General features: G+C 71.7%; 87 protein-coding genes, 1 pseudogene and 1 riboswitch (1 of these 89 running past the window's edge). Of the genes and pseudogenes, 29 read left to right on the top strand and 59 right to left on the bottom strand.

Features of this window, described 5'->3' with window-relative positions; all coding sequences use genetic code 11:
- Together ABZX40_RS28835 and ABZX40_RS28830 are read left to right on the top strand one after the other, a co-directional pair.
- A protein-coding gene (locus tag ABZX40_RS28835) for an MFS transporter (protein WP_355744372.1) crosses the window boundary here: on the top strand, positions 1 to 797 show its 3' portion. It extends 442 nt beyond the left edge of the window; 797 of the gene's 1239 nt are visible here — the last part of the coding sequence; its start codon lies beyond the left edge, outside the window; its stop codon occupies positions 795 to 797.
- Positions 757 to 2076, top strand: a complete 1320-nt coding sequence (locus ABZX40_RS28830) for a D-arabinono-1,4-lactone oxidase (protein WP_355744369.1) — start codon at positions 757 to 759, stop codon at positions 2074 to 2076. The genes ABZX40_RS28835 and ABZX40_RS28830 overlap by 41 nt, the downstream gene beginning before the upstream one ends.
- On the opposite strand, the gene ABZX40_RS28825 is transcribed toward ABZX40_RS28830, so the two are convergent.
- Entirely contained in the window at positions 2000 to 2854 is an 855-nt protein-coding gene (locus ABZX40_RS28825; protein ID WP_355744367.1) for a hypothetical protein, read from the bottom strand. The genes ABZX40_RS28830 and ABZX40_RS28825 overlap by 77 nt on opposite strands.
- Positions 2855 to 3323: 469 nt before the next feature.
- On the opposite strand from ABZX40_RS28825, the gene sepH reads away from it, so the two are divergent.
- Positions 3324 to 4361, top strand: a complete 1038-nt coding sequence (gene sepH, locus ABZX40_RS28820; RefSeq protein ID WP_355744364.1) for a septation protein SepH — start codon at positions 3324 to 3326, stop codon at positions 4359 to 4361.
- A gap of 134 nt (positions 4362 to 4495) precedes the next feature.
- On the opposite strand, the gene ABZX40_RS28815 is transcribed toward sepH, so the two are convergent.
- Complete coding sequence (locus ABZX40_RS28815; RefSeq protein WP_355744361.1) at positions 4496 to 5347, bottom strand: sulfurtransferase; 852 nt, start codon at positions 5345 to 5347, stop codon at positions 4496 to 4498.
- 441 nt (positions 5348 to 5788) lie between these two features.
- Between ABZX40_RS28815 and ABZX40_RS28810 the strand changes: the two genes are divergently transcribed.
- Entirely contained in the window at positions 5789 to 6583 is a 795-nt protein-coding gene (locus ABZX40_RS28810) for a VOC family protein (protein WP_355744358.1), read from the top strand.
- Between the two features lie 67 nt (positions 6584 to 6650).
- Here ABZX40_RS28810 and ABZX40_RS28805 read toward each other — a convergent pair whose 3' ends face one another.
- The 4 genes from ABZX40_RS28805 to ABZX40_RS28790 all read right to left on the bottom strand — a co-directional run bounded on the left by ABZX40_RS28805 (position 6651) and on the right by ABZX40_RS28790 (position 12719).
- Positions 6651 to 7298: a thymidine kinase gene (locus tag ABZX40_RS28805; protein ID WP_355744355.1), complete on the bottom strand. Its 648-nt coding sequence runs from the start codon at positions 7296 to 7298 to the stop codon at positions 6651 to 6653.
- Between the two features lie 71 nt (positions 7299 to 7369).
- Positions 7370 to 8578, bottom strand: coding sequence for a nucleotide pyrophosphatase/phosphodiesterase family protein (locus ABZX40_RS28800; protein ID WP_355744352.1), 1209 nt, complete (start codon positions 8576 to 8578; stop codon positions 7370 to 7372).
- Complete coding sequence (locus ABZX40_RS28795) at positions 8578 to 9174, bottom strand: DUF5998 family protein (protein ID WP_355744349.1); 597 nt, start codon at positions 9172 to 9174, stop codon at positions 8578 to 8580. The genes ABZX40_RS28800 and ABZX40_RS28795 overlap by 1 nt, the downstream gene beginning before the upstream one ends.
- A 464-nt stretch (positions 9175 to 9638) precedes the next feature.
- On the bottom strand, positions 9639 to 12719 hold the full coding sequence (locus tag ABZX40_RS28790) for a GNAT family N-acetyltransferase (protein ID WP_355744346.1): 3081 nt from the start codon (positions 12717 to 12719) through the stop codon (positions 9639 to 9641).
- Positions 12720 to 13056: 337 nt separating this feature from the next.
- Between ABZX40_RS28790 and ABZX40_RS28785 the strand changes: the two genes are divergently transcribed.
- A complete protein-coding gene (locus ABZX40_RS28785) occupies positions 13057 to 13338 on the top strand; it encodes an HPr family phosphocarrier protein (RefSeq protein ID WP_355744343.1) in 282 nt (93 codons plus the stop codon).
- Positions 13339 to 14269: 931 nt separating this feature from the next.
- On the opposite strand, the gene ABZX40_RS28780 is transcribed toward ABZX40_RS28785, so the two are convergent.
- The 4 genes from ABZX40_RS28780 to ABZX40_RS28765 form a co-directional block, all read right to left on the bottom strand.
- On the bottom strand, positions 14270 to 14959 hold the full coding sequence (locus ABZX40_RS28780) for a GntR family transcriptional regulator (protein ID WP_355744340.1): 690 nt from the start codon (positions 14957 to 14959) through the stop codon (positions 14270 to 14272).
- A gap of 257 nt (positions 14960 to 15216) precedes the next feature.
- The gene (locus ABZX40_RS28775) at positions 15217 to 15990 is read right to left on the bottom strand and encodes a M23 family metallopeptidase (protein WP_355744337.1); all 774 of its coding nucleotides are present in this window, start codon (positions 15988 to 15990) and stop codon (positions 15217 to 15219) included.
- Positions 15991 to 16002: 12 nt separating this feature from the next.
- Positions 16003 to 16164, bottom strand: a riboswitch (cyclic di-AMP (ydaO/yuaA leader).
- 382 nt (positions 16165 to 16546) lie between these two features.
- On the bottom strand, positions 16547 to 17935 hold the full coding sequence (locus ABZX40_RS28770) for a pitrilysin family protein (protein WP_355744335.1): 1389 nt from the start codon (positions 17933 to 17935) through the stop codon (positions 16547 to 16549).
- Positions 17932 to 19311: a pitrilysin family protein gene (locus ABZX40_RS28765; protein ID WP_355744332.1), complete on the bottom strand. Its 1380-nt coding sequence runs from the start codon at positions 19309 to 19311 to the stop codon at positions 17932 to 17934. The genes ABZX40_RS28770 and ABZX40_RS28765 overlap by 4 nt, the downstream gene beginning before the upstream one ends.
- 427 nt (positions 19312 to 19738) lie before the next feature.
- On the opposite strand from ABZX40_RS28765, the gene ABZX40_RS28760 reads away from it, so the two are divergent.
- The gene (locus tag ABZX40_RS28760; RefSeq protein WP_355744329.1) at positions 19739 to 22195 is read left to right on the top strand and encodes a DNA topoisomerase IV subunit A; all 2457 of its coding nucleotides are present in this window, start codon (positions 19739 to 19741) and stop codon (positions 22193 to 22195) included.
- A gap of 212 nt (positions 22196 to 22407) precedes the next feature.
- Here the strand turns inward: ABZX40_RS28760 and ABZX40_RS28755 are convergent, their stop codons facing one another.
- Positions 22408 to 23643, bottom strand: coding sequence for a GTP-binding protein (locus ABZX40_RS28755; protein ID WP_355744326.1), 1236 nt, complete (start codon positions 23641 to 23643; stop codon positions 22408 to 22410).
- A 631-nt stretch (positions 23644 to 24274) separates the two neighbouring features.
- Here ABZX40_RS28755 and ABZX40_RS28750 point away from each other — a divergent pair.
- Complete coding sequence (locus ABZX40_RS28750) at positions 24275 to 24904, top strand: DUF6082 family protein (protein ID WP_355744323.1); 630 nt, start codon at positions 24275 to 24277, stop codon at positions 24902 to 24904.
- 2 nt (positions 24905 to 24906) lie between these two features.
- Here the strand turns inward: ABZX40_RS28750 and ABZX40_RS28745 are convergent, their stop codons facing one another.
- Positions 24907 to 26091 (bottom strand): citrate synthase/methylcitrate synthase, encoded by a 1185-nt coding sequence (locus ABZX40_RS28745; protein ID WP_355744320.1) that lies wholly within the window; start codon positions 26089 to 26091, stop codon positions 24907 to 24909.
- A gap of 100 nt (positions 26092 to 26191) precedes the next feature.
- Here ABZX40_RS28745 and ABZX40_RS28740 point away from each other — a divergent pair, with 100 nt between their 5' ends.
- From ABZX40_RS28740 to ABZX40_RS28720, 5 genes are all read left to right on the top strand, one after another.
- On the top strand, positions 26192 to 27454 hold the full coding sequence (locus tag ABZX40_RS28740) for a citrate synthase family protein (protein WP_355744317.1): 1263 nt from the start codon (positions 26192 to 26194) through the stop codon (positions 27452 to 27454).
- Positions 27455 to 27507: 53 nt separating this feature from the next.
- Positions 27508 to 28452, top strand: coding sequence for a sucrase ferredoxin (locus tag ABZX40_RS28735; protein WP_355744315.1), 945 nt, complete (start codon positions 27508 to 27510; stop codon positions 28450 to 28452).
- 155 nt (positions 28453 to 28607) lie between these two features.
- Complete coding sequence (locus ABZX40_RS28730) at positions 28608 to 29798, top strand: IS701 family transposase (protein WP_355744313.1); 1191 nt, start codon at positions 28608 to 28610, stop codon at positions 29796 to 29798.
- Between the two features lie 339 nt (positions 29799 to 30137).
- On the top strand, positions 30138 to 31883 hold the full coding sequence (locus tag ABZX40_RS28725) for a sensor histidine kinase (RefSeq protein WP_355744310.1): 1746 nt from the start codon (positions 30138 to 30140) through the stop codon (positions 31881 to 31883).
- Positions 31880 to 32560 carry a response regulator gene (locus ABZX40_RS28720; protein ID WP_355744307.1) on the top strand — a complete coding sequence of 227 codons (681 nt, stop codon included), beginning with the start codon at positions 31880 to 31882 and terminating at the stop codon, positions 32558 to 32560. The genes ABZX40_RS28725 and ABZX40_RS28720 overlap by 4 nt, the downstream gene beginning before the upstream one ends.
- Before the next feature lie 75 nt (positions 32561 to 32635).
- On the opposite strand, the gene ABZX40_RS28715 is transcribed toward ABZX40_RS28720, so the two are convergent.
- The 6 genes from ABZX40_RS28715 to ABZX40_RS28690 form a co-directional block, all read right to left on the bottom strand.
- Complete coding sequence (locus tag ABZX40_RS28715; RefSeq protein ID WP_355744304.1) at positions 32636 to 34228, bottom strand: cation acetate symporter; 1593 nt, start codon at positions 34226 to 34228, stop codon at positions 32636 to 32638.
- A complete protein-coding gene (locus tag ABZX40_RS28710; protein ID WP_355744301.1) occupies positions 34225 to 34794 on the bottom strand; it encodes a DUF485 domain-containing protein in 570 nt (189 codons plus the stop codon). The genes ABZX40_RS28715 and ABZX40_RS28710 overlap by 4 nt, the downstream gene beginning before the upstream one ends.
- 69 nt (positions 34795 to 34863) lie before the next feature.
- On the bottom strand, positions 34864 to 35547 hold the full coding sequence (locus ABZX40_RS28705) for a response regulator transcription factor (protein WP_355744298.1): 684 nt from the start codon (positions 35545 to 35547) through the stop codon (positions 34864 to 34866).
- A complete protein-coding gene (locus tag ABZX40_RS28700) occupies positions 35544 to 36695 on the bottom strand; it encodes a sensor histidine kinase (RefSeq protein WP_355744295.1) in 1152 nt (383 codons plus the stop codon). The genes ABZX40_RS28705 and ABZX40_RS28700 overlap by 4 nt, the downstream gene beginning before the upstream one ends.
- Positions 36692 to 37216, bottom strand: a complete 525-nt coding sequence (locus tag ABZX40_RS28695) for a DUF1453 domain-containing protein (RefSeq protein ID WP_355744292.1) — start codon at positions 37214 to 37216, stop codon at positions 36692 to 36694. The genes ABZX40_RS28700 and ABZX40_RS28695 overlap by 4 nt, the downstream gene beginning before the upstream one ends.
- A 576-nt stretch (positions 37217 to 37792) precedes the next feature.
- Positions 37793 to 39916 carry a DNA topoisomerase IV subunit B gene (locus tag ABZX40_RS28690; RefSeq protein WP_355744289.1) on the bottom strand — a complete coding sequence of 708 codons (2124 nt, stop codon included), beginning with the start codon at positions 39914 to 39916 and terminating at the stop codon, positions 37793 to 37795.
- A 448-nt stretch (positions 39917 to 40364) separates the two neighbouring features.
- Between ABZX40_RS28690 and ABZX40_RS28685 the strand changes: the two genes are divergently transcribed.
- On the top strand, positions 40365 to 40595 hold the full coding sequence (locus ABZX40_RS28685) for a hypothetical protein (RefSeq protein ID WP_355744286.1): 231 nt from the start codon (positions 40365 to 40367) through the stop codon (positions 40593 to 40595).
- Between the two features lie 295 nt (positions 40596 to 40890).
- Here ABZX40_RS28685 and ABZX40_RS28680 read toward each other — a convergent pair whose 3' ends face one another.
- The 7 genes from ABZX40_RS28680 to ABZX40_RS28650 all read right to left on the bottom strand — a co-directional run bounded on the left by ABZX40_RS28680 (position 40891) and on the right by ABZX40_RS28650 (position 52940).
- Complete coding sequence (locus ABZX40_RS28680; protein ID WP_355744283.1) at positions 40891 to 41751, bottom strand: serine protease; 861 nt, start codon at positions 41749 to 41751, stop codon at positions 40891 to 40893.
- A gap of 260 nt (positions 41752 to 42011) precedes the next feature.
- On the bottom strand, positions 42012 to 43568 hold the full coding sequence (locus ABZX40_RS28675) for an RNA polymerase sigma factor (RefSeq protein ID WP_355744280.1): 1557 nt from the start codon (positions 43566 to 43568) through the stop codon (positions 42012 to 42014).
- A 1024-nt stretch (positions 43569 to 44592) separates the two neighbouring features.
- Complete coding sequence (locus ABZX40_RS28670; protein ID WP_355744277.1) at positions 44593 to 45483, bottom strand: FadR/GntR family transcriptional regulator; 891 nt, start codon at positions 45481 to 45483, stop codon at positions 44593 to 44595.
- Between the two features lie 163 nt (positions 45484 to 45646).
- Positions 45647 to 47569, bottom strand: a complete 1923-nt coding sequence (locus tag ABZX40_RS28665) for an ATP-binding cassette domain-containing protein (protein WP_355744434.1) — start codon at positions 47567 to 47569, stop codon at positions 45647 to 45649.
- A gap of 221 nt (positions 47570 to 47790) precedes the next feature.
- Entirely contained in the window at positions 47791 to 48549 is a 759-nt protein-coding gene (locus ABZX40_RS28660; protein WP_355744275.1) for an NUDIX hydrolase, read from the bottom strand.
- Between the two features lie 130 nt (positions 48550 to 48679).
- Positions 48680 to 50935 (bottom strand): glycogen debranching N-terminal domain-containing protein, encoded by a 2256-nt coding sequence (locus tag ABZX40_RS28655; RefSeq protein WP_355744272.1) that lies wholly within the window; start codon positions 50933 to 50935, stop codon positions 48680 to 48682.
- Positions 50936 to 51230: 295 nt separating this feature from the next.
- Entirely contained in the window at positions 51231 to 52940 is a 1710-nt protein-coding gene (locus tag ABZX40_RS28650) for a DUF4192 family protein (RefSeq protein WP_355744269.1), read from the bottom strand.
- Between the two features lie 429 nt (positions 52941 to 53369).
- Between ABZX40_RS28650 and ABZX40_RS28645 the strand changes: the two genes are divergently transcribed.
- The gene (locus ABZX40_RS28645; RefSeq protein ID WP_355744266.1) at positions 53370 to 53882 is read left to right on the top strand and encodes a RidA family protein; all 513 of its coding nucleotides are present in this window, start codon (positions 53370 to 53372) and stop codon (positions 53880 to 53882) included.
- Between the two features lie 28 nt (positions 53883 to 53910).
- On the opposite strand, the gene ABZX40_RS28640 is transcribed toward ABZX40_RS28645, so the two are convergent.
- The gene (locus ABZX40_RS28640) at positions 53911 to 56064 is read right to left on the bottom strand and encodes a DEAD/DEAH box helicase (protein ID WP_355744264.1); all 2154 of its coding nucleotides are present in this window, start codon (positions 56062 to 56064) and stop codon (positions 53911 to 53913) included.
- A gap of 418 nt (positions 56065 to 56482) precedes the next feature.
- On the opposite strand from ABZX40_RS28640, the gene ABZX40_RS28635 reads away from it, so the two are divergent.
- A complete protein-coding gene (locus tag ABZX40_RS28635) occupies positions 56483 to 57118 on the top strand; it encodes a hypothetical protein (RefSeq protein ID WP_355744262.1) in 636 nt (211 codons plus the stop codon).
- Between the two features lie 306 nt (positions 57119 to 57424).
- Here the strand turns inward: ABZX40_RS28635 and ABZX40_RS28630 are convergent, their stop codons facing one another.
- From ABZX40_RS28630 to ABZX40_RS28620, 3 genes are all read right to left on the bottom strand, one after another.
- A complete protein-coding gene (locus tag ABZX40_RS28630) occupies positions 57425 to 58057 on the bottom strand; it encodes a hypothetical protein (protein WP_355744259.1) in 633 nt (210 codons plus the stop codon).
- 68 nt (positions 58058 to 58125) lie between these two features.
- On the bottom strand, positions 58126 to 58827 hold the full coding sequence (locus ABZX40_RS28625) for a ribonuclease HII (protein ID WP_355744256.1): 702 nt from the start codon (positions 58825 to 58827) through the stop codon (positions 58126 to 58128).
- An 82-nt stretch (positions 58828 to 58909) separates the two neighbouring features.
- Positions 58910 to 59533 carry a TetR/AcrR family transcriptional regulator gene (locus tag ABZX40_RS28620; protein ID WP_355744253.1) on the bottom strand — a complete coding sequence of 208 codons (624 nt, stop codon included), beginning with the start codon at positions 59531 to 59533 and terminating at the stop codon, positions 58910 to 58912.
- 211 nt (positions 59534 to 59744) lie between these two features.
- Between ABZX40_RS28620 and ABZX40_RS28615 the strand changes: the two genes are divergently transcribed.
- Positions 59745 to 61292, top strand: coding sequence for an MFS transporter (locus ABZX40_RS28615; protein ID WP_355744250.1), 1548 nt, complete (start codon positions 59745 to 59747; stop codon positions 61290 to 61292).
- Positions 61293 to 61732: 440 nt separating this feature from the next.
- Here the strand turns inward: ABZX40_RS28615 and ABZX40_RS28610 are convergent, their stop codons facing one another.
- From ABZX40_RS28610 to ABZX40_RS28600, 3 genes are all read right to left on the bottom strand, one after another.
- Positions 61733 to 62662 carry an ADP-ribosylglycohydrolase family protein gene (locus ABZX40_RS28610; protein ID WP_355744247.1) on the bottom strand — a complete coding sequence of 310 codons (930 nt, stop codon included), beginning with the start codon at positions 62660 to 62662 and terminating at the stop codon, positions 61733 to 61735.
- Positions 62663 to 62867: 205 nt separating this feature from the next.
- Positions 62868 to 63527: a histidine phosphatase family protein gene (locus tag ABZX40_RS28605; RefSeq protein ID WP_355744244.1), complete on the bottom strand. Its 660-nt coding sequence runs from the start codon at positions 63525 to 63527 to the stop codon at positions 62868 to 62870.
- A gap of 186 nt (positions 63528 to 63713) precedes the next feature.
- The gene (locus ABZX40_RS28600) at positions 63714 to 64319 is read right to left on the bottom strand and encodes a YdbC family protein (RefSeq protein ID WP_355744242.1); all 606 of its coding nucleotides are present in this window, start codon (positions 64317 to 64319) and stop codon (positions 63714 to 63716) included.
- Between the two features lie 149 nt (positions 64320 to 64468).
- Here ABZX40_RS28600 and ABZX40_RS28595 point away from each other — a divergent pair, with 149 nt between their 5' ends.
- On the top strand, positions 64469 to 65002 hold the full coding sequence (locus ABZX40_RS28595) for a TerD family protein (RefSeq protein WP_355744239.1): 534 nt from the start codon (positions 64469 to 64471) through the stop codon (positions 65000 to 65002).
- A 239-nt stretch (positions 65003 to 65241) separates the two neighbouring features.
- Here ABZX40_RS28595 and ABZX40_RS28590 read toward each other — a convergent pair whose 3' ends face one another.
- Together ABZX40_RS28590 and nrdR are read right to left on the bottom strand one after the other, a co-directional pair.
- On the bottom strand, positions 65242 to 68136 hold the full coding sequence (locus ABZX40_RS28590) for a vitamin B12-dependent ribonucleotide reductase (protein WP_355744236.1): 2895 nt from the start codon (positions 68134 to 68136) through the stop codon (positions 65242 to 65244).
- Between the two features lie 173 nt (positions 68137 to 68309).
- Entirely contained in the window at positions 68310 to 68876 is a 567-nt protein-coding gene (nrdR, locus tag ABZX40_RS28585) for a transcriptional regulator NrdR (protein ID WP_355744233.1), read from the bottom strand.
- A 610-nt stretch (positions 68877 to 69486) separates the two neighbouring features.
- Here nrdR and lexA point away from each other — a divergent pair.
- Positions 69487 to 70266: a transcriptional repressor LexA gene (gene lexA, locus ABZX40_RS28580; RefSeq protein WP_355744231.1), complete on the top strand. Its 780-nt coding sequence runs from the start codon at positions 69487 to 69489 to the stop codon at positions 70264 to 70266.
- A gap of 378 nt (positions 70267 to 70644) precedes the next feature.
- Here the strand turns inward: lexA and ABZX40_RS28575 are convergent, their stop codons facing one another.
- From ABZX40_RS28575 to ABZX40_RS28565, 3 genes are all read right to left on the bottom strand, one after another.
- Positions 70645 to 72624: an ATP-dependent DNA helicase gene (locus ABZX40_RS28575; RefSeq protein ID WP_355744228.1), complete on the bottom strand. Its 1980-nt coding sequence runs from the start codon at positions 72622 to 72624 to the stop codon at positions 70645 to 70647.
- A gap of 266 nt (positions 72625 to 72890) precedes the next feature.
- Positions 72891 to 73694, bottom strand: coding sequence for a GNAT family N-acetyltransferase (locus ABZX40_RS28570; RefSeq protein WP_355744431.1), 804 nt, complete (start codon positions 73692 to 73694; stop codon positions 72891 to 72893).
- A complete protein-coding gene (locus tag ABZX40_RS28565; RefSeq protein ID WP_355744428.1) occupies positions 73691 to 75625 on the bottom strand; it encodes an IucA/IucC family protein in 1935 nt (644 codons plus the stop codon). The genes ABZX40_RS28570 and ABZX40_RS28565 overlap by 4 nt, the downstream gene beginning before the upstream one ends.
- 857 nt (positions 75626 to 76482) lie before the next feature.
- On the opposite strand from ABZX40_RS28565, the gene ABZX40_RS28560 reads away from it, so the two are divergent.
- Positions 76483 to 77709: a hypothetical protein gene (locus tag ABZX40_RS28560; RefSeq protein ID WP_355744225.1), complete on the top strand. Its 1227-nt coding sequence runs from the start codon at positions 76483 to 76485 to the stop codon at positions 77707 to 77709.
- Positions 77710 to 77969: 260 nt separating this feature from the next.
- Here ABZX40_RS28560 and hflX read toward each other — a convergent pair whose 3' ends face one another.
- The 6 genes from hflX to miaA form a co-directional block, all read right to left on the bottom strand.
- A complete protein-coding gene (gene hflX, locus ABZX40_RS28555; protein ID WP_355744223.1) occupies positions 77970 to 79463 on the bottom strand; it encodes a GTPase HflX in 1494 nt (497 codons plus the stop codon).
- Between the two features lie 277 nt (positions 79464 to 79740).
- Positions 79741 to 81246, bottom strand: coding sequence for a M1 family metallopeptidase (locus tag ABZX40_RS28550; protein ID WP_355744220.1), 1506 nt, complete (start codon positions 81244 to 81246; stop codon positions 79741 to 79743).
- A 144-nt stretch (positions 81247 to 81390) separates the two neighbouring features.
- Complete coding sequence (locus ABZX40_RS28545; RefSeq protein ID WP_355744217.1) at positions 81391 to 83580, bottom strand: HD domain-containing protein; 2190 nt, start codon at positions 83578 to 83580, stop codon at positions 81391 to 81393.
- A gap of 383 nt (positions 83581 to 83963) precedes the next feature.
- Complete coding sequence (dapF, locus tag ABZX40_RS28540; RefSeq protein WP_355744214.1) at positions 83964 to 84833, bottom strand: diaminopimelate epimerase; 870 nt, start codon at positions 84831 to 84833, stop codon at positions 83964 to 83966.
- A gap of 368 nt (positions 84834 to 85201) precedes the next feature.
- Complete coding sequence (locus ABZX40_RS28535; RefSeq protein WP_355744211.1) at positions 85202 to 85720, bottom strand: hypothetical protein; 519 nt, start codon at positions 85718 to 85720, stop codon at positions 85202 to 85204.
- A gap of 107 nt (positions 85721 to 85827) precedes the next feature.
- The gene (miaA, locus tag ABZX40_RS28530) at positions 85828 to 86766 is read right to left on the bottom strand and encodes a tRNA (adenosine(37)-N6)-dimethylallyltransferase MiaA (protein ID WP_355744208.1); all 939 of its coding nucleotides are present in this window, start codon (positions 86764 to 86766) and stop codon (positions 85828 to 85830) included.
- Between the two features lie 181 nt (positions 86767 to 86947).
- Here miaA and ABZX40_RS28525 point away from each other — a divergent pair, with 181 nt between their 5' ends.
- Together ABZX40_RS28525 and ABZX40_RS28520 are read left to right on the top strand one after the other, a co-directional pair.
- On the top strand, positions 86948 to 87355 hold the full coding sequence (locus tag ABZX40_RS28525; RefSeq protein WP_355744205.1) for a hypothetical protein: 408 nt from the start codon (positions 86948 to 86950) through the stop codon (positions 87353 to 87355).
- Between the two features lie 93 nt (positions 87356 to 87448).
- Positions 87449 to 87763, top strand: coding sequence for an antitoxin (locus ABZX40_RS28520; RefSeq protein ID WP_355744202.1), 315 nt, complete (start codon positions 87449 to 87451; stop codon positions 87761 to 87763).
- A 171-nt stretch (positions 87764 to 87934) separates the two neighbouring features.
- On the opposite strand, the gene ABZX40_RS28515 is transcribed toward ABZX40_RS28520, so the two are convergent.
- From ABZX40_RS28515 to ABZX40_RS28505, 3 genes are all read right to left on the bottom strand, one after another.
- Positions 87935 to 88672, bottom strand: a complete 738-nt coding sequence (locus ABZX40_RS28515; RefSeq protein ID WP_355744199.1) for a class III extradiol dioxygenase subunit B-like domain-containing protein — start codon at positions 88670 to 88672, stop codon at positions 87935 to 87937.
- A 490-nt stretch (positions 88673 to 89162) separates the two neighbouring features.
- Positions 89163 to 90716, bottom strand: coding sequence for a tRNA (N6-isopentenyl adenosine(37)-C2)-methylthiotransferase MiaB (gene miaB, locus ABZX40_RS28510; protein WP_355744196.1), 1554 nt, complete (start codon positions 90714 to 90716; stop codon positions 89163 to 89165).
- Between the two features lie 30 nt (positions 90717 to 90746).
- The gene (locus ABZX40_RS28505; RefSeq protein ID WP_355744193.1) at positions 90747 to 91400 is read right to left on the bottom strand and encodes a TMEM175 family protein; all 654 of its coding nucleotides are present in this window, start codon (positions 91398 to 91400) and stop codon (positions 90747 to 90749) included.
- 522 nt (positions 91401 to 91922) lie between these two features.
- Here ABZX40_RS28505 and ABZX40_RS28500 point away from each other — a divergent pair.
- The gene (locus ABZX40_RS28500) at positions 91923 to 93296 is read left to right on the top strand and encodes a ricin-type beta-trefoil lectin domain protein (RefSeq protein ID WP_355744190.1); all 1374 of its coding nucleotides are present in this window, start codon (positions 91923 to 91925) and stop codon (positions 93294 to 93296) included.
- Between the two features lie 129 nt (positions 93297 to 93425).
- Positions 93426 to 95591: pseudogene (locus tag ABZX40_RS28495) on the top strand (RICIN domain-containing protein).
- A 67-nt stretch (positions 95592 to 95658) separates the two neighbouring features.
- Here the strand turns inward: ABZX40_RS28495 and ABZX40_RS28490 are convergent.
- The 4 genes from ABZX40_RS28490 to ABZX40_RS28475 all read right to left on the bottom strand — a co-directional run bounded on the left by ABZX40_RS28490 (position 95659) and on the right by ABZX40_RS28475 (position 99941).
- Positions 95659 to 96480 carry an ABC transporter permease gene (locus ABZX40_RS28490; protein ID WP_355744187.1) on the bottom strand — a complete coding sequence of 274 codons (822 nt, stop codon included), beginning with the start codon at positions 96478 to 96480 and terminating at the stop codon, positions 95659 to 95661.
- A gap of 12 nt (positions 96481 to 96492) precedes the next feature.
- Positions 96493 to 97287, bottom strand: coding sequence for an ABC transporter ATP-binding protein (locus ABZX40_RS28485; protein WP_355744184.1), 795 nt, complete (start codon positions 97285 to 97287; stop codon positions 96493 to 96495).
- 29 nt (positions 97288 to 97316) lie between these two features.
- Positions 97317 to 98357 carry an ABC transporter substrate-binding protein gene (locus ABZX40_RS28480; protein ID WP_355744182.1) on the bottom strand — a complete coding sequence of 347 codons (1041 nt, stop codon included), beginning with the start codon at positions 98355 to 98357 and terminating at the stop codon, positions 97317 to 97319.
- Between the two features lie 129 nt (positions 98358 to 98486).
- On the bottom strand, positions 98487 to 99941 hold the full coding sequence (locus tag ABZX40_RS28475) for a DHA2 family efflux MFS transporter permease subunit (protein WP_355744179.1): 1455 nt from the start codon (positions 99939 to 99941) through the stop codon (positions 98487 to 98489).
- Between the two features lie 251 nt (positions 99942 to 100192).
- Between ABZX40_RS28475 and ABZX40_RS28470 the strand changes: the two genes are divergently transcribed.
- On the top strand, positions 100193 to 101026 hold the full coding sequence (locus tag ABZX40_RS28470) for a FadR/GntR family transcriptional regulator (RefSeq protein ID WP_355744176.1): 834 nt from the start codon (positions 100193 to 100195) through the stop codon (positions 101024 to 101026).
- Here ABZX40_RS28470 and ABZX40_RS28465 read toward each other — a convergent pair.
- The 7 genes from ABZX40_RS28465 to ABZX40_RS28435 all read right to left on the bottom strand — a co-directional run bounded on the left by ABZX40_RS28465 (position 101023) and on the right by ABZX40_RS28435 (position 107053).
- Complete coding sequence (locus ABZX40_RS28465; protein WP_355744173.1) at positions 101023 to 101781, bottom strand: dienelactone hydrolase family protein; 759 nt, start codon at positions 101779 to 101781, stop codon at positions 101023 to 101025. The genes ABZX40_RS28470 and ABZX40_RS28465 overlap by 4 nt on opposite strands.
- Complete coding sequence (locus tag ABZX40_RS28460; RefSeq protein WP_355744170.1) at positions 101778 to 103256, bottom strand: MFS transporter; 1479 nt, start codon at positions 103254 to 103256, stop codon at positions 101778 to 101780. The genes ABZX40_RS28465 and ABZX40_RS28460 overlap by 4 nt, the downstream gene beginning before the upstream one ends.
- Before the next feature lie 84 nt (positions 103257 to 103340).
- Positions 103341 to 103772, bottom strand: a complete 432-nt coding sequence (locus tag ABZX40_RS28455; protein WP_355744167.1) for a heme-binding protein — start codon at positions 103770 to 103772, stop codon at positions 103341 to 103343.
- A 54-nt stretch (positions 103773 to 103826) separates the two neighbouring features.
- Positions 103827 to 104411 carry an NAD(P)H-dependent oxidoreductase gene (locus ABZX40_RS28450; protein ID WP_355744164.1) on the bottom strand — a complete coding sequence of 195 codons (585 nt, stop codon included), beginning with the start codon at positions 104409 to 104411 and terminating at the stop codon, positions 103827 to 103829.
- 144 nt (positions 104412 to 104555) lie between these two features.
- Complete coding sequence (locus ABZX40_RS28445) at positions 104556 to 105503, bottom strand: fumarylacetoacetate hydrolase family protein (RefSeq protein ID WP_355744161.1); 948 nt, start codon at positions 105501 to 105503, stop codon at positions 104556 to 104558.
- Positions 105504 to 105536: 33 nt separating this feature from the next.
- Entirely contained in the window at positions 105537 to 106388 is an 852-nt protein-coding gene (locus ABZX40_RS28440; protein ID WP_355744158.1) for a hypothetical protein, read from the bottom strand.
- A gap of 110 nt (positions 106389 to 106498) precedes the next feature.
- A complete protein-coding gene (locus ABZX40_RS28435; protein ID WP_355744155.1) occupies positions 106499 to 107053 on the bottom strand; it encodes an SDR family NAD(P)-dependent oxidoreductase in 555 nt (184 codons plus the stop codon).
- A gap of 238 nt (positions 107054 to 107291) precedes the next feature.
- Between ABZX40_RS28435 and ABZX40_RS28430 the strand changes: the two genes are divergently transcribed.
- From ABZX40_RS28430 to ABZX40_RS28420, 3 genes are all read left to right on the top strand, one after another.
- Positions 107292 to 108125 (top strand): GntR family transcriptional regulator, encoded by an 834-nt coding sequence (locus tag ABZX40_RS28430; protein WP_355744152.1) that lies wholly within the window; start codon positions 107292 to 107294, stop codon positions 108123 to 108125.
- Positions 108122 to 109762 (top strand): thiamine pyrophosphate-dependent enzyme, encoded by a 1641-nt coding sequence (locus ABZX40_RS28425; RefSeq protein ID WP_355744149.1) that lies wholly within the window; start codon positions 108122 to 108124, stop codon positions 109760 to 109762. Before ABZX40_RS28430 ends, ABZX40_RS28425 begins: the two co-directional genes overlap by 4 nt.
- 105 nt (positions 109763 to 109867) lie before the next feature.
- The gene (locus ABZX40_RS28420; protein ID WP_355744147.1) at positions 109868 to 111325 is read left to right on the top strand and encodes a benzaldehyde dehydrogenase; all 1458 of its coding nucleotides are present in this window, start codon (positions 109868 to 109870) and stop codon (positions 111323 to 111325) included.
- A gap of 105 nt (positions 111326 to 111430) precedes the next feature.
- On the opposite strand, the gene ABZX40_RS28415 is transcribed toward ABZX40_RS28420, so the two are convergent.
- Together ABZX40_RS28415 and ABZX40_RS28410 are read right to left on the bottom strand one after the other, a co-directional pair.
- Complete coding sequence (locus ABZX40_RS28415; protein WP_355744144.1) at positions 111431 to 112099, bottom strand: response regulator transcription factor; 669 nt, start codon at positions 112097 to 112099, stop codon at positions 111431 to 111433.
- The gene (locus ABZX40_RS28410) at positions 112096 to 113100 is read right to left on the bottom strand and encodes a sensor histidine kinase (RefSeq protein WP_355744141.1); all 1005 of its coding nucleotides are present in this window, start codon (positions 113098 to 113100) and stop codon (positions 112096 to 112098) included. The genes ABZX40_RS28415 and ABZX40_RS28410 overlap by 4 nt, the downstream gene beginning before the upstream one ends.
- 291 nt (positions 113101 to 113391) lie before the next feature.
- On the opposite strand from ABZX40_RS28410, the gene ABZX40_RS28405 reads away from it, so the two are divergent.
- Entirely contained in the window at positions 113392 to 113877 is a 486-nt protein-coding gene (locus ABZX40_RS28405) for a TrkA C-terminal domain-containing protein (protein ID WP_355744137.1), read from the top strand.
- A 4-nt stretch (positions 113878 to 113881) separates the two neighbouring features.
- A complete protein-coding gene (locus tag ABZX40_RS28400) occupies positions 113882 to 115102 on the top strand; it encodes a cation:proton antiporter (protein WP_355744134.1) in 1221 nt (406 codons plus the stop codon).
- Positions 115103 to 115343: the final 241 nt, after the last annotated feature.

The following is a 115343-nucleotide window of genomic DNA, read 5'->3' as shown; positions in this document are numbered from 1 at the left end:
TCGACGAGGTGTGCTTCATCTTCGGGCCGATCATCTCCATCGGGCTGTCCACGGCCTGGTTCCCGGAGGCCGGGCCGCTCCTGGCCGCCTGTTTCCTCGCGGTGGGCGTGTTCTGGCTGACCGCGCAGCAGGCCACCGAGCCGGTGCCGCACCCGCGCGAGCAGCACACCGGCCGGTCGGCACTGCGCTCCCCCGGCCTCCAGGTGCTGGTGACGGCCTTCGTGGCGACCGGCACGATCTTCGGCGCGGTCGACGTCGTCACCGTGGCGTTCGCCGAGGAGCAGGGCCACAAGGCGGCAGCCAGCCTGGTCCTCGCGGTGTACGCGGCGGGCTCGTGCCTGGCGGGCATCGCCTTCGGCCTGGTGCACTTCAAGGGCGCACCGGAACCCCGCTGGCTGCTGGGCGTCTGCGGGATGGCCGTGAGTATGATCCCCCTCCTACTGGTCGGGAACTTGCCGTTTCTGGCCGTGGCGCTGTTCCTTGCGGGTCTGTCCATCGCTCCGACGATGATCACGACGATGTCCCTCATCGAGCAGCACGTACCCCGCGCGCAGTTGACGGAGGGCATGACCTGGACCAGCACGGGACTGGCGGTGGGCGTCGCCCTCGGCTCCTCCGCGGGCGGCTGGGTGATCGACGCCTCCGGGGCGCGCGCCGGGTACGTGGTTCCGGCGGTGGCCGGGGCCGTCGCGGTCGCGGTCGGTTTCCTCGGTTACCGCCGGCTCAAGCGGCCGGCTCCGGGTCGGGGAGGGTCCGTTGAGCAGCACGACGAGCCGCAAGAACGGCACGTGGCGTAACTGGGGCGGCAATGTGGTCGCGCGTCCCGCGCGGGAGGTCACCCCTGCCTCGGTGGAGGAGCTGGTCGCCGCGGTACGGGCGGCGGCCGAGGACGGGCTGCCGGTGAAGGCGGCCGGCAGCGGCCACTCCTTCACCTCGATAGCGGCCACCGACGGCGTATTGATCCGCCCTCAACTGTTGACCGGCATCCGCAATATTGACCGGCAGGCCGGGACGGTCACGGTGGAGGCCGGTACCCCGCTCAGGAGACTCAACCTGGCCCTGGCCCGCGAGGGTCTGTCGCTGACCAACATGGGCGACATCATGGAGCAGACGGTCTCCGGTGCCACCAGCACCGGCACCCATGGCACCGGCCGCGAGTCCGCCTCCATGGCCGCCCAGATCACCGCCCTGGAACTGGTCACGGCGGACGGCTCCGTACTGACCTGCTCGGCCGGGGAGAACGCCGATGTCTTTGCCGCCGCGCGGATCGGGCTCGGCGCGCTGGGCGTGGTCACCGCGATCACCTTCGCCGTGGAGCCGATCTTCCTGCTCACCGCGCGCGAGGAACCGATGCCGCTCACGCGCGTGCTCGGCGAGTTCGATCAGCTGTGGGCCGAGAACGAACACTTCGAGTTCTACTGGTTCCCGCACACCACCAGCACCAACACCAAGCGCAACAACCGCAGCGCCGGACCCGAGCGGCCGGTCGGGCAGTTCGCGGGCTGGTTCGAGGACGAGTTCCTCTCCAACGGCGTCTTCCAGGCCGCCCAGTGGATCGGCCGCGCGGTGCCCTCGACGGTGCCGGCCATCGCCAAGGTGTCCAGCAAGGCCCTCTCCGCCCGCAGCTACACCGACATCCCCTACAAGGTCTACACCTCCCCCCGCCGCGTCCGTTTCGTGGAGATGGAGTACGCCGTTCCGCGCGCGGCGGTGACCGAGGTGCTGCGGGAGCTGAAGCAGTTGGTGGACCGCTCCCGGCTGCGGGTGAGCTTCCCGGTGGAGGTGCGCACCGCCCCGGCCGACGACATGACCCTGTCGACCGCGTCCGGCCGGGACAGCGCCTATGTCGCGGTCCATATGTTCCGGGGGGCGCCCTATCAGGCGTACTTCACCGCCGCGGAGCGGATCTTCACCGCCCATGAGGGGCGCCCGCACTGGGGCAAGATCCACACGCGTGACGCGGAGTACTTCGCGGGCGTCTACCCGCGGTTCGGCGAGTTCACGGCGTTGCGGGACCGCCTTGACCCGGAGCGCCGGTTCCAGAACGACTATCTGCGGAGGGTGCTGGGGGCGTAGCGGGCGCGCTGGGGACGGCGGGGTCGGGGGTGCCCGTCCCGCTGCCGGGGGTGCCGCTGGGGGTGTCCGTGCCGTCCGGTGCGCCCGAGCCGGGAGGCGTGCTTGCGCCGGGGTCGTCCTCGGGGGCGCTCGGGGTGGGGGCGGGGCTGCTGCCGTCGTTCGGGGCGGCGGGGTCGCCGCTCGTGCCGGGCGCGGGGGTGGTCGTACCGGAGTCGTCGCCCGGGACGGAATCGCCGGGGGTGGTGGAGGACTTGGTTTCGCCGGTGAAGGCGTCGCCGACCGTGGTGCCGCCTCCGCCGCTGAAGTTCTCGCCGGAGGTCAGTTCGTAGGCGGTGATCCCGCCCATGGTGACGCCGAAGACCAGGACCGCCGCGAGGAGCGGGCGCTTCCAGGTGCGTTTCCGCGGGGCACGGGCCCGCGCGCGGTAGACGGTTCCCTCGGTGAACCCGCCGGACGCCGGGGGTTCCCAGGGCGGCGGGTCGTGCGCGGTGACGCCGGTGGCCGCGGGGGCGGGGGGCGCGGTCGTAGGTGTGTCCCTGAACTGTTCGCCGGTGCGGGTGAAGAAGTGCTGGAAGACCGAGCCTCCGCAGGTGGCGACCACACTGACCAGACCGGCGCCCAGGATGGTGCCGTAGACGCCGAAGGACGAGGCGAGCTTCGCGGCGAGCACCGCGGCGATGGCGCTGCCCGCGACCTGGGGCACGCTGAGGTCGAGGCGCCTCTTCCTCACCCCCTCCCCGCTGTCCGGTTCCTGCACGACTTCGGGCCTTTCACGCATTCCGGGATCTTGCCTGCCTTTCCCGTACTTGGTCGGTCAGTTGTACGAGTGGGGGACGTACCGGCAAAACCGATAGTTCCGTTTCCGGGGTTTCCGTGAAGTTCGCCACGTTCATGATCACCACGACCGCCTGTCACGGGGACGCGGCACCCCTTGCGGGAAGTTGGGCGGCGTGCCCATCCACGCACATGGTCCAAATGGAGTACTGTTGCGAGCCCTGGGCCCGGCCTCCCTTCGGGGTGTCCGGGACCGGGAAGAACCGCCGGGAGGGGGCTTGTTGCACAGGGTGACAGCGTTGGTCACTTAGCGTTGCGAATAGGTAACCGTGCCATAACGGCGACCAAGGGCCCGTGCCCGACACGCCGGGCAACTCGGCAAGGTTGTGGCAGGCTGCACCCGGGCAGGCCACACTCGACTAGCGGAAGCAGCGACGCAGGTGACGTCGGCAGGCACCACCCGGGAGGTTCCCATGCCCGAACTGCGTGTCGTGGCCGTCTCCAATGACGGCACACGGCTGGTGCTCAAGGCTGCCGACGCAACGGAGTACACCCTTCCAATCGATGAGCGGCTGCGTGCCGCCGTGCGCGGCGACCGCCCCCGTCTCGGCCAGATCGAGATCGAGGTCGAGAGCCACCTCCGCCCCCGCGACATCCAGGCGCGTATACGTGCCGGCGCGACCGCGGAAGAGGTCGCGCAGATGGCAGGCATCCCCGTCGACCGCGTACGGCGCTTCGAGGGTCCCGTGCTGGCCGAGCGTGCCTTCATGGCCGAGCGCGCCCGCAAGACCCCCGTCCGCCGCCCCGGCGAGAACTCCGGGCCGCCCCTCGGCGAGGCCGTGCAGGAGCGGCTGGTGCTGCGCGGCGCCGAGAAGGACACCGCCCAATGGGACTCCTGGCGCCGCGACGACGGCACCTGGGAAGTGCTGCTGGTCTACCGGGTCGCGGGCGAGCCCCATGCCGCGAGCTGGACCTACGACCCGCCGCGCCGTCTGGTCCAGGCCGTCGACGACGAGGCCCGCGCGCTGATCGGCGAGTCCGACGACCTCGGCACCCCCGAGCCCAGCTTCCCGTTCGTGCCCCGTATCGCGCGGCTGCCGCGGGACCGCCCGCTGGACCGGACGGCCGACCGGGAGCGGCCGAGCCTGCCCCCGGTGCCCGTTCCCGAGCCCCTGGACGAGCCGGTCGCCGAGCGGGACTCACTGACCAGCCTGCTGGAGGCCGTACCCAGCTTCCGCGGCGATCTGGTGGTCCCCGAGCGCCCGGCCGAGCCCGCGCCGGAGGAGCCCGCGGTCCAGCCGGAGCCCGAGGAGCCCCCGGCGCCCGCCGCGTCGGCCGGGTCCGCCTACGCCGATGTCCTCATGCCGCGCTCGGTGGGGAGCCACCGCGACCGGCTGGTCGGCGCGACCGACCGCCAAGCCGAGGCCGACGGCGTCCGCCCCGGCCGCCGGGCCGCCGTCCCCAGCTGGGACGAGATCGTCTTCGGGACGCGGCGCAAGAAGCAGGAGTAGCGCCGGGCGGCTGGCCGAACGGCTCCGTCGGCGATGTTCATTTGTCAGGGCGATGTTCGTTTGCCAGAACGTGAGGGCCCGTGTCCGTTGGTGGACGCGGGCCCTTCGCCGTGTCGAGACGTGCGGATCCGGCGCTACTGGGGGTCCGGGCCCACCGCCACCGGGCGCTCCGGGTCCGAGGACCACTCCGACCATGAACCGACGTACAGCGCGGCCGGAAGGCCGGCGACCGCGAGCGCCAGGACCTCATGGGCGCCGGAGACGCCCGAGCCGCAGTACACGCCGACCTCGGTGCCGCCGTCCGCGCCCAGCGTGCGGAAGCGCTCCGCCAGCTTGTCGGCGGGCAGGAAGCGGCCGTCCTCGGCGACGTTCTCCGAGGTCGGCGCGGACACGGCACCCGGGATGTGGCCGCCGACCCGGTCGATCGGCTCGACCTCGCCCCGGTACCGCTCCCCCGCGCGGGCGTCGAACAACACGCCGGACCGGGCCAGGGCCGCCGCCGCGTCGGCGTCGAGCAGACCGGAAGCGCCCGGGACCGGCCGGAAATCGCCCTCGGCGGGCGAGGGGACGTCCGACGAGAGGGGGCCCTCCCAGGCGGGCAGCCCGCCGTCGAGGACGCGCACGCGCGGGTGCCCGGTCCAGCCGAGCAGCCACCACGCGCGGGCCGCCGCCCAGCCCTGCCCTCCGTCGTAGACGACCACCGGGGTGCCGGACGAGATCCCGGCGCGGCGCATGGCGGCGCCGAAGGCGGCCAGGTCCGGCAGCGGGTGCCGGCCCCGCCCGGCGGGCGCCGAGGCCAGTTCCTCGTCCAGGTCGATGTACACGGCGCCCGGGACATGGCCCGCGGCGTACTCGGCACGGCCGTCGAAGGGCGGCTCACCGGCCGCCTTGGCCACGCTGAGCTGCCAGCGGACATCGAGGACGACCGGCGGCTCGGCGCCCGCCAGGTCGCTCGCGAGTTCGGATGCGGAGATGATGGCGTTCATGGCCACCATCCTTGCGCACGGGGTGGCCGGAGCGCGGGTGACCGACTACTCTCCCCCGCCGGGCGGACCCGGTCACCAGGCGTATGGAACCGACCACCCATGGTGCGGGACGCGGATGGTCTGAGAGTGGGCCGGGGCGCTGCGCCGTGGACCTGTCCCGGGTCCGGCCCGGGTCCGGCGACACGCCCGAGGAGCGGGCTCCCGCGCGCGGGGCGCGCACCGGCACGGACATCCTCGTACGCACCGGGTTCCTGGAGCTGGGCACAGGGTTCCGTGGGCGGACTTGGGGTACGGAGATGGGCACGGGGTGCCGTGAAATGATCTCGGTGGCCCGGATGATGGGCACGGGGTGCCGCGCGGATGGACGGGAGTCCGGGCGCGGACAGGGGTGCTCCACGCGGATTCGAGGCGGCCCCAGGTGGGGCCGAGGAGAGAGTGACGATGACCGAGGCACAGGGCTCGGCCGGCGCGGAACACGCGCGGTACGCGCCCGGCACGCCCTGCTGGGTGAGTCTGATGGTGCACGGGCTGGAGGCGACGCAGGACTTCTACCAGGGTCTGTTCGGCTGGGAGTTCCGTCCGGGCCCGCAGCAACTCGGCGCCTATGTGCGGGCGCTGCTGGACGGATGCGAGGTGGCGGGCATCGGCACGCTGCCCCCGGACCGCCATCTGCCGGTCGCCTGGACGCCGTATCTGGCCTCGGACGACGCGGACACCACGGCCGAGACGGTACGGCTGTGCGGGGGCACGATCGGGGTGGGCCCGCTGGACGCGGCCGAGGCGGGCCGGATGGCGATCGGTTCGGATCCCGCGGGCGCGGTGTTCGGAATCTGGCAGGGGGCGGCACATGTGGGCGCGGCGGTCTCCGGGGTGCCCGGCACGCCCGCGTGGAACGAGCTGCGGACCTTCGACACGGTGGGCGTGACCAAGTTCTACGAGATGGTGTTCGGTTTCGAGGCGGAGGGAGCGGGTCCGGCGGACGCCGACTATGTGACGCTGCGGGTCGGCGGACGGCCGGTCGCCGGGATCCTCGGCATGGGCGACGCGCTGCCCCGGGACCGGGGGCCGCACTGGACGACGTACTTCGAGGTCGACGACCCGGACGCGTCGCTCGAACGGGTGATCGAGCTGGGTGGGCAGGTGCTGGGCCCCGCGCGGGACAGTGAGCACGGGCGGGTGGCACTGGTGACGGATCCGGAGGGGGCGCGGTTCGCGCTGGTGCGGTCCGTGCGGTGAGGCACGGCCGGGCGCCTGCGCGCGGGGGCGGCGGTCCGGTGAGGCTCCATTGGGTGCCAGCGCGGGGTCAGTTCGGCGGGACCGGGAGGACGTCCGGGGACAGGGCCGCGGCGTGGGCGGAGGCGGCCGTCATCCGGCGGCGGTGGTGTCTGCGGCACAGCACCTCGTAGCCGGTCTCGGCCGCCGGATTGACATCGCCGACGACGACCTGGGCGCCCTCCACCACCATCGCGCCGCCGATCGTGCGGGCGTTGTGGGTGGCACGGGCGCCGCACCAGCACAGGGCCTCGACCTGGAGCACCTCGATCCGGTCGGCCAGCTCCACCAGCCGCTGGGAGCCGGGGAAGAGCTTGCTGCGGAAGTCGGTGGTGATGCCGAAGGCGTAGACGTCCAACCCGAGGTCGTCCACCACGCGCGCGAGCTGGTCGATCTGCTCCGGCGCCAGGAACTGGGCCTCGTCCGCGATCACGTAGTCGGCGCGGCGGCCGTGCGAGAGATGGTCGACCAGATGCGCGTACAGGTCCATGCCGTCGGGTGCCTCGACGGCGTCGGTCACCAGGCCGAGGCGGGAGGAGAGCTTTCCCTCGCCCGCGCGGTCGTCGCGGGTGAAGATCATGCCCTGGAGGCCCCGCGCGGAACGGTTGTGCTCTATCTGGAGGGCGAGGGTCGACTTTCCGCAGTCCATCGTTCCGGAGAAGAAGACCAGCTCGGGCATGGGGTGGGTGCGTGCCTTTCGGGGTGCCGCGGCGCGGCTTCGCGAGCGGAGGGCGGGGCGGGTGACGGGCCTCAGGAGCGTACTTCGAGCAGCGGGACGAACTGCTCGGCGGGGGTCAGGGAGCCGTGGTTGCCGACCATGGCGGACTCCTTGGGCTCCCGCTCGGAGGCGATGATCAGCACGTCGTCCCGCGCGGCGGCGAGAACGTCGCCCACGCGCGCGTAGACCCGATCGTCGATCTGCGGGCCGAACCAGCCCGCCTCGATGGCCTCGTCTCGGGAGGCCACCCAGAAGCGGTCCCCGAGCACCTCGCGCCAGCAGGTCAGGACATCGGTCTCGGCACCGGGGAGGGCGTAGACGTGTCGGGCGCGGCCCTCGCCGCCCAGGAGGGCGACTCCGGCACGCAGTTCCCAGTCGTGGTCGAAGTCGACGCGGTGATCGTCGTCGAAGGGGACATCGACCATGCCGTGGTCGGCGGTGACGTACAGCGCGGCGCGCGGGGGCAGTTGTTCGGCGAGTCGCTGGACCAGCCGGTCGACGTACATGAGCTGGCCGCGCCAGGGGTCGGAGGCGACGCCGTAGCGGTGGCCCGCGCCGTCGAGTTCGGCGTAGTAGGTGTAGACCAGCGCGCGGTCGCCCGCGGCGAGTTGCTGGGCGGCGAGGTCCATGCGCTCCTCGCCGGTGAGCCGTCCGTGGAAGGTGCCGCCGCTGAGCGCGACCTTGGTCAGCGGGGTGTTCTGGAAGACCGGGGAGGACACCTGGGCGGTGTGCACACCGGCCGCGTCGGCGCGTTCGAACACCGTGGGGTACGGCTGCCAGACGGTCGGCTCCGTCCACGGCTGCCAGCGGAGCTGGTTCATCAGCTCGCCGGTGGCCGGATCACGCACCGTGTAGCCCGGCAGGCCATGGGCGCCGGGGGGCAGGCCGGTGCCCACGGAGGCCAGGGAGGTCGCCGTGGTGGCCGGGTAGGCGGTGGTGAGGGGGGTGCCGGTGCCGCCGCGCGAGGAGGCGAGCAGCGAGGTCAGGTAGGGGGCCTCGTCCGGGTGCGCCTTGAGCTGCTCCCAGCCGAGGCCGTCGATCAGGAAGACGCAGGCCCGGTCGACCGGGGTCAGCTCGCTGATCGCGGCGGTCGTCCCGGGGACGCCCAGACCGGCCGCCAGGGTCGGCAGCAGATCGGCGAGGGAGCCGCTGCCGTAGGCGGGGCGGGGCGCCGAGCCGACGGCGAGCGGCTCGGGGTGGTCGTCCCAGTCGGCGGCACCGGTGGTCGCGGGCGCGGCCATCAGCGGGTGATGCCTGCGGTCGCCTCGGAGATGGCCTGGGCGAAGACGAGGGCCTCACGGACGGTCTCCGGGCCGTCCCCGGCCTCGCTGACGCGCAGGCTGAGGTCGTCGGCGGTGGAACTGCCCGTGTAGCCGTGGTCCGCCTCGCAGTTCGGGTCGCCGCAGGCGGCGGGCTCCAGGTCGAGCCGGGAGACGGCTCCCCAGCCGATCGTCAGCACCACCTCACGGGGCAGGGTGCCCGGACGGTACTGCTCCGGATTGGCGACCACCCGGCTGACCACGACCGACGAGATCCGGCCGAGCTTGACCGACTCCGTGGAGGTGGTGGCGTAGGGGGTCGGGGAGGTGCTGTCGGCCGTTTGCTCGTCGGTGTGGCTGACGATGAAGCGGTTGTCCGTGAGCACCAGCACCGTCACATGCCGGCGGACCTCGTTCTGGTCGAACGTGGTCTCCTGGTGGACCAGGTACGACCGCATGGGCTCGCCGCCCACGGCGGCCTCCACCGCCTCGGCCACGAGGGCCGGGTAGTAGCCACTGCGCTCGATCGCCGCACGCAGCCCCTGGGTCGTCGTACTGGTCTTGGCCATGCCGTCCATCCTAATCCCCGGGTCGGGCCGGTCCGGCCCAGTCAAGACCACGGCCGGGCAATCGAACAACGGGTTGGACGGGGTGGGTCTTGCGGGGGTGTGGGTGAGGGGTGGGGTGGAGAGGGGTGGGACATGGGGTGGGGGGCGGTACGGGGTGTCGCCGGGCGGGGGCTCGACGGGGCGGGGCGCGTGGGGGGAGGGCTGTCTCCGGCTGCTTCGGAGGCGGGCGAGGGCTCGACTTCTGAGCCGGGCGGGGGCTCGACAGGGGATGGGACGCGCGCGGGGAGGTGGTCGGAAGATCCACACACGGTCACGCCCGAGGCTGGGGGATGGGACTCGCGCGGGGAGGCGGTTTTCGGTGGGTGCTGGGGGACGCGCGCGGGAGGGCGGTTCGGCGGGCGTCTGGGGACGCTCGGGAGGGCGGTTCTGGGGGCTCGCGGAAGGGAAGGGCGGTTCTGGGGGCGTCGGTCTGGTCAGTACTCGGGGAGGGTACGGGGGCCCAGGTCGTCGCGGGCCGGGGGCGGGGCGAGGCTGACGGAAGCGCCCAGGACGGTGAGGTCGTGCGGGGCGACGACGACGGGTTCCAGGGTGACCGCGACGACCTCGGGGTGGTCGTCCACCAGACGGGAGACCCGGAGCAGCAGCTCCTCCAGCGCGGGCGTGTCCACGGGCGCCGAGCCGCGCCAGCCGAACAGGAGCGGGGCCGTGCGGATGGAGCGGATCAGGGAGGCCGCCTCGCGGTCGGCGACCGGGATCAGCCGGTGGGCCGTGTCGCCGAGCAACTGGGACGCCGCCCCGGCCAGCCCGAACGACAGCACCGCGCCCGCCGCCGGGTCGATCACCGCGCGCACGACCGTGTCGACCCCGCGCGGGGCCATCCGCTGCACCACCGGCCGCAGGTCCTCCGGCGTCCCGAACAGCTCGCTCAGCTCGGTGTACGCCCGCAGCAGTTGCTCCTCGTCCGCGAGGTCCAGGCGTACGCCGCCCAGGTCCGCGCGGTGCCGCAGATGCGGGGCGGTGGCCTTGAGGGCGACGGGGTAACCGAGGTCCCGCGCGGCGGTCACGGCGGCCTCAGGGGTGGGCGCGGGCAGCGCGCGCTGGACGGCGACGCCGTAGCGGCCGAGCAGCTCGCAGGTGTCCTCCGTGCCGAGGGTGAGGCCCTGCCCGCGCGCGAGGAGCCCGTCGATCAGGCGTGCGGCGCCCCTCTCGTCGATGTCGTCGTACTCGGGCACCCTGCCGGGGGCGGCGGCCTCGCGCCGCCACTGCCCGTAGCGGACGGCCTCCGCGAGCGCGCGGACAGCGCGTTCGGCGGCGGGGTAGGCGGGGAGGGGGCCGGGGGTGGGGGGCAGGGGTTCCGGCGGGGTGGGGGGTGCTTCCTTGAGGGGTGGGGCGCTGGGGGTTGGTGTCGTCGGGGTGGAGGGCTCGGTGAGGGCTCGGGGGGCGGTGGTGGGGGCCTGCGGTGCCGTGGGGGGCGGGGTGGCGACCTGGGGGGTTGTGGGGGGCGGAGCGGCCGGGGTGGTCGCTCCCGGTGGCGCCGTCGGGGTCTGGGCGGCTCCCGGTGGCGCCGTGGGGGCCGGAGCGTCCGGCGCGGTGGCCGGTGGTGTCGTCGGGGGCGGGGCGTCCGGGGTGGCGGCTCCCGGTGCTGTCGTCGGGGCCTGGGCGGCAGCCTGCGGTGCTGTGCTGGTCGCGGCCGAGAGGGCCTCCGCGAGGCCGCCCAGCTCGACGTGCACGACCAGCACGGGCTTGGCGGCGGTGCCTGCCGCGGCGGACCTCAGCGCCTCCGCCAGGGCCTCGTCCCCGGCCGGGGTCTCGCCGATGGCCGGTATCGCGGTGACCACGACGGCGTCGCAGTCGTCGTCGGCCAGCGCGCGGGTCAGCGCCCCGCGGAAGTCCTCGGGCGACGCGGCGGTCGTCAGGTCCTGGGGCGGGGCCGGGCGCAGCCCCTCGGACAGACAGGCGTCGTAGGTGAGCAGGCCCAGGGACTCGGAGTTCCCCAGGATCGCCACGCGCGGGCCGGCGGGCAGGGGCTGGCGGGCGAGGAGCAGTCCGGTGTCGACCAGCTCCGTGATGGTGTCGACGCGGATCACACCGGCCTGGCGCAGCAGCGCGGAGACCGTCTCGCTGGGCAGCCGGGTCGCGCGTACGGCGTGTCCCTGGGGTGCGGCTCCGGCGTGTCGGGCGCCCTGGACGACGACCAGCGGTTTGGCGGCGGCGGTGCGGCGCGCGAGGCGGGTGAACTTGCGCGGGTTGCCGATGGACTCCAGGTACATGAGGGCGACGTCGGTGTCGGGGTCGTCGTACCAGTACTGGAGGACGTCGTTGCCGGAGACGTCCGCGCGGTTGCCGGACGCGACGAAGGTCGACACGCCGGTGATGCCGGTGACTCCGCCGCCGCGCCGCTCCAGCCGGGACAGCAGGGCGATGCCGATGGCGCCCGACTGGGCGAACAGCCCGATACGGCCGGGGCGGGGCAGTTCGGGCGCCAGGGAGGCGTTCAGCCGGACCCCGGGCGCGGTGTTGATGATGCCGAAGGCGTTGGGCCCGATCAGCCGCATGCCGTACGCCCGTACCTGGTGGAGGAGTTCACGCTGGCGGCCCTTGCCCTCGGGCCCCCTCTCGGCGTACCCGGCGGAGAGCACGACCAGCCCCTGGACGCCGTGTTCGCCGCACTCCGCGACGACCTCGGGCACCTGCTCCGCCGGAACGGCCACCACGGCGAGGTCCACGGGCCCGTCGATCTCCCGCACGGAGCGGTGGGCGGGCACCCCGTCGACGTCCCCGCGCCCCTCGGGGAAGGCGCGGTTCACGGCGTGCAGCCGGCCGGTGAAGCCCGCCTCACGGAGGTTGTCGAGGACGCTGCGGCCGACGCCCCCGGGCGTGCGTCCGACGCCGATCACGGCGACGGAGCCGGGGGTCAGGAGCCGTCGTACGGATCGGCCCTCGGCGCGCTGCTCCCGCGCGCGTTGCACGGCGAGCGAGCGGTCGGTGGGTTCGAGGTCGAACTCCAGGCGCACGACACCGTCCTCGAAGCTGCGCTTCTGGGTGTATCCGGCGTCCGTGAACACCTTGATCATCTTGGTGTTGGCGGGCAGCACCTCGGCGGCGAAGCGGCGGATGCCGCGCTCGCGCGCGACGGCGGCGATGTGCTCCAGGAGCGCGGAGGCGACCCCGCGGCCCTGATGGGCGTCCTGCACCAGGAAGGCGACCTCGGCCTCGTCGGCGGGCGCGGAGGCGGGCAAGCCCTCGGGGCCGATCCGGTCGTAGCGTACGGTGGCGATGAACTCGCCGCCGATGGTGGCCGCGAGGCCCACCCGGTCCACGAAGTCGTGGTGCGTGAAGTGGTGGACGTCCTTGGCGGAGAGCCTGGGGTACGGGGCGAAGAAGCGGTAGTACTTCGACTCGTCCGAGACCTGTTCGTAGAAGCTGACCAGGCGCTCGGCGTCATCGACGGCGATGGGCCGGACGCGCGCGGTGCCGCCGTCGCGCAGCACCACGTCCGCCTCCCAGTGGGCGGGGTACTCGTGCCGGTCCTGCGGATCCGCCGGGGTCTGCATGGGCCCAGCGTACGGCTCACCTACGACAACGGCCCGAGGCGGTCCGCGGGAGCGAAGCGCAGGCCGACGAGGGCTCACAAGGGCCGACGGGAGCCGGCAAGGGGCCCTGCCCAGGGGCCCATGGGACGTGACGGGGACGTACGGACACACGGACACACGGGCGAGTGCCGGATCGGGGGCGCGGCCCGGGGACACTTCGGGAGAAGCATCGAGCGGGCCGCGGGGCCCCCGGGTTCGGGGCCCGGCCCCGAGGGGCACCTGTGGGCCGCATCCGGGCACGCTCCACGGTATGGGACACTGGTCTAGACAACCCTGAGACACTGAAGGGCAGCATCACATGGCTGAGCGCCGCGTCAACGTCGGCTGGGCCGAGGGCCTCCATGCCCGCCCCGCCTCCATCTTCGTCCGGGCCGCCACGGCCTCCGGGGTTCCCGTGACGATCGCCAAGGCCGACGGCAGCCCCGTCAACGCGGCCTCCATGCTGGCCGTTCTGGGCCTGGGCGCCAAGGGCGGTGAGGAGGTCGTCCTGGCCTCCGAGGCCGACGGCGCCGACGCGGCCCTGGACCGCCTGGCCAAGCTGGTCACGGAGGGGCTGGAGGAGCTTCCCGAGACCGTCTGAGCCGCCGGGGGCGGCCGTACCGCCGTGCCGCCGTGCCAGCTGTTCGGCATCCCCGCTTCGGACGAAGGAGCCGCGTCACCCCGTGCCGGGGGGCGCGGCTTCTGCGTTGCGGGGTGGGTGTTCGGAAGGGGGGTGGGTTCGCGGGTTCGCCCGGGTGTCTTGCGGGGGCCGTTCCTGGTCGTCCCGGAAGCGGCGGCGTGGGTCGTGCAGGGCGCCCCAGGAACCCTGCCGGGGGCGTCCCTGTACGCCGCAGCTGCCTCGCCGGGGGGCGTCCCCGTACACCCCAGGCACCTCGCCGCGGGGCGCCTGCACCCCGGAAGTCTTGCCGGGCCCGTCCCTCTAGGCCCCAGGAGCGGGCCTCGCAGGGGCCGCCCTCGTGTGCTCCAGAAGCCTTGCCGGGCACCGTCCCCGTTCGCTCAAAGGCCTGCCCGACCCCGCCCGGGAAACACTCAACGCCCGGAGTCTGGGCACAACATGCCGGGTGACCGGCGGCAGGCGGGTTGCCGCTCCCGCCCCACGTGCGACACGCAGGAGTCGGCCCCGGCAGGCCACCACCAGACCACCACCAGCCTTCAAGGGACCCGCACCCGACCGGCACCCGACCCGCGCGCGTACCCGCCGTCCCGCCTCGGCACCCCTACAGCGCCCCCGCGCCCCCCGGCGCCCCTGAACCCGGACACCCGACGGTCCGACCGACCGCCGGACCGACGCCCCCGCCAGCCGAATTCCCCGCCCCGTTTCCCCACTGTTTCCCCACCACCGCGCGCCGAATTGACCGCCCGGCGCACACCGAAGCGTTTCATGGGCAGCCGTAGGCGCAAGCGCACCGAAATACACCGGAGCCGCATGAAAAGAATCCGTCGCGCACCGGAAAAGGGCAGCTGAAATTCCCGGCCGCCGATTAATCTCTTCTTTGTATACGGCGCTTTTGTTAAAGCCGCTGGCCCGACATGTTTACGGCATGTTGCGAAGTCCTCACACGCTCCGTGCCGCCGACGTTGAACCGCAGCCGGAACACGGACGTGGCACGCTCGGTGTGCAGCGCGGTGAGCGCCCGCGCGCGTTCCGCGTCGCCGCGGACCACCGCGTCCACGATGGCGCCGTGCTCGGACCAGGACTCGACCGGCGCGGACGGCGCCTCCACCGCGTACATCCAGGCGATCTTGTGGCGGAGCTGGGTCAGCATGGAGACCAGGGACGGGCTGCCGGACGCCTGGGCCAGCGTCTCGTGGAACCAGCTCCCCAGGGAGCGCAGATCGTCGCTGCTGCCCCGGCGGGCCCGCTCCTGGCCGAGGCGGACGAGGCCGCGCAGCACCTTCAGATGGGCCTCCGTGCGCCGCTGGGCGGCCCGGGAGGCGGCGAGGGGCTCCAGGAGCACCCGCATCTCCAGCAGGTCGGCAGCCTCCTGCTCGGTGGGCTCGGCGACGCAGGCGCCCGCGTGCCGCCGGGTCACCACGAAGCCCTCGGCCTCCAGGGTGCGCAGCGCCTCGCGGACGGGGACGCGCGAGACGCCGTAGCGGCGGGCGAGGACTTCCTCGGTGAGCCGGCCGCCGCGTTCGTAGACACCGGCGATGATGTCGTCCCGGATCGCCGTGCACACCGAGTGCGCCGGAATACGCATGACCGACCTCCGCCTTAATCCCCGTGAAACGTCTCCGATTGACGTCGGAACAGTGACTCTATTGCAATCGGCCGGAATTTCCGACGGGGCCCCTGATTCCATGGATATTTTTTGGACAGGTAGTGCCTGAAAGGGCGAAAGCCCCGGCCGGGTGGGCCGGGGCTTGTCGGTGGGGGTGGAACTCACCGGGGTGCGGTGGGACGCGGCGGGGCGTGGCCGGGCGCGACGGCCGTCCGCCGTCAGGCGGGCACGGCGGGTCAGATGCCGACGCCGTGGGCGCGGAGGTAGGCGACCGGATCCAGGTCGGAGCCGTACTCGGGGCTGGTGCGGGCCTCGAAGTGGAGGTGCGCGCCGGTGACGTTGCCGGTGGCGCCGGAGAGCCCGATCCGCTGCCCCGGCGTGACCGTCTGGCCGGCCGACACGTCGATGGACAACAGATGCCCGTACTGGGTGTATGTACCATCGTTCATCTTGATCACGACTTGATTGCCGTACGCCCCGCCCCAGCCGGCCTCCACGACCGTGCCGTGGCCGACCGCGTGCACGGAGGTGCCGGAGGCGGCGTGGAAGTCGATGCCGGTGTGGCTGCCGGAGGACCAGGTGGCGCCGCCCGCCTGGTAGCTGGTGGAGACATAGGAGCCGGGTATCGGCGACACGAAGGTGTTGAGGCGCTTGCGCTCGGCCTCGCGGGCGGCGCGCTCCTCGGCCTCCCGCTGCTTCTCGGCCTCCTCGGCGGCGCGCTTGCGGGCCTCCTCGGCGGCCTTCTTGCGGGCGGCGTCCTCGGCCTTCTGCCGCGCGGCCTCCATCTGGGCCGCGGCCTGGGCGTCGATCTGAACGGCGACGTCCTCGCCGATGCTGACGACGGGGGTGAGACCGGTCTGCTCGGGGGCCGGTTCGGTGGCGAGCGCCGGGGCGGCCAGGGTGCCGACGACACCGGAGGTGGTGAGCGCCGCGACACCCGCCGCGCGGGCGGTGGTGCGGTGCGTGCGGGTGGGACGCCGGTGCTTCCCGGTGGCGCGCGTGAACGCCATGGAGTGGCTGGTCCTTTCCTTCCCTCTCGCCTACCGGGTTAGCTGACGGGTTCGGAGCAGGAAGGTCTCCTACGGCTCCCCGTACGCACGCGTGCGGGAGGCCGATTCACCCCAGGGACCTGGGTCCCCGGCTCCCCTGGCTCGCGCCGTACGGGGACTCGGCGATGACTGTCCGGTGCCGCGGACGCGGCGCACTGCCTGACGAACAGCCTCGGTGACGCTAAGCGGGAGATCTTTCAATCCCCAAACGGATCGGGGATTTTGTTGCGCATGCCACAGGGCAGACAGGCAACCTCTCCCGCAATCCGGACATAGCGCTGCGGGCACGGCACTTCAGACATGGCGCTTCCGGCACGGCACGTAGAACACGGCACTTCAGGCATGGCTGTGCGGGCACGGCACGTCGAACGCGGCGCATCGGGCATGGCGATCCGCACAGCGGGAGGGCCCTGGCGACCTGTCCGTCGCCAGGGCCCCGCGCGGGTGCGCCCCGTTCAGCCACTCCTGCCCGCACATCCGGCGGAAACCAGGGCCCGCGCGCGGGCCCCGCCCGGCGCTACTCGGCGGCCACCACCGTCACCGGCCCGATACCGAGGGCCTCCACGGGCTCCTTGATCTGCGCGGCGTCGCCGACGAGGATCGTCACCAGGCGGTCCACCGGGAAGGCGCTGACGACGGCCGCGGTGGCCTCGACCGTGCCCGTGGCGGCCAGCTGCTGATACAGCGTCGCCTGGAAGTCGTCGGGCAGATACTGCTCGACCTGATCGGCGAGGGTGCTCGCGACGGCCGCGGCGGTCTCGTACTTGAGCGGCGCCACGCCGACGAGGTTCTGCACGGCGGTGTCCCGCTCGGCATCGGTGAGCCCCTCCGCAGCCAGCGTGCGCAGCACCGTCCACAGGTCGTCCAGCGCCGGACCGGTGTTCGGCGTGTCGATGGAGCCGCTGATGGCCAGCATGGACGCCCCGGCGCCGTCCGGCGCGGACCTGAGGACCTGCCCGAACGCGCGGACGCCGTAGGTGTAGCCCTTCTCCTCGCGCAGGACGCGGTCCAGCCGGGAGGTGAGGGTGCCGCCCAGGCAGTAGGTGCCGAGCACCTGGGCGGGCCATACGCGGTCGTGCCGGTCGGCGCCGACGCGGCCCAGCAGCAGCTGCGTCTGGACGGCTCCGGGGCGGTCCACGATGATGACCCGCCCGGTGTCGTCGGCGCTGATCGGCGGCACGGGCCGGGGCGCGGCCGAGGAGCCCGTCCAGGCGCCCAGCGTGTCGCCGAGCAGCGCGTCGAGGTCGACGCCGGTCAGGTCGCCGACGACCACGACGGTGCCGGTCGCCGGGCGGACGTGCTTCTCGTAGAAGCCGCGTACGGCCGCGGAGTCGATGCCGGCCACGGACTCCTCGGTGCCCTGGCGCGGGCGCGACATGCGCGAGGTCGCCGGGAACAGCTCCTTGGACAGCTCCTTGGCGGCGCGCCGCGAGGGGTTGGCCAGCTCGTGGGGGATCTCGTCGAGCCGGTTGCGCACCAGGCGCTCGATCTCGCTGTCGGCGAACGCGGGCGCGCGCAGGGCGTCGGCGAGCAGCCCGAGGGCCTTCGACAGCCGGGAGACCGGCACTTCGAGGCTGATCCGCACGCCCGCGTGGTCCGCGTGGGCGTCCAGGGTGGCGCCGCAGCGCTCCAGCTCGGCGGCGAACTCCTCGGCGGAGTGCTTGTCGGTGCCCTCCGAGAAGGCGCGGGCCATGATCGTGGCCACGCCTTCCAGGCCCGCCGGTTCGGCGTCCAGCGGGGCGGCCAGCAGCACCTCCACGGCCACGACCTGCTGGCCGGGGCGGTGGCAGCGCAGGACCGTGAGCCCGTTGTCGAGCGCACCGCGCGTGGGCGCCGGGAAGGCCCAGGGGCGGGCCTCGCCGGGCTGCGGCTGGGGGTGGAAGTCCATCGGGGCCAGCTCGCTCACTTGCCCGCCTCCTCGTTCTCGTCGGTGGCCGCGGCCCCGGTGCCGTCCGCGTCCGCCGGATCGTCCGCCTCGGGGGCCGTCGGCTCGTAGACCAGCACCGCGCGGTTGTCGGGCCGCAGACGGGCCTTGGCGACCTCCTGGACCTCTTCGGCGGTCACCTCCAGCACGCGCTGTACGGCGGTCAGGGCGAGCTGCGGGTCGCCGAACAGCACCGCGTACCGGCACAGTTCGTCGGCGCGGCCCGCGACCGTGCCGAGCCGGTCCAGCCATTCGCGCTCCAGCTGGGCCTGGGCGCGCTCCATCTCCTCCGCCGTCGGGCCCTCGGCGGCGAAACGGGCCAGTTCCTCGTCGATGGCGGTCTCGATGACCGGCACCTCGACGTCCCCCGAGGTCTTCACGTCCAGCCAGCCCAGGGAGGGTGCCCCGGCCAGCCGCAGCAGGCCGAAGCCCGCCGCCACGGCCGTACGGTCGCGGCGTACGAGCCGGTTGTAGAGCCGGGAGGACTCGCCGCCGCCGAGGACGGTGAGCGCCAGGTCGGCGGCGTCGCACGCGCGCGAGCCGTCCTCCGGGAGGCGGTAGGCGGCCATCAGGGCGCGGGCCGGGACCTCCTCCTCGACGACCTCGCGCAGCTGCCCGCCCATGGTCACCGGGAGCGTGCCGTCGCGCGGGGCGGGCTTGCCGTCGTGGGTGGGGATGGAGCCGAAGTACTTCTCGATCCAGGCGAGCGTCTGCTCCGGGTCGATGTCGCCGACCACGGACAGCACCGCGTTGTTGGGCGCGTAGTAGGTGCGGAAGAACGCGCGGGCGTCCTCCAGGGTGGCCGCGTCCAGGTCGGCCATGGAGCCGATCGGCGTGTGGTGGTAGGGGTGGCCCTCCGGGTAGGCGAGGGCGGTGAGCTTCTCGAAGGCGGTGCCGTAGGGGACGTTGTCGTAGCGCTGGCGGCGCTCGTTCTTGACCACGTCCCGCTGGTTCTCCATGGACTCCTCGTCCAGGGCGGCCAGCAGCGAGCCCATGCGGTCCGCCTCCAGCCAGAGCGCCAGCTCCAGCTGGTGGGCGGGCATGGTCTCGAAGTAGTTGGTGCGCTCGAAGCTGGTCGTGCCGTTCAGCGAGCCGCCGGCGCCCTGCACCAGCTCGAAGTGCCCGTTGCCCTTGACCTGCCCGGAGCCCTGGAACATCAGGTGCTCGAAGAGGTGGGCCAGGCCCGTGCGCCCCTTGACCTCGTGGCGCGAGCCGACGTCGTACCAGAGGCACACCGCCGCGACCGGGGTCAGGTGGTCCTCGGAGAGCACCACGCGCAGACCGTTGGCAAGGCGGTGCTCGGTCGCTGTCAGGCCGCCGGAGCCTGCCTCGGCTGTGGCCGTGTGACCCATGGGCATGTACGTCCCTTCGATCGCGGAAGCGGTCGTTCCGACCGCGGTTGTCCCGTCGGTCCTGTCACTGTATGCAAGTGTGCGCGGCACCGGCGAAGTTCCCGGAGCGCGTACGCCGAGAGCGGATCGCGTAGCCTGCGGGCAGCCGTGCCTCCCCCGGAGGGGACCCCAGGCGGCGCAGGCGGCCCCCCAGGGTGTCCGTCGGCCCCGGGCGGACCTCCGTTCCGGGGGCACGATCCGGGTGTGCGGTCCGGGTTGTCAGTGCCGCAGTCCACAATGGTCCGCGTCAGATCCCGTTCCACGCTTCAGCAAGAGCGAGCCGCGGGGCGGGTCGGTGTCGGCAGGACGAGCGGGCGGATCCCGCCTGGCCGTCCTGCCCGCACCGGCTTCGACGCCCCCAGGCGAGCGACCAGAAAAGAGGAGCCAGGCAGCGATGGCCCGCCGCAGTACGAAGACCCCGCCGCCGGACGACTCGTACGAGGAGCGCATCCTCGACATCGACGTCGTCGAAGAGATGCAGGGCTCCTTCCTGGAGTACGCCTACTCGGTCATCTACTCCCGTGCCCTGCCCGACGCGCGCGACGGCCTGAAGCCCGTCCACCGCCGCATCGTCTACCAGATGAACGAGATGGGCCTGCGCCCCGAGCGCGGGTACGTCAAGTGCGCGCGGGTCGTCGGCGAGGTCATGGGCAAGCTCCACCCGCACGGGGACTCGTCGATCTACGACGCCCTGGTGCGGATGGCCCAGCCGTTCTCCATGCGCCTGCCGCTGGTCGACGGCCACGGCAACTTCGGTTCGCTGGGCAATGACGACCCGCCGGCCGCCATGCGGTACACGGAGTGCCGGATGGCCGCCGCGACCGGCCTGATGACCGAGTCCATCGACGAGGACACGGTCGACTTCGCGCCCAACTACGACGGCCAGGAGCAGGAGCCCGTCGCCCTTCCGGCGGCCTTCCCGAACCTGCTGGTCAACGGCGCCTCCGGGATCGCCGTCGGCATGGCCACCAACATGCCGCCGCACAACCTGTCCGAGGTCATCGCCGCCGCCCGTCATCTGATCCGGCACCCGAACGCGGATCTGGACACCCTGATGCGGCACATCCCGGGCCCCGATCTGCCGACCGGCGGCCGGATCGTCGGCCTGTCGGGCATCCGTGACGCCTATGAGACCGGCCGCGGCACGTTCAAGATCCGGGCCACGGTCGCGGTGGAGTCCGTCACGCCCCGCCGCAAGGGCCTGGTGGTGACGGAGCTGCCCTTCGCGGTCGGCCCCGAGAAGGTGATCGCGAAGATCAAGGACCTGGTGGGCTCCAAGAAGCTCCAGGGCATCGCCGACGTCAAGGACCTCACCGACCGTGAGCACGGACTGCGGCTGGTCATCGAGATCAAGAACGGCTTCGTGCCGGAGGCCGTCCTGGAGCAGCTCTACAAGCTGACCCCCATGGAGGAGTCCTTCGGCATCAACAATGTGGCCCTGGTCGACGGCCAGCCCCTCACCCTGGGCCTCAAGGAACTGCTGGAGGTCTATCTCGACCACCGCTTCGAGGTCGTCCGGCGGCGCTCCGAGTTCCGCCGCACCAAGCGCCGTGACCGGCTGCACCTGGTCGAGGGCCTGCTCACCGCGCTGGTGGACATCGACGAGGTGATCCGCCTGATCCGCTCCAGCGAGAACTCGGCACAGGCCAAGGAGCGCCTGATCGAGCGTTTCTCGCTGAGCGAGGTGCAGACCCAGTACATCCTCGACACGCCGCTGCGCCGGCTCACCAGGTTCGACCGGATCGAGCTGGAGTCGGAGAAGGAGCGGCTCAACGCGGAGATCGCCGAGCTGACCCGGATCCTGGAGTCCGACACCGAGCTGCGCAAGATGGTCTCCGGGGAACTCGCCGCGGTCGCCAAGAAGTTCGGCACCGAGCGGCGTACGGTCCTCCTGGAGGCGTCCGGCACCCCGGCGTCCACCGTGCCGCTCCAGGTCGCCGACGACCCGTGCCGGGTGCTGCTGTCCTCCACGGGGCTGCTGGCCCGTACGGCGAACGGCGCGCCCCTGGAGGCCGACGAGGACGCCAGACGCGCCAAGCACGATGTGATCGTGTCGGCGGTACCGGCCACCGCGCGGGGCGAGATCGGCGCGGTGACCTCCGCCGGGCGGCTGCTGCGGATCAATGTCGTCGACCTGCCCCAGCTCCCGGAGACGGCGTCCGCGCCGACCCTGGCGGGCGGGGCCCCGCTGACGGAGTTCGTGTCCCTGGAGGGCGACGAGACACTGGTCTGCCTGACCACGCTCGACGAGTCCTCACCGGGCCTGGCCCTCGGCACGGAGCAGGGCGTCGTCAAGCGCGTGGTCCCCGACTATCCGACCAACAAGGAGGAGCTGGAGGTCATCACGCTCAAGGACGGCGACCGCATCGTCGGCGCGATCGAGCTGCGCACCGGCGAGGAGGACCTCGTCTTCATCACCGACGACGCCCAGCTGCTGCGCTACCAGGCCAACCAGGTGCGTCCCCAGGGGCGGCCCGCGGGCGGTATGGCGGGCATCAAGCTCACCGACGGCGCGAAGGTGATCTCCTTCACCGCGGTCGACCCGGCGGTCGACGCGGTGGTCTTCACGGTCGCCGGTTCCCGGGGCACGCTCGACGACTCGGTCCAGACGACGGCCAAGCTGACGCCGTTCGACCAGTACCCGCGCAAGGGCCGCGCCACGGGCGGCGTGCGCTGCCAGCGGTTCCTGAAGGGCGAGGACTGCCTCGCCCTGGCCTGGGCGGGCCCCACCCCCGCCCGCGCGGCCCAGAAGAACGGCACCCCGGCCCAACTCCCGGAGATCGACCCCCGCCGCGACGGCTCGGGCGTGTCGCTGGTGAAGACGGTGGCGGTGGTGGCGGGGCCGGTGTAGGTAGGTCGGCGGGGGCCTGTGGGGGCCCTGGGGCGGGTACCAGGGGCGGGGCCCATAGGTCGGTCCGGGGGCCGTTTCAGGGGGGCGGTCCAAGGGGGCCGATCCAGGGCGGCGTGTCCTGGGCGGCGTGTCCGGGGGCCGGGCTGGAGAACGGGCCCGGGGGGATGGCCTAGGGGGGCGGTCCCGGAGGCCGTCCCAGGGTGGTCGTCCGCCTACGGGCGAGGTTCGTCGCCGTCCGGCGAGTGCGGCGTCGCGTCGGCACCTTCCTCGGAGGGGTCGGGAGCTTCGTCGCCGTCCGGCAGGTGCGGCGTCGCGTCGGCCCCGTCCCCGGAGGGGTCCCGGACGTAGCGCAGGACGCCCCACATGCCGTACTCGTCGGCGTGTGGGACGTCGCTCGTGGACGCCTCCAGTTCCTTGCCGAGGGCGTCGGCGTCGATGCCGGAGCCGATGAGGACGAGTTGGGTGCGGCGCGGCTCCCGGGCGGGCCAGGGCTCGGGGTGGAAGCGCAGAAAGCGTCCGACGGCGTGCACGGAGTAGCGGTTACGGGGGTCGTACGGGCCGAAGTCGACGTAGCCCTTGATGCGGTAGAGGCCCTCCGGGCGGCTGTCCAGGAACGTCATCAGGCGGCGGGGGTCCATGGGCGTGTCGGAGGTGAAGGAGAGGGTGTCGTAGGCGGCGTGGAGGTGGGGGGTGCCGTTGTCGCCGGGGTTGTGGCCGGTGTCGTGGCCGCGGCCGTGCTCATGGTCATGGTCATGGTCATGCGGATGGTGATGCAGGTCGTCGAACGACAGCTGCCCGATCCGTTCCTCGCTCGGCCGACAGTCGAAGAGGAGTTCGGGGTCGATACGGCCGTAGCGCGTGGGGACGACGGCGGCGCGGTCGGTGAGGGTGCGGATGAGGGCGAGCAGGCGGTCGGCGGCGCCGGGGTGGACGGTGGACGGGGTCTCGGTCGCGGCGCGGTCGAGTTTGTTGACGACGACCAGGTCGGCGAGCGCGAGATGCCGGTCGATCTCGGGATGCCTGGCGCGGGTGGCGTCGAACTCGGCGGCGTCGACGACCTCGACCAGGCCGCCGTAGACGACACCGGGGTGCTCGCTGGCGAGCACCATGCGCACGAGTTCCTGGGGTTCGGCCAGTCCGCTGGCCTCGATGACGATGACATCGATCCCGGCGGCGGGGGCGGCGAGCCGTTCGAGGTAGAGATCCAGCTCACTGGCGTCGACGGCGCAGCACAGGCAGCCGTTGCCGAGGGAGACGGTGGAGTCGCCGAGGGCGCCGGCCACGGCCATCGCGTCGATCTCGATCGCGCCGAAGTCGTTGACGATCGCGCCGATGCGGCTGCCGCCGCTGTGGTGGAGCAGATGATTGAGCAGGGTCGTCTTTCCGGAACCCAGGAATCCGGCGAGGATGACGACCGGGATCTGCCGCGGACCCGGACTGTGGCGCACCGTGCGACCTCTCTCACGCCTGTGGCACACCGGCTCACAGCCGCGCGCACCACGCTCGATGGAATGCCGCCCCAGGATACGAGGCGCCGCAAACGGGCCGAGGTGAACGATTGTTAGCACCATGCAGGGGGCAGACGTCTGTCGAGGCGCCGGTCCGTGCGACCCTTGCTGCCTCCCTGAAGGGGCCTGCTACGACGCTTTTCCTCCGCCCGACCGGCCCCTCCGCAGCGTCAGAGCAGTCCGCTCCTGTCCTGTGATCGGCGGCCCGCTGCGGCTCTGGGGAACATCGGTGAGAAGTGGTGGGCGGTGGAGCCTCACACGAGGTTGATCCGTGGCACTTGAATCGCGCCGGGTTCCGTCGATCGCGCATTGCGCACCGCGCCAGGACATCCCGGCGGGGATCCCGGGGAGTGGGAGCCACGTCCAGGATTCCTTCCGAACGAATCCTCAGGAACACCTTGGAGGGCCTCAGGAGGACCTCAGGGAGGACTTCAGGAACGCCTTGGAGCCCCGGTTTCCCTCCCCCTCTCGTGGGCAGTATCCCGCTGGCTTGGGGGGGGTCATGACGCGTCGACGGTTGAGGCCATCGTTGATCTCGGCCTGCGCATGGGGAGCGGCTGTCATCGCCGGAATGGCCCTCGTAGGCATCGCGTCCATCGCCATCAGCGGGTGGCTGCTCTCCGGCGTCGAGGAAGCCAACGGCGGGCGGCAGACCGCCGTGGAACGCAGCGCGATCGGCGACTACTTCGGAGGGATGAGCGCTGTCTTCTCCGGGCTGGCGCTCATCCTTCTCGTGGTCACTCTGCTGTTCCAGCAACGGGAACTGCGGATGCAGCGTCAGGAACTCGCCCTCCAACGGCAGGAACTGATCGCCTCGCGGGACGAATTGCGGCGTAGCGCCCAGGCCGATCTCCGCTCACTGCACGTGCAGCTGACGCAGCTGGCGATGGACGACCCCCTGCTCGCGCGGGTCTGGAACGACTACCCGGACGAGGAGCCGGAGGTGGTGCGCCAGTTCCTCTTCGCCAACCTGATCTTCGGTCACTACCTCCTGTTCCGCAAGTGGGGCGATGTCACCGACGCCGACCTGCTGGCCCATACGCGTTCACTGGTCAGGAGCCCTGCGTTCGTGCGGTACTGGGCGGCTTCGCGCGAGGCGAAGGCAGCCCTGTCGCCGGACAGTGACGAGGGAAAGATCTTCAGAATCATCGACCAGGCGATAAGGCAAGCCGAGGGCGACGGCACCCAGGGACGCTCCTGACGTCACCCCGCGGCCGGCACCGCCACCGGCGACCCCGGCCCCACATACCGCGCCACTGGACGGATGATTTTCGAGTCCCGCGCCTGTTCCAGCACATGGGCGCTCCACCCCACCACCCGCGCGGCGGCGAACGTCGGGGTGAACATCTCCCTGGGCAGCTCGCAGAGTTCCATCACCACCCCGGCGTAGAACTCGACATTGGTGTGCAGCTCACGGCCCGGTTTCAGTTCTGCCAGGATCGCCTCGACCTGCCGCTCCACTTCGACGGCGAACGCGACCCTGGGCCCCCCGAACTCCTGGGCGATCTCCCGCAGCATCCGTGAGCGCGGGTCCTCCGTCCGGTAGACAGCGTGCCCGAAGCCCATGATGCGGTCGCCGGCGAGGACCCGTTCCCGGATCCAGGGGTCGATGCGGTCGGGGGTGCCGATGGCGTCGAGGGTGTCCAGGGCGCGGCTCGGGGCGCCGCCGTGGAGGGGACCGGAGAGGGCGCCGACGGCCCCGACGAGGCAGGCGGCGACATCCGCGCCGGTGGAGGCGATGACCCGGGCGGTGAAGGTTGACGCATTGAATCCATGGTCAATGGTGGAGATCAGATAGTGCTCGATGGCCCGGGTCCGCCGCTCGTCCGGCACGTTCCCGGTCAGCATGTACAGGTAGTTGGCCGCGAACGGCAGATCCGTCCGGGGCTCGATCGGATCAAGTCCCCGCCCCAACCGATGCAGTGCCGTCAATATCGTCGGGACGGCTGCCGACACCATGATGGCGTCCATCCGTCGCCGTTCGTCATCAACGTCGTACACCGGCCGGAGCCCCTTCGCCGCCCCCAGCAGCGACAGCGCAGTGCGCATCCCGGCGAGCGGCCCGCCCGCGACCCCGGCCCCGGGCGCCCGCCCGGTCGCCGCGATTGTCGGCAGCACGGCCGCCACTTCGTCCGGCAGCCGCCGCAGCGCCGCGGTCTCGGCCGCGAAGGCCGCGCTGCGCGCGGGGTCGGGCAGTTCACCGTGGACAAGGAGGTGCCACACATCCTCGAAGCTGCGGTGACGCGCGAGGTCGACGGCGGAGTACTGGCGGTAGTGGTAGAAACCTTCACGCCCTCGTACATCCCCGATCTCGGTATCGGCGACGACGACACCGGCGAGTCCCCCGGGTGCCTCGACAAGAGTGGCTGCGGACCTATTGACGGTCATGATTTCCTCCCTGGACTTGATTCGACTGTCCATGATTGACTCATTCACTGTCAATATTGATTGAATCAATACATGCCGCACTGCCGATACGGTGACGCCCATGCCCGATCAAGAACCCCGCCCCAGCCACCCCGAACGACGCCTGACCACCAAAGAGGCCGCCGAACTGCTCGGCGTGAAGCCCGAGACGGTCTACGCGTACGTCAGCCGAGGCCAGCTCAGCAGCCGCCGCACCCTGGGCGGACGGGGCAGCACCTTCGACACGGGCGAGGTGGAGGCACTCTCCCGGCGCAACAGGCGGGAGAGCGCGGCGCTTTCGGTCGCGGGCAGCGGCGGGGAGCTGTCGGTGCGGACCCGGATCACCCTGATCGAGCCGGACAGCTACTACTTCCGGGGGGTCGACGCCATCGAACTGGCCACGCGCCATTCCTACGAAGAGATCGCCGACTGGCTGTGGACCGAACAGCTGCACCCCGGGATCACCTTCGACGCACCGGAATCGACGGTAGAACTCGCCCGCCGCGCGGTCAGCGCTTTGCCGGAGCACACGGACCCCACCGACCGGCTGCGGGTGGCCGCGATCGCCGCCGCGACCTTGGACCCCCTACGCTTCGACCTCTCGGAGCAGGCCGTCCTGGGCGCCGCCCGCAGCCTGATCCCGACCCTGGTCGGCGCCCTGCCGCCGATGCTGTACGCCCCCAAGGGCGACGGTCCGCTCGCCCACCGTCTATGGGGGCGGCTGACCGCGCGCGAGGCCGACGAGGCGTCGCTGGCCGTCCTGGACACCGCCCTCGGCCTGCTGGTCGACCACGACCTCGCGGCCTCCACCCTCGCGGTGCGGGTCGCCGCCTCAGCCCGCGCGCACATCTACGCGGCCGTCTCGGCGGGCCTGGGTGTGCTGGAGGGCCCGCTGCACGGCGCCGCGAGCGGGCTCGCCCACCGGCTGATCGAGCAGGTCCTCGAACAGGGTGACGCCGCCCCCGTGATCGCGGACGAACTGCGGGCCGGCCGCCGTATCCCGGGCCTCGGGCACCGGCTCTATCCCCGCGAGGACCCCCGCGCGCGGGCCCTCTTCGCCCGTCTCGCGGAACTCCCCCGGGCCGAGCCGGCCCTCGCCGCCGCCCGCGACATCGTGGACACCGCCGCCCGCCACACCCCGCTGCACGCCAATGTCGATCTGGCCCTCGCCGTGCTCACGGTGTCCTGCGGCATGCCCGCCACAGCGGGCGAGACGGTCTTCGCCGTCGCCCGCACCGCAGGGTGGATCGCCCACGCCCTGGAGGAGTACACCGAACGCCCTTTGCGTATGCGACCGGAAGGGCAGTACGTGGGCCCGCGACCGCCCCGGCCACTGCCGAAGTAACCGCGCCCACGGCCGGAAGTCGCCCCTGACAAAGTCAGGTTAGGCTCACCTCTGTGAGAGCGTGCGCGACCGTCTCCCGGGACCTCGACGAGCCCGTTTCGGGCACCGCGGCCACGGCCGCGACCTGGCTGCTGCTGGAACAGCCCGGCCCCTGGGGCGCCCGCGCGCTCACCGCGAGCCACCTCGACCCCGCCGTCGGACGCGCCCTGGAGGCCGCCACCGAGGGCACCGGCGTACGGGTCGCCCTCATCCGCCGCCCCGGCCGTCACGCCGACTGCGGGACACCCACGGAACGCCAGGTGTACGCGGCCCACACGGTGCCCGGCAGCGGATGGCTGCACAGCGCCACCACGACCGACCCGCGTCGGCTCCTCGACCTCGACTTCGCCGCCCTGGGCCGCGGCGACCACCGCGCCTTCGACACCACACTCCAGGGACGGCCGCACCTGGGCGACCCGCTCGCCCTCGTGTGCACCAACGGCAAGCGCGACCGCTGCTGCGCCCTGCTCGGCCGCCCCCTGGCCACGGAACTGACCGCGTCCGGAGTGCCGGGCATCTGGGAGGTCACCCATCTGGGCGGTCACCGTTTCTCACCGACCGTGCTGATCCTGCCGTACGGCTACGCCTACGGCCGGGCCGGGGCCCACACGATCAAGGAGGTCCTCCAAGGCGTCCAGGAGGGCCGTGTCGTCGTGGAGGACTGCCGGGGCTGCTCGGCCTGGGAGCGGCCCGGCCAGGCCGCCGAGCTGGCTGTACGGACATCCGCGCGGGAGTACACCGCGGGCGTGCTGAGCGTGGTCGCCACGTCGGGTGCCGCGCCGCGCTGGGACGTCACCGTCGCCCACGAGGACGGCCGCCGCTGGCGGGTCGTCGTCGCCCGGGGCGCGTCCCTGCCGCCCCGTGAGGAGACCTGCGGCGCATCGGTCCTGGGCGCGCCCGCCCGCATGGACGTGGTCTCCGTCCGCGAGCTGGCGACCGCGACCGCCCTGGCGGTGTGATCCCGCGCCCGCGACCGCGACCCCGTTGGCAGTGTGATCCGGCGCCCCGCAACGCGCACTGGGCCCCGCACAAAGGGCCCCTCCCCCTTACGAGGCCCCTAGTACTGCAACGGTCCTTGTGGTGACGGTTGGGCAGGTCGGTCGTTGGTCTGCTCATGGGTGGGGAACTGTCTGATGCCCGGTCGTGGGTGGGTGAACTGAGGGCTCTTCACGAGCGGTTCGTGCACCGTTTCGCGAGGTCTGAGCCGCGTGAATCGGCGCTGGCGTATATGCGGGGGCTGATCGCTCCGCTGGAGCGGAAGAACGGCTGGACGCTCGCGGAGGAGGCGGGTCATGCGGGACCTGACCGGATTCATCGACTGCTGAACCGGATCGACTGGGACGCGGACGAGGTCCTGGACGACGTGCGTGAGTACGTGGTGGAGCATCTTGGCGACCGGGATGCGGTGCTGATCGTCGACGACACCGGGTTCCTGAAAAAGGGTGTCCGTTCGGCAGGTGTCCAGCGGCAGTACTCCGGCACGGCGGGGCGGACGGAGAACTGCCAGGTCGGGGTCTTCCTCGCCTATGCCGCCATCCACGGCCGCACCCTGATCGACCGGCGCCTCTACCTGCCCGCTTCCTGGACGGACGACCGGGAACGCTGCCGACGGGCCGGCATCGACGGCACCGTCGTCTTCGAGACGAAGGTCGCGATGGCCAGGGCGATGGTCCGCCGCGCGGTCCAGGAGAGGATCCCGTTCCGGTGGGTCACCGCGGACGCCGGCTACGGCTACGGCTACTCGAAAGGCTGGCGGACCGAGCTGGAACGGGCGGACGTCTTCCACGTCATGGCGACCACCCGGCACGACACCGTCGTCACCCGCTGGGCGCTCGACCACCCCGTTCATGACCTGTTCCCCGGGCTGCCGAGGCAGAAGTGGAAGCGCCGTTCCTGCGGGAACGGCGCCCACGGCCCCCGCGTCTTCGACTGGGCCAGGGTCGAGGTCCGGCCCTGGCACCGGGACGACCGGCGGCACTGGGTGATCGCCCGCCGCAGCGTGAGCAGGCCCGAGGAGATCTCCTACTACATCGCCTACTGCCCCGTCGACACCACGCTTGACCAGCTGATCCGTGTTGCCGGTGCCCGCTGGGCCGTCGAGGAGTGCTTCCAGACCGCGAAGCAGGAATGCGGCCTGGACGACTACCAGGTCCGCCGCTACCCCGGCTGGCACCGGCACGTCACCCTCGCCATGGCCGCCCACGCCTGCCTCACCGTCCTGCGGGCACGCGAACTGGACACCGGCAAAGCAGAAACGGATCCTCCGGCCTCGTCCCCCTCAGCCTGCCCGAGCTCCGACGCCTGATCACCCGGCTCACACACCGCCAGGCCACCCTCGTCGAACATGTCCTGCACTGGTCCCACTGGCGACGCCGACGACAGTTCCAGGCCCGACTCAGCCACTACAGACAACGCGGCCACACACCACCCGAAACTGCCCAACCATCACCACAAGGACCGTTGCAGTACTAGGAGACCCTCTACGAGGCTCAGCGCGGAACGGACCCCCCTATGAGGCCCCGCGCGGAACGCCACAAAGGGCCTCCCAGGGACCTCACAAGGCACCCGTCCCACCCTCCCCAGACCCCCGCCAACGTGTCCCACGCCCTACACCCCACCCAAATCGCAACGTAACGTCATGGCCATGAGCCCCACTCCCCCCGCCCGTCGCCTGCGCCTGGGACTGCCCCGCCGGGTGTTCTCCCAGGTGCTGCTGATGCAGGTGGCGATCGCCGCGGGGGTCGCGGTGCTCGCGACCGGACTGTTCCTCGCACCGCTGAGCGACCAGCTCGACGACCAGGCGATGCGCCGCGCCCTGGCCATCGCGGAGACCACCGCCACCCAGCCGCAGCTGGCCGCCGGGATCACGGCCACGCCCCCGACGGCCGACGGCCCGGTCCAGCGGGAGGCGGAGCGGATCCGGGAGGCGACCAAGGCGGAGTACGTCGTGATCATGGACCGGCGCGGGGTGCGCTGGTCCCACACGGACCCCGCGGAGATCGGCCACGTCGTCTCGACGGACCCCAGCGCGGCGCTGGCGGGCCAGGACGTCATGGAGATCGACGACGGCACCCTGGGCCGCTCCGCGCGCGGCAAGGTGCCCCTGAGGGACGAGAACGGCACGATCGTGGGCGCGGTGTCGGTCGGGATCGCGTACGACAGTGTGCGGGCGCGGCTGATCCATGCGATCCCGGGGTTGCTGGCGTACGCGGGCGGCGCGCTGGCGGTCGGTGCGCTGGCCGCCTGGCTGATCGCCCGCCGGGTCCAGCGGCAGACGCGTGACCTGGCCTTCTCGGACATCTCGGGGCTGCTGGCGGAGCGCGAGGCGATGCTGCATGGCATCCGGGAGGGCGTGGTCGCCCTGGACCGCTCGGGCCGTGTCCGCCTCCTGAACGACGAGGCGCAGCGCCTTCTGGGCATCGGCGACGAGGCCGTGGGCCGCACCCCCGACGAGGCGCTCGGCACGGGCCGTACGGCCGATGTCCTGGCCGGCCGTGTCACCGGCACGGACCTGCTCACCGTGCGCGGGCAGCGGGTCCTGGTCGCCAACCGGATGCCCACGGACGACGGCGGCGCCGTCGCCACCCTGCGCGACCGCACCGAGCTGGAGCAACTGGGCCGGGAACTCGACTCCACACGCGGCCTGATCGACGCCCTGCGCGCGCAGGACCATGAGCACGCCAACCGCATGCACACGCTCCTCGGGCTGCTCGAACTGGAGATGTACGACGACGCCGTGGAGTTCGTCGGCGAGGTGGTCGGCGGTCACCGGGCCACCTCAGAGCAGGTGGCCGAGAAGGTGCGGGACCCGCTGCTGTCGGCACTGCTGGTCGGCAAGGCGACGGTGGCGGCCGAGCGGGGCGTCGACCTCGGGCTCTCGGACCGCACCGCGCTGCCGGACCGGCTGGTCGATCCGCGCGGTCTGGTGACGATCGTCGGCAATCTCGTGGACAACGCCCTGGACGCCACCGCAGGCACGCCCTACGCGCGCGTGGAGGTGGAACTGGTCACCGAGGCCCGTACGGTCGTCCTCAGAGTGCGGGACACGGGACCGGGAATTCCTGCGGAGCGCCGGGAGTTGGTCTTTCAGGAGGGCTGGTCGACCAAGCAGCCGCCCGCCCATCGCGAGCGCGGTATCGGTCTGTCCGTGGTCCGCAGACTGGCCGAACGGCAGGGCGGGACGGTCAGGGTGGCCGAGGCGGACGGCGGCGGCGCGGAGTTCACGGTCGTCCTGCCCGAAGCTCTGCCCGAGCCCGCCGGGACCCGCAACACGCACCCATCCCCCGCCCTGAACGCCCCCACGGCCCCGCCCACCGCCGACCTGTCCACCGCACCGCCCGCCACCCGAGCCGCCCCCGTGCCGTTCGCCGCCGAGGAGGAGTCCCGATGATCGAGGTCCTGGTCGTGGACGACGACACCAGGGTCGCGCGGGTCAACAGCGCGTACGTCGGGAAGGTGCCGGGCTTCCATGTGGCCGGCGAGGCCCACAACGCGGCCGAGGCCCTGCACCGGCTGGAGACCCTCCCCCGGCTCGACCTGGTCCTCATGGACCACTACCTCCCCGACGACACCGGTCTCGCCGTGGTGCGCGAGATGCGCCGCCGCGGACACCACGCCGATGTGATCATGGTCACGGCGGCCCGGGACGTCTCGACGGTCCAGGAGGCGATGCGGCAGGGCGCGCTCCAGTACCTGGTCAAGCCCTTCGCCTTCGCCGGCCTGCGCGCCAAGCTGGAGGCGTACGCCGAACTGCGCCGCACCCTGGACGGCGGCGGCGAGGCCGAGCAGGCACAGGTCGACCGGATCTTCGGCGCCCTGTCCGCGACCTCCGAGCCCGACCTCCCCAAGGGCCACTCCCCCACCACCGCCGAACTGGTCCGCCAGTCCCTCCTGAACGCCGAGGGCCCCCTCTCCGCCCAGGAGATCGCCGACCGTACCGGCGTCAGCCGCCAGACCGCCCAGCGCTATCTCAAGCTCCTGGAACGCACCGGCCGCGCCACCCTCACCCTCAAGTACGGCGACGCGGGCCGCCCCGAACACCGCTACGCCTGGGCGACCCGCCCCTGACCCGACCGCAACGCCCGCCCTGTGTGCCCGATACGGCGCACGCCCGCCCCCGCGCTGCCGACGCCTCCCCCGCCGCTACACCGCCCCCGCCCCGGTCAGTGACCGCACTTCCGTCTCCGCGTGCTTGGCCGCGTCGGGTTCCTCGGGCGAGGTGACCGTGCCGAGCCAGCCCGCGAGGAAGCCCAGCGGGATGGAGACCAGCGCAGGGTTCTCCAGCGGGAAGAGCTGGAAGTCGACGTCGGGGAACAGCGAGGCGGGGCCGCCGGACACCACCGGGGACAGCAACACCAGCACCACGGCCGGGATCAGCCCTCCGTACACGGACCAGACCGCTCCCCGGGTGGTGAAGCCGGGCCAGAAGAGCGCGTACATCAGCACGGGCAGATTCGAGGACGCCGCCACGGCGAAGGCGAGGCCGACGAGGAACGCCACATTGAGGTCGCGGGCGAGCAGCCCCAGCCCGATCGCGACGATTCCGATACCGACCGCCGCGACGCGGGCCACCGCGACCTCGCTGCGTGGCCCGGACCGCGGGCTCCGCAGCGAGGCGTACAGGTCATGGGCCACGGACGCCGAGGACGCCAGGGTGATCCCGGCGACGACCGCGAGAATGGTGGCGAAGGCGATGGCGGCGACGACCGCGAACAGCACCGTTCCGCCGGTGGAGCCCGCACCGCCGCCCAGGTCGAGCGCGAGCAGCGGAACCGCCGTGTTCCCGGCCGGGTTGGAGGCGCGCACCTCGTCGGATCCCAGGATGGCCGCCGCCCCGAACCCCAGGACGATCGTCATCAGATAGAACCCGCCGATGAGCCCGATCGACCACACCACCGACCGGCGCGCCGCCCGCGCGGTGGGGACGGTGTAGAAGCGGGACAGGATGTGCGGCAGCCCGGCCGTGCCCAGCACCAGCGCCAGTCCGAGGCTGATGAAGTCGAACCGCGAGGTCCAGTCGTCCCCGTAATTCAGCCCCGGTGCCAGAAACGCGTCCCCGTGCCCGCTGCGCTCGGCCGCCGTGCGCAGCAAGTGGTCGAAGTCCCCGTGGAAGCGCACCAGAACGAGCACCGTGAGCGCGATGGCACCGCACATGAGCAGCACCGCCTTCACGATCTGGATCCAGGTGGTGGCCCGCATCCCTCCCCACGACACATAGATCACCATCAGCGCGCCCACGGCCACCACCGTCCAGGACCGCGCCGCCTCGCCCGTCCCGCCCAGCAGCAGCGCGACCAGGCTCCCCGCGCCCACCATCTGCGCCACCAGATAGAGAACGGACACGGTGACCGAGGACGTTCCGGCCGCGATCCGCACCGGCCGCTCCCGCATCCGCGCGGCCACCACGTCGGCCAGAGTGAATCTCCCGCAGTTCCGCACCAGTTCGGCGACCAGGAACAGCACCAGCAGCCACGCCACCAGGAAGCCCACCGAGTACAGCAGCCCGTCGTAGCCGAACAGGGCGATCAGCCCGGAGATCCCGAGGAAGGACGCCGCCGACATGTAGTCCCCGGCGATGGCGAAACCATTCTCCATCGGCGAGAACAGCCGCCCTCCTGCATAGAACTCCTCCGCCGAACCCCGTCGGTTCCGGCTCACCCAGGTGGTGATCCCGAGCGTCACCGCCACAAAGGCGCTGAACAGCACCAGAGCCAGGGTCTGATGGTCCTCCGTCACAGCGCACCGTCTCTGACTCCGCGCGCCATCTCCTGCGTGTTCCAGCGCAGTTCGAGCGCGGCACGGTCCCGCCGCAGCCGCGCATGCCGGGCATACGCCCAGGTGAGCAGGAAGGTCGTCAGAAACTGCCCCAGCCCCGCCACCATGGCCACGTTCGCCGCCCCCGCCACCGGCCGGGCCATCAGCGTCGGCGCGGCGGTCGCCAGCACCACATACGCCACGTACCAGGCGAGGAAGCCGATCACCGCCGGAACCACGAACCTCCGGTAGCTGCCACGCACCTCACGGAACGCCTCGCTGCGCTGGACCGCGAGATAGACCCCGGCCGCGTCCGGCGCCCCGCTCTCCCGCTCCCGCCGCGCGGCCGGAACGGGCGCCCCAGGCAGACCGGCCCCGACCCCTGCCGCCTCGCCCCAGCCGGAGGCGAGCGCGTCATACCAGGGATCGGTGTACCGGGCCGACCCGGACGACGTCTCGGTGAGCGCCGGTTCGGCGCCCTCGCGACTTACCGGCGGGCTCTCCTGACCATCTCCGCCCATGTCGGGACGACCCTCGCTTGCGTGCATGCCCAAGGATGGACAGAACGGGAAGATCGCCCGCCCTTCTTCTCCGCGCTCTTCACTCCATCAGGTGATTCACCCCTCGGGTGGCCGCACCATCCCCTTCCGATAGGCGTAACGCACCGCCTGCGCCCGGCCCTTCATCCCGGTCTTGGCGAAGAGATTGTTGATATGGGTCTTCACCGTGGCCAGGGAGACCTGCAATTTCCGGGCGATCTCCTGATTGCTGAGGCCATCGGCGATCAGCACCAGCACCTCCGCCTCCCGCGCGGTGAGCCCGTCGGGCGGCTCGCCGGGTTCTGGCCCGGCGGCCTCGGGCTGCGGTTCGGACAGCCGCTCCAGCAGCCGCCGCTGGACCGCCGGCGACAGCCCCGCCTCCCCCGACATCACGCTCCGCACGGCCCGAACGATCTCGTCGCCGCCCGCGTCCTTGGTGAGGTAGCCCCGCGCACCCGCCGAGAGCGCCGGGAAGAGCGATTCGTCGTCACCGAACGTCGTCAGCACCACGACCTGGGTCCGCGGATGCTCCGCCCGGATCCGCCGGGTCGCCTCCGCCCCGTCGCAACGAGGCATCCGCAGGTCCATCAGCACCACGTCCGGATCCAGTGCGGCGACCAGCCGCACCGCCTCTTCACCGTCCCCCGCCGCGCCCACCACCTCGATGCCGGGGAGAAGACCCAGCAGCATCACGATGCCCTCGCGCACCACCGTCTGGTCGTCGGCCACGACCACCCGCGCGGTCCGCACTCCCTCCGTCATCCCGGAACCCTCAGCGTCACCTCGAACCCATCCCCTTCCGGCCCCGCCCGCAGCGAGCCCCCGAGCAGTTCGGCCCGCTCCCGCATGCCGAGCAGACCGTACCCGGCGCCGGAACCCGACAGCTCGCCCGGCGAACCTCCGTTGTCCCGCACCTTCAGCGTCACCTCCCGCTCGCCGTACTCCAGGGACATCCGCACCTTCGCCCCGGGCGCGTGCTTGCAGACATTCGTCAGCGCCTCCTGCGCGACCCGGCGCACCGCCTGTGACGTCTCGGCGGGCAGCGGTCTGCGCTCACCCGTAATGGCGACCTCGGCGCTGTCCCCGGTCTCGACCAGCGCGCTCAGGAAATCCTCCAGCGGCGTCAGCTCTCCGCGCAGCGCGGACAGCGCCTGTCTGGTCTCGGCCAGGCCCTCGCGGGCCATGCCGCGCGCCGCCACGACCCGCTCCAGGATCTTGTCCCGGTCCGCGCCGCCCTCGATCAGCAGCCGGGCCGCCTCCAGATGCACCATCTGCGCGGACAGGCTGTGGGCGAGCACGTCGTGGATCTCCCGGGCGATACGGCTCCGCTCCGCGAGGGCGACCGACTCGGCCTCGGCGGCCCGCGCCGCCCGCTCCTGAGCGAGCAGCCGCTGCGCGCCGGCTCTGGCCTCGGCGTCCAGCCGCAGCACATATCCGGCCAGTGACATTCCGGCGATGGTGACGCCCGTCGTCAGCCAGGCGTCGTCGTTGAGCACGGCGAACACCGACAGGGAGACCATGGCGACGGGGACGGCCGCCGCGAGCGGCAGGCGTTCCAGCGCGGAGATGGTGATCCCGCAGCACACCACCAGCGCGGCGAGCGTGAACTCCTGAGCCTGTGCCAGGAAGGCCAGCCCCAGCATCCCGGCTACGGCAGCCAGCGCCGGCCACAACTGGTGCCGGAAGGTCGTCCGCAGAAGCACCCAGGCCAGGGCGCCCGTCAGCAGGAACCCGCCCACCACCCCGACGGTGGCCCAGCCCTGCACCCGCCGGTCGTCGAAGACGCTCCACATCAGCACCCCGGCGACCAGGACCCGTACGGCCCAGGCCAGCATGCGGCGCGAGCGGGAGATCGCCTGCCGCGAGAGCGCCTCCCGCGAGGGCCAGCGAGTCCAGACCTCGACCGTCACACGCGTTCCTTCCCTGCGGCACGGTGCACCTCGCCACCGTACGCCGGGCCACCGCCGCGCGGCCCGGTCAGGGACTGCGCCCGGACGGTGAGGATGCCGCCACGGATCAGGAGGGTCGCCGCGAGGGCCAGAAGCAGCGTCGGCGTCCCCTGGTGCACGCCGAGCGCGGCGCCCAGCCCGAACAGACCGACGCGCACCGCGATGCCGACGGCCCAGACGCCCAGGCTCCCCTTCGTGCCCTTGCCCCACACGGAGCCGTCCGGCTCCACCCAGGTCCGGGTGGTGCAGGCCCAGCCCGCTCCGATCGCCGCGCCTACGAGCAGCTCGGCGATCAGCAGCAGCACCGCCTCGGTGTGGTGCCGGGCGTCTATCACCCCCGGGTCGCGCAGCGACAGGAACACCAGGATCGCGGGCACCAGCCACCAGCGCCGCGCGGTGTCGATCCGCTGGGGCCGGGTCTGCCGCGTGATCACCAGAGCGACGACGGCCACGATCACCAGTGCGTCCACGAGCCCGGTCATTGCGTGCCTCCGTGAGCGGGAAGTGTGTGCCGACGGCAAGCACCGCCGACGCCTTCGACGCTACGGAGATCCGGGCTCCTGGAGATCGGAGCACGGGTGGATCATGGGTGGAAGCCGACGGGCCCGCCGCCTCCACCCACGGGTGGAGAGACCGAGGGCAGGGGCAGAGCGGACCTGGCCGTCGGCGGCAGGGAGTGGCTGGTCAGACCCTGGTCCTCACCCGATCCGACAGGGTTGAGCCACCAGTGACCACCGGCGGCGGGAGCACCACGGAACGCCAGCCTCCGGACATCCGGTCCCAGAATCCCGGCGCCGCGGCCGAGCGGTCACGCGATCAAGCCTGGTCCACCCAGGCGAAGAGGTTGCGGCAAGGCACCACCGCCCCGGCAGCCGAGCCCAGCCGACCGATCCAGCCCCAGCCCGGCACCCCGCCCCACCCCGCCCATTCGAACCCGGGCGGGCACACGAAACCCCCGACCGCCCCGGCCCCAGGCACAACACTCCCGACCATCCCGCCCCGGACGGCCCGACGCCGAGACCAGGGCTCCGGCCCAGCCCAACCGCCCAGCCCAGCACCTACGCGTCGATCCGCGACCGATCCAGCCGCGCCGCCGCCCCCGAGATGAACTCCTTGCGCGGAGCCACGTCATTGCCCATCAGCAGATCGAAGACCTGCTCGGCCCCCTCCAGGTCGGAGAGGTTGATGCGGCGCAGGGTGCGGTGGCGCGGGTCCATCGTGGTCTCCGCCAGCTGGTCGGCGTCCATCTCGCCCAGACCCTTGTAGCGCTGGATGGAGTCCTTGTACCGGACGCCCTTGCTCTGGAACTCCATGAGCTTGTCGCGCAGCTCACGGTCGGAGTACGTGTAGACGTACTTGTCCTGGCCCTTCTTGGGCTGGACCAGCTCCACCCGGTGCAGGGGCGGCACCGCGGCGAAGACCCGGCCGGCCTCGACCATGGGGCGCATGTAGCGGTGGAACAGCGTCAGGAGCAGGGTCCGGATGTGGGAACCGTCCACATCGGCGTCGGTCATCATGATGATCTTGCCGTAGCGTGCCGCGTCGATGTCGAACGTGCGCCCGGATCCGGCTCCTATGACCTGGATGATCGCGCCGCACTCGGCGTTCTTGAGCATGTCGGTCACGGACGACTTCTGGACATTGAGGATCTTGCCGCGGATCGGCAGCAGTGCCTGGAACTCGGAGTTCCGGGCGAGCTTGGCGGTGCCGAGCGCGGAGTCTCCCTCGACGATGAACAGCTCGCTGCGGTCCACGTCGTCGCTGCGGCAGTCGGCGAGCTTGGCGGGCAGCGAGGACGACTCCAGGGCCGTCTTCCGGCGCTGGGCGTCCTTGTGCTGGCGGGCCGCGATGCGCGTGCGCGCGGCGGCGACCGCCTTCTCCAGGACCACCCGGGCCTGGGCGGCGGCGTCCCGCTTGGTGGACGTCAGGAACGCCTTCAGCTCCTTGGCGATCACGGTGTTCACGATGCGCCGGGCCGCCGAGGTGCCGAGGACCTCCTTCGTCTGCCCTTCGAACTGGGGCTCGGCCAGCCGGACGGTGACGACGGCCGTGAGGCCCTCCAGGGCGTCGTCCTTGATGACGTCGTCCTCGGCGACGCGCAGCAGCTTCTTGGCCCGCAGCACCTCGTTGATCGTGCCGGCGACGGCCGCCTCGAAGCCCGCGACATGGGTGCCGCCCTTGGGGGTGGCGATGATGTTCACGAAGGACTTCAGGGTGGTGTCGTAGCCCGTGCCCCAGCGCATGGCGACGTCCACCACCAGCTCACGGGTGACCTGGGTGGGCGTCATCTGGCCATGATCGTCCAGGACCGGAACGGTCTCCCTGAAGGTGCCCTGCCCGGTGAAGCGGAGTACGTCGCAGACGGCCTTGTCAGTGGCCAGGTACTCGCAGAACTCGCTGATACCGCCGTCGAAGCGGAACGACTCCTCACCCTTGCTGCCGCCCTCGCCCAGACCGAATTCGTCGCGGACGACGATGGTCAGGCCCGGCACCAGGAAGGCGGTCTGGCGCGCGCGCTGGTGCAGGTTCTCCAGGGAGAGCTTGGCGTCCTTGAGGAAGATCTGGCGGTCGGCCCAGTAGCGCACACGGGTCCCGATGCGCGCCTTGGGGACCTTCTTGGCCTTGGTGGGTCCGCTCCGGGCCTCGAACTTGGCGTCGGGCCCGGCCCCCGTGAAGACACCCGGGACACCGCGCCGGAAGCTGATGGCGTGGGTGTAGCCGTTGCGGTCGACCTCCACGTCCAGCCGCGCGGAGAGCGCGTTCACCACCGACGCGCCCACGCCGTGCAGACCGCCGGAGGCCGCGTAGGAGCCGCCGCCGAACTTGCCTCCCGCGTGCAGCTTGGTCATGACGACCTCGATGCCGGACAGGCCCGTCTTGGGCTCGACGTCGACCGGGATGCCCCGGCCGTTGTCCCGGACCTCCACGGAGCCGTCGTCGTGGAGGATCACGTCGATGTGGTCGCAGTAGCCCCCCAGGGCCTCGTCCACCGAGTTGTCGATGATCTCCCAGAGGCAGTGCATCAGACCACGGCTGTCGGTGGAGCCGATGTACATGCCGGGGCGCTTGCGTACGGCCTCAAGCCCTTCGAGGACGAGCAGGTGCCGCGCGGTGTAGTTGGAACCGTCCCGGTCTGCTCCTGCCAGCAGCGCAGTGGACGGCACGGACGTATCGGCGGTCACGCGGTTCGCTCCTCGCTGAATTTCATTTGATGCCCAAGTGGGTAAGGGCGCGGCTTCTGTTGCCGCTCAGAGCGTACAGAGGCCAGATAGAGCCGTTGTAACGCCACCCTCGTCGGTTCCAAGCCTAGTCCAGGGTCGCATGCGTGTTCGATCCCTCGATGGAGTGAAGTACATATCACGTTCCCTTCGAGGCATGAACCATTTAGGCTCCGGGCACGTCCTCATGAACAAACCGGCAACCGCCGGGAGGGCTGACCACCGAACACTGACCGACAGCGCGAAACCGTACGACACGAGCACCACGCAATACGGCACATTCGCCGCCAAACCGGCAGCAAACAGCCGCCTCGGAAGATTTTTTCGAGGGAAAGCCCCGAGCGGGAACGTTTTCGGGCTGGTTGGATGTTGACCCTGGTACGACAGCTCGTCGAGCTAGAGAAGAGGCGACGTGACTACTGTTCTGACCCCCGCGAGCCCGCTGACGGCCGCCGATCGCTGCGACCGCTGCGGCGCCCAGGCATACCTGCGCGTCGTGCTGCTCAGCGGCGGAGAACTGCTCTTCTGCGCCCATCACGGTCGCAAGTTCGAGCCGGAACTCAAGAAGATCGCCGCTGAGATACAGGACGAGACGGAGCGGCTCACGTCCGCTCCCGAGACGACGTCCGAAGATGATCGCTGAGATCTAGCGTCCACGACGAGCCCGCGGGCGACCGACCTCGCAGAAGGTCGGTCGCCCGTCGTCGTGGACACCCGGCCGGGACACGGCTGCCGCCGTCCGGCCATGGGCCTGGACCAGGGAAGGGCCAGGACCAATCCGCGGCCACAACCCATGTCCGGCCCCATCCGCCCCCATCACGCCCCGGCCGCCAGTCGGGCACCCGTCCGCCCGGCCAGAGCGCCGGGCACCGAGCCCCCAGCCGGACACACCGGCCGCGCGGGCCGGACGGGCGGCGGGTACGACGGCGAGAAGGCCCTCAGGCGCCTCCTGAGCCGCTTGCCGTGCCCCGTGGGGTCCAGCCCAGCCGCTGGAGGAGATCGGAGACACGGGTGTAGACACCCGGGCTTCCGGCCCTGCCGCAGCCGCTGCCCCAGGACACCAGGCCGATCAGCCGCCCTTGCGCCACCAGCGGGCCACCGCTGTCCCCCTGGCAAGCGTCCCGGCCCCCCTGTTCCTCCCCCGCGCACAGCATGCTGTCGGCGCGGTACGCCCCGTCCAGGCCCCCCGGATACGCCTTCTGGCACTCGGCGTCGGCCAGCACATGCACCCGAGCGGCCCGCAGTGACGTGGCGTAGTCAGCGGCGCCGCTGACATCCCCCCAGCCGTACACCGTCGCGGCGGTGCCCGCCGTGTACGCGGCGTCCCCGGGCCCCGCCATGCCCACCGGCGCGCCCTGTGCCAGCGGCTCGGCCAGGGTCAGCACGGCGAAGTCACCGGCATTGCTGCCGGCGTCGTACTCCGGGTTGACCCAAGTCTCGCGGACGGCGATCTCCTGCCCCTCGGCCGAGCGCAGATCCGTACGGCCCGCGATGACCTTGAGATCGGCCACCTGGCCGGGCGGGCCCCCCAGGACCTCGGCACCCATGCAGTGGGCAGCCGTGAGCACGGTGCTGGGACCGACGGCGACCCCGCCGCAGAACTGGCCCGAGCGCGTACCCCCGAACCGGTCACGACTGGACACCGCCACCGTCCACGGGCTGTCCTCCACATCGACGGGAAATCCGCCGATGACCACGCTGTCGGCGGACCCGGGCGCGGCGGACAGCAGCGGTATCGCGGTCAGGGCCGACACCAGTACCAGCGGCCGGGCCAGCGCCCGGACAACGGGACGACTCATGAGATTCCTCACTCTCGGGAGGGGATGGAACACCCAGAGTGATCCACCAGCCCGTGAGGCGCACGCGCGCGGGCAGCGCAAAGGCCCGGTTCCCGCAGCGGGAACCGGGCCTTTCACGTCGTACGACAAGGTGCGACAGGTGTCGACCGGTCGCTTCCGGCGGGCGCCGGACCGGTCACCGGCGGGCCGACGCGTGCCGCCGGTGGTGGAACCCGGTCCAGGTACTAGCCCAGGTACGAGTCCACGTACCAATCCACGTACTAGTCCAAGTAGTCGCGAAGGACCTGGGAGCGTGACGGGTGGCGGAGCTTGGACATGGTCTTGGACTCGATCTGGCGGATGCGCTCACGTGTGACGCCGTAGACCTTGCCGATCTCGTCGAGGGTCTTCGGCTGGCCGTCGGTGAGGCCGAAGCGCATGGAGACCACGCCCGCCTCGCGCTCGGAGAGGGTGTCGAGGACCGAGTGGAGCTGCTCCTGGAGGAGCGTGAAGCTGACCGCGTCGGCCGGGACGACCGCCTCGGAGTCCTCGATCAGGTCACCGAACTCGCTGTCGCCGTCCTCACCGAGCGGTGTGTGCAGCGAGATGGGCTCGCGGCCGTACTTCTGGACCTCGATGACCTTCTCGGGGGTCATGTCGAGTTCCTTGGCCAGCTCCTCCGGGGTGGGCTCGCGGCCCAGGTCCTGGAGCATCTGGCGCTGCACGCGCGCGAGCTTGTTGATGACCTCGACCATGTGCACCGGGATACGGATGGTGCGGGCCTGGTCGGCCATCGCGCGGGTGATCGCCTGACGAATCCACCAGGTGGCGTACGTGGAGAACTTGTAGCCCTTGGTGTAGTCGAACTTCTCGACCGCGCGGATCAGACCGAGGTTGCCCTCCTGGATCAGGTCCAGGAAGAGCATGCCGCGGCCGGTGTAGCGCTTGGCCAGGGAGACCACCAGACGGAGGTTGGCCTCCAGGAGGTGGTTCTTGGCGCGGCGGCCGTCCTCGGCGATGATCTCCAGCTCGCGCTTGAGCTTGGGGGCCAGCTTGTCCGCGTTGGCCAGCTTGTCCTCGGCGAACAGACCCGCCTCGATGCGCTTGGCCAGCTCCACCTCCTGCTCGGCGTTGAGCAGGGGGACCTTGCCGATCTGCTTGAGGTAGTCCTTGACCGGGTCGGCGGTGGCACCGGCGGCGGCGACCTGCTGGGCCGGCGCGTCGTCCTCGTCCTCGTCGGACAGGACGAAACCGGCGCTCTCGGTGCCCTCGGGCTCCTCCGCCCCGCCGCCCTTGGCCTCCTCAAGGACCTCGTCCTCGATCAGCTCGCCGTCGTCCTTCTTGGCGGCGGTCTTCTTGGCCGCCGTCTTCTTGGCGGGTGCCGCCTTCTTCGCGGCGGCCTTCTTGGCGGTCGGCGCCTTCTTCGCAGCGGCCTTCTTGGCCGTCGGCACCGCGTCCTCCGCGGACTCGACGGCGGCGTCGGCGGGCGCTGCCGGGGCGGCGGCCGTGGTGGCGGTCGCCTTCCGGGTGGTCACCGTCTTGGCCGCGACCGTCTTGGTGGCGGTGCGCTTGGCCGGGCTCTTCGCTGCGACGCTCTTGCGGGTGCGCTTGGGCTCTGCGGCACTGACCATCAGCGTCACACCCTCTTCCTCGAGGATCTGGTTGAGGCTGCGCAGTACGTTCTTCCACTGAGTGGCCGGAATCTGGTCAGCTTCGAAGGCCCGACGCACGTCATCGCCGGCGATCTGCCCCTCAGCCTTTCCCCGCTCAATGAGCGCCATGACAGAGACGGACTCGGCGATCTCCGGCGGGAGCGTACGGGATGTGCTGGCCGACACGAACAACCTCTCGGAACGTTGGAAAACGGCTTCCGGCCCCGTCCATGGCGGACTGGAGCCGACCACCGGCTTGGGGATGGGCCGACGGCGCGGGCGGGGGCCGGGGAGATGCACAGCGCCATGAACGGCGTCCGTATTCCTCCGCGGCTGTCACCTCTTAGGTCATCGCGCTGTTACGGCGAGCGTTACGCCCAATCTGCGTGGCCCGAGTCACACCCCGTAAGCGCTCAAAAACGGTCAGATGTGGATAGAGACGGTCGTGGAGCGTCAAGGAGGATCCAAGAAGGTCGCAGAAGGCACCCGACGCACGAGTCTCCCTCTGGGCCGCCCCGGGGCCCGCCCACGCTCTCCAGTCTGCCTCTTGGCTCAGGTTTCACGTCGAGGCGGAGGTGCGACCGCGTACATGACCCCATATATGACCCGTATATATGACCGTGCATATGACCCCACATGACTCCGCAGGGGAGCCGGGCGGGGTGGGGCGGAACGGCGAAGGCTGTGGGGCGGTCACCCGCGCGGGGGTGGGCACAGGGACGGCCGACACGGGCAGGGCTCAGGGAGGGGGCGGGGTGGGGCGGCCGAGCCCTCGGCGGGGCAAGCCCCTACCCGTGCCGCCGCGCCGATGCCCATACCGGCGCCCACGCCTGTGCCGGTCCCTGGCGGCGCCGCTGCGGGGTTCGAGGGCGAGGCCAGGGGCGGGGTCGGGGTCTGGGCTGAGCCATAGCCGGGCCGGGGCAGGATGGATCCGCTTCCGGCGTCGGCGTCACACCGCCGTTCCTCCCGCTGCCGTGCCGGTGACCGCTGTTCCTCCCACTGCCGTACCGCTCACCGCCGTACCGCTTGCCGCCTCGCCGTCGGGCCCCGCGGTCCCTGTGGGGTCCCGCGAGGCCCTACAGGAGGCCGCTTCCCGGTCCGGCGATGCCGCGGCGCAGGGCGCGACGCACGCTGCCGACGCCACAGGGACCGGGGGACGCCACCGGGAGGGGCGGGACGTCGTCGGCCGGGGCGTCCGCGCGGTGCCGCGTCAGTGCTCGCGCGGGGCGGGCACCACGCGCTCCACCTCGGGGTGGACGGTGAGCAGTTGGCGCATGGCGGTCTCGGCGGCCATCCCGTCACCCGCGGCGAGCGCCTCGACGATCCTGGCGTGGTGCGCCAGGGACGCCTCAGTCGGGCGTTCGCAGCCGGTGACCGGGCCGCCGGACACCTGGAGAGCGGCGGACACGATCCCGGAGAGGTGCTCCAGCATGCGGTTACCGGCGACCTGGATGAGCAGGGAGTGGAACTCGGCATCCGCGCGGGAGAACGTCAGCGCGTCCCCCTGCGCCAGCGCGTGGCCCATGATCTCGACCATGTCACCGAGGCGCTGCTGCACATCCTCCCGGCCGTGCCCGGCGGCCAGCCGCGCCGCGAGCGGTTCGATCGTCCAGCGCAGCTCGGTCAGCTCGCGGCGCTGGTCGTCGCGCTGCGGTCCGAAGGCCCGCCATTCGATGATGTCGGGGTCCAGGAGGTTCCAGTCACTGACCGGGCGGACGCGCGTTCCGACATTGGGGCGCGCGCTGACCAGGCCCTTGGCCTCAAGGACACGGAGGGACTCCCGGACGACGGTGCGGGAGACCTCGAAGCGCTGGCCGATCTCCTCGGGTACCAGCGGACGGTCCGCACCGAGGTCGCCGGAGACGATCATCTGGCCGAGCTGCTGGACGAGTTGCCCGTGGAGCCCGCGTCCGCGGCTGCCCGCGGCACGCCGGCCCACGCGGCCCAGCTCGGGATCCGCGCCCTCCCAGGCGGGGGCCACGACACGGTCGGCCACGGTGGGGGCCTCCGCGTAGGGATAGCGGTCGAGTTCGCCCGGACCGGAGAGGCCGGAGTCCGTGGAACGGGCGGGGGTCATCATGGTGTGCGCAAGGGTACTCACGCATCCTTTGTCGGCGCTGTCTCCAACTCCCTTGAGGGCTTTGGTGAAAAGCACACGAAAGGGTGATCGCTCACCCCGTCGCAATTGACGCCTTATCGGAAAGAAATGGGCGTTCCCCGGGGAGTTGTGCACAACCCCGGTTCCGTACGGGCTCCCCCGGTCGTCATCGGACCCGGCTGCGCACGGTCGTGAGCAGATACGCGCAGAGCAGCGTGGTGAGCGACAACGCCAGGGCGCTGCCGACGGGTTGGGCGACGACCTTCGCCGCGGCGGCCAGATACCGCTCCCCGCCGAACGGCCACTGCGCCAGGAGCACCTCCCGCACCCGCAGCGGGAACCCGGCCGCGGTTCGCACGGACGGCCCTTCCCAGACCTTCTGTACGAGGGGTACGACGACGACCGGCACCGCGACCACGGCGGCCAGCCCGGCGGTCGTGGACCGGAAGATCCCGGCGGCGAGCACCCCGGCCCAGGCGCACCCCACACACAGCCCCAGCCAACTCGCACCGAGCGCCGGCCAGTCCGCGGGAACCTGTGCGACCTCCCGTCCGTATACGAGATAGAGCACTTCGGCGTCGCAGCCCACCGTGAGGGCGGCCAGCACCAGCGCGGTGGCGGCGGAGACGAGGAGCTTGGCCGAGAGCAGCCCCAGCCTGCGGGGCACGGTGCCGCGGTCCGCCGCCAGGGCGGGGTGGCGGAACTCGTCACCGAAGGCCAGCGCCCCGAGCAGCCCCGCGCCGAGCGCCGCGGGCGGCAACGGCAGCTCCCGCGGCCAGGCGGCGAGCAGCCGCGCCTGCGGGGTGTGCCCGATCCGGGCCAGGACCACGGCGGTGAGCGCGGAGACGACGAGCACGGCGGCGGCCGTGAGAAACCCCGTGCTGATTCCGGCGGCCCGGCGGAGCTCGTAGCGCAGGGGGCGCAGCGGGCTGGGCGCGGGGCGGACGGAGATGGGGGGCGGGAGAGCGGGGAGGGCGTCGATCGTGCGGGGGTGGGGGATGGAGGCGGGGGTGGGGAGAGGGCGGGGGGAGGGGCCCTCCCCCTCGGCGACACCGCTCACCGCCTCCCCCCGGCCGGTCACGGCCCCGCCCTGCCCTTCGTTCACGTCCACGTCCAGGTCCGCCGAGGCGGGCACGGCCACCTGCGGCCCGCCGCCTGCGTCGCCCTCGGACACACGCGCCTCTCCGGCCTCGGCGGCACCACTGCCCGCCCCGGGCCCCATGTCACCCACTTCGTCGGCGAGTTGGTGGACGAGGACGCCGTGCCGGAACGCGGTCTCCCCGACGTCGGCGCAGGTGGTGCCGTACACCGAGAGCCGGTTGCCGTTCTCCCGTACGACCTCGATGGAGCGGTGGGCGGTGCGGGCCTCTTTGGTGAGGAGGGCGGCGAGGCGGGTGGCGTGCGGGCTGCGGACGGCGACGCGGGGGCGCAGCCGGGTGCGGGCGAAGTCGGCCGCGTCCTGGTCCGCGGCGATCCGGCCCCTTTCGAGGGTGACGACCTGGTCCGACAGGGTGGCGGCGTCCTTGGGGTCGGCCAGGGTGAGCAGGACGGTGCCGCCCTGGCCCGTATGGGCCCGGAGGGTGTCGTGCAGCCAGCGGCTCTCGCGGCCGGAGAGCGCCTCGAAGGGGTCGTCCAGGACGAGGGTGTGCGGGTCGGGGAGGAGGGCGCAGGCGAGGCCGAGGCGGCGGTCCATGCCGCGGGCGAGGGTGCCGAGCCGTTCGTCGCGGAGGCTGACGAGGCCGACCGTTTCGAGGACCTCGTCGGCCCGCCGGACGGGAACGCCCGCGGCGGCGCACAGCATGCGGAGGTGGCCGCGCACGGTCCGGGAGGGATGGCCGGGCACATCGCCGAGGAGTACGCCCACTTCGCGGGAGGGATGGTCGATGCGGTGGAGGGGGCGGCCTCTGAAGTAGGTGGCGCCTCGGCCGTGTTGGAGTTCGAGCATCAGCCGGAGCGCTGTTGTCTTGCCCGCGCCCTCCTCTCCGAGCAGCGCGGTCACCCGCCCGGCCCGCGCCTCGAAGGAGACGTCGTCGACGGCGGGGGCAAGGCCCTTGCGGGGGGTGCTGGTCAGTCCGAACGCCTGGATCACTCGCAGCAAGATAGCGCGCTATGTCCGTTTTTGCGGGCAGTTCTGGGGCCGCCGGGCAGGCAACCGGCTGCATCGAACAGCCGGACGACCGGGCGCGTCGGCATGCAACGGGCCGACCGCGCCGACATGTGCCGGGCCGGCCCGGCATGCGACGGGCCTGCCTCATCCACATGGACGGGCCGGTCCCCTCGGACATCTGATCGGCCGGGCCCGCCTCGGTGTCACACCTCCGGGCGCAGCATGGGCGGGTTGAGGAGCGTGGCGCCGCCCGCGCGGAACAACTGGGCCGGGCGTCCGCCCTGGCGGGTGGTCGTGCCGCCGGTCGGTACCAGGAACCCGGGTGTGCCGGTGACCTTGCGGTGGAAGTTGCGCGGGTCCAGCGCCACACCCCAGACCGCCTCGTAGACCCGGCGCAGCTCGCCCACGGTGAATTCGTGGGGGCAGAACGCGGTGGCGAGCGACGAATACTCAATCTTCGACCGGGCGCGTTCGACGCCGTCCGAGAGGATCTGGGCGTGGTCGAAGGCGAGCGGCGCCACGGGCTCGTCGTCGCGGCCGTAACCGCCCTGTTGGAGCAGGTCGTCGACGGGCGCCCAGCGCGCGTTGCTGGCGTCGCCGCCCGCGCGCGGGGCGGGCAGGTCGGGGGCGAGGGCCAGGTGCGCGACGCTGACCACACGCATCCGCGGGTCGCGCTTGGGGTCGCCGTAGGTCGCGAGCTGTTCCAGATGGGCCCCGTTGTCCGTGGCGGGCACGGCCGGGTCGTGCACGCACAGCCCGGTTTCCTCCGACAACTCGCGCGCGGCGGCCTGCGCCAGATCCTCGTCGGCCCGTACGAATCCACCGGGCAGCGCCCAGCGGCCCTGGAACGGCGTCTCGCCCCTGCGCACCGCCAGCGCGCACAGCGCATGACGACGGACGGTCAGCACGACCAGGTCCACGGTGACGGCGAAAGGCGGGAACGCTGACGGGTCGTAGGGCATGTCGTGATCATAGTCGTCTGCCTGACGATAAACACGCCCTTCGTCAGCCCCGTCGTACCTGGCCCCGTTCCACCCGTTATGGCCCTCACCGGCGGCTCCTCGGCCTCGTCGGGCGTTGGACGGTGTGCGGTCAAGCCCCCAGCCGGAGGCCGTCGGCCGCTTCCTCGACCATGGCGAGCCCGAGTCTGCTGACCCGTACGGAGAAGGGCGCGCCGGCGACTCTGAGGTCCGTGAGACCGATCTCGCCGAGCGGCGCGCTGCGCATCGGTCTGAGCCGTACCGTCCCCGCCGGGGCGTCGGGGCGGATTCCGGCGAGTGTGGTCATCAGCAGGACCCCGGCGGCGGCCGAGGTGGCCGCCGGCCGACAGGCCGCCGGGTGCGGTATGGGGGCGCCGCCCTCGGTGCGCTGCTCCCCCGCGAACATCTCGGGCAGCCGGTGCCCGAAGGACTCGGCCGCCGCGAGGACGCCCCGCAGCAGGGAGGTCGCCTCCTTCTCGTACCCGGCGTGCGCCAGCCCTGCCACGGCGACGGCCGTCTCATGGACGCGTACCGCTCCGCTGCGGTGTCCGAAGGGGTTGTGGCCGGGCTCCTTCGCACCGAGTCCGCGCAGGCCCCATCCAGAGTCCATGGCGGGGCTGCCCAGGAGCCGGGCGAGCTGTTCCGTCTGCACCTTGTCCAGCAGCCCGGGTGCCTGTGCTCCCCCGCCCAGCAGACCGGTGTCGAGCAGATGCGCGGCTGCCGAACCCAGGTGGGGCACGAATCCGCCGTCGGCCGTGCGCGCCGCCGCGGGGCGGCCTCCGCCGAGGTCCTCGATCCAGAACCGCTCCCGGAACGCCGTCCGCAGCCGCTTGGCCCACTGCCTCAGTTCGGCCCCTCCCGGTCTGCCGTAGGAGTCGAGCAGATCGGCACCGAGCAGGGCGGCGCGGTGGGCGTGGGCCTGGGTCTCGCTGCGGACCGGGCCACCCGGCTGCGGGTCGGGCAGGTAGACGCCGCTGCCGGCCGTCGTCCGCAGCCAGGTCAGGCATCGCTCCGCCGCAGGCAGCAGTTGCGCGGTGGTCTGCTCGGGCAGGCCCCAGCGCCGGGCCTCCGCGAGCAGCGCCGGGAAGAGGAGGGTGGCTTCCGTACCCGTGCAGACGGGCGGCAGATGGGCGCCCGCGTCACGCAGCGGGCCGGGGATCATGCCGGAACTGGGTGCGGGTCCGGTGCGTTGGGTGCGGGCGAGTCCGCGGAGGGTGCCCGCGGCCAGCCGGGTGCCGAGGGGCAGGGCCATTCTGGCGGCTGCCAGCGCCTCGGCCGGGGCCTGTCCGCAGCGCCAGGGCGCGCCTGCGGCCAGATGGGTGTCGGAGGGGTGGTCGGGGTCGCGCAGCAGGAGTGCCTGGAGGTCGTCGACACCGGCCTTCAGGAGCGGGCCGATTCTCGGGTCGTCGCCCGTGGCCCGCGCGGGGGACAACGGACTCGTCGCCGCGCGTGCCACCGGCCGCAGGGGACCGGCGCCGTCGAGCCGGACGCTCAGCTCGACCGTGGCCGTGGCGCCGGGCGCCAGCTCGAATTCCCAGCGCAGGAGTCCCGCCGAGGCCAGCGCGTCGGCGGGCGGGGGATCCGCCGTGACCGACGAGGATCCGGCCGTGGCGGACGACCAGCGCAGCCCGGAGTCGTGGACGGTGGCCGCCAGTTCCGGTCCGGCCGTGCCGGACGCGATGGCGCCCATGGTGGCCAGGTCTGTCCCGAGTGTCACTTCGACGGGCAGCCTCAGGGAGCGTGGCGCCGCGCTGCGTACCGTGATCCGCTCCGTTCCCTCCGCGTGCCGGAGGCGTTCGACGATCACGTCGGGGTCCGCGCCGGGCTCCGGCGAGGCACGGAGCGTTCCGACGAAGCGCGCGCTGTCGGCGGTGGCCATCCTGGCCTGCAAGGCGAGTGGCTCCCGCCCTGCTACCCGGAGCCGGCAGCGGGCCAGCAGGCGCCGACCCGCCCGGTAGAAGCCGTCCAGGCCGTGTCCGGTCAGTTGTCCGTGCTCCGTGGAGATCGCGAGGCCGGGGAGGCTCACGCAGATGAGGGTGTGGTGGGCCGGGGGCAGAGGGGTGGGGTGGCGGACGTGGCGTGGGGTGGGGGGCGGTGCGGCTGTTGATAGTGCTGCCGCTGGTCGTGCTTTTGCCTTTGCCGGGGTGGGGGCTTGGTGGTGGGGGTGACTGGGCGGAAGGGGTGACTGGGGGTGGTGCAGCGTGGGGGACGGTCCCGGGAAGGGGCTGCGTGGTGGCGTTCCGGCGGGGGGCTCCCGGTGCTCCGACCTGCCGGTGCCGGATGTCGAAGGGGGACGGGCAACGGTGCCCGGTGACGACGGCTCCGGGATGGAGCGGTCGTCGGCCGAGGGCGGGGTGGGCTGGTGCATGGGCGGCTTCCTCCGCGCTCGGTGCGCCTCCGGCAGGGCGGTCGGAGTGACCGGGGCTGATGTCGAGGGCAGGTCGGACGGGTGGGGCGACTGGGGTGGGCGGCGACGGAGTGCCCAGGGGCGCAGTCGGTGGGGTCCTGCGCTCCGTCCGGGCGCTCCGCCACTCAGGTGAACGGGACCGGAGTCCCCCAGGTCACGCCCACGACGGTCCGCCGTGCCCGAACAGCGTCGGGTGAGCCGCCGCCCGACGGCCCGCGTCCACGCCCAGGCGGTCACCCACCGTCGCGGCGCCCGCTCACTCCTCGGCATCGGTGTTCCCGTCACCGGGCCGGGTTCCGTCGGGGGAGGTTGCGGAGGTTCGGGGGGCCCGGTGCGGGTCGCACGCGGCGCTCCGGGGGTTCGTCCGCGGTGCGCAGGTGGTCGCCGGACGGATCCGGTCCGGGGTCGACGGGGTGCGCCGGGCTCCCGGGCCCCCAGAAGGGCGGGTACCGGCACCGGCACCGGTGGAGCGGAGGGGGCGACGGCGCCTGGGAGGGGTGTGAGCCTCGGTGTCCGCTGCTGGGTGGGAGACAGGTACCTCAGATGCCTCGCCCGATGCGGGGCCGGACGGCATCGGCGTTCCGTCGGCGCCTGACGCCACGAGACCGGGCCTGCCGTGCTCTTCGAAGCCAGGCTCGCCGTGCTCTTCACCCTCCGGCGACTTCAGCGGCTTCGGCGACTTCAGCGGCTTTGGCGAATCCGGCGAATCCGACCGCTCACGCCCCACCTGCCCCACCCGCCCCGCCCGTTCCGAGCGCAGACAGCGCCGGATCGACTCCGGGTCGAGCCCCTCGTTCACCGCCTGGTGCAGGAGACGGGCGAAGAGGTACTCGGTGTCGGCGCCCAGTGCCATGGCGAGCGCTTCGCGGGCCTCCAGGTCGTCTCCGGTCGACCAGGCGACCCAGCCGGCGAGTGTGAGCGGTGCCGCCGCGTGCTCGGTGTAGGGGCCGACGCAGCGGCGCGCGAGGGCTCGCCAGAGCCGTAGCGCGGGTGCGGCGGCGTCGCCCTCCATCCACTCCGCCGCACGGTCGCGGGTCGTACGGTCCTGGAGGCCGAGGATGAGCGAGGCGGCCTCGTCGTCGGTGAGGAGTGTGTCGTCGCGCAGGTCCGAGGGGAGGACGCCCGGCACCTTGGGCGCGTCGGCGAAGCGGCGCATCACGTGCGCGGCCAGTTCGACGGTCTCCGCAGCCACGGCGGCCCTGCTGGCGCCGTCGAGAATCCTCGGCACCAACGACACACCGGCCTTGTCGAGCGCCGTCTCCTGTTCCAGGGCGGCGCCGGTTTCCAGGGGCAGCAGCCTGGCCCGCAGTTCACGGAGCGTGCCACGGACCTGGAGTCCGGCGTAGGTGGCCGCCGCCGCGAGCACCGAGGTACCGGGAAGGCCCATCGCGGCGCCGTCGGGCGGGCAGCAGTCCGGCTGGGAGCAGCAGTAGGACCAGAACCGGCCGTCGGAGATGCAGAGCGCCTCGATCACCGGTACATCGAGGAGGCCGCACTCCAGGCGCAGGTGCTGGGCCAGTGGGCGCATCCGCTCCATCACGTCCTGGCCGGTCTCGCCCGTCGCCGGTTCGTGGCAGACGTACGCCACCATCTGCTCCGGCGGGGTGCCGCGGCGCCGGCCGGCCGTGACCAGGCCGTGGGCGAGTTGCTTGGCCACGGAGGGCCAGTCGTCGGGGTTGGCGGGAATGCCGAGCCGGGCCCGGCCGCCCAGCCGTCCGCGCCCGTTCTTGTCGTACAGGGAGACCAGCACGATGCTGTCCTCGGGGCGGTAACCCAGCAGATACGGCAGGGCGTCCGCCAGTTCGCCGGGGCTACGGAGGGTGACCTGCTGGGCGCCGCCGTGTCCGACGTAGGCCGAGATGTCGTTGCCGATTCCCTGTGCCCGGCCGGTGCCCCTGGCGGGCTTCGTGTGGTGGTTGACGTCGTGGTTGTCGAAAGGTCCCGTGGATTCGCCGTGGTTCGTCATGTCTCGACGATCTCGCGGATTTCAATCTTCCGCTGGGGCCTGTGGATAACTCCGATCAGGGACACGTCACGGAGCGTCAACTCGGGTCGCCCGAGCCGAGGTTCGGGTGACGCCCCCATCATCCATCGGCGACAGATCAACGTCTCCCTACGTCGACTGGAGCGGTGCCTCAATCAGTCGGTCAGGGAACTCAGTTGCAAGAAAGAGTGCAGATTACCGATACCTTGACGGGCCGTTAACAGGAGTCCTACGCTCCGCGACATCAAACGACCCCTTGTCTCAAAATCAACCCCGCCGACGTGCGTCTCCTCACCGTCGATCAGGCAGTCCGATACCTGCGGAGCCGGAGCCGCCGCATTCACCTGCCGTCTTCCCGAGGAGTCGTAGGAGCTGACATCCGCCATCCCCCGCCGCAGGAGATGAACACCGATGAACGCCCAGAACGACCCGGAGTCCCATGAAGGCCCTCACCTCAGCCTGGTGCGCCACCCTGTCCTGACCGTCCCCGCCCGGCTGGCCACCGCGCCCGAACCGTCGGCGGACCCTGACCGCAGCGACCTCTTCCACTACTGGGAGTCCCAGCAGAGATCGCTCGGCTTCTCCCAGGGCATCCGGGTGGACAACACCGTCTGGCTGTCCGGCACCGCCGCCCTGGACAAGGACTTCCATCCCGTATCGCCCGATGACCTGCCCGCCCAGATGAGATTCGTCTACCAGCGCATCGAGGAGAGCCTGGGCACCTACGGGCTCGATTTCCGCCATGTCGTGCGCGAGAACATGTATGTCACCGACATGGCCGCCCTGGTCGGCGCCCTGCCGTACCGCAAGAGCGTCTACGGCAACGGTCCCTTTCCGACCTCGACGACGCTCCAGGTCAATCAACTGCTGCTGCCGGGCCTCATGATCGAGATAGAGGTGACCGCCTGCCGGGCGCTGCCCTAGCGGCCTCCTCGGCAAGCCCCGCGCGCGTTCACCCCGCCGCCGCCAGGACCAGCGGGAGCACCTCTCCGCTCCCCGACCGGCGCAGCAGGCGGGCGGCGACCGCGAGGGTCCAGCCGGAGTCGGTGCGGTCGTCCACGAGCAGGACCGGCCCCGGCGTGGCGGCCAGGGCCTCGGCCAGTTCCCCGGGGACGGTGAACGCTCCCGAGAGCGCCCTGAGTCGCTGAGCGGAGTTGCTGCGCCGTACGGCGTGCCCGTCGCCGGTGTGGGCCAGGGTGCCGAGGAAGGGCAGACGGCCGGCGTTCGCGATGCCCTGGGCCAGCGTGGCGACCAGTCGCGGGCGGGTCGTGGAGGGCAGGGCGACGACTCCCACGGGGCGTGGGGCGGCGTCCGGCCCGTCCGTGGCCCATCCGCCCGGGGAGCGTGCCCAGTCGGCCAGGACGGTCACGCAGGCCCGTAGGACGTCGTCGGGAACGGGTCCGTCGGGTGCGTTGTCGGCGAGCAGGGGGCGCAGCCGGTTGCCCCAGCCGATGTCCGAGAGCCGGCCCAGGGCACGGCCCGTGGAGCACTGCTCCTTGGCCGGGATACGGCCCTTGAGATCGACGCCCAGGGCGGGCATTCCGGTGGGCCACATCCGGCGCGGCTCGACCTCCACGCCCGGCCGGTCCAGCTCCTTCTCGGCGCCGGTCAGGGCCTCCGTGGACACGGTGGGCTCGATCCAGGGGCCCGCGCAGTTGTCGCAGCGTCCGCACGGGGCGGCCTCCGGGTCGTCGAGCTGGCGCCGCAGGAACTCCATCCGGCAGGCATCGCTCCCCGCGTACGCGCGCATGGCCTCCTGTTCGGCGGCGCGCTGGCGGGCCACCCTGGCGTAGCGCTCGGCGTCGTAGTGCCAGGGCCGGCCCGTGGCGGTCCAGCCGCCTTTGACGCGGCGGACCGCGCCGTCAACGTCGAGCACCTTGAGCATGCTCTCCAGCCGGGTGCGGCGCAGGTCGACCGCGGCTTCCAGGGCGGGGACGGACAGGGGGCGTCCAGCGTCGGCGAGGGTGTCGAGGGTCTGGCGTACCTGCGCCTCGCGCGGGAAGGCGGTGTCGGCGAAGTAGCGCCAGATCGCCTCGTCCTCCTTGCCCGGCAGCATCAGGACATCGGCGTGCCGCACACCGCGTCCCGCGCGCCCGACCTGCTGGTAGTAGGCGATGGGTGAGGACGGTGAGCCGAGGTGGACGACGAAGCCGAGGTCCGGTTTGTCGAAGCCCATGCCGAGGGCCGAGGTGGCGACCAGCGCCTTGACCCGGTTGCCCAGCAGGTCTGACTCGGCCTGGAGCCGGTCCGCGTTCTCGGTGCGGCCCGTGTAGGACGCCACCGGGAAGCCGCGCTGGCGCAGGAAAGCGGTGGCCTCCTCGGCCGCCGCGACCGTCAGCGCGTAGATGATCCCGGAGCCCGGCAGCTCGTCCAGGTGTTCGGCCAGCCAGGCCAGCCGATGGGCGGCGTCCGGCAGCTGGAGCACCCCGAGGCGCAGGCTCTCCCGCTCCAGGGAGCCGCGCAGCACCAGGGCCTCCCCGGCGCCCGTCCCCAGTTGCTCGGCGACATCGGCGGTCACGCGCGCGTTGGCGGTCGCGGTGGTGGCCAGCACCGGGATGCCCGGGGACAGATCGGCGAGCATGGACCGGAGCCTGCGGTAGTCGGGGCGGAAGTCATGGCCCCAGTCGGAGATGCAGTGCGCCTCGTCGACGACGAGCAGACCGGTCGTGGCCGCGAGCTTGGGCAGGGTCTGGTCACGGAAGTCGACGGAATTGAGTCGCTCGGGGCTGACCAGGAGCACATCGGTCTCACCGCGCTCGACCTCGTCGTGGATCGTGTCCCACTCCTCGGGGTTGGCGGAGTTGATGGTGCGCGCGCGGATACCGGCCCGCGCGGCGGACTCGACCTGGTTGCGCATCAGCGCCAGCAGCGGCGAGACGATCACCGTGGGGCCTGAGCCGCGCCGGCGCAGCAGGGCGGTGGCCACGAAGTACACCGCCGACTTGCCCCACCCGGTGCGCTGCACCACGAGCGCGCGACGGCGGTCGCGGACCAGCGCGGCCACCGCGTGCCACTGGTCCTCCCGCAGCCGCGCGGTGCCTCCCGGATCGCCGACCAGTTCGGCGAGGATGGCATCGGCTTCGGCGCGCAACTCCTGATCGTCCATGTCTCCATGCAACCCGATGGGTCTGACAATGGGCCACTCGCGCCCTGCCCGGCCGCCCGAGCCAGGGGCGGGGTGTGTCGCGATTGGTCCTTGCGATCAAGGGCCGAACGGGCGAAACGTGGCCGCCGCAACGCCTCGCGCGGTGGCACCCGGGAACGCGTGTGGCCCGTGGGAGGCACCGGCAGTGCGCCCTCACACCGTGGGGCACCTGGTGCCCCTTTGGGTAGGGATATAAGCCACGCAGCAGCAGATACGGGTCGGTGACCCCATTTGCTCGTTGCCGCATCCCAGTTCGACAGGAAGAATTGAGGTCCGCTCCCCGCACGGCTCGGCCGTGGTCCGGAAGGGCTTCGCTGCGGTGGGCGCTCCCCCGACCAGACCCCGCCCGCAGTGCGGGCGCCTAGCCGAAGGGAGGATCGTGACCTTCGGATTCGCTCCGTCCTCCGCAGCATCCACGTCGTCCTCGGCCGACCTGTCCGCCGCTTCCACCAACCCCTTGGCCCGTACGCTGGAACCGGCGGAGTGGGCCTCCGCGGGCATCCCCCTCCTGCGCAGTCCGAGGGAAGTGGTCAGCGGACTGTACGCCCGGCACCGCCCCCTGCCGCTCACCGCCGTCGTGGCGGTGCTCGATCCCGACGAGCGGCTGCTGGCCAGCGCCTCCTTCAAGCGGCGGACGGCCCAGGCGGACGGCTGGATGCTGCGCAACGCCCTGCTCTCCCAGCTGCGCCGGGTCATCCCGCACGACCTGCGCCGCCGCACCCCGGTGCGTACGGCGGTGCTGCTCTACTGCCGGGAGGGCGACGCGCGTTGGACGGAGGAGGACGGGGCGTGGATGTGGGGCCTGCGGGACGCGTGCACGCTGCACGGGCTGCGCTGCGGGGCGTACATCACGCTGACCCGGGACGGCTGGCAGGTGCTCGGGGAGGGGCGCGGCGGGCGCAGTCCCAGCATCGGTTCGGTGCCCGAGCCGTTCGCCACGGCTGAGGCGCCGCCTCCGCTGCCGCGGAGCGGTGGTGCCGCCTCGGAGATACTCAGCCGCGTCGCGGCCCGCTGAGGGCCTCTCCCGTTCCGCCCCGGGTCGTCTCCGGGACATGCCTCGCGGGCAGCACGGCAGGCGCACTGCGGCCTCCGCGAGCCCCGAGCCGTGGCGCGAGGCGGCCTCGCGCCTTCCCCTGCCGCGGCGCCCGCTCACACGACCGCCGCCCACCGGCGGGTCGGACCCGGCGACCCAGGGCCCCGGGCAGCCCGAAGCACCGGCCTGACCTGCCCCGTCAGGGCAGAAGCCGGTGCGCCCTCCGAGCACGTACCAGCGTGGCGACGGCGCCGTTGCCCTCGCCTCGTCGCGGGAACCGGGCCGGGCTCAGACGCCCGCGCCCAGCACCGTGTTGATCTTCTTCGGGTCGCCGCAGACGATCAGCAGGGCCCCCGCCCGGCTCAGGGCCAGCGGCAGCGCGGACTCGGCCGTGTCGTCGGAACCGCCGTTGACGGCGACCACGACGACGGGACGGGAAGCGGCACGGCCCGTGGTGACGGCGTCGGTGTAGAAGACGTCGTCACCCGCGTCGTGCTGCTGCCAGTAGGAGGCTTCGCCGAAGGACAGCTCATGCGCTGCCCAGGGGTGTTGTTCGCCGGTGGTGACGACCAGGACGTCACCGGGGGCGCGGCCCGATTCCAGCAGCAGGTCCACGGCCTCCTCGGCGGCGTCGAGGGCACCTTCGGCGGAGGCCGGGATCAGCTGGATCTGCGGGGCCGCCGGGGTCGGGGCGGTGGCAGTGGGGCCCGACGGAGCGGGCTTGGCCGGGACCACGTCACGCGGCGTGCGTTGCACGGGCGGCGCCGGCCGCAGCGGGCCGGGACGACCGGGACGCGAGGGCGCCACGGGGCGGGGGCCGGGTACAGGACGGGGGGTCGGCGCGGTACGGCCACTGGCCGGGGTGGCGCGGGGACCCTGGGCACTCTCGTGAATCTGAGGCTCCTCGGGGATGAGAGGCATGAGCTGATGTTAATCAAACGCTGGTGCGACGCACATGGGCGGGTGGCACATACGTGCGAGCGGAATCGTCAGAAATCGAAGCCGAGCTGACCCTCGATCTCCGGAACGCTTCCCTCCGCCCAGCTGCGGGCCTTCTTCAGGTGCCGCCACTGGGGCAGCGCATCAAGATACGCCCACGACAACCGGTGGTACGGGGTGGGGCCCCGCTCCTCCAGTGCGGCCTTGTGCACAGGTGAGGGATACCCGGCATTGTCCGCAAAACCGAAGTCTGCATGGTCGACACCCAGTTCGGCCATCATTTTGTCGCGCTGAACCTTGGCGATCACCGAAGCCGCCGCGACGGCCACGCACGACTGGTCCCCCTTGATCACCGTGCGCACCTGCCAGGGAGCCCCGAGATAGTTGTGCTTGCCGTCGAGTATCACGGCCTCGGGCCTGACCGGCAGGGTCTCCAGGGCGCGCACGGCGGCCAGGCGCAGCGCGGCCGTCATGCCCATCCCGTCGATCTCCTCGGGAGAGGCATGCCCGAGGGAGTACGACGTCACCCATGGGCGCAGCACTTCGGCGAGTTCCGTGCGCCGCTTGACGGTGAGCAGCTTGGAGTCGGTGAGTCCTTCGGGGGGCCGGCGCAGTCCGGTGATCGCCGCGCAGACGGTGACGGGACCGGCCCAGGCGCCTCGCCCCACCTCGTCGACACCGGCAATGATCTTCGCTCCGGTCGTGGCGCGGAGGGAGCGCTCGACGGTGTGGGTAGGCGGTTCGTACGGCATGGCGCCCTTAGCGTACGCCGCCCGGATCACCTGGTGACACCCCGCCTCCCCGAGTCGCGCACCCGAGGGCGGGGAACCCGTCTCAGGCGGCGCCCGACCGCAGCAGCGGCATCATCAACTCGTCCACCATCTGCTCGATGTCGGCGTCCGGCCATTCGCTGGCACAAATCTTTGAGCGGTACAGCATCATCGCCGGGATGGCGTCGATGACATAGCTGTTCGCAGCGTCGGGCCGCACCTCGCCGCGCTCGATTCCCCGGTTGACGACCTCCCCCAGCAGTCTGACGGTGGGCTCGACGACCCCGCCGAAGATCACCCCGTGGAACCGCTCGGCCTGCGCCGGATCGCATTCGTAAATCACCGAGCGGAGCGCGAACCCGGGCCGCGAGAACATCCCGTCGCGCGCCTGGCGGCACAGGTGGAGCAGATCCTCGCGCACACCACCGAGGTCGGGAGCCTCGTCGAACCGCGGGAGCCCGGCCTGAAGGGCGTCGGCGACGAGATCCTCCTTGGAGGGCCACCGCCGGTAGACCGCGGCCTTGCCGGTGTGGGCACCGGCCGCGACCCCTTCCATGGTGAGGCCGCTCCAGCCGACCGTACTGAGCTGCTCCAGGGCGGCGTCGAGGATCGCGCGCTCCAGCACGGCACCACGGCGGCGGATCGCGGCGGGCGGAGCGAGGTCTGCCGGCGGGCGCGAAGTATCCATCGGGACATTCTCCAGCGAGGGGGGAGGCGCCGGGCGCCAAATATCGGACCGGCCGCCACCCGAGGGGCAGGGACGCACCACGTGGCATCGAAGGGGGACACACCACGCGAGGGCAAATTGAGAGAACGGTTGCGTTCACTAAGGCTGACTCACTACGGTTGGCCCGACAGTGAACGCAACCGTTCACTAAAGCGTTTCTGGGGGACCCACAGTGACAACCTCTCAGTTGATCAAGAACAAGGAACCGGGTGCGGCCCGCCGGGAAGGGCGTCCCGGCATCGCGCTCACCGTCATCGCGGCCTGCCAGCTCATGGTGGTCCTCGACGCGACGATTGTGAATATCGCGCTTCCCCACATTCAGGATGCGCTCTCCTTCAGCACCACCGAGCTGACCTGGGTGGTCAGCGCGTACACCCTGACGTTCGGCGGTCTGCTGCTGCTCGGCGCCCGCGCCGGTGACATCCTCGGCCGCCGCCGGGTCTTCATGGCCGGGATCCTGCTGTTCACCTTCGCCTCGCTGCTCGGCGGCTTCGCCCAGGAACCCTGGCAGCTGCTCGCCGCGCGGGCCCTGCAAGGCGTGGGGGGCGCCATCGCATCGCCCACATCGCTGGCCCTCATCACCACCACGTTCCCCGAAGGGCCGGAGCGAAATCGCGCCTTCGGTGTCTTCGCGGCCGTCTCCGCAGGTGGCGGGGCCATCGGTCTGCTCGCGGGCGGCATGCTCACCGAATGGCTGGACTGGCGCTGGGTGCTCTTCGTCAATGTGCCGATCGGTGTCCTCATCGCCGTGCTCGCACCGCTCTACATCAGCGAGTCCGAACGGCACCCCGGACGCTTCGACATCGCCGGTGCGCTGACGTCCACCGTGGGCATGGCCTCCCTGGTGTACGGCTTCATCCGGGCGGCCGAGGAGGGCTGGCAGGACAGCCTCACCCTGGAATCCTTCATCACCTCCGTGGTCCTGCTGTCGGCCTTCGTCTTCATCGAGACACGGGCACGGGAACCGATCACCCCGCTGAAGATGTTCGCCGACCGCAATCGCTCCGGCACCTACCTGATCATGCTGAGCCTGGCCGCGGCGATGTTCGGGATGTTTTTCTACATCGTGCTCTTCGTCCAGAACGTGCTGGGCTACAGCCCGATCAGCGCCGGTCTGGCCTTCCTGCCGGTCACCGTCGCGATCGCGGTGGGCGCGGGGTTGTCGCAGCGGCTGCTGCCGACGCTCGGCCCCAAGCCGTTCCTGGTCTCGGGCTCGTCGCTGGTGGTCATCGGCCTTATCTGGCTGACCTTCATCAGCCCCGACAGCTCCTATGCCGGTGGGGTGCTCGGACCGATGCTGGTGTTCGGCTTCGGCATGGGCCTGATCTTCGTGACCGCGACCGTGACGGCTGTCTCCGGGGTGGCCCCTCAGGAGGCGGGAGCGGCGTCCGGGCTGCTCAATGTCACCCAGCAGGTGGGCGGCTCGCTCGGACTGTCGATCCTCACCACCGTGTTCGGTACGGCGACCAAGAACGAGGCCGAGAAACAACTGCCGGACTTCCTCGCCAACGGCACCGCGGAGCAGAAGGCGGAGTTCACCCGGACCCAGGAGCTGCCCGCGCCCTGGGGGCACGAGGTGCTCGCCCATGGCATCTCCATGGGCTTCGTCCCGGCCGCGGCCATGGCGGGGCTCGCTCTTGTGGCGGCCTGGTTCGTGATCAAGGTCCGCAAGGCCGATCTGGAGACGCTCTCGGGCTCGCCGGGGGCGATGGTGGGCTGAGGAGGAACGGGCACTGACGAGCCACGGCCGGTGGACGGCAGTGGCTGCGGGCCGGAGGTGGGCGGGAGGCATCACGGGGGTGTGCCGCCCGCCCGCCGACCGGCCTCGCTCCCTCCGCCACCGGGCACCGACCCATACGGCGGTCAGCACGGCAAGGGTCACGGGCAGCAGCCCAGATCCGCCCCATGACACCAACGCACCCACCACGCTCACCCCCTGTGCCCCTCGCACCCCCCCGCGTACGCACTCGTCACGCGGCAGCTGTAGTGGGAACGCGCGACCGGTCACGGAGAGTTCCCGCCACGCACAGAGAGTTTCAACGACGGCGTCGGGGAGCGAACGGCCCCCGCACCCCCCGACAGACAACCGCGCGCCCCGGCATGGGCCCGGCCGGACTGGTGACCAGCTAGTTCTCCCCCTAAGCGGACGGGCTGCCCCGTCTAAGCACCCCTCGGCACCCACTCCGGCAACGCCTCCACCCGCTCGCCCCAGCCGACCGGCGGTCGCCCCGTCCCGCTCGCGGCCAGCACGCCACCCACGATGGCGCAGGTCGTATCGACATCGCCGCCGACCTGCGCGGTCGTCCAGAAGGCACGCTCGTAGTCGCCGAGGGCGCGCGCGGCGGACCAGAGGGCGAAGGGGACGGTGTCATGGGCCGTCGTACGCCGTCCGCAGCCCAGTACGGCGGCGACGGTCGCCGCGTCGTCGTAGTCGAGCATGTCGCGGGCGCGGCGCAGTCCGGCGCCGACCGCGCTTCTGGGGATCAGGGCGACGACCGCGTCGAGAAGCGCACCGGCGCTGGGCGGCCCGCCGGGGGAACCGGCCAGGGCGGCTGCGGCGGCGACCGCCATGGCGCCGACCACGGCCTCACGGTGCTGGTGCGTCGGATAGGCGGAGATCTCGGCCTGGTGGGTGGCCTGCTCGGGGTCGTCGGCGTACCAGGCACCCAGCGGTGCGATCCGCATCGCGGCGCCGTTGCCCCAGGACCCCTGTCCGTTGAACAGCGCGGCCGACAGCTCGCGCCAGTCGCCGCCCTCCCGGACCAGGCGCAGCAGCCGGTTGACGGCGGGGCCGTACCCGCGGTCGAAGTCATGGCGCGCGGCGAAGGAGGCGGCCAGCGCGTCCTGCTCGATCCGTCCGTGCGCGGCGAGAACGGTGACGACGGAGCAGGCCATCTCGGTGTCGTCGGTCCACTGCCAGATGCCCTCGGGCAGTTCGCGGCGCTTGAGCAGCGGATGGTTCACCGGGACGAAGAACTGCGAGCCGAGCGCGTCGCCCACAGCCAATCCGCGCAAGCTGGCCAGCGCGCGATTGAGGCGGCCGTCAGGAGAGAAGTCGTCGGGAGAGAGGTCAAGGGAGTCGAAGGTCATCGCTCAGCCACTCTAATTCGTCACCGGCGGATCCAGCACTGTGCGGAGGGTGACGGCCTTGCATCCTCGCTACCGTCATCACCGGGTCGGCCGGTCATCGACCGCCGACTTGATCATCATCAGGTGGCCTGCCCTGCCACCAGGACCGACGGACCCCCACCCGGCCATCCGACCCCCACGACGAGCGAAACCACCACCGAAGCCGCTATCCACCGATCCCGTACCACTCCGGATCCCGCCAGCGCTCGAACGGCCGGTCCAGGGTGTACCTGCCGTCATGTCCGAGAACGAGCATCCGCACCTCACCGTTCCCGGGATTCGACAGGGACTCGAATTCCGCGACCGTCCAGTGGAACCAGCGCATGCAGAACAGGCGCATGGCCAGCCCGTGGGTCACCAGGAGCACGTTCGGCGGATGGTCGGGCGCCTCGAAGCTGCGGTAGAGGCTCTCCAGGAAGCCGCCGACCCGGTCGTACACATCGGCGCCGCTCTCGCCCTGGGCGAAGCGGTAGAAGAAGTGGCCGTAGGCGTCCCGGTACGTCTTCTGGAGGCGTACGTCGTCGCGGTCCTGCCAGTTGCCCCAGTCCTGTTCGCGGAGCCGGGGCTCCTCCCGGACGCGTATCAGCTCGGGGTCGAGATGGAAGGCGCGCAGGGTTTCGTGCGTACGGCGGTACGGGGAGACGTACACGCTCACCCGCTCGCGGCCGAACTGCTCGCGCAGCCCCTTTCCGGCCTCCTCCGCCTGCCGCCAGCCCCGTTCGGTCAGGGCGAGGGCGTGGTCGGGTTCACGCTCGTACACGGTGTCATCAACATTGCCCGTTGACTCCCCGTGGCGGACAAGGACGATGCGCCGTGGTCGTGCCATGCCGAAACCCTAGATCGGAGGACGCGATACCGGGCGGTCGTGGGGGCTCCATACGGCGTAGGTCACACAATCTCCCCACTGCGGGCCGCCGGCATCAATGGTCGGAGGCCGCCACGCGTAAGGCGCTCCGCGCGCGGTGCCGGTCTTCCCGGACACCCCTCCCAGGGTGCCTCGTACGGGCCGTGGTCACACCGTCCAGGACGGTTCCATTTCGACGATGTCCCCGGTGAGCGCGGCGATGTCCGCCTCGGTCTGGGCGCGCAGGGCCAGGCGTTCGATGCGCTCGGTGCGGTACTTGCCGTGCTCGGCGGCGGACTGCCACATGGACAGCACCAGGAACTCGTGCCCAGGGGCCTCGGCGAACAGTCCGCGGATCATGCCGGGCGAGCCGGCCATGGCGGGGTTCCAGACCTTCTCCTGCATGAGGGTGAAGTTCTCGACGCGCTCCTCGCGGACGCGGCACAGGGCGACGCGGATGAGGTCGGCGTCGACGAAGCGGGGTTCGAAGCCGGTCTTCACATCGAAGCGGTAGTCGAACAGCCTGACCTGGGCGTCCTTGAAGGTGCCGGACTGGGCCGCCGCGAGCCGGTCGTGCGAGCGGGCCATGAAGGAGTCGTAGAAGGCGCGGGATTCCCAGAAGGTGAAGATATGCGCCACCGAGGGCCGCACGCGGCTCCAGCCGCCGCCCTGCCCCCGGAATCCGGGTTCACCCGGAAGCCCCGCCCACTTTCGCTGTCCCCGCTCGAACCCCCGGCGGTCCACCACGGTGCAGCGAATCCACTTGACCAGCACCGCGCCATCGTACGGCCCGGGAGGTGCCGCGGGTCACGGTCGGTGGGAGCGCATACGCGCGTGCGCCCGCCTCCGCGTGGCAGGATGGACAACCGGCCCTGCCCACGGGGCAGTTCGGGGTGGATATGTACGGGGAAGGGGCACAACCGGTGAACGACCTCACCAAGGGCATCCGCAAGGCCGAGATCGCGGTCAAGTGGGATCCGAGTCCGTCGGGGCAGCCGCCGACCGATCTCGACCTGGTGGCGGCGACCTATCTGACGAGTGATCCACAGGGTGAGCCCGCCTATCTCGTGCACTTCGACAGGCGCTCCCCCGACGGAACGATCACACTCAACCGGGACAGCAAGGACGGCAAGGGCTTCGGCTGGGACGAGGTCCTGACGGTCGAGTTCGAGCGCCTGGACCCGCGCTACGCGCGCGTGGTGGTGGGTGTCATCATCCAGCAGCGCCCGGACCGCCGGACCTTCGTCAGCGTCGGCAATCCCAAGCTGCGCATCCGTGAGGGATACACCGATCTGGCGGCCGACGACTTTGGCGGTGTGCTCGGAGCGACGGCGGCGACGGTCGGGGAATTCCTGCGCACCGACTCGGGAACCTGGGACTTCTACCCGGGCGTTCATGGATACGAGGACGACCCCACGTCCTTCACCAGTGCCATGGGTGCCACCGCTCGTTCCTGATCCGCACCGCCGGTGCTCCTCACCCGCAGGAGGGGTTCCGGCCCGGTTCCGTGCGCCGGGGCGCCCCCTGCGCACCCGGACCAGGGAACCGGGAAGCAGGCTCAGCGCGCACGACGCCGGATGCGCACCCGGCGCGTGACAGGCGGGAGGGGCGCCGACCTGACGCCGACGCCCCTCCTCACGCTTCACCTCTCCGGCGTGCGCGCCGGGCAGGGTGCCCGGCGCACCGCCGAGAGGCCTCAGCTGCAACCGCTGGTGGACCCGCATCCCTCACAGATGTAGCAGGACCCGGCCCGCTGCATCTTGGTGCCGCAGGAGAAGCACAGCGGGGCGTCAGCCTGGATGCCGAGCTGCATCTCCACCAGTTCCGCGCTGGTGTGGGCCTGCCGCGGGGCGGGACGGGCCTCCTCCTCCGTACTGGCCTTCGGCGCGGCGACGGCCTTGAGTTCTTGGGCCCGCGGCGCCGACTGGGCGAGGCCCTCGACATCGACATCGTCGTCCAGGGGCTCGTACGAACCCGTCTCCAGGTGGCGCTGGCGCTCCTCGGCGGAGTGGATGCCGAGCGCGGAGCGCGTCTCGAAGGGGAGGAAGTCGAGCGCCAGGCGGCGGAAGATGTAGTCGACGATCGACTGGGCCATCCGGACATCGGGGTCGTCCGTCATCCCGGCCGGCTCGAAGCGCATGTTGGTGAACTTCGAGACGTAGGTCTCCAGGGGCACGCCGTACTGGAGGCCGACCGAGACGGCGATGGAGAAGGCGTCCATCATGCCCGCGAGGGTCGAGCCCTGCTTGGACATCTTCAGGAAGACCTCACCGAGACCGTCGTCCGGGTAGGAATTGGCGGTCATGTAGCCCTCGGCGCCACCGACCGTGAAGGACGTGGTGATCCCGGGGCGGCCCTTGGGAAGCCGCTTGCGGACCGGCCGGTACTCGACGACCTTCTCCACCTTGGGCTGCTCGGCGGAGACGGGGGCCGCGACGGCCTTGGTCTCCGGCTCCTTCTTCTTGGCGGAGAGGGGCTGGCCGACCTTGCAGTTGTCGCGGTAGATGGCGAGGGCCTTGATGCCCAGCTTCCACGCCTCGAAGTAGATCTCCTCGACCTCCTCGACGGTCGCCGTCTCCGGCATGTTGACCGTCTTGGACAGGGCGCCGGAGATCCACGGCTGGATGGCGGCCATCATGCGGACGTGGCCCATCGGGGAGATGGTCCGCTCGCCCATGGCGCAGTCGAACACCTCGTAGTGTTCGAGTCGCAGCCCCGGGGCGTCGATCACATTGCCGTGGTCGGCGATGTGGGCGACGATCGCCTCGATCTGCTCCTCCTGGTAGCCCAGGCGGCGCAGGGCCTGCGGAACGGTGCCATTGACGATCTGCATGGAGCCGCCGCCGACCAGCTTCTTGAACTTGACCAGCGCGAGGTCGGGCTCCAGGCCGGTGGTGTCGCAGGACATCGCCAGACCGATGGTGCCGGTCGGGGCGATGACGGACGCCTGCGCGTTACGGAAACCGTTCTTCTCACCCAGCCGCAGCACGTCCTGCCACGCCTCGGTGGCGGCGGCCCAGACCGGCGTGTCGAGGTCGTGCACGCGGAGGGCCTGGCCATTGGCGTCGGCGTGCTGCTTCATGACGCGGTTGTGGGCGTCGGCGTTGCGCGCGTAGCCGTCGTAGGCGCCCACGACCGTGGCGAGCTCGGCGGAGCGGCGGTAGGCCGTGCCTGTCATCAGCGAGGTGACGGCACCGGCCAGGGCCCGGCCGCCGTCGGAGTCGTACGCGTGGCCGGTCGCCATCAGCAGGGCGCCGAGGTTGGCGTAGCCGATGCCGAGCTGGCGGAACGCGCGGGTGTTCTCGCCGATCTTCTGGGTGGGGAAGTCGGCGAAGGAGATGGAGATGTCCATCGCGGTGATGACCAGCTCGACGACCTTGGCGAAGCGCTCGGCCTCGAAGGACTGGCTGCCCTTGCCGTCGTCCTTGAGGAACTTCATCAGGTTCAGCGAGGCCAGGTTGCAGGACGTGTTGTCCAGGTGCATGTACTCGCTGCACGGGTTCGAGCCGTTGATCCGGCCCGATTCCGGGCACGTGTGCCAGTGGTTGATGGTGTCGTCGTACTGGATGCCCGGGTCGGCGCAGGCCCAGGCGGCCTCGGCCATCTTGCGGAAGAGGGTCTTGGCGTCGACCTTCTCGATGATCTCGCCGGTCATCCGGGCCCGCAGACCGAAGGTCTCGCCGTTCTCGACGGCCGTCATGAACTCGTCGTTCACCCGGACCGAGTTGTTGGCGTTCTGGTACTGGACGGACGTGATGTCGTCGCCGCCCAGGTCCATGTCGAAGCCCGCGTCGCGCAGGGCGCGGATCTTCTCCTCCTCCTTGACCTTGGTCTCGATGAAGTCCTCGATGTCGGGGTGGTCGACGTCGAGGATGACCATCTTGGCGGCGCGCCGGGTGGCGCCACCGGACTTGATCGTTCCCGCGGAGGCGTCGGCACCGCGCATGAAGGAGACCGGGCCGGAAGCGTTGCCTCCGGAGGAGAGCAGTTCCTTGGAGGAACGGATCCGGGAGAGGTTCAGGCCGGCGCCGGAGCCGCCCTTGAAGATCATGCCCTCTTCCTTGTACCAGTCGAGGATCGACTCCATGGAGTCGTCGACGGACAGGATGAAGCAGGCGGAGACCTGTTGCGGCTGGGGCGTGCCCACGTTGAACCAGACGGGGCTGTTGAAGCTGAAGATCTGGTGCAGGAGGGCGTACGCCAGCTCGTGCTCGAAGATCTCGGCGTCGGCGGGCGAGGCGAAGTACTTGTAGTCCTCGCCGGCCTTCCGATACGTCTTCACGATGCGGTCGATCAGCTGCTTGAGGCTGGTCTCACGCTGCGGGGTGCCGACGGCACCCCGGAAGTACTTGCTGGTGACGATGTTGACCGCGTTCACCGACCAGGAGCCGGGGAACTCCACGCCGCGCTGCTCGAAATTGACCGAGCCGTCGCGCCAGTTGGTCATGACGACGTCACGACGCTCCCATTCCACCTCGTCGTACGGGTGCACTCCAGGGGTGGTGTGGATGCGCTCGATACGCAGTCCCTTGCTGGCCTTGGCACCCTTTGCCCGGGAACCTCGTGCCGGACCGCTCGTCGTCTCTGTCATGCCGCCTCCCTGTACGGGCGAAAACGCCCTGAAGTGCCCCGTTGTTCCCGTGGCACGGTGTTCTGTCTGGTACTGCGGGCAGGCCCAGGCTCCGCCCGCAACAGGTGATTCGATTCGCCGCCGTACGGCCCGGTCCCGCCATCCGCCGCGGTCCGGTACCGGCCCTTCTCCGGTCAGTCGGCGGCGTGGACGGGCTCGGGGACCTGCCTGGTCCCACCGGGCCCGCGATGATCTTCCCGGCTCCCCGTGACAGCGCCTTGTCCGTCGTCGCGGGCCTCGTCGCCCGCGGCGGGGGGCCTCGTCTCCCTGAGTTCCGCGATGGCCGCCTCGAAGTCGTCGAGCGAGTCGAAGGCCCGGTAGACGGAGGCGAAACGCAGATAGGCGACGAGATCCAGTTCCTGAAGGGGGCCGAGTATGGCCAGACCCACGTCATGGGTGGTCAGCTCGGCACTCCCGGTGGCCCGCACCGCCTCCTCGACCCGCTGGCCGAGCTGGGCGAGTGCGTCCTCGGTGACAGGCCGCCCCTGGCATGCCTTGCGCACACCGTTGATGACCTTGGTACGACTGAAAGGCTCGGTGACTCCGGACCGCTTGACCACCATGAGCGAGCATGTCTCCACGGTCGTGAAACGACGGGAGCAGTCAGGGCACTGGCGGCGCCTGCGGATCGACGTACCGTCGTCGGTCGTACGGCTGTCGACGACGCGGCTGTCGGGATGCCGGCAGAAGGGGCAGTGCATGATCTCCCAACCCTCCTCGCAGCAGAACTCAATAGCCCCAGGAGACCGCTCGGGCCCCTCGAAGCAGGCACCAGCATAGGCGATCGTCCCGGACCTGAAGACCCGGGGGACCACAACTTCTGGGCCGCTGATGCAATCCAACCACTAGATGTGGGGATTGGCGCATACATACACGCCGTACCGCGTGTCGCACGCCCGACCCGATCTGCCGCGTGACCGTACCGCTCCGCACCGTCGCCGGAAGCGCCCCGACACGGGTGTCCGGTAACGCCCGGCAGGACACACCTGTGCCGCTCCGTACCCCGGAGGGGGCATGGGGAGATACCGTGGGCGCCGCAGGGAGGCGGCGTGGGACTCTCGCACGGGTGGAGACCCGCGCCCTGCCGGGCGGGACACCGGCTGGCAGACTGGGGCGACCCCACAAGGGCCCCACCCCGGCGCAGAACAGTACAACAGTGCGCCCCTTCACCTGCCGGAAGCACGTCGGCCATACACCCCGAGAGAAGATCACGACAGAAGGATCGCGTTTTTTCACTCGAACGTGTGTTTGGCGCAACCTTTCGAAAGCAACTACCGTTGTCCAGCAGGGAGACCATCGAGAGGGGCCGACGTGACCACGACCGCAGACAGTGCCACCATCACCGCCCAGGACCGCTCCCAGGGCCGACTTGAGCCGGTGCACGCGATGAACGAAGCCACGCATCCCGAGGGGCACAAGCGCTCCCTACCGGGCCGACCTCCAGGCATCCGGGCGGACAGCTCGGGCCTGACCGACCGGCAGCGCCGGGTGATCGAGGTCATCCGGGACTCGGTGCAGCGCCGCGGCTACCCGCCGTCCATGCGGGAGATCGGCCAGGCGGTCGGCCTGTCCAGCACCTCGTCCGTGGCACACCAGCTGATGGCACTGGAGCGGAAGGGCTTCCTGCGCCGCGATCCCCACCGCCCGCGCGCGTACGAGGTACGCGGCTCCGACCAGGCCACGTCCGTGCAGCCCACGGACACCGCGGGCAAGCCCGCCGCGTCGTACGTGCCGCTGGTCGGCCGGATCGCCGCCGGTGGCCCGATCCTCGCGGAGGAGTCGGTCGAGGACGTCTTCCCCCTCCCCCGACAGTTGGTCGGCGACGGTGAGCTGTTCGTGCTGAAGGTCGTCGGCGACTCCATGATCGAGGCCGCGATCTGCGACGGGGACTGGGTGACCGTCCGCCGCCAGCCGGTCGCCGAGAACGGCGACATCGTCGCCGCCATGCTCGACGGCGAGGCCACCGTGAAGCGCTTCAAGCGCGAGGACGGCCATGTCTGGCTGCTCCCGCACAACGCCGCGTACGAGCCGATCCCCGGCGACGACGCGACCATCCTCGGCAAGGTCGTCGCCGTACTGCGCCGCGTCTGAGCGCCGCGGCGAGCGGGCACGTCACCCCGCTTCCCTGACCGGGCCCCGGAACCCCTGCGCCGGTTCCGGGGCCCTGTGCTGTCCGCTGCGGGGGCCTCCTCGCTGAGCGGTTACGGGGGCCTGGCCTGGGTGGCCGCATCGGCCTCGGCCGAGTGGCCGCTGTCGCGGTGGGTCACGGTTGGCTACGGTGGATTACGGGCGCGGCTTGGGCGGCACGACGTGGGCCGTTACGTGGGGTCACCGGATCCGACACCACGGGTCACCGGACCCGACGCCACATACCCCCGCCATGCGCCGGACAGTCGCCGACTTTGCGCCGGTTATGCTGCCCCGCGATGTGGCCGCGGGGCAGCATAACCGGCCCCCTCAGCAGCGCTTTTACCCGGCCTCCTCCTTCTCGCGGGCCGAAGCGTCGATCGCGGCCAGTGATCGCCTGACCTGGTTACGGTCCGTGGTGTACCAGAAGTCGGGCAGTGACGCCTTCAGATAGTTCCCGTAGCGGGCCGTCGCCAGCCGCTGGTCGAGTACGGCGACCACGCCACGGTCCCCGGTCGCGCGGACGAGACGGCCGGCGCCCTGTGCCATGAGCAGCGCCGCATGGGTCGCGGCGACCGCCATGAAGCCGTTCCCGCCCGCCTCCTCCACGGCCTTCTGGCGGGCGCTCATCAGCGGGTCGTCGGGACGCGGGAACGGGATCTTGTCCATGACCACCAGCTGGCAGCTGGCCCCGGGGACGTCCACGCCCTGCCAGAGCGACAGCGTGCCGAAGAGGCAGGTCCTGGGGTCGGCGGCGAAGTTCTTGATCAACTCGCCGAGCGTCTCCTCGCCCTGGAGCAGGATCGGGTACTCCGGGATACGGGTGCGCAGATCCTCCGCCGCGAGCTGCGCGGCCCGCATCGAGGAGAACAGGCCGAGCGTGCGCCCGCCGGCGGCCTGGATCAGCTCCGTCAGCTCGTCCAGCATGTCGGCCCGGTCGCCGTCCCGCGCGGGGCGGGACAGATGCTTGGCGACGTAGAGGATGCCCTGCTTGGGATAGTCGAAGGGCGAGCCGACATCGACGCCCTTCCACTGCGGGAGGTCGTCGCCCTCGGTACCCTCCGGCGCCAGCCCCAGGGAGGCGCCCACGCCATTGAAATCGCCGCCCAGCTTCAGCGTCGCGGAGGTGAGAATCACCGAACGGTCCGAGAAGAGCTTCTCCCGCAGCAGACCGGAGACGGACATCGGCGCGACGCGTAGGGACGCCCCGAAGCGGTCGTGCCGCTCGTACCAGACGACGTCCCATTCCGAACCGTTGGCCACCCGCTCCGCCACGTCGTGGACGCTCTCCAGCGACGCCAGCGCCTGTTTGCGGACCGCGTCCTCGTCCTGGACGGACTTGTCCCGGGTCGCGCCGATCGCGGAGATCACCGTACGGCAGGCGTCTCGCAGCGCCATGAGGGCGTAGGCGAGATCCTCGGGGATCTCCTCCAGGCGGCCCGGCAGGGCCAGCTCCATGAGCCGCTCGAAGCCCTCGGAGGCGGTCTGCAACTGGTCGGCGGCCTTCTCATTGGCGAGCTTCGCGGCGCGGCGCACCGCGCGGTTGACCTGTCCCGGCGTGAGCTCACCGGTGGCGACACCCGTGACCCGCGAGACCAGTTCGTGCGCCTCGTCGACGATCAGCACCTCGTGCTGCGGCAGGACCGGGGCCCCCTCGATCGCGTCGATCGCCAGCAGCGCGTGATTGGTGACGACGACCTCGGCCAGCTTGGCGCGTTCCCGGGCCATCTCGGCGAAGCACTCGGCGCCGTACGCGCACTTGGTCGCGCCCAGGCACTCGCGGGAGGAGACCGACACCTGTGACCAGGCGCGATCGGACACTCCAGGGGTCAGATCGTCCCGGTCGCCATTCTCGGTCCCGTCCGCCCAGTCGCGCAGGCGCAGCAGGTCCTGGCCCAGTTTGCTGGTCGGAGCCGCGGCCTCGAACTGATCGAACAGGCCCTCTTCCTCGTCCTGCGGCACGCCCTCGTGGAGCCGGTGCAGACAGAGGTAGTTCGACCGGCCCTTGAGCATGGCGAACTCCGGGCGGCGCCGGAGCAGCGGATGCAACGCGTCCACCGTGCGCGGCAGGTCGCGCTCGACGAGCTGGCGTTGCAGGGCGAGCGTCGCGGTCGCGACGACGACTCTCTCCCCGTGGGCGAGCGCGGGCACCAGATATCCGAGGGACTTTCCGGTGCCTGTGCCGGCCTGTACCAGCAGATGCGAGCCGCCGTCGATGACATCCGCGACGGCTTCGGCCATGGTCGCCTGGCCGGGGCGCTCCGTGCCACCGACAGCTGTGACGGCGGCGTGCAGGAGATCGGGGAGAGAGGGCTTTGTCATAGGGCGACCACCCTACGGCTCGGGACTGACAAAGGGGTGAGGACGGGGGAGAGGGGTGGGGAGTGGGGGGCTAGGGGCAGGGGGGATGGAGGGAGCGCGGGGCTTGGGGGTGCGGGGTACGGGGGCGTGGGCTTTGGGGGTGGGGTTGCGGGGTGCGGTTGCGGAGTGGGGATGCGGGGTTGGGGGCGCGGGGCGTGGGCTTGCGGGAGGTGGGAACCGAATCGCGGCGAGCGGTGTACCAAAAGTGATGATGTTGTGGCACAGCGCTACAGCAGATCACGCAGGGATCGGTCGCGGATCATGAGCGCCGCTCGCTTGCCGGGCAGCTCGATCTCGGCGGCGAACCGAAATCCGGCGGTCAGGAAGGCGGAGACGGAGGGGGTGTTGCGGATGTCGGGTTCGGCTACGACGCGTGCGCAGTTCGGTCGATGGTCGAGGACGAGATCGGCCACGGCCCGAAGGAGACAGCTGCCCAGTCCGCGCCCTCGGTCGGCAGTGCCGCCGATGAGGACGTGGATACCGGTGTCGTGCGGGCGAGCCGGGTAGTGGCCGGCCAATGGATCCAGGTCGGCACGGTAGATCTCCCAGTAACTCATCGGCTCGCCGTCGCCCAGCAGTCCGAGGCAGGGGACGCTGCGACCGTCGCCGCTCTGCTGCGCGCTGAGGTGCGCCTCGGCGACGGACTGGGGGCCGGCCAGTTCCCAGAAGGCGGCGACTGCGGGGTCGTTCATCCAGCGGCTGATCACCGAGAGGTCGCGGGTGAGGTGGACGGGGACCAGATGGAAGGGGCCGAAGGGGGTGGTGATGGTGGGGTTCCAGGAAGGGATGTAGTCGAGGAGGGAGCGGTGATCAGGGTCGAATGGTTCGGGCTTGGCGGGTGGGAGTGGGAGGGGTGCGGTGGTGGCCGTTCCGGTCTCGGCGAGGTGCGTGGGGTCCGTAGGGTTCGTTGGGTGCATGGGGGGCGCCTTTCCGTTGCGAGGTGAGGGCCGCTTTCTCGGGGATGGGAGGGAGCCAGAGACGGTGGCGGAGGCAGTGGTGGCGGAGGGTAAGGCGCGATCCGTGGGGTTCAGGTGTGGAGGGGGTTGGTGATGGTGACGTAGACGGACTGGGTGTCGACCGGGCCGATGAGTTCGTCCAAGCCGTGCAGGCGGGTGAGGAGGTTGGCCTTGCAGCGCAGGGCTGGGGCGTCGAGCAGAAGGGTGGGCAGCGAGGTGCGGAGGCGGGCCGGGCCTGAGGAGACGTCCTCAAGGAACCGGCGGAAGGCTGCGAGGAGGAGATGTTCGTCGGCCAGCCGCTGGGCTCCGAAGGCGCCGATGAGACCGAACACGTTGTTGATCGCGAGGTAGTAGGCGAAGCGCTCGTCGGTGACCTCGTCGGAGACGAACGTGTCGCTGTGGTCCCCGATGCCGGGGAGCCGGGCGGCGAGGTCCGGGCGGCGCGATGCGCGGAAGTAGTAGCCCTGGTTGTCGCGGTAGCGACCGCCTACGGGCCAACCGTGCCGGTCCAGGAGGAGCAGGGTGTTCTGCTGGTGGGCTTCGAGGGCGATGCCGGCCTCGGCGTCCAGCCAGAGAACGGGCCGGACGACCTGTTCCAGGTAGCGCAGGAACCACTCGGCGGCTACGGCGCCACGGGGTCGGTCGGTGCGGGTGGCGAGGGCCGTGATCACGGCGGCGAGACGTGACGGATGGATGGGAGGCGTCGGCTTGGCGGCGGGCTTTGCAGTCGCTTCGAGTGGGCGGGGCGCTACGAGGCCGGCGATACAGGAGACGTCGTCCGTGGGGCGGAAGGGGTTGTGGCGGATCACTGTGTCCAGCCCCCGTACGGGGTGGCCGTCCGGGGTGTCGACCGCCAGCCAGGCCGGGTCGCGGACGATGTCGAAGCCCGGGTGGGCGGCATGCCATTGCTGTGCGAGGCCGGTGCGGAGGAGGCGGTGTACCTCGACGCCTCGGTGGAGTTCCTTACGGAGGTTCTCGCGACGGGAGTTGGTGATGCGGAGGGCGAGGGACAGCTTGAGCATGGCGGAGGCACCGGGACGGTAGACGGTGCGGACCGAGGAGGTGGGATGCCAGGTCGGCCCGTGCGGGCCGAGGTCGCGTAGAAGTCCGGCGTCGAGGAGAGCGGCGATGTCCGGTCGATGGAGTAGCTCGCGCAGTTGCCAGGGGTGCACGGGCAGGGCTGTGTGGGTGTTGGGCAGAGGCAGATCCGGTCCGGCGAGACGTGCGGTGAGGAGGGCGGCGCGGACGGAGCGGCCTCGCTCGGTCCATGCCGAGTCGGTGACAAGGACGGAGGGGGCGACGGACAGCCAGTGGAGGCGGAATCGGCCTCGGAGTTCCGGGGAGTAGAGGCGGGCTTCGGTTTCGGTGAGTCCCTTGCGGCTCTTCGGGGTGGGGTGCAGGGGGTGGCCGAGGAGGAGGGCCTGCTCTGCGGAGAGGAACAGGTCGGAGGTGTCGGTTGGGTGGCCCCGGCGCTCCGTGAGGAAGGTGGCGGTTCGGCGCAGGGAGTCGGCGACGCGGGTGACCAGGTCGGTGGAGGCGGCGAGGGAAGTGGTGAGGGGTGGTGGGGTGTTGGGGGTGGGGTGGGCCCCCGGGGTGGGCGGGGCGGGGTCGGTGGGCGTTTGCGGCCTGGTGACCGTTTGTGGCTTGGTGGGTGGGTCGGCTGGAGGGGCGGTGATTGGGGGGATGGGCAGGGCTTGAGGGATGGGGGCGGGTGAGGTGTGGTGGGCCTCTCGGGCCAGGAGTGCGGCGAGGGTGATCGCGTCGAGGGGTGGGAGCGGTGTCGGTGGAGTGGGCGAGGGGGTGGTCAGGTGGGGCGGGCCGAAGCGGTGGTGGCCTGTCGGGGACCAGTAGTGGACCGGGATCAGGAGGGTCGTGCCGGTGGTGGGGAGGGAGATACGGAGGGTGCCGTCGGTGGGGGCGGCGAGGTTGGTCTCTCGGGCCCAGCAGCGGAGGAGGTTCTCGATGGCGGCGGATTGGGCGGCGGTGTAGGGGTCGGGGTGGTCCAGGAGGTCGGGGGTGGCGGCGCCGAGTTGTTCGGGAGGGTGAGGGGCGTGGTGCTGGTGGGGGACGGAGGCATGCGGAACCGAGGGCGAGGAGGGCGGGGGTGGGGTGCTGGTCACTGCGGTCCTTGCGGGTGGGTTTGGTTTGGTGAGGGTGAGTGGGATGGGGTTGCACGGAATTGGGGTGCGCGGAGGGGCTTGTGCGATGAGAGGGGTGGGGAGGGCTGACCGGGTGCGGGGGTCGGAGCCGGCCGTCCGTTGGTGATGTGGAAGGGGCGCCGGATTCCAGGGCGGTGCGGAGAGCCGCCGGGGCGGGCGGGACCGATCGGCGGGGCGACGGCGTAGGTGCTGCGGGTCGGTGGCGCGGTGGGCGGCGTGGCCGGGGGGGGTGGTTGTAGTCGTTTTCCTTCCGCTCTCCCGCTGTTCGAGTGGGGGTAGGGGGTTGTTGGGACTCCCCCTACCTGTTGCCGAGAGCCCCGTCCGGGGCACGGGACCGGGCCTGGCCGGAACTCAACCCGCTCACCCCGGCCAAGGGCTGGCGCCAACGCATTCGCGCAGTTGGGCGCGGACGCCCACCCACACCGACGCTGACGCCAACACTCCCAACAGCCCACCCCGCGTGGAGTTACGCGTCGCCGCTGCATCCCCGTGATGCGGGGACCGTGAGCGCTGGGGGCTGCCCCGCTGGTCAGGGAGCCTGTGGCCGAACCGTTGCCGATCCGTCGGAAGTCCCCCACAGCGACGGCATAGTGTGGGGGGCCGTTCCCAAGGGCCGGGCGGTCGGGGCGCGGAGTTCCATGGGGGGCTTTGCCTAGGTCACCGCTGTTGGGCCGAAATCCGTTCATATCAGGGGGAGTAACACCATGCGATCCATTCGGCCATCGTTCATCGCTCGTCGGGGGAACCGTTCGCGGCGCAGAACGTCGCCGGTGCTGGCCGCGGTGGCGCTGGTGTCGGCGCTGGGGCTGACGGCGACGGCGTGCGGCGGGTCGGGCGGGACCTCGGCGGACGATGCCGCCGCGTCGGCCACGGCGGCGGCCGGTGACGACAAGATCCAGATCCCGGACGACATCAAGGACCGGCTCAAGGACTACGGGATAGACCTCGACTCCTGGCGGGACGGGGAGTGGAAGAACTGGAACCGGGACGACTGGCTGCGCGAGGCCGACGAGTTCATCAACCCGATCATCGAGGGCCTGTGGGACCCGGACCGGATGCGGGACGCGGAGGAGCCGGACCAGGGGGTCGAGGAGAACGACATCTCCGGTGACCAAGGGGTGACCGATCCGACGCCCGAGCCGGTGGAGGCGCAGGCCGTGCCAGCGCAGTACCACGACAGTGTGCCGGAGGCCGGGAAGCTGCTGTTCGACTCCCCCGAGGGCACGATGGTCTGTTCGGCGACGGTGGTGCAGGACCCGGCGAACCCCGGCAAGTCCAACATGGTCTGGACGGCGGGGCACTGTGTGCACGCCGGTAAGAGCGGGGGCTGGTACCGGAACATCGCGTTCGTGCCGTCGTACAACGACTCGGCGATGACGGCCCAGCAGTTGGAGACCGCCACCGAGGAGGAGGTCGCTCCGTACGGTGTCTGGTGGGCGGACTGGGTGCAGACGTCGGACCAGTGGATCGAGCAGGGCGGGCCGACCGGTGGTGACGGTGCGGCGTACGACTTCGCGGTGATCCATGTGACGCCGGAGGAGGGTGCCGGGGGCACTTCGCTGGAGGAGACCGTGGGGGCGGCGCTGCCGGTGGACTTCGAGGCTCCGGCGGTGCCGGAGATGGAGAGCATGACGGCGACGGGGTATCCGGCGGCGGCGCCGTTCGACGGGCAGGCGCTGTATCAGTGCGAGGACAAGCCGGGGCGGCTGTCGATCACGGAGACGGACCCGACGATGTATCGGATCGGGTGCACCATGACGGGCGGTTCGTCGGGCGGTGGCTGGGTGGCGACCGGTTCCGGCGGTGAGCCCGCGCTGGTCTCCAACACGTCGATCGGTCCGGTGACCGCCGGATGGCTGGCCGGGCCGCGGCTGGGCGAGGAGGCCAAGGGTGTGTTCGACGCGGTGAGTGAGAAGTTCGCCGGGCAGTAGCGAAGGCGATGCCGTACGAGGCCGCGGGTTCATGGCGATCCCCCGCCCCCGGTCCCCGGTCTGGGGTCGGTGATGGGGTGGACGGGGTTGCCTGGATCTGCGGCTCGGCGCCGAGGTTCATGCGGCTCTGCGCGCTCCCTCAGGGTGCCTGAGGTCCACCGGGGAGTTCCGCGCGCGCCCCACAGCGGCCGACTATCGGCGGCATGAGCGAGGCCCGCCCCCACACCGGGGGCGGGCCTTCTCTGTGGCTGCTGACGGGGTCAGACCGCCGGGGTCGGGACGTACGGCGTCAGTTCGGCCGCGAGTTCCTCGTGGACCCGTACCTTCAGCAGGGTGCCGTCCGCGGTGTGCTCCTCGGAGAGGATCTCGCCCTCGTCATGGGCGCGGGCGACCAGCTTGCCGTGGGTGTAGGGCACCAGGGCCTCGATCTCGACGGACGGCCGGGGCAGCTCGTTGTCGATCAGCGCGATCAGCTCGGCGATGCCCTCGCCCGTGCGGGCGGAGACCGGGAGTGCGCGCTTCTCGACGCGGAGCAGCCGCTGAAGGACCAGCGGGTCGGCGGCGTCGGCCTTGTTGATCACGACGATCTCGGGTACGCCGGTGGCGCCGACGTCCCTGATCACCTCGCGTACGGCGGCGAGCTGCTCCTCCGGGACCGGGTGCGAGCCGTCCACCACATGGAGGATCAGATCGGCGTCGCCGACCTCCTCCATGGTGGAGCGGAACGCCTCGACCAGGTGGTGCGGCAGATGCCGGACGAAGCCGACGGTGTCCGCCAGGGTGTAGTGCCTGCCGCTCGGGGTCTCGGCCCGGCGCACGGTCGGGTCGAGGGTCGCGAACAGCGCGTTCTCGACCAGGACTCCCGCGCCGGTGAGGCGGTTGAGCAGCGAGGACTTGCCCGCGTTGGTGTAGCCGGCGATGGCGACCGAGGGCACCTTGTTGCGGCGGCGCTCCTGGCGCTTGATGTCGCGCCCGGTCTTCATCTCCGCGATCTCCCGGCGCATCTTCGCCATCTTCTCGCGGATCCGCCGCCGGTCCGTCTCGATCTTGGTCTCACCGGGGCCACGGGTGGCGAGGCCGCCGCCCTTGCCGCCGCCCATCTGCCGGGACAGCGACTGACCCCAGCCCCGCAGGCGCGGCAGCATGTACTGCATCTGCGCGAGCGCGACCTGTGCCTTGCCCTCTCGGGACTTGGCGTGCTGGGCGAAGATGTCCAGGATCAGGGCCGTACGGTCGATGACCTTGACCTTGACGACGTCTTCGAGGTGGATCAGCTGGCCGGGGCTCAGCTCACCGTCGCAGACGACCGTGTCGGCGCCGGATTCGAGGACGACATCACGCAGCTCCTCGGCCTTGCCGGAACCGATGTAGGTGGCGGCGTCGGGCTTGTCGCGGCGCTGGATCACTCCGTCGAGCACCACCGCGCCCGCGGTCTCCGCGAGGGCGGCCAGCTCGGCGAGGGAGTTCTCGGCGTCGTAGAGGGTCCCCGAGGTCCAGACGCCGACGAGGACGACCCGCTCCAGACGGAGCTGGCGGTACTCGACCTCGGTGACGTCCTCCAGCTCGGTGGAGAGGCCCACCACACGGCGCAGGGCCGCGCGGTCGGAACGCTCCAGCTGGTCGCCGTCGCGCTCGCTGTCGATCTCGTGGCTCCAGGCGACGTCCTCTTCCATCAGGGCATCGGCCCGAAGACCGTCGGAGTAGCTGTGCGCGGGGCGCTGGGCGTCCTGGGAAGGGGATGAAGAGGAGGTCATTTGATCCTTACGTCGATGGGTTCCGTGGGACGGCGACGGGGTGGAGGCGGGGCTGCGGAGCCCGGCCCGTCAATGTGTTCAACGCACGGGACCTTCGGGAGATTCCCGCGGCCAGGGCGTTTTACTCCGGTGGATCCTGTTGTTCCGGTGGATCCGGGCCGTGCCCTGGTGGATCCGGACCGTGTCGCCGACCTGATGATGGTCTCACGGGCCGCCTCGTCTCGTCACTGTGTTATCCAGCGGAGAGAGCCGCCGTCATCGCGCGCAGGCGGGCCCGTCATCCGGCGGAGGCGAGCTTCTTCTCCAGGGCCGTGGACTTCCAGTCCGGGTGGCCCGGCATCGGTGGGGTCCTCTCGGCGTGGAGCCAGCCCTGGAAGAAGCCGTCCAGGTCGCGTCCGGCGAGGTCGGAGGCCAGGTCGATGAAGTCGCGGGTGCCGGCCACACCGTCCTTGTGCCGGGTGACCCAGACGCGTTGCAGGCGGTCGAAGGCGGGGGTGCCGATCTCCTGGCGGAGGGCGTAGAGGACCAGTGCGGCACCGTCGTAGACGTTGGGGCGGAAGATGCCGATCTTGTCACCGGGGGCGGGCACCTTGGGGGCGCCCGGGGGGCCGCCGGAGGCCCGCCAGCGGTCGGAGGCGGCGTACGCGGCCTTCATGCGCGCCTGGAGCGTACGGCCCGCGCGCTCCTCGGCGTAGAGGGACTCGTACCAGGTGGCGTGTCCCTCGTTGAGCCAGAGGTCGGACCACGCGCGCGGGGAGACGCTGTCGCCGAACCACTGGTGGGCCAGCTCATGGACCATGATCGAGTCGACGTACCACTCGGGGTAGGCGGGCTCCATGAAGAGGCCGCGTTCGAAGAGGGAGAGGGTCTGGGTCTCCAGTTCGAAGCCGGTGGCGGCGTCCGCCATGAGGAGCCCGTACGTCTCGAAGGGGTAGGGGCCGACCCGGTCCTCCATCCAGGAGATCTGGGCGGGGGTCTTCTTCAGCCAGGGTTCGAGCTGTTCGCGGTACTGGGTGGGGATCACGTCGCGGATCGGCAGGTCGTGCGGGCCGGTGCGGTGCAGGACGGTGGAGCGGCCGATGGAGACCTGGGCGAGTTCGGTGGCCATGGGATGCCGGGTGCGGTAGGTCCGGGTGATCGTGTCGCCTGCGCGGTCCACGCCCGCGGGGAGGCCGTTGGCGACGGCGGTGTAGCCGTTCGGGGCGGTGACGCGGATGGTGAACAGGGCCTTGTCGGAGGGGTGGTCGTTGCACGGGAAGACCGTGTGGGCGACGTCCGCCTGGTTGGCCATGGCGAGTCCGTCGGCGGTGCGCACCCAGCCGCCGTCACGGTCGGGGTCGGGCCTGGGGTCGCTGGTGTGCCGCACGGTGATCCGCATCCACTCCCCCGCGCCGAGCCGGTCCTCCGGGGTGATCACCAGGTCTTCGCCAGCGCTGGTGAAGGCCGCCGGGACACCGTCGACCGTGACCGACCGGACATCGCCGTGGGTGAAGTCCAGGTTGACCGTGTCCAGCCGGGTCGTCGTCCAGGCGTCGATGGTCGTGACGGCCTGCAGCGGCTCGCTGTTGCTGCCGCCGTAGACGAAGGACAGGTCGTACGAGGCCACGTCGTATCCCGGGTTGCCCAGGTACGGGAAGAGCCGGTCGCCGACGCCCAGGGGGGCCGCCGGGGCGCTCGCCGCGACCAGGCAGACGGAGACGGCCGACGCCAGCAGGGCGGACACGACCGGCCTCGGCCGACGGCGGGCACGGGGCGGGCGGGGGATGCGGGAACTGTGCGGCATGGACCACCGCTACCAGCAGGGCGGGCGCCCGCGGGGGAGGACGCGCGCCGGGCCCACCCGAACGGGGGTGATGTGGGGAGGGGCGCTCCCGGGGAGACCGGACCCTGGTACGCCGCCCCGGAAACCCGCCCCCAGGAGCCCCGTTCAGGAGGCCGCGGCGGCGTGTCGCGCCCGGTTCACGTCGAACACGCCCGGCACATTGCGCATCGCGCGCATGAGGGACGGCAGCCGGGAGGCATCGGGGAGCTGGACGGTGTACGTATGGCGGACGCGCTGCTGGCTGGGCGGCTCGACCGTCGCGGAGACGATCTCGGCGCCCTCCACGGCCATCGCCTCGGTGAGATCGGCCAGCAGATGCGGGCGGACGAACGATTCGGCGACGAGCGTCACCCGGCACTCGCTGGACTCGCCCCAGCGCACATCGATCTCCGCGCGCCCCGCGTTCTTCATCCGGGCCACCGCGGCGCACTCCGCGCGGTGCACGGTCACCACTCCCCCGCGGACGGCGAAGCCCGTGACCGCGTCGGGCGGTACGGGCGTACAGCACCCTGCGAGCCGTACGCTCGCGCCGGGCGGGTCGAGGACGATGTTGGCGGCGGGGCGGGCACTGGCCGACTGCGGGGTGGCTACGGAGGGTGCGCCTGTCCCCGGCCCGGTGGCAGCACCGGTTTCCGGGGGTCCCTGGGTGCCCTCTTCCCCGTCCGTTCCCGGCGTGTCGGACGGTGTCGGGTGGGTCGCCAGCCAGCGCTGGATGGCGATCCTGGCGGCGGGGGTGTGGGCGTGGTCCAGCCACTCGCGGGACGGTTCGGAGGCGGGGTCCTGGCCCATGAGGAGCTGGACGGTGTCGCCGTCCCGGAGGACCGTGCTGAGCGTGGCGAGGCGCCCGTTGACGCTGGCGCCGATGCAGGCGTGCGCGTCCTCCCCGTACTGGGCGTAGGCGGCGTCCACGCAGGTGGCGCCCTCGGGGAGGCCGAGGGTGCCGCCGTCGGGGCGGAAGACGGTGATCTCTCGGTCCTGGGCGAGGTCCTCGCGCAGGGTGGACCAGAAGGTGTCGGGGTCGGGCGCGGCGCGCTGCCAGTCCAGGAGCCGGGAGAGCCAGCCGGGGCGGGTGGGGTCGATGCGCTCGCCCTCGGCCGGGAACTCCTCGGTGCCGGGCGCGTAGGGGTTGCCCAGGGCGACCACTCCGGCCTCGGCGACCTGGTGCATCTGGTGGGTCCGGATGAGGACTTCCACGACCTGTCCGTCGGGCCGGGCCACGGCGGTGTGCAGCGACTGGTAGAGGTTGAACTTGGGTACGGCGATGAAGTCCTTGAACTCCGAGACGACCGGCGTCAGACAGGTGTGCAGCTCGCCCAGGACGGCGTAGCAGTCGGCGTCCTCGGCGACCAGGACCAGGACCCGCCCGAAGTCGGCACCCCGCAGTTGGCCGCGTTTGCGGGAGACCCGGTGCACAGAGACGAAGTGGCGCGGCCGGACCAGGACTTCGGCGGTGATGTCGGCGTCCTGGAGGACCGTACGGACCTCGTCCACGACCTCGGTGAGCGGGTCGGCGGCACGGCTGGCGTTCTCCCCGATCAGCGCGCGGGTGTGGTCGTACTCCTCGGGGTGGAGGATCGCGAAGACCAGGTCCTCCAGTTCGGTCTTGAGGGCCTGGACGCCGAGGCGTTCGGCGAGGGGGATGAGGACGTCCCGGGTGACCTTGGCGATACGTGCCTGCTTCTCGGGACGCATCACGCCGAGGGTGCGCATGTTGTGCAGGCGGTCGGCGAGTTTGATCGACATCACCCGGACGTCGTTGCCGGTGGCGACCAGCATCTTGCGGAAGGTCTCGGGCTCGGCGGCGGCTCCGTAGTCGACCTTCTCCAGCTTGGTGACGCCGTCGACCAGGTAGCGGACCTCCTCGCCGAACTGCTCGCCGACCTGGGTGAGCGTCACATCCGTGTCCTCGACGGTGTCGTGGAGCAGGGAGGCGGTCAAAGTCACGGTCTCCGCGCCGAGTTCGGCGAGGATCAGGGTCACCGCGAGGGGATGGGTGATGTAGGGCTCGCCGCTCTTGCGCATCTGGCCGCGGTGCGAGGACTCGGCCAGGACGTAGGCGCGGCGCAGGGTTTCGAGGTCGGCGTCGGGGTGGTGGGCGCGATGGGCGTCCACGACATGGCCGATCGCGTCCGGCAGCCGGTCGCGTCCGGGTGAGCCCAGCAGCGCGGCCCGGCCGAGACGGCGCAGGTCGAGACGGGGGCGGGCCTTGCGGCGGGCGGCCTGGCCGGCCGCGGGGCCGAGCACGGGGTCCGTGACCGGGCCTGGGGTCGCGGGGTTCGTGGCCTCCGCACTCATGGGCACCTCCGGCTGCGTCGACCGGCGGACGGGATGCCCCAGGGCGGACACGGGCTCAGGGGGCGACTACCGTCCCCCGTCCGGGCCGGTGCTTGATGCTATCGAGCCGACCACGCCCGGTTGACCGCCTCCCGCCGAGCGTGAAACGGATCACCCATTCGAGCGACCGCGGAGAGGTTTGGACTGAGCGTGGGCTGTGCGTCACCGATACGGGGCAGAACGCCTATTCGGGGCGGCTCATTTCTCGACGCGGCTCGGCCCGTCTCTCGACGCGGTCCGGTGCGCGAGTGGTCCCGGGCGGAGGGCCATTGTCAGTGGGGCGTGCGACTCTTGGAATCAGTTCGCCCTCCGAAGCGCGCAGCGGGGGACCCGGGGCGAACTCCTCATCCCTGTACGGCCGCCAGCCACTCCTCGTCGATCCGCCCCTCCGCCACGATGACCGCGGGCCCGGTCATCTCGATCTCGCCGTCCGGGCGTTCGGTGATCACCAGCCGACCGCCGGGGACGTCCACGGTGTAGGTCACGGGTGTCCCGGTGGCCGCCGGGTCGGCGCCGTCCCGGCGGGCGGCGGCGACGGCGACCGCGCAGGCGCCGGTGCCGCAGGAGCGGGTCTCGCCCGAGCCCCGCTCGTGGACGCGCATCGCCACATGGCGGGGGCCACGGTCCACGACGAATTCCACATTGACGCCGTCCGGGTAGGCGGCGGCCGGACTGAAAGGAGGCGCGGTGAGCAGGTCCCCGGCATGGCCGAGGTCGGCGACGAAGGCGACCGCGTGCGGGTTGCCCATGTTCACGTTCCGCGCGGGCCAGCTGCGCTCGCCGACCCGTACGGTCACCTCGCCCTCGGGGAGCCGGGCGGCGCCCATGCCGACGGTGATGTCGCCGTCCTTGGCGAGGTGCACCCGCTTGACGCCGCCGCGTGTGGCGAGGGCGAGATCGCCCTCGGTGACCTCTCCGGCACGCTGGAGATAGCGGGCGAAGACCCGGACACCGTTGCCGCACATCTCGGCGATCGAGCCGTCGGCGTTGCGGTAGTCCATGAACCACTCCGCCTCGGCCGCCATCGCCCTGGCCTCGGGGTGAGCAGCGGAGCGGACCACGTGCAGCAGTCCGTCACCGCCGATGCCGGCGCGGCGGTCGCACAGGGCGGCGACGGCGGCCGGGGGCAGGTCGACTGTGTTCTCGGGGTCCGGGACGATCACGAAGTCGTTCTCGGTGCCGTGACCCTTGAGGAAGGCGATCCGCGTGCTCATTCCTCGATCGTAAGGGGTGGGGCGGGATCGGGGGTGGGGGTGGGCGCTCGGGCTGGCGGGGGGGGCGAGCGCCCGGCGGGCGTCTTAGGCAGGAGGGGGAGGAGGACGCGCCAGCCGGGGGTCGGCATCCCGTTCAGGGGGGAGGGCCGGATGCCGGTCCGTACGGCGGTCCGCATGTCGTGGGTCCCGGGTGAATGAGACGCGCCGGGGAGCGGGGCGGGTCCGGCCAGCGGAATACGCCGGTCAGCGGGACAGATCGATCGCGGGGGCTCACTGCTCTGGTGTGCCCGGTGCGGCACGCACCGACTGGTGTGCCGGGGCGGCAGGCGGCAGGCGAGCACTCAAACCCCGTCCCACCGCGGCCCGGCTCAGCGCAGTCGCGCCACGCGCCACACCGCCAGCACCACCACCGCGGCGACGACCACCACGTACAGCGCCGCGATCCGCCAGTCCGTGCGGCGGTCGGGGGCGCGGGGGGAGAGGCCGGGCCAGGAGTAGCCGACGCGGCGGGCGGCCATCATGCCCCAGCCCGCCGCGCAGGAACAGATCAGCAGGCCCAGCATCGCGATCACGGCCCCGCTGTCCCCGAAGTCGAAGGCGAGCGGGAAGGCGAACATCAGGGAGCCGAGGGCGGCCAGACCGACGATGGGGGCGAGCTGCCAGAGCCGCAGTCGGCGCTGGGGGCGCAGTTCGACCTCGACCTCGGGGCCGCCCGTGAACATCTCCTCGGGCTCCGGCCCGTCCTGGCTCACTCCGCCGTCGGCCGTGTCATCGGGTCCGTCGGGGCTCAGGCCGAGACCGGGACGGTGATCGTCCGTTTCCGGACGGCCGCGGTCGGCGGTGACGGGTTCGGTGTCTTGTGCGGTGTCGCGAGGGCCGGCCTCCATCGCCACGCGCCCTCCCAACTCGGACTCCACTGGTCGATCGAAGCTTGATGATGGCACGGCCCCGAACGCCCGGATGACGGCCTGGGCGTCCCGATGCCATGACGTGATCAGGCTGTGACCGGTCGTTCGACCAACGCCAGCGCGAGTCGCGGAAGTTCCCCGATGTCCGCCGCGGCCCCACTGAGCCAATGCACCCGGGGGTCACGTCTGAACCATGAATCCTGACGGCGCGCGAAGCGCTTGGTGGCCCGGACGGTCTCCGCGCGAGCCTCCTCCATGGAGCACTCCCCGGCGAGCGCGGCGAGTACCTGCTGGTAGCCGAGGGCCCGGGACGCCGTACGCCCATCGCGCAACCCCTGCGCCTCCAGTGCGCGCACTTCCTGGACGAGACCGGCCTCCCACATCCGGTCGACCCGGCGGGCGATCCGCTCGTCCAGCTCGGGGCGGGCCACGTCGACGCCGATCTGGAGGGTGTCGTAGACCGAGTCGTGGCCGGGAAGGTTCGCCGTGAAGGGGCGGCCGGTGATCTCGATCACCTCCAGCGCGCGGACGATCCGGCGGCCGTTGCTGGGCAGGATGGCGCGCGCGGCCTCGGGGTCGGCGACGGCGAGGCGGGCGTGCAGCGCCCCCGAGCCGCGCAGCACGAGTTCCTCCTCCAGCCGGGCCCGGACCACGGGGTCGGTACCGGGGAACTCCAGGTTGTCGACGGCCCCGCGGACGTAGAGGCCGGAGCCGCCGACCAGGACCGGCCAGCGGCCCGCCGCGAGCAGGGCGTCGATCCGGGCGCGGGCCAGCCGCTGGTACTCGGCGACGGAGGCGGTGACAGCGATGTCCCAGATGTCGAGCAGATGGTGCGGGACGCCGTCCCGCTCGTGTGGCGTCAGTTTGGCGGTGCCGATGTCCATCCCTCGGTACAGCTGCATGGAGTCGGCGTTGACGACCTCACCCCCGAGCCGCTGGGCGAGGTGAACGCCCAGATCGGATTTTCCGGCCGCGGTGGGGCCGACGACAGCAATGACTCGGGGGGCGGGGGGTGCGCTGCTCACGGCACCAGTCTCGCAAACCTGCGGGCGGGCCCTCGAACGAGTTACGTGACGGGTGGGGTCCGGGGTCGTTGCCCGATGCGAGGTTTCGCCGCCTGTTCGCAGAGGCGGCGCCCCGGGCGGCGCAATCGGACGCACCGGGCGACGCGGGATTTCGCCCGCACGAGTACCGTATGGAGTGGATATGGGAGTTTTTGCGCGACTTCTTCGGAGGTCGAAGACCACGGAGGAGGCCGCCACGGAGGAGGTGTCGGCCGCCGGGAATCCGGCCTCGGAGGCCGCTCCGGACACGGAGAGGGCGGCTGAGACGGCGGCTGAGACGGAGACCGGGACGGAGACCGGGACGGGCAACGAGGCCCTGCCGGGCACCGGGACCGGGGCGCGTACGGGTACCGGTACGGGTACGAGTACGGGTGCAGAGTCCGGGAGCGGTGCGGCGGCGGAGTCGGACGGTTCCGGGGCGGCGGCTACGGCCGGGGAGCGGGTGGTCCCGGACACCGAGGTCCCGGCCACCGCGAGCGTCGAGATTCCCCATCAGCAGTCCGCAGCGAAGGCCGCCGACAACGAGGCCGGTGAGGGCGCCCGGACATAGATGGCTGTCCCAGGCGGTTGTCACAGACAGGCGCCGTAGAAAGGTGTCGTACGGAGTCGTACGCACCAACGGTCCCGTGAGGGAAGGTGGACCATGAGTCTCCTGAACAATTTGAAGGCCAAGCTCGCCCCGGCCAAGGACAAGGTGTCGGACCTCGCGCAGCAGCACGGGGACAAGATCACACACGGCATCGACAAGGCCGCGAAGGCGGTCGACGACCGGACCAAGGGCAAGTACAGCGAGAAGATCCAGAGCGGTACGGGCAAGGCCAAGGACGCCATGGACCGCCTCGCGCACAAGGACGCACCGGACGGGACCACGACCGGCGGCCCCGCGGACAGCGGCACCACCGGCCCCGGCGGCGATGCCTCACCCGGCACCCCACCGCCCGCCCCGCCTGCCTCCTGAGCACGGCGGCATCACCGGCGGACGGCCGTGGAGCGTACGGGCTCCCGGCCGTCGGCCGTTTTTTGCGGGGTGACGGGGGTGTGGTCAGGGGTTGGGAGCGGCGGCCTGGCGGTCGGTGCACGGCCTCGCGCGGAAGCCTGCCGGTCGGCGCACCGGCGCGCACCTCACGCGCTACGACCAGGTCGCCACCAGATACCCCACCCCGTAAGGCGCCTCCTCGTACAGCAGCGTGCCCGACAGACCGGCGTCCTCGGCCGCTCCCGCCAGGACCTGCCAGGGGGCACGGCCGGACACCTTCAGCTCCCGGGACAGCCCCGGGTCCAGGGCCTTCAGCGCCGCGACGTCGGCCGCGCCGAGGGCTTGCGCGAGCGCCGTGTCGTACGGCTCCGCGCGTGGGTCGAGATAGCCCGGCGCCTTGAGCGTGCGGCAGGCGCTGGCGTCGCCCATCACCAGCAGTGCGACCCGCTCGTCCGGGCCCCCCGCGATCTCCCTCCCGATCTTGATACACCACTCGGCGTCGAAAGGTTCCCCGACCGCGCGTCCCTCGATCGGGGCATCCGCCCATCCGGTCCGCTCCAGCAGCCAGGCGCCGACGGCGAGGGAGAGGGGCAGGGGGGCGGCTGACGCCGGGGGGGCCGGTTCCGCTGCCGAGCGGGCGGCTCCCAGGTGTACCTCGAGGTCCACCCCGAAGCCTCGGAACGAACCCCGTGTGCCCTGGGGGTAGGTGCCCGGTTCCGGTTCCTCCGGCACCAGGCCGATCACCATCAGGCGGTCGGGGCGGGCGGCGGCGAGGACGCCGAGCGCGTCCACGCAGGCGGCACGCGCGGAGTCGAGTTCGGGCGCGGCACCCGAGGCGACCTCGGGCACCAGCAGCGGCGGACAGGGGCAGACGGCTGCGGCGACAAGCATGATCCGCAGGGTAGCCGCCGGGGCGACGGGGGCCCGGTCCGGCCTTGGGCGCGTACGCCGGGGGCATCCGGTCGGCGGGGGTGGTGGAAGGGGTGGTGAGGGGGTGATGGAAGGAGTGGTGGAAGGGGTGGGCTCGGTGGCGTAGGGGCTGGTCAGTGTGGGGCGGCCGGGCGCGGCGTCTGGTATGAGACCCCGGCGGTCGGCCCGCGTCCTGTGCGAGACCCGACGGCCGACACGACCCGGCGGCGCGTCCGGTACGAGACCCGACAGCCCGGCGCCGCGTCCGGTACGAGCCGCACGGGTGAGGTCACCCATCGGGCGGGCAGCTCGGCGGTGTGCGCCCGCAACGGGCACCCCGTTCAGGGCGAAGGCGCGCGCCCCGGGTCAGGGGCACACGCGACCCCGCTCAGCGCGAAGGCCCGCGCCCCAGGTGAGAGACACGTGCGACCCCGCTCACCGGACGATCTCCCCCCGGCGCCCTACCCCCCGCTCACTCCCCCACCACCCCGCACCCACCCGTCGCCGTCGGCAGCGGGGCCGGGACGCCGATCGACGGGAGGCCCAGCAGCACCCCCGTCGGCTTGGCCGGTGTCGGTTGGGCGTTGCGCTTCTGCCAGGCGTCGCCCGCGCGGGTGCGGCGGATCTTGAGGACCTCGCCCTCGGCGAGCAGATGGTGCGGGGCGGCGTAGGTGATCTCGACCGTGACGACGTCCCCGGGGCGGACCTCCTCGTCCGGCTTGGTGAAATGGACCAGGCGGTTGTCGGGGGCGCGGCCGGAGAGGCGGTGGGTGGTGCCGTCCTTGCGGCCCTCGCCCTCGGCGACCATCAGGTCCACCACGCGGCCGACCTGCTTCTTGTTCTCGTCCCAGGAGATCTCCTCCTGGAGGGCGACCAGCCGCTCGTAGCGGGCCTGGACGATCTGCTTGGGGATCTGGCCGTCCATGGTGGCCGCCGGTGTGCCGGGGCGCTTGGAGTACTGGAAGGTGAACGCCTGTGCGAAGCGGGCCTCGCGGACCACATGGAGGGTCTGCTCGAAGTCCTCCTCGGTCTCGCCGGGGAAGCCCACGATGATGTCGGTGGTGATCGCGGCGTGCGGGATGGCCTCACGGACCTTCTCGATGATCCCCAGGTAGCGGTCCTGGCGGTAGGAGCGGCGCATCGCCTTGAGCACCGGGTCCGAGCCGGACTGGAGCGGCATGTGCAGTTGCGGCATGGCGTTGGGGGTCTCGGCCATGGCCGCGATCACATCGTCCGTGAAGTCGCGGGGGTGGGGCGAGGTGAAGCGGACGCGCTCCAGGCCCTCGATCGCCCCGCACGCGCGCAGCAGTTTGCTGAACGCCTCGCGGTCGCCGATGTCGGAGCCGTAGGCGTTGACGTTCTGGCCGAGCAGGGTGATCTCGGAGACGCCCTCGGCGACCAGGGCCTCGATCTCGGCGAGGATGTCGCCGGGGCGGCGGTCCTTCTCCTTGCCGCGCAGCGCGGGGACGATGCAGAAGGTGCAGGTGTTGTTGCAGCCGACCGAGATGGAGACCCAGGCCGCGTAGGCGCTCTCGCGCCGGGTCGGGAGGGTGGACGGGAACGCCTCCAGCGACTCGGCGATCTCGACCTGCGCCTCCTCCTGGACGCGGGCGCGCTCCAGCAGGACCGGGAGCTTGCCGATGTTGTGCGTGCCGAAGACGACATCGACCCAGGGGGCCCGCTTGACGATGGTGTCGCGGTCCTTCTGGGCCAGACAGCCGCCGACCGCGATCTGCATCCCGGGGCGTTTGGCCTTCATCGGCGCCAGATGGCCGAGGTTGCCGTACAGCTTGTTGTCGGCGTTCTCGCGGACCGCGCAGGTGTTGAAGACGACGACATCGGCATCGCCGTTCGCGTCGGAGGCGGCGCGGACGTAGCCGGCGCCCTCCAGCAGCCCGGCCAATCGCTCGGAATCGTGGACGTTCATCTGACACCCGTAGGTGCGGATCTCGTACGTCGGATTCTCTTGAGCTTCCACTGCCGTCACTGCCGTCACTGCCGTGCTCCGGTCGCCGCTGCTGGTCATGTCGTCAAGGGTAGGCGGTCCGGGGAGCGGCTAGGGCGTGGGTTTCCCGGAGCGGGGCCCGTCCCGGTCGCGGACCAGGCGGCGGCCGGGGAGCGCGAGGAGCCACCAGTACTTCGCGGCCGTCGGGGAGGCGAAGGCGATGGCGATCGACGTGCCGAAGACCAGGGCCAGCAGCACGCTGTCGCGCAGGGCCGCCCTGAGGCGGGCGGGGGTGGTGTGCGGTGTGGTCAGCTCGGGGGCGGAGAGGAGCCGGGCGTACATCGCGCAGCGCAGGGCCAGGCCCAGGGTGATCGTCCCGGCGTAGACCGCGGTGGCGGTGACGGTGGCGCCGTACTCGCTGATCAGCCGGGTCGGGAAGGGCAGTGCGGCGACGACCGCGAGCAGGGCGAAGTGGCCGTAGAGGAGCCAGTGGTCGACCTGGGCGACCTGGCGGAGCAGCCGGTGCTGGGCCAGCCAGAGGGTGCCGATGACGGCGAAGCTGAGGAGGTAGGCGCCGATCGCGGGCAGGGCGTCCCGGACGGCGTCGGCGACCTCGGCGTCGGGCAGACCGTCGGGGACGGTGATGTCCAGGGCGAGCAGAGTGATCGCGATGGCGAACACTCCGTCACCGAAGGCCGTGAGGCGCTCGGGGGACAGCGGGGCGGGACGGGCGGTACGGGCGGGACGGGCGGGACGGTGGGGCATGGCGGCGACACCAGAGGGCTCGGGGGGTGGGAGGGGTGGCGGCGGACCAGCGGGGCGGCGCGGTGGGGCGTGGCGCGGCGGCACCAGAGGGTTCGGAGGGAGGAGGGGGTGGCGGCGGACCAGCGGGGCAGCACCGTGGGGGGGGGAGGGATGACGGCGGACCAGCAGGGCAGCGCGCCGGGGCGTGGCGCGGCGGCACCAGGGGGCTAGGAGGAGGGAGATGTGGCGGCGGGGCGGTGAACGTCAGCAGTACCACGTGCCGCCGTGGTGCCGGGTGAAGGACGCGAACAACCGGTTCCGGGGCCCGGTGGCCTCCGGGCGGACGGGCCGGACCGCCGGTCCCCGAAAGCCCTTCCCTCACTTCTTACTTCACATCTTGACGGAAGTGGTCCGGACCTTTAGCTTCACCGAGCGACCCCCATCCCGTGAGCACCCCCAGCCGTCCCGGTCGTTCGGACTGTGAACGTTCGGCAGGTGATGACGGCCGCCGGTGCCCGCCCTCGCGAAAGGCCACCCCCCACCATGGCCGGAGCCCGGTCCTTCCCGTTGTCCGCCGCCGTCGCGGCCACCGCCCTCGCCCTCACCCTCTCCGCGGGGCTGCTCGCCGCCGCCCCCGCCCAGGCCGCCACCGGCACCATCACCGGACTCGCGGGCAAGTGCCTCGATGTCGCCGGAGCGAACTCCGCCGACGGCACCCCCGTCCAGCTCTACGACTGCAACGGCACCGCCGCCCAGCAGTGGACCGTCGGCACCGACGGGACCGTACGGGCACTCGGCAAGTGTCTGGACGTCACCGGCAACTCCACCGCCAACGGCGCCACCGCCCAGCTGTGGACCTGCTCCGGCGGCGCCAATCAGCAGTGGACCGTGACCGCCGCGCGGGACATCATCAATCCGCAGGCCAACAAGTGCCTGGACGTCACCGGCAACAGCTCCGCCAACGGCACCCGGGCCCAGATCTGGAGCTGCACGGGCGCGGCCAACCAGAAGTGGACCGCCCCGGCGGCCGGTGGCCCGAACCCGTCCGCGCCGATGGCGGTGGCGCCGTACCTCTACAACGGGTGGGGGTCGCCGCCGAGTCCGACGACGATCACCAACGCGACCGGCGTGAAGTGGTTCACGCTCGCCTTCGTGCTGAGCAACGGCTACTGCAATCCGCAGTGGGACGGCTCGCGGGCGCTGACCGGCGGGGTGGACCAGCAGACCATCACCACCGTGCGGGCCAATGGGGGCGATGTCATCCCCTCGTTCGGCGGCTGGAGCGGCAACAAGCTGGAGAGTTCCTGCGGCAGCGCGGGTGAGCTGGCCGCCGCCTACCAGCGGGTGATCAGCGCCTTCGGGCTCAAGGCGATCGACATCGACATCGAGGCCGCCGCCTACGACAGCCCGACCGTGCAGCAGCGCACGGTGGACGCCCTGAAGACGGTCAAGGCGGGCAACCCGGGTCTGAAGGTGTACGTCACCATCGGCACCGGGCAGAACGGGCCCGACACCAGCCTGATCAACCGGGCGGCCTCCGCCGGGCTGACCGTCGACGGCTGGACGATCATGCCGTTCAACTTCGGCGGCGCCGGACAGAACATGGGCACGCTGACCGTGCGGGCGGCCGAGGGGCTCAAGAACGCGCTGCGCTCGGCGTACGGGTACAGCGACGACCAGGCGTACCGGTCGATGGGGATCTCTTCGATGAACGGGATCACCGACCAGAACGAGACGGTCACCGTCGCCGACTTCCGCACCATGCTGGCCTACGCCCAGCAGCACCATCTGGCCCGGCTGACCTTCTGGTCCGCCAACCGCGACCGGCCCTGCACCGGCGGTCCGGCCGACAGCTGCTCCGGGGTCGCCCAGTCGGCCTGGGACTACACCCGGGTGTTCGCCGCGTACACCGGCTGAACCCAGCACTCTTCCTTTCCTTTCCTTCCGGTGTCCGTCCCCCTCCCCCCACCCGCTGAGCCGAACCGTCGGCGAGGAGAACACGTGTTCCATTTCTTGCGTCCCGCTTCGCCGGGACCCCGCAGATCCCTGTCGGCGGGGCTGGTCGCCGCCGCTGCCGCCTCCTTTCTGACGGGCGCCCCGGCGCCCACCGCCTCCGCCGCCGAGGCGGCGCTCCCGGTCGGCTGGGCGACCGTCATGAACGCCGCGAGCGGCCGGTGCCTGGACGCCCGCGCCGCCGCCACGGCGAACGGGACGGCCGTCCAGCAGTACGGCTGCAACAGCAGCAACGCCCAGCAGTGGTCGTTCACCGGCACCAGCGACGGCTACGTCCGGATCAACAATCGGGGGGACGCCAATCAGGTCGTCGATGTCGCCAATGTGTCGACCGCCGACAACGCGGCCGTGCAGCTGTGGGCCTACGGCGGCGGCACCAACCAGCAGTGGCTGCCGGTCCACGAGGGCGGCGGGGTCTACCGGTTCGTGAACCGCAACAGCGGCAAGTGCCTGGACGACCCGGGCGGGTCCATCGCCGACGGGGTGCAGTACGTGCAGTACATCTGCAACGGCAGTGCGGCGCAGCGGTTCCAGGTGGTGCCGGTGGAGCAGTCGGCGGTCGATCCCGATCTCGGTCCGAATGTCGTCGTCTTCGATCCGTCGATGCCGGCCGCGACCATCCAGAGCCGGGTCAACTCCCTCTTCCAGCAGCAGGAGACCAATCAGTTCGGCGCGCAGCGCTATGCGGTGCTGTTCAAGCCGGGGTCGTACAACGCGGATGTCAATGTCGGCTTCTACACCCAGGTCGCCGGGCTGGGGCTGTCGCCGGACTCGGTGAACATCAATGGGGCCGTGCATGTGGAGGCGGACTGGTTCCCGCCGCAGAACGCCACCCAGAACTTCTGGCGGGGCGCCGAGAACCTGTCGGTGAATCCGGCCGGCGGCGCGGACCGCTGGGCGGTGTCCCAGGCGTCCGCGTACCGCCGGATGCATGTGCGGGGCTCTCTGGCGCTCAGTGACGGTGGCTGGTCCAGCGGTGGGTTCATGGCCGACAGCAAGATCGACGGCCAGGTCAACTCGGGGACGCAGCAGCAGTGGCTGACCCGCAACTCACAGTTGGGGAGCTGGACCGGGTCGAACTGGAACATGGTGTTTGTCGGCAGCCAGGGCGTCCCCGCGACCAGTTTCCCGAGCCCGCCCTACACCACCGTCGCGCAGACCCCGGTCGTCCGCGAGAAGCCGTTCCTGTACGTGGACGAGAACGGCGCCTACCGGGTGTTCGTGCCGTCGCTGAAGTCCAACTCGGCGGCGACGGGGTGGGTGAACGGTACGGCGGCGGGGTCGTCGCTGCCGATCGACCAGTTCCACATCGTCAAGCCGGGCGCGACGGCCGCCGAGATCAACGCGGCACTCGCGGCGGGCAAGAACCTCCTGGTCACCCCCGGGGTCTACCACCTCAACCAGACCCTCCAGATCAACCGCCCCGACACCGTCGTCCTCGGTCTCGGCCTGGCCACCTTCATCCCCGACAACGGCATCACAGCCATGCGCGTCGCCGACGTCGACGGGGTGAAACTCGCCGGGATCCTCTTCGACGCCGGGACGGCCAACTCACCCACCCTCCTGGAGGTCGGCCCCGCGAACTCCGCCGCCTCCCACGCCGCCAACCCCACCTCCCTGCACGACGTCTACTTCCGCGTCGGCGGCGCCGCCGTCGGCAGGGCCACCACCAGCCTCACCGTCAACAGCGACCACGTCATCGGCGACCACCTGTGGATCTGGCGCGGCGACCACGGCACCGGCATCGGCTAGAACACCAACACCGGCGACACCGGACTCATCGTCAGCGGCGACAACGTCACCATGTACGGCCTCTTCGTCGAGCACTACCAGAAGTACCAGACCATCTGGAACGGCAACGGCGGCCGGACCTACTTCTACCAGAACGAAATGCCCTACGACCCACCCAACCAGGCCGCCTGGATGAACGGCACCACCCAGGGCTACGCCGCCTACAAGGTCGCCAACACGGTGACCAGCCATCAGGTCTACGGCTTCGGGAGCTACTGCTACTTCAATGTCAATCCGGGGGTGGCCGCCGAGCGGGCCATCGAAGCCCCGAACACGGCGAATGTGCGGTTCACCAACATGGTGACCGTCTCCCTGGGTGGGGTCGGCACCATCCGGCATGTGATCAACGACCGGGGCGGGCCCTCCAACTCCACCACCAATGTGGCCAACCTCGTCAGCCATCCCTAGGGCATGACCTCGGCCCCCGTCCGGAGTGCGCCGGGCGGGGGCCGAGGAGTCCCTCAGGGCGGTGGCGTCAGTTCTGCCATTTCAGGGCGCGTTTCTCGAAGACGCCGATCAGCGCGCTGCCCAGCACCACCATCGCCACGATGATCACCAGCGCGGCGAACAGACCGGCCGGGTCGAACTGCTGGGTCGAGGTCATGGAGTAGTAGCCGAGCCCCTCGTCGGCCGAGATGAACTCCCCCGCGATGACCCCGATCATCGCGAACGACACTCCGGCCTTGAGACCGGCGAACAGCGGTACGGCGACCGACGGGACGACCACCTTGCGCACCACGTAGAGCCGGCTGCCGCCCATCGCGCGGGCCACCTCGACCAGCGGTCGGGGCACATTGCGCATCCCCGAGTACACATTGAAGAAGACCAGGAAGAACACGATCATGCTGGCAATCGCGATCTTCGAGCCGATGCCCAGGCCGAACCAGAGCAGCATCATCGGGGCCAGCGCGACCTTGGGGATGCCGTTGATCGCGTTCAGGATCGGCTCCAGGATCTCGCCGACCACCTTCACCGCGCCGAGCGCCCAGCCCAGCACGGCTCCGCAAGTCGCGCCCAGCGACCAGCCCAGGACCAGTTCCTGACCGGTGATCAGGATGTGGTGGTGCATCTCGCTGTCGCCGCTCACCTCGATCAGCTTGGCGATCACATCGATCGGGTTGCTGATCAGGAAGTAGTCGATCCACCGGCCGCTGATCAGTTGCCAGACCAGCAGGATCAGCAGGACGACGCCGAGCTGTCCGGCGAGCACGAGCATGCCGTGGCGTCCGCGCGGACGTCCGGTCTTCTGCCGGACGACCCGGCCGCGCCGCATCTGGAGCGGTTCTTCGACTGTCATCGCGCTCTCCTCCTAGGAGTCCAGGTCGTTTTCCAGCAGGCCCCACAGCTCGCGCCGCAGTTCCTGGAAGTTCGTCGAGTCGGTGATGTTGTAGACGTCCCGGGGGCGGTCCAGCGGGATGTCGACCGTGCGCCGGATCCGGCCGGGGCGGCCGGTCATCACGGCGACCCGGTCGGAGAGGGCGATGGCCTCGGTGAGGTCGTGGGTGATGAAGACGACCGAGGTCTGACGCCGCTGCCACAGATCCAGGACGGTCTTCTGCATCGTCGTCTTGGTGATCGCGTCGAGCGCGCCGAACGGCTCGTCCATGAGGAGGACCTCGGGCTCGTACACCATGGTGCGGGCGATGGAGCAGCGCTTCTGCATACCGCCGGAGAGCTGGCGGGGGTAGTGGTTCTCGAACCCGTCCAGGCCGACAATCTTGATCCACTCGCGGGCCCGTTCCCGGCGCTCCCGCTTGGGGACCTTGCGGATCTCCAGCGGCATCATCACGTTCTCCAGGACCGTGAACCACGGGAAGAGATTGGAGTCCTGGGTGATGTAGCCGACCTCCAGGCGGTCCAGCTCGCGGTCGCCGCTGAGCAGCCGGACCTCACCGGACGTCGGCTTGATCATCCCGGTGACGATGTTGAGCAGGGTGCTCTTGCCGCAGCCGCTCGGCCCCACCACGGTGAAGAACTCCTTCTCCCGGATGGTGAGGTTCACATCCGTGAGGACGTCCATCATCTTGCCGTCGGGCGACGCGAACCGGTGCGAGAGTTCGCCGAGGATCATCGTCGGCCGCGCCGTCTCAAGGTCCTGCTTCATTTTCCTCCGCCTTGTCCCTCGGGCCTGTGTCACTTCTGGTATTCGTCCGTGTACGCGTTGGCGAGCTTGTCCGCGGAGGGCATCTCGAACATGCCCATGTCGGCGAGGGTCTGGATGCTCCGGTTGAACTGCTCCTGGGTCATATCGGCGTCCTCGGCCCACTTGTAGCTGGGCATGGCGGCGACGAGGATCTCCTCGCTGAAGGAGTTCATGCTGGCCTGGAGCGCCTTGGCGGCGGCCTCGGGCTCCTCGTCGAGGTAGTTGTTGGCCTTGCCGATGGCGTCGCAGACCTTCTCGGCGACATCCGGGTGCTCCTCGGCGTAGGCGCGGGAGGTGCCGATGCCGGACCAGGCGACGCTGTCCAGCTCCGCGAAGAGGTCGGAGGCGCCGGTGTCGTAGATGATTTTTCCGGGGGCGACCGAGAGCACCTGGTCGGGGATGGGCTGCGGCTGGAAGACCAGGCCGACCTGGCCCTTCTGGAAGGCGGCCGTGGAGGCGGCGGTGTTCGCCTGGGACAGCACGCCGATCGAGTCCCTGGGCAGGCCCTCCTTCTCCAGCAGGGCCTCCAGCAGTTTGGCGCCGGGGTTGACGGTCCGGCCGCCGATGGCGGTGATGTTCTCGCCCTCCAGCGCGGCCAGCTGTTCCTTGAGCGTCATCTCGTCCGACATGTTGTTGCGTTCCCAGGCCGCGTCGCTGACGGCGAGCATGTACGAGGGGTCCACCTGGGTCACACAGATCTGCTGGAGGTCGATCTCCTCCTGCGTGGTCGACTGGATCACCGTGGAGGTGTTGACGGCGCCGAACTGGACCTTGCCGGTGGCGATCTGGAGGCTGGCGTTGGCGATCGTCTCCACCTTGACGTCGAGGCCCTCGTCCTTGAAGTAGCCCATCTCGTCGGCGAGGAAGATCGGGGCGTTGGCGGGGGCGGCGATCGAGACCGAGACGATGATGGGGTCCTCGGCGCCGGTTGCTGCGCAGCCGGCGGTGGTGAGGGCTGCGGCGGTGGTGAGGATGAGGGCGTGGCGGAGGGGGGTGCGGGTGGGTGTGGAAGCGTCGTTGCTTCTGGGCATGGTGTGTCCCTGTGGGATGGGTGGGCGGGTATGGGGCGGGGAAGGGGGGTGGGTGCGGGTGCGTGGTGGCTGGGCGCGCAGTTCCTCCCCCAGAGGGGGCACCCCCAGCGCCCCTGAAGGGCGTTGTTCTCAGGGCGTTTTATGGGGGATCGTCGGGGCCGCGTCCTCGTCGTTCACTCGGGATGCGGCGTACAGGCCCAGGAGGTTGAGGGCCGCGGCGGTGAGGAAGGCGGCGCGGTAGCCGCCCATGTCGGCGCCGGTGGTGCCGGACGCGGAGACCAGGACCGTGGTGACGATCGCGACCCCGAAGGCGCCGCCGATCCGCCGGCCGACGTTGAAGAGGGTGGAGGCGCGGCCCGAGGAGGCGTCGGAGACGGTGGCGAAGGACGCCGACTGGGTGCCCAGGAAGACCTGTCCGACGGCCAGGCCCATCAGCACCAGCAGGGCGACGACCAGCCAGAGCGGGGTGGTCTCGTGCAGCAGCAGGGCCATCAGGGTCACGGCCACGCTGGTACCGGCCGCGCCCAGCATCAGCTGACGGCGCGGTCGCAGGGTGCGGTACAGCACCCGGCTGGCGAGCTGGGAGCCCACGGCCACCCCCAGGGACTGGGGGAAGGTCGCCAGTCCCGCGGCCAGCGGGGTCATCCCCCGGACATCCTGGAGATAGAGGGTGATCAGGAAGAGCGTGCCGAGGAAGGTCGCGGACTGCATGGTCATCGCGGCGGTGCCGGCCGCGAACAGCCGGACGCGCAGCAGCCGGAAGTCCATCATCGGGGTCCTCTTGCGCACCGACACCAGCACCAGGCCGGTCAGCAGCGCCGCCCCGCAGAGCAGTCCGGCGAGCACCGGCGCCGAACCCCAGCCGCGTTCGGGCCCCTCGGAGACACCGAACATCAGCAGTCCGAAGCCGGACGCGGCCAGCAGGAACCCGGTGACGTCCAGCCGTTCGGCGGGCCGGGCGGGCTCGTTGCGCAGGCACAGGACGCCGAAGAGCACGGCGAGCACCCCGAAGGGGACGTTGACATAGAAGATCGCGCGCCAGGAGACCTGGCTGACCAGGAGGCCGCCGAGGACCGGGCCCAGGGTGGGGGCCAGGCCGTTGGCCATGGTGAGGATCGCGGAGGCACGGACCCGCTCCTCGGGGCGGAAGGCGCGCAGCAGCATCGCCATCCCGACCGAGGCGAGCATGCCGCCGCCGGCGCCCTGGAGGATCCGGAAGGCGATCAGCTGGTTCAGGCTGGTGGCGGTGGAGCACAGGGCCGACGCCAGGGTGAAGACGCCGATGGCGGTGAGCAGGGTGCGCTTGCCGCCGAAGCGGTCGCCGAGCCAGCCCGAGCAGGGCACGAAGACGGCGAGGCTGACGAGGTAGGAGACGGAGACGATGTCGACGGAGGTGGAGGGGACGTCGAAGGCCCGGCCGATCGAGGGCAGCGCGATATTGACGATGGTCATGTCGAGCGTGCTCAGAAAGATGCCGGCCACGTACACGATGCCGACGGCCAGCTTCTGGCTGACGTCGAATCGCGGTCCGCGCCGGACGCCGGCGTCGGCAACGCCGTCGGTGCGCGGGCGGGTTGATGACATGGACGGCCTCCGAACGGAAGGGACAGGGGCGGGCCGGGTGAGCGGATGAGCCGTGACCGTCGGCGTCGCTGACCCCAAGAAACCTTCTTGGTAGGTTGCTGTCAAGGTGAAGCACACGCATTTCTTCGACCACCCTTTTGCCCCTATAGGTGGGTGCGGCAACGCTTGTGAGTCACCTATCAGGTAGGTTACGTTCACGGAACGGCGATACGGCGACACACGGTTGACGCACGGTGACTCCTGGGGGTGGCATGTCCGGGCCCAACAACCCCGCGAAGATCTTTCGCGGACGGGTGGCCGACCAGATCGTCGAGGACCTCCGCGGGCAGATCCTCAGCGGTGCCCTGCCCGACGGCTCCCGGCTGCCGTCGGAACGGGATCTGGCGACGGCGTACGACGTCAGCGCGCCGACCATCCGCGAGGCGGTCCGGGTGCTGACGGCCATGGGCCTGATCACCACCCGCAACGGCAGCCGCGCCACGGTCAACGCCCAGGGCGACACCATGCTCGCCATGTCCATCGCCTCGGTCGTCCAGGTCGAGAAGGTCGGCGCCCGTGAGGTGCTCGGACTGCTCGGCGCCCTCCAGGCGTACGCCGCCGAACTCGCCGCCGAGCACGCCACCGACGAGGAGATCGCCCGGCTCCGCGAGACGGCCCAGGCCATTCCCGGCGCCCAGGGCGTCGAGGCCCGCGCGGCGGCCCTGCACCGCTTCTTCGCCACGCTCGCCGAGATCTCCCACAACCCGCTGCTCGCCGCGCTGTGCCGGTTCATCACCGAGATGCAGATCGGCCTCTCCCTGAAGCTGTCCGGCACCGGGGAGGGCGACTGGGGCCGGGTCGCCGGCGATCTCCAGCCGGGCCGGATGCGGATCGTCACGGCGATCGGCACCCGTGATCCCGCCCATGCCGCCGAGGTGGTCCGCGCCTACCACGACCAGGCCGTCCACCGTCTCGGCGAGGCCCGCCGCGGCACCGACGCGGACGACAGCCGCCTCACGGAGGCGCTCGGCGCCTGGCTCAGATCCCATGTGGGGCTGGGCGGCCAGGTGAGGGGACGGCGCGATCCGGGTGCCGGGTCCGGCTAGCCGAACGCCCGGTCCAGCAGGGCCAGCAGGGCGTCCCGGTGCCGTTCGTCCGCCTGCTTGTCGTACGCCGTGGTGTCGGCCTGGGTGTAGCCGTGGTGGGCGCCGGTGTAGACCTCGCAGAAGTGGCGTACGCCCGCGTCCGTGAGGGCGGACTCCAGACGCCGGATCTGTTCCGGCGGCAGGGACGGATCGTCGTCGGCGTGGCCGAAGTACAGCTCGGCGGTGATGCGCGGGGCGATCAGATGGGGGCTGTCCGGGTCCTCGGTGGCCAGGCGCCCGCCATGGAAGCCCGCCGCCGCGGCGATCCGGTCCGGGTGGGTGCCCGCGGTGAGCAGCGCCAGCCGGGCGCCGACGCAGTACCCCGTCAGTGCCACCGGGCCGGGCATCACCCGGGGGCTGCCGGCCAGCCAGTCCAGATACCCGGCCGCGTCCCGCATGGCCAGATCCGGGGTCAGGGAGCGCAGGATCGGGCGCAGCCGCTGCCACAGTTCGCCGCGCGTCCCCTCGCCGATCATCTCGGGGAGGCGGACCACCGGGGCCCGGCCGTGGCGGTGGAAGACGTTCGGCACCAGGACGGTGAATCCGGCGGCGGCCAACCGGTCGGCCATCGCCCGCACCGGGGGCCGTACGCCGAACGCGTCGGTGTAGAGGAGCACCCCGGGGCGGGGTTCGCCGTCGGCGGGGTGGGCGAGATAGCCGTCGGCGGTGCCGTCGGGGACGGGGATGTCGACGGCGGTGCCCAGGACAGGGGTCATGGTGGGGTGTGCCTCTCGGGTAGGGGTTCAGCGGGCGGCCGGGAGGCCGTGGGCGGGCCGAGGCCGGGCAGCGCCACCACGAAGGCGACGGCGGCCAGCCCGGCCCGCGCGGCGGCGGCGAAGTCGCCCCGGGTGGCGAGGAGTCGGCCGAAGTGGAGCGAGCCCGCCAGGGTCGTGCCCAGGGACGTGCCGATCTTCATGCCGGTCTGGTGGACACCGGCGGCCGTGCTGCCCTCCCGGCGCGGGATCGACCGGAGGGCGAGGGTCTGGTTGGCGGCGATGACCAGTCCGGCGCCGCAGCCCGCCAGCAGCAGCGGCAGCGCCATCCGCAGGAACATGGTGTCCCCGGCCCCGGAGGCGCCCACGACCAGCGCGGTGACGGCGAGCCCGGCGGCGGTCATGGCCGTACCGGCGATGACCAGCGGCCCGCCCACCCGGTGCACCAGCCGTCCGCCCACGATCCCGCAGACCGCCGACCCGGCCGTGAACAGCACCGTGCACAGCGACGCTCCGAACGGCGAGTAGTGCAGCCCCTGCTGGAGGAACGGGAACAGCACCAGGAAGATCCCGGTGAATCCGCCGTACAGCGCCCCGGCCACCAGGGTCCCGACCCAGTACGTACGCTGCCGGAAGAGCCGGATGTCGACCAGTGGCCGTCGTCCCCGGGCGGCCACCGCGCGTTCCCACCGCGCGAAGCAGACCAGCAGCGCGAGCCCGGTCCAGGCCAGCCACCAGCGGCGTTCGCCCCAGGTGCCGCTCTGGAGCAGCGGCAGCATCACCGCGGTCACCCCGAGGCCGAGCACCAGCGCGCCGACCAGGTCCGGGCCCCGCACCCGCGCACCGCGCCGCCCCTCGGGCAGCAGCCGGGCGGCCGACACCAGCGCGAGCACGTCCAGCGGGATGAACAGCAGGAAGATCCAGTGTCGGCCGCCGTCGCCGAAGCCCTGGAGGATGGCGCCGCCGAGCAGCGGGCCGATCGCGGTGGAGAGGCTGACGGAGGCGCCGTAGTAGCCGAAGGCCCGGCCGCGTTCACGAGGCGGGTACAGCTGGTGGAGTATGCCGACGACCTGTGGGGCGACCAGTCCGGCGGCGGCGCCCCGGGCGAGGCGGGCCACCACCAGCAAGGTGGCGTCGGGGGCGAGCCCGCAGCCCACCCCGGTCAGGGTGAACAGCACCATCCCGATCAGGAGGACCTCGCGACGGCCGAACTCGTCGCCGAGCCGCCCGCCCGGGATCAGGGCCAGCCCGAAGGTCAGGGTGTATCCGGCGACCGCCCAGGTGGCCTGGGCGGACGACAGCCCCGACTGGTGCTCCATGGACGGCAGGGCCGCCGTCACGATGCTCACATCGAGCAGGGTCAGAAAAGCCGCCGCGATACAGACGGCCAGCGCCTGGGCGCGGCGCCGGGGGCTGAGGTCGTCCCGGTGCCCGGAGGTGCCGGGGGTGGTGCTGAGATCATCCGGCGTCCTTGCCATGGCGTACCTCTGTTCCGAATGGCTGTGGTGCGAGGGCCGGGATCGTCCTCGTCGGTCCCGGTCGCCCGTCCGATGGGGGCGAGGTCAGCCCGCGTCGGCGACCAGGCCCGCCTTCTCGACGCCGAACAGCGCGACGGCCTCGTCGTTGTCCGGGCGGTCGCCGCTGACGCCGATGGAGCCGAGCAGTTCACCGGCCTCGTCCCGGATCAGCACCCCGCCCCTGGAGGAGGCGATCCGGCCCTCGGAGATCGAGGCGAGCGCGGCGAAGAACGCGGGGTCACGGGTGGCGTGCCGGGCTCCGGCGGCGCCGCCCTGGCCGGTGCCCAGCGAGCCCCATGCCTTGGCGTGGGCGATCTGCGGGCGCAGGATGCCGGCCTTCTCCTCGCGCTTGACGACCAGCGGGTGGCCGCCGGGGTCCAGAACGGTCACGGTCAGCGGGCGCAGGCCCAGTTCACGGGCGTGGCCGAGGGCGGCGTCGACGATCTCGGACGCCTGGTTCAGGGTCAGTACGGTCATGGCCGTGGCTCCTTTTCTCGTGGTTCAAGTCGATGGGTCGGGGCGGGCGCGGGGTCAGCCGACCGGGGCGGCCGGGCGGGCGGCGGAGAGCAGGGTGGTGAGCCGCTGGAGTTCGTCGAGGACGGCGGTGGCGCTCTCGTCGAGGCCGGGGGCGGCCTGGAACGCGCCGTCGCGGGTGATGGCGGTCCGGATGGAGGGGATCTGGATGTGCGAGGCGAGCGGGACCATGCCGAGCGAGATCACCACGGGCAGCAGGGCCTGGACGGCCCGGGAGCCCGCGGCGACCCCGCCGTACCCGACGAAGGCGACCGGCTTGCCGGACCACTCCCGGGCGAGGTAGTCGAGGGCGTTCTTGGTGGCCGCGTTGTAGCTGTGGTTGTACTCCGGGACGACGAGGACGAACGCGTCGGCGGCGTCGATCGTGGCGCTCCAGCGGCGGGTGTGCTCGTGCTGGTAGCGACCGCGCTGGGGCGGGGCGGGTTCGTCCAGCAGGGGCAGGGCCACCTCGGCGAGGTCGACGAGTTCGGTGTCGAAGCGAGGGTGGGTGAGGGCGAGGGTGTGGAACCAGTCGGCGATGGCGGCGCCGCGGCGGCCCGGCCGGGTACTGCCGATGATGATCTGGAGGTGTGGTCGGGACATGGCTGGCCTTTCGTCCGGGACGGGGTGAGGCGGGGGCGGGGCGGGGCCGGGCGGCGGCTCGGGCGGCATCGGGTACAGGTGGATTTCACTTCGGAAACGCTGTTGCCGAAGTGAAATCCACCGACCGGTGCGGCGGCGGCCGGGTCAGTCGTCCAGGACGACCTTGTTCTCGATCACCCCGAGCCCCTCGACCTCGCCGCGGACGACATCGCCGGGCTGCACCGCGCCATGGCCCGCCGGGGTGCCGGTGGAGAGCACATCGCCGGGGGCGAGGGTGAGGGCGGCGGTGAGCCAGGCCAGTTGCTCGGGTATGGAGTGGTACATCTCGGCGGTGGAGCCGTCCTGGCGGACCTCGCCATTGACCCACTGGCGGATGCGCAGCGCGTGCGGGTCGGGGATCTCGTCGGCGGTGACGAACCAGGGGCCGCAGATGCCGTAGCTGTCGAAGCCCTTGGCGCGGTCCATCCGGTTGTTGTCCCGCTCCGAGACATCCCGGGAACCGGCGTCGCACAGGCCGACGTATCCGGCGACCGCGCGCATCGCCTCGCCGCTGGTGAGATGGCGGGAGCGGGGGCCGATGACGACGGCCAGTTCCATCTCGGGGTCGACCTGCTCGCTGATCACGGGGTGGCGCAGTGCGTCATAAGGACCGGCCACCGCGCCCGGCGCCTTCAGACAGCCCTGGAGGCCACGCCGGGGCGGACCCGGCTCGGTGGCCGGGGCGGCGGCGGGGCGCCGGCGCGGGTAGTTGGCCAGCATGCACCAGATGGTGCGGGGCCTGCCGACCGGCGGTCCGAGCCGGGCCGGGTCGTCGGACCAGAGGCAGTCCTCGTCCAGCACCCCGCTGCCGGTCCCTCCGACGGCCCAGTCGAACAGCCGTCGTACGGTGCCGAGCTGCGGGTCCGCCTGGAGCAGCGTGGGCAGGTCGCCGGGTACGGCGAGCCGGGCCCGGACGAGGGCGTCGTCGCGATGGACCCCGTCCGTCTGCGCCCGCCGGACGAACGCGGCCTGGATGTCGATGAGCTGATGCGGCACCACATCGGCGAAACAGAGCCGATCGCCGAAGGGGGTCCGCCGGGAGGCGATTTTCACGGGATCACTTTCTGGACGGGGGCTGGGCCCGGGTTACTTCGGGTCCGCTTCCTTGGGGTTCTCGAAGCGGATGCCGCCGTCGGTGACGACGGTGACGAACTTGTCCTCGTCCGGCTCGACCGGCTGCACGATGGGCGGCAGCCCCACGACGTAGAGCACCAGTTCCTCCGTGGCGACGTAGCGGACCTTCTCGCCCGGGTCGGCCTCGACCGCGCCCATCCAGCCGATGCCGGTGCCCTCGGCGGTGCCGGTGCCGCCCAGCACCACGGTGAGCAGCCGGGCGTCCGCGCTCTCGGCGACCCATTCGGCGCCCGCGTCGAGCTTGACGAACTCGATCCAGAACTGGCGCTCGGTGTAGGTGCCGATGTGCTTGCGCTTCACGCCGGGCCAGCCGGCCAGCGGGAGGTAGTTGAAGTGGTCGGGGTTGCTGATGACCACGCCGTTGTAGCGCGGCTTGGGGAAGCGCTGCTCCCGGATCGGGCGGCGCTCGGCCTGGGCCTCCTTGTTGTCCGGGCCGCGTCCGCGCCCGGCGCTCATCCCGAGGGCGGAGGCGCCGCCGAACTGGAGCACCAGCTGGAGCTGCTGGGGGTCTTCGAGCTTGTCGTCCTGTGGGCCGTAGGTCTGGCCCTCGGGGAAGTAGCCGACCTCGCCCTCGCGCAGGAAGCCCTGCTCACCGAGGTTCATGTCGCCGAGGACGGGCAGCCGGATCTGCTCGAAGGTGTGGCAGTGCCGGGGCATCCGGAAGTCGGCCTCGTTGCGGCCGAGGATGTAGCGGTAGTTCTCGAACGGCTTGCTGCGGTCGCCCATCAGCAGGTAGTTGAACGAGACCGTCCCCCGGGGGTGGTCCATCCGGAACGCGTTCTCGTCGTACGGCGCGATCTTCATCGCTGTCCTCCGTCGGTGCGGGGTGGGAAGGCGGACGCCGGTCGTCACGGCCCCTCCACGAAACCTTCCTAGTAGGTTTGTGTCAAGGTAGGTAGTGAGCTTTTATCGAATCAAGGAACCCGCTTCCCATGACGGAGGAGGACCCGACAGGCACGGTCCGCCTGGTCACGGGCACCGCGTCCGCCGGGCTCGGCCGGGTGGGTGAACGCCGCGCCTCCAGGGCCGCCCGCATCCGGGCGGGCGGGAAGTCCGTTGCCGCGGACGCCGGTTCGACCACCGCCACCGGGACCCGGCGGTCCGCGGCCTCGTGGCGCGGCGACTCGCCGCAGGCGCCCAGGGCCCGCTCGGTCGCCGCATGCACCCCGCTGCCGGTGTGCACCGCGCGGCCGGGACACCGAACCGATCCCGACCAGGTCGGCGACGCCCCGCGGGCCGTCCCCGGCGGCACCGACCAGATGCGGCGGCGCGGCACGGGCGATGCGCAGCGAACCCGGCGGCGTCACCCGGACCATGTCCTCCCGGTCCGTCACCACCGGCGCGTCCGGCGTCGGCCCCGGCCGGGTCGTCCCGGCGTTGTCGACCAGCACGTCCAGCCGGCCGCGACTGTCCACGGCGGCCCGTACCGCGACGGTGGCCCGTCCGGCGTCCGTCGCATCGGCGGGCACCGCCGGAACTTCGCCGCCGGTCCCCGCCGCAGTTCCCCGGCGAGCGCGGTCGGCCGGTCCGCGCGGCGGGCCGCCTAGGCGCGGGCGCCGATGCCGCAGGGCGCGACGATCCGCTTGCGCCACCGCCGACTCACGGGACCGCGGTCATTGCCTCAACCTACCAGGTAGGTTAAGTTTGAGTCGCCATCGCAGTCAGCCGATCCGGGCGCCGTTCGTCCGGGTGACGTTCGGGAGTGACATGTCCGTGCCCCAGACCCCCGCGAAGATCTTCCGCGGCAGGGTGGCCGACCAGATCGTGGAGGATCTGCGCGCGCAGATCCTCAGCGGCACCCTGCCCGACGGCTCCCGCCTGCCGTCGGAGCGCGAACTGGCCGGGTACTACGACGTCAGCGGCCCCACCGTGCGCGAGGCGGTACGGGTGCTGACCGCCATGGGCCTCGTCCACACCCGCAACGGCAGCCGGGCCACGGTCACCGCCCAGGGCGACACCCTGCTCGCCGTCTCCATCGCCTCGGTCGTCCAGGTCGAGAAGGTCGGCGCCCGCGAGACCCTCGGCCTGCTGGGCGCGCTCAACGCCTACGCGGCCGAACTCGCCGCCGCGCACGCCACGGACGAGGAGATCGACCGGCTGCGCGAGGCGGCGCGGGCGATCCCGGAGGCCGAGGGCGTCGAGGCGTCGGCGGCGGCGCTCCAGGGGTTCTTCACGGTGCTCGGCGAGATCTCGCACAACCCGCTGCTCGCGGCGCTGTGCCGGTTCCTCACCGAGGTGCAGATCGGGATGGCGATGAAGCTGTCGGGCGGTCCGCAGGGCGACTTCGGCCAGGTCTCCGGCCCGTTGCACACCGGCCGGATGCGGATCGTCGCGGCCGTCGCCTCGCGCGACGCGCGGCACGCGGCGACCGTGGTCCGCGAGTACCACCGCGAGGTGATCCAGCGGATCGCCGCCGTGCGCGAGGCGGCCGGCGAGCCCATGGTGTCCGAGTCCGGGCTGACCGAGGCGCTCACCTCCTGGCTGCGCTCGAACGTCACCCTGGGCGGACAGCCGGCCTCCCCCCGGAGCACGGACTCGTGACCGCGCCCGCCGCCCCGCTCCTCGACCTCACCCCGGTCCGCACGGTCCGGGACGCCGCCTTCGACGTCCTGCGGCTGCACGGGCTGACCACCCTCTTCGCCAACCCCGGCTCCACCGAGGTGTCGGTGCTCACCGATCTGCCGGCGGATCTGGAGTTCGTGCTCGGGCTGCACGAGGGCTCGGTGGTCGGCACCGCGACCGGCTGGGCGCTGGCCCGGGACGAACCCGCCCTCGTCCTGCTGCACACCACCGCCGGGCTCGGCAACGCGGTGGGCGCGCTGGCCACCGCCCGGGTCAACCGGGCGCCCCTGGTGGTGCTGGTCGGCCAGCAGGACCGCCGCCATCTCGCCCAGCAGCCGTTCCTGGCGGGCCGCCTGGAGGGCCTGGCCGGCGACTATCCGGTACGGGTGGAGACCCCGCCGCGCGCCCAGGACGTCCCCGGCGCCATCGGCCGGGCCGTGCACGCCGCCCGCGAGGGACGCGGCCCGGCGCTGGTGCTGGTCCCGATGGACGACTGGGCCCGGCCCGCCGAGGAGGTGCCGGTGGCCGCCCCCGAGGTGCTGCGCCGCTCGGCGAGCGCCGATCCCGGGGCCGTCGCCGAGGTCGCCGCCCGGCTGGCCGGGGCCGCCGCCCCGGTGCTGGTGGTCGGCGCGGGCGCCGACCGGGCGGCCACCTGGAAGGCCCTGACCACTCTCGCCGAACGGCTGGACTGCCCGGTGTGGCAGGAGCCGTTCGGGGCGCGGGCCGGGTTCCCGCAGGACCACCGGCTGTTCGCCGGGCATCTGCCGGCCGACCGGCCCCGGCTGCGGGCGGCGCTCGCCGGGCACGATCTGGTGCTGTGCGTGGGGGCGCCGTTCCTGCGCCAGTACCCGTACGCGCCCGGCGGACTCACCGGGGGCGGGGCCGAGGTGGTGGTGGTCACCGACGACCCGGCCGAGGCCCACCACTCCCCCGTGGCGCTCGCCGTCGTCACCCCGCTGCCCGACTTCTGCGCCCGGCTGGCCCGCCGTACCCCGCCGCGCGAGCCGCAACGGGCCACCGCCGCCCCGGACCGGCGACCGCCCCGGCGCCCCGCCCCCGGGGGCCCGCTGACCCCGGCCCAGGTGCTGGGCGCGCTGGCCGAACGGCTGCCCGCCGACACGGTCGTGGTGGAGGAGACCCCGTCCTCCCGCCCCGACCTGCACGCACTGCTCCCGGCCCGCGCCCCGCTCGGCTTTCTGAGCGCGGCCATGGGCGGCCTCGGCTTCGCCCTCCCCGCCGCGGTCGGCGTACGGATGGCCCGGCCGCACCGCCCGGTGGTCGCCGTGGTCGGCGACGGCTCCTCGCTCTACCAGATCCAGGCCCTGTGGACGGCGGTCCAGTACGGCGTCGGCGCGGTCTTCGTGGTCCTCGCCAACGGCCGGTACGCGGTCATGGACAGACTCGCCGAGCAGCACGGCGGTAAGCCGCCGTGGCCGGCGTTCGAGCAGGTCAGCGTGGCGGGCCTGGCGGATTCCCTGGGCTGCGCGACCCGCCGGATCAGCACCGGTGACGAGTTGGGCGCGGCCCTGGACGCACTGTGCCCGGAGCTGACCGAGCGCACCGAGCCACTGGTCCTGGAGGTCGTCGTCTCCACGACGGGCGACTTCCGCCCCTGACGCCCCACGCCCCCCACACATCACCCCTTCTGATCCCACTGCATCCCCCTGCATCCCCTTGCACCCCACATCCCCCGCCCCGACACCCGCACCCTGGAGGCCGTCATGACCCTGCTCGATCCCGCTCTCTGGTCCGGCAAGGCCGGCATAGGCGGCTGGACGGTCCCGGCCGGGGGCACCGCCCCGATCGTGGAGCCCGCCACCGGTGAGGTCCTGGACGTCATCGGGCTGGCCACCGCCGAGGACGTCGCCACCGCCGCCGAGCGCGCGGCCCGCGCCCAGTCGTCGTGGGCCCGCGTCCCCTACCCCGACCGGGCGGCGGTGCTGCGCCGGGCGGGCGATCTGTTCACCGAGCACGCCGCCGAGATCCAGCGCTGGCTGATCCGGGAGGCGGGCTCCATACCCGGCAAGGCGGCCTTCGAGACCTCGGTCGCCGCGCAGGAGTGCTACGAGGCCGCCGCGCTGGTCTCCCACCCGCTCGGGGAGATCCTGCCCACCGCCGAGCCGCGGCTGAGCCTGACCCGCCGGGTGCCCGCGGGTGTGGTCGGGGTCATCGCGCCCTTCAACGCCCCGCTGATCCTGGGCATCCGGTCGGTGGCGCCCGCCCTGGCGCTGGGCAACACCGTGCTGCTGAAGCCGGATGTGCGGACCGCGGTCTCGGGCGGTGTGGTGATCAAGCGGGTGTTCCAGGAGGCCGGGCTGCCCGAGGACACGCTGCACCTGCTGCCGGGCGGCGCGGACACCGGATCGGCGCTGGTGCTGGCCCCGCAGGTGCGGGTGATCTCGTTCACCGGCTCCACGGCGGCGGGCCGCAAGGTGGGCGCCGCCGCCGCCGAGAACCTCAAGCGGGCGCATCTGGAGCTGGGCGGGAACTCGGCGCTGATCGTGCTGCCGGACGCCGACCTGGAGAAGGCCGCGTCGACGGCCGCGTGGGGCTCCTTCTTCCACCAGGGCCAGATCTGTATGACGACGGGCCGCCATCTGGTGCACGCCTCGGTCGCCGACGAGTACGTGGCCCGGCTCGCCGAGAAGGCGGCGCGGCTGCCGGTCGGCAACCCGGACAAGGAGGAGGTGGCGCTCGGCCCGATCATCGACGCCGCCCAGCGCGACAAGATCCACGCGCTGGTCACCGCCAGCGTCGAGTCGGGCGCGCGGCTCGCGGCGGGCGGCACCTACGAGGACCTGTTCTACCGGCCGACCGTGCTCGCCGATGTCACCGACGCCGCCCCGGCCTACGCGGAGGAGGTGTTCGGCCCGGTGGCGCCGGTACGGTCCTTCACGGACGTCGAGGAGGCGATCACGCTGGCCACGGCCACCCCGTACGGTCTCTCGCTGGGCATTCTGACCGGTGACGGTCTGCGCGGTCTGGAGCTGGCCGAGCGGATCCCGACCGGGATCGTGCACATCAACGACCAGACGGTGAACGACGAGGCGGTGGCCCCGTTCGGCGGTGTGGGCGCCTCCGGCACCGGGGCGCGGTTCGGCGGCACGTCGAACATCGAGGCGTTCACCGAGACCCGCTGGATCACGGCCCGGTCGACCCAGGCGACATACCCGTTCTGACCGGCACGATCCGGGTCGGCGGGTGTGGGGGGCCGAGCCCGGCTCAGGGCGGTACACGGCGTCCAGGACACCGAAGCGGCCCCCCCGCACACCCCGGCCACCGCCTCAGGGATCCACCAACCCCGCCCGGATCGCGTACCGCGTCAGCTCCAGCCGGTCCCGCATGCCCAGCTTCTGAAGCAGATTGGCCCGGTGCCGCTCGACGGTCTTCGCGCTGATGAAGAGCAGTTCGCCGATCTCCTTGGAGGTGTGCCCCTCGGCGACCAGTTTGAGGATCTCCTCCTCGCGCTCGGTGATGGCCCGCTCCGGCAGCCCGTCCCCGCGCTGGAGGCGCTCCAGATACGACCGCACCAGCGCCCGCTCCGCCCCCGGGTACACGAACGGCTCCCCGCGCACCGCCGCCCGGCACGCCTCCACCAGATCCCGGTCAGCGACCGACTTCAGTACATAACCGCAGGCCCCGGCCTTGAGCGCCTCGAAGAAGTACTGCTCGTTGTCGTACATCGTCAGGATCAGGATGGGCAGGCCGGGCAGCCGCCGGGACAGTTCGCGGGCCGCCTGGAGCCCGGTCATCCGGGGCATCGCGATGTCCAGCACCGCGAGATCCGGCTCCTGGGCGCGGGCCAGCTCCACCGCCTCGGCCCCGTCCCCCGCCTCGGCGACCACGGTGAGATCGGGCTCCGCGTCCAGGATGAGCCGCACACCCCGCCGTACGAGGGTGTGGTCGTCGGCGAGCAGGACGCGCGCCGGGACCGGGACGGACCCGGCGGTCATCGCCCGGCCCCCCGCACACCCGGTTCCCGCGAGGGCACCCCGCCGACGGGACCGCTCTGCGGTACGTCCACCGGAACCCGCAGCCCCACCTCCGTACCGCGCCCCTCCGCCCCCGGGGCGAGGACGAGCGCGGCGCCGACCAGCAGCGCCCGCTCGCGCATCCCGGCGATCCCCGCGCCCTCGGCGGCCCGGCCGAGCCCGCGGCCGTTGTCGCGGACGGTCAGCTCGACGGCGTCGGGCAGCACGCGCAGCCGGAGCGCGGCACGGTCGGCACCGGAGTGCCGGGCGGTGTTGGTGAGGGCCTCCTGGGCGACCCGGTAGAGCACGAGTTCGGTCTCGCCGGTGAGCGGGGGCAGCTCGCCGCTGAGGTCGGGGCGGACGGTCAGCCCCTGTCCGGTGAACTCCCCGGCGAGCGACCGCAACGCGCTGACCAGCCCCAGTTCATCGAGCACACCGGGGCGCAGCCTGCGGGCGATCCGGCGGATCTCGTCCAGCCCGGCGCGGGTGGCCTCCTGGGCCTGCTCGACCTCCTCGCGCAGCTCACCGGGGACCCGGTCGGCGACCCGCTTGAGCTGGAGCAGCACGGCGGTCAGGGTCTGCCCCACCTCGTCGTGCAGCTCCCGGGCGATCCGGTGCCGCTCGCGCTCCTGCGCGGACAGCGCCCGCGCCGCGCTCCCGGCCCGCTCACTCTCCAGCCGGTCCAGCATGGTGTTGTACGTGGTGATCAGCCCGGCCGTCTCCGCCGGACCGGCGACGACCGCGCGGGCGCCGGGCCGCAGCAGATCGGCGGTGGCCATGGAGCGGCCCAGCCGTTTGAGGGGGGTGAGGCCGATCCGCAGGACCAGGGCGTTGGCGACCAGCAGCACCGCCAGCCCGGCGCCCACCACCAGGGCCTCGCCGAGCAGGACCGGGGTGGAGACGGTGACCGGGCCGAGCAGCAGCGCCGCCGCCACGATCAGCGCCGCGGAGTTGAGCGAGAAGATCCGCCAGAACAGCGACACGTTGCCGGTTCCGCTCCCGCTCCCTGTGATCCGACGGCACTTCTGTGCCGCCCACAGCCTCGCCGTGGGCCGCGGGTCCCGTATATCCGTCACAACACCCATGTCGCCACGGTATGCGAGGGTGGCAGCATGGCGGCGCCGCCCGAAGTCGATCAAAGATCCGGTCAGGATCCGGCGACCGGCCCTGGGAGTCAATTCCTACCTAATCAATACCCACCCGATCAACACATACCTAAATAGCCGCCCAGCGCGCTCCCGGCCTGAGCGGGAGCATGAGGGAGAGAAGAGATCGTGTCCGCTCCACGCCTGAGGGCGACGCCGTTGCCGGGCATCGGGGTCCAGTACGACCTGATCACCAAGGAACACCGGCATCTGTCCGTCGTGGCGCACCGCGACGGCGCCCGGACGGTGAACGTCTACCGCACCGACGACCCCGACTCCTGCGCCCAGTCGCTGCGGCTGTCCAGCGCCGAGGCGGGCTCGCTGGTCGACGCGCTCAAGCCGTCGCACACCAGCGCCAGCCTCCTCTACACCACCGATCTCGGACTGGTCGCCGAGCGGATCGAGGTGACCTCCGCCTCGCACTGGAACGGCCGGGTGCTCGGCGAGACCCGGATCCGCACCGAGACCGGGGCGTCCGTGGTGGCCGTGCTGCGCCGGGCGGAGGCCATTCCGTCCCCCACGCCCGACTTCCGGCTCGCGGGCGGTGACACCTTGATCGTCATCGGTACCCGCGAGGGCGTCGACGCTGCCGCGGCGATACTCGGGCGGGAGTGAACGCGTGCATTCCTCCGCGGTCCTGCTCATCGAGTTCGGTTCCATCATTCTCGGCCTCGGCCTGCTCGGCCGGATGGCCGCGCGGCTGAGTTTCTCCCCGATACCGCTGTATCTGCTGGCGGGGCTGGCGTTCGGCGAGGGCGGTCTGCTGCCGCTCGGCGCCAGTGAGGAGTTCATCGCCATCGGCGCCGAGATCGGCGTCATCCTGCTGCTGCTGATGCTCGGCCTGGAGTACTCGGCCAGCGATCTGGTCTCCAACCTCAAGGCCCACTACCCCTCCGGTCTGGTCGACTTCACCCTGAACGCCCTGCCCGGCGCGGTCGCCGCGCTGCTGCTCGGCTGGGGCCCGGTCGCCGCCGTCGTCCTCGCGGGCGTGACCTGGATCTCGTCCTCGGGGGTGATCGCCAAGGTGCTGGGCGATCTGGGGCGGATCGGCAACCGGGAGACCCCGGTGATCCTCAGCATCCTGGTCCTGGAGGATCTGGCGATGGCGGTCTATCTGCCGATCGTCACGGCGATGGTGGCGGGCGTCAGCCTCGCGGCGGGCAGTGTCACGCTGGCCATCGCGCTGGGCGTGGCCGGCCTGGTCCTCTTCGTCGCCCTGCGCTACGGCCGGGTGATCTCCCGGTTCGTCTCCAGCGACGACCCGGAGAAACTCCTCCTGGTGGTCCTCGGGCTCACCATCCTGGTGGCGGGTGTGGCCCAGGAACTCCAGGTCTCGGCCGCCGTCGGCGCGTTCCTGGTCGGCATAGCGCTGTCCGGCGAGGTCGCCGAGGGCGCCCACACCGTGCTGAGCCCGCTGCGCGATCTCTTCGCGGCGGTCTTCTTCGTGTTCTTCGGTCTGCACACCGACCCCGCCAGCATCCCCCCGGTCCTGCTGCCCGCCCTGGCCCTGGCCGTCATCACCGCCCTCACCAAGATCGCCACCGGCTACTACGCCGCCAGACGGGCCGGTATCCCGGCCAAGGGCCGCTGGCGCACGGGCGGCGCCCTGGTCGCCCGGGGCGAGTTCTCCATCGTCATCGCCGGTCTCGCGGTGACGGCCGGTATCGAACCCTCCCTGGGCCCCCTCGCCACGGCCTACGTCCTGATCCTGGTCGTCGTCGGCCCGCTCACGGCCCGCTACACCGAGCCCCTGGCCACGTACTGGACCGGCAGGCTCACGGCCCGCCGCGAGGCGGCGAAGATACCGACCGAACCGGAACGGGAGCCTGTCGGCGACTGACCGGGGCCTCCGAGCACCGCCACCCCCACCGAGGGCCGGACGCACCGAGCGGACGCTGTTGGCTAAATCTCCGGCTCTGATGCTTCGCCCCGTCGTTATGCGGCGGGGCGAAGTACTGTCAAAAGGCTGGTCCGGGTGCGGGCCCCGGGCTGGTCGCTGAGCCAGGCGTTGATGCGGATGAGGTTGATCGCGGCGCCGGTGAGTTGGTGCTGGAGGCTGGTCTTGGCGAGTCCGCGGTAGC

Origin of the sequence: Streptomyces sp. NPDC004610, from assembly GCF_040609715.1 — a bacterium.
Taxonomy (GTDB): Bacteria; Actinomycetota; Actinomycetes; order Streptomycetales; family Streptomycetaceae; genus Streptomyces.
This window is presented reverse-complemented; position numbering and strand designations above follow the sequence as displayed.

What these genes read in the sequence shown, in the direction of transcription:
- ABZX40_RS28720 (WP_355744307.1), top strand. Translation starts at nt 31,880, where the DNA reads ATGATCGAGGTCCTGGTCGTGGACGACGACACCAGGGTCGCGCGGGTC.
- ABZX40_RS28730 (WP_355744313.1), top strand. Translation starts at nt 28,608, where the DNA reads ATGGGTGGGGAACTGTCTGATGCCCGGTCGTGGGTGGGTGAACTGAGG.
- ABZX40_RS28535 (WP_355744211.1), bottom strand. Translation starts at nt 85,720, where the DNA reads ATGGAGGCCGGCCCTCGCGACACCGCACAAGACACCGAACCCGTCACC.
- hflX (WP_355744223.1), bottom strand. Translation starts at nt 79,463, where the DNA reads ATGACCTCCTCTTCATCCCCTTCCCAGGACGCCCAGCGCCCCGCGCAC.
- nrdR (WP_355744233.1), bottom strand. Translation starts at nt 68,876, where the DNA reads ATGCACTGCCCCTTCTGCCGGCATCCCGACAGCCGCGTCGTCGACAGC.
- ABZX40_RS28695 (WP_355744292.1), bottom strand. Translation starts at nt 37,216, where the DNA reads ATGACCGGGCTCGTGGACGCACTGGTGATCGTGGCCGTCGTCGCTCTG.
- ABZX40_RS28610 (WP_355744247.1), bottom strand. Translation starts at nt 62,662, where the DNA reads ATGACCTTCGACTCCCTTGACCTCTCTCCCGACGACTTCTCTCCTGAC.
- ABZX40_RS28680 (WP_355744283.1), bottom strand. Translation starts at nt 41,751, where the DNA reads ATGAGTCGTCCCGTTGTCCGGGCGCTGGCCCGGCCGCTGGTACTGGTG.
- sepH (WP_355744364.1), top strand. Translation starts at nt 3,324, where the DNA reads ATGCCCGAACTGCGTGTCGTGGCCGTCTCCAATGACGGCACACGGCTG.
- ABZX40_RS28750 (WP_355744323.1), top strand. Translation starts at nt 24,275, where the DNA reads ATGGCCCTCGTAGGCATCGCGTCCATCGCCATCAGCGGGTGGCTGCTC.
- ABZX40_RS28470 (WP_355744176.1), top strand. Translation starts at nt 100,193, where the DNA reads ATGTCCGGGCCCAACAACCCCGCGAAGATCTTTCGCGGACGGGTGGCC.
- ABZX40_RS28465 (WP_355744173.1), bottom strand. Translation starts at nt 101,781, where the DNA reads ATGACCCCTGTCCTGGGCACCGCCGTCGACATCCCCGTCCCCGACGGC.
- ABZX40_RS28745 (WP_355744320.1), bottom strand. Translation starts at nt 26,091, where the DNA reads ATGACCGTCAATAGGTCCGCAGCCACTCTTGTCGAGGCACCCGGGGGA.
- ABZX40_RS28785 (WP_355744343.1), top strand. Translation starts at nt 13,057, where the DNA reads ATGGCTGAGCGCCGCGTCAACGTCGGCTGGGCCGAGGGCCTCCATGCC.
- ABZX40_RS28620 (WP_355744253.1), bottom strand. Translation starts at nt 59,533, where the DNA reads ATGGATACTTCGCGCCCGCCGGCAGACCTCGCTCCGCCCGCCGCGATC.
- ABZX40_RS28795 (WP_355744349.1), bottom strand. Translation starts at nt 9,174, where the DNA reads ATGGACGGCATGGCCAAGACCAGTACGACGACCCAGGGGCTGCGTGCG.
- ABZX40_RS28790 (WP_355744346.1), bottom strand. Translation starts at nt 12,719, where the DNA reads ATGCAGACCCCGGCGGATCCGCAGGACCGGCACGAGTACCCCGCCCAC.
- ABZX40_RS28825 (WP_355744367.1), bottom strand. Translation starts at nt 2,854, where the DNA reads ATGCGTGAAAGGCCCGAAGTCGTGCAGGAACCGGACAGCGGGGAGGGG.
- ABZX40_RS28525 (WP_355744205.1), top strand. Translation starts at nt 86,948, where the DNA reads ATGGGAGTTTTTGCGCGACTTCTTCGGAGGTCGAAGACCACGGAGGAG.
- ABZX40_RS28740 (WP_355744317.1), top strand. Translation starts at nt 26,192, where the DNA reads ATGCCCGATCAAGAACCCCGCCCCAGCCACCCCGAACGACGCCTGACC.
- ABZX40_RS28420 (WP_355744147.1), top strand. Translation starts at nt 109,868, where the DNA reads ATGACCCTGCTCGATCCCGCTCTCTGGTCCGGCAAGGCCGGCATAGGC.
- ABZX40_RS28630 (WP_355744259.1), bottom strand. Translation starts at nt 58,057, where the DNA reads ATGCCTCTCATCCCCGAGGAGCCTCAGATTCACGAGAGTGCCCAGGGT.
- ABZX40_RS28765 (WP_355744332.1), bottom strand. Translation starts at nt 19,311, where the DNA reads ATGCCCATGGGTCACACGGCCACAGCCGAGGCAGGCTCCGGCGGCCTG.
- ABZX40_RS28805 (WP_355744355.1), bottom strand. Translation starts at nt 7,298, where the DNA reads ATGCCCGAGCTGGTCTTCTTCTCCGGAACGATGGACTGCGGAAAGTCG.
- ABZX40_RS28500 (WP_355744190.1), top strand. Translation starts at nt 91,923, where the DNA reads ATGGCCGGAGCCCGGTCCTTCCCGTTGTCCGCCGCCGTCGCGGCCACC.
- ABZX40_RS28505 (WP_355744193.1), bottom strand. Translation starts at nt 91,400, where the DNA reads ATGCCCCACCGTCCCGCCCGTCCCGCCCGTACCGCCCGTCCCGCCCCG.
- ABZX40_RS28450 (WP_355744164.1), bottom strand. Translation starts at nt 104,411, where the DNA reads ATGTCCCGACCACACCTCCAGATCATCATCGGCAGTACCCGGCCGGGC.
- ABZX40_RS28575 (WP_355744228.1), bottom strand. Translation starts at nt 72,624, where the DNA reads ATGACAAAGCCCTCTCTCCCCGATCTCCTGCACGCCGCCGTCACAGCT.
- ABZX40_RS28545 (WP_355744217.1), bottom strand. Translation starts at nt 83,580, where the DNA reads ATGAGTGCGGAGGCCACGAACCCCGCGACCCCAGGCCCGGTCACGGAC.
- ABZX40_RS28460 (WP_355744170.1), bottom strand. Translation starts at nt 103,256, where the DNA reads ATGGCAAGGACGCCGGATGATCTCAGCACCACCCCCGGCACCTCCGGG.
- ABZX40_RS28800 (WP_355744352.1), bottom strand. Translation starts at nt 8,578, where the DNA reads ATGGCCGCGCCCGCGACCACCGGTGCCGCCGACTGGGACGACCACCCC.
- ABZX40_RS28415 (WP_355744144.1), bottom strand. Translation starts at nt 112,099, where the DNA reads ATGACCGCCGGGTCCGTCCCGGTCCCGGCGCGCGTCCTGCTCGCCGAC.
- ABZX40_RS28640 (WP_355744264.1), bottom strand. Translation starts at nt 56,064, where the DNA reads ATGGACGATCAGGAGTTGCGCGCCGAAGCCGATGCCATCCTCGCCGAA.
- ABZX40_RS28520 (WP_355744202.1), top strand. Translation starts at nt 87,449, where the DNA reads ATGAGTCTCCTGAACAATTTGAAGGCCAAGCTCGCCCCGGCCAAGGAC.
- ABZX40_RS28760 (WP_355744329.1), top strand. Translation starts at nt 19,739, where the DNA reads ATGGCCCGCCGCAGTACGAAGACCCCGCCGCCGGACGACTCGTACGAG.
- ABZX40_RS28485 (WP_355744184.1), bottom strand. Translation starts at nt 97,287, where the DNA reads ATGAAGCAGGACCTTGAGACGGCGCGGCCGACGATGATCCTCGGCGAA.
- ABZX40_RS28655 (WP_355744272.1), bottom strand. Translation starts at nt 50,935, where the DNA reads ATGCACCAGCCCACCCCGCCCTCGGCCGACGACCGCTCCATCCCGGAG.
- ABZX40_RS28475 (WP_355744179.1), bottom strand. Translation starts at nt 99,941, where the DNA reads ATGTCATCAACCCGCCCGCGCACCGACGGCGTTGCCGACGCCGGCGTC.
- miaB (WP_355744196.1), bottom strand. Translation starts at nt 90,716, where the DNA reads ATGACCAGCAGCGGCGACCGGAGCACGGCAGTGACGGCAGTGACGGCA.
- ABZX40_RS28590 (WP_355744236.1), bottom strand. Translation starts at nt 68,136, where the DNA reads ATGACAGAGACGACGAGCGGTCCGGCACGAGGTTCCCGGGCAAAGGGT.
- ABZX40_RS28550 (WP_355744220.1), bottom strand. Translation starts at nt 81,246, where the DNA reads ATGCCGCACAGTTCCCGCATCCCCCGCCCGCCCCGTGCCCGCCGTCGG.
- ABZX40_RS28605 (WP_355744244.1), bottom strand. Translation starts at nt 63,527, where the DNA reads ATGGCACGACCACGGCGCATCGTCCTTGTCCGCCACGGGGAGTCAACG.
- ABZX40_RS28650 (WP_355744269.1), bottom strand. Translation starts at nt 52,940, where the DNA reads ATGACGAACCACGGCGAATCCACGGGACCTTTCGACAACCACGACGTC.
- ABZX40_RS28515 (WP_355744199.1), bottom strand. Translation starts at nt 88,672, where the DNA reads ATGCTTGTCGCCGCAGCCGTCTGCCCCTGTCCGCCGCTGCTGGTGCCC.
- ABZX40_RS28430 (WP_355744152.1), top strand. Translation starts at nt 107,292, where the DNA reads ATGTCCGTGCCCCAGACCCCCGCGAAGATCTTCCGCGGCAGGGTGGCC.
- ABZX40_RS28660 (WP_355744275.1), bottom strand. Translation starts at nt 48,549, where the DNA reads ATGCCCTACGACCCGTCAGCGTTCCCGCCTTTCGCCGTCACCGTGGAC.
- dapF (WP_355744214.1), bottom strand. Translation starts at nt 84,833, where the DNA reads ATGAGCACGCGGATCGCCTTCCTCAAGGGTCACGGCACCGAGAACGAC.
- ABZX40_RS28455 (WP_355744167.1), bottom strand. Translation starts at nt 103,772, where the DNA reads ATGACCGTACTGACCCTGAACCAGGCGTCCGAGATCGTCGACGCCGCC.
- ABZX40_RS28490 (WP_355744187.1), bottom strand. Translation starts at nt 96,480, where the DNA reads ATGACAGTCGAAGAACCGCTCCAGATGCGGCGCGGCCGGGTCGTCCGG.
- ABZX40_RS28625 (WP_355744256.1), bottom strand. Translation starts at nt 58,827, where the DNA reads ATGCCGTACGAACCGCCTACCCACACCGTCGAGCGCTCCCTCCGCGCC.
- ABZX40_RS28810 (WP_355744358.1), top strand. Translation starts at nt 5,789, where the DNA reads ATGACCGAGGCACAGGGCTCGGCCGGCGCGGAACACGCGCGGTACGCG.
- ABZX40_RS28815 (WP_355744361.1), bottom strand. Translation starts at nt 5,347, where the DNA reads ATGAACGCCATCATCTCCGCATCCGAACTCGCGAGCGACCTGGCGGGC.
- ABZX40_RS28705 (WP_355744298.1), bottom strand. Translation starts at nt 35,547, where the DNA reads ATGACGGAGGGAGTGCGGACCGCGCGGGTGGTCGTGGCCGACGACCAG.
- ABZX40_RS28440 (WP_355744158.1), bottom strand. Translation starts at nt 106,388, where the DNA reads ATGAAGATCGCGCCGTACGACGAGAACGCGTTCCGGATGGACCACCCC.
- ABZX40_RS28480 (WP_355744182.1), bottom strand. Translation starts at nt 98,357, where the DNA reads ATGCCCAGAAGCAACGACGCTTCCACACCCACCCGCACCCCCCTCCGC.
- ABZX40_RS28710 (WP_355744301.1), bottom strand. Translation starts at nt 34,794, where the DNA reads ATGCACGCAAGCGAGGGTCGTCCCGACATGGGCGGAGATGGTCAGGAG.
- ABZX40_RS28725 (WP_355744310.1), top strand. Translation starts at nt 30,138, where the DNA reads ATGAGCCCCACTCCCCCCGCCCGTCGCCTGCGCCTGGGACTGCCCCGC.
- ABZX40_RS28645 (WP_355744266.1), top strand. Translation starts at nt 53,370, where the DNA reads ATGAACGCCCAGAACGACCCGGAGTCCCATGAAGGCCCTCACCTCAGC.
- ABZX40_RS28780 (WP_355744340.1), bottom strand. Translation starts at nt 14,959, where the DNA reads ATGCGTATTCCGGCGCACTCGGTGTGCACGGCGATCCGGGACGACATC.
- ABZX40_RS28560 (WP_355744225.1), top strand. Translation starts at nt 76,483, where the DNA reads ATGCGATCCATTCGGCCATCGTTCATCGCTCGTCGGGGGAACCGTTCG.
- ABZX40_RS28775 (WP_355744337.1), bottom strand. Translation starts at nt 15,990, where the DNA reads ATGGCGTTCACGCGCGCCACCGGGAAGCACCGGCGTCCCACCCGCACG.